The 115,343-nt window shown below is 46.7% G+C and carries 91 protein-coding genes, 1 other RNA gene and 2 pseudogenes (1 of these 94 running past the window's edge); 23 read left to right on the top strand and 71 right to left on the bottom strand.

The window, feature by feature from the left end; all coding sequences use genetic code 11:
- The 6 genes from BUA34_RS13650 to BUA34_RS13625 all read left to right on the top strand — a co-directional run.
- Positions 1-941: the 3' portion of a formylglycine-generating enzyme family protein gene (locus BUA34_RS13650; protein ID WP_072830530.1), read on the top strand. 472 nt of this gene lie to the left of the window's left edge; 941 of the gene's 1,413 nt are visible here — the last part of the coding sequence; its start codon lies beyond the left edge, outside the window; the stop codon is at positions 939-941.
- A gap of 274 nt (positions 942-1,215) precedes the next feature.
- Positions 1,216-2,667 carry a formylglycine-generating enzyme family protein gene (locus BUA34_RS13645; RefSeq protein WP_083579801.1) on the top strand — a complete coding sequence of 484 codons (1,452 nt, stop codon included), beginning with the start codon at positions 1,216-1,218 and terminating at the stop codon, positions 2,665-2,667.
- Positions 2,668-2,832: 165 nt separating this feature from the next.
- Positions 2,833-4,299, top strand: a complete 1,467-nt coding sequence (locus tag BUA34_RS13640; protein ID WP_083579800.1) for an MSCRAMM family protein — start codon at positions 2,833-2,835, stop codon at positions 4,297-4,299.
- Between the two features lie 13 nt (positions 4,300-4,312).
- Positions 4,313-5,101, top strand: a complete 789-nt coding sequence (locus BUA34_RS13635) for an efflux RND transporter periplasmic adaptor subunit (protein WP_072830526.1) — start codon at positions 4,313-4,315, stop codon at positions 5,099-5,101.
- Positions 5,098-6,858: a TolC family protein gene (locus tag BUA34_RS13630; protein WP_083579799.1), complete on the top strand. Its 1,761-nt coding sequence runs from the start codon at positions 5,098-5,100 to the stop codon at positions 6,856-6,858. The genes BUA34_RS13635 and BUA34_RS13630 overlap by 4 nt, the downstream gene beginning before the upstream one ends.
- Positions 6,851-8,290: a GAF domain-containing protein gene (locus tag BUA34_RS13625; RefSeq protein ID WP_072830522.1), complete on the top strand. Its 1,440-nt coding sequence runs from the start codon at positions 6,851-6,853 to the stop codon at positions 8,288-8,290. Before BUA34_RS13630 ends, BUA34_RS13625 begins: the two co-directional genes overlap by 8 nt.
- A 5-nt stretch (positions 8,291-8,295) precedes the next feature.
- Here the strand turns inward: BUA34_RS13625 and BUA34_RS13620 are convergent, their stop codons facing one another.
- The 6 genes from BUA34_RS13620 to BUA34_RS13595 form a co-directional block, all read right to left on the bottom strand.
- Entirely contained in the window at positions 8,296-9,552 is a 1,257-nt protein-coding gene (locus BUA34_RS13620; RefSeq protein WP_072830520.1) for an amidohydrolase, read from the bottom strand.
- Between the two features lie 121 nt (positions 9,553-9,673).
- Positions 9,674-11,101, bottom strand: coding sequence for a UDP-N-acetylmuramate--L-alanine ligase (gene murC, locus BUA34_RS13615; RefSeq protein ID WP_072830518.1), 1,428 nt, complete (start codon positions 11,099-11,101; stop codon positions 9,674-9,676).
- Between the two features lie 143 nt (positions 11,102-11,244).
- Positions 11,245-12,522 (bottom strand): RluA family pseudouridine synthase, encoded by a 1,278-nt coding sequence (locus tag BUA34_RS13610; protein ID WP_072830516.1) that lies wholly within the window; start codon positions 12,520-12,522, stop codon positions 11,245-11,247.
- Between the two features lie 156 nt (positions 12,523-12,678).
- Complete coding sequence (lspA, locus tag BUA34_RS13605) at positions 12,679-13,248, bottom strand: signal peptidase II (RefSeq protein WP_072830514.1); 570 nt, start codon at positions 13,246-13,248, stop codon at positions 12,679-12,681.
- A gap of 1 nt (position 13,249) precedes the next feature.
- The gene (locus BUA34_RS13600; RefSeq protein WP_072830512.1) at positions 13,250-14,332 is read right to left on the bottom strand and encodes a squalene/phytoene synthase family protein; all 1,083 of its coding nucleotides are present in this window, start codon (positions 14,330-14,332) and stop codon (positions 13,250-13,252) included.
- 5 nt (positions 14,333-14,337) lie between these two features.
- The gene (locus BUA34_RS13595; protein WP_254794487.1) at positions 14,338-14,814 is read right to left on the bottom strand and encodes a hypothetical protein; all 477 of its coding nucleotides are present in this window, start codon (positions 14,812-14,814) and stop codon (positions 14,338-14,340) included.
- 305 nt (positions 14,815-15,119) lie between these two features.
- On the opposite strand from BUA34_RS13595, the gene dnaA reads away from it, so the two are divergent.
- Together dnaA and BUA34_RS13585 are read left to right on the top strand one after the other, a co-directional pair.
- Positions 15,120-16,445 (top strand): chromosomal replication initiator protein DnaA, encoded by a 1,326-nt coding sequence (dnaA, locus tag BUA34_RS13590; protein WP_072830510.1) that lies wholly within the window; start codon positions 15,120-15,122, stop codon positions 16,443-16,445.
- Between the two features lie 27 nt (positions 16,446-16,472).
- A complete protein-coding gene (locus BUA34_RS13585) occupies positions 16,473-17,621 on the top strand; it encodes a tyrosine-protein phosphatase (protein WP_072830508.1) in 1,149 nt (382 codons plus the stop codon).
- A 17-nt stretch (positions 17,622-17,638) separates the two neighbouring features.
- Here BUA34_RS13585 and BUA34_RS13580 read toward each other — a convergent pair whose 3' ends face one another.
- The 7 genes and pseudogenes from BUA34_RS13580 to BUA34_RS13555 all read right to left on the bottom strand — a co-directional run bounded on the left by BUA34_RS13580 (position 17,639) and on the right by BUA34_RS13555 (position 24,278).
- Positions 17,639-18,403 carry a hypothetical protein gene (locus BUA34_RS13580; protein WP_139255954.1) on the bottom strand — a complete coding sequence of 255 codons (765 nt, stop codon included), beginning with the start codon at positions 18,401-18,403 and terminating at the stop codon, positions 17,639-17,641.
- On the bottom strand, positions 18,400-18,897 hold the full coding sequence (locus tag BUA34_RS13575; protein ID WP_139255953.1) for a hypothetical protein: 498 nt from the start codon (positions 18,895-18,897) through the stop codon (positions 18,400-18,402). Before BUA34_RS13575 ends, BUA34_RS13580 begins: the two co-directional genes overlap by 4 nt.
- Positions 18,898-19,003: 106 nt before the next feature.
- Entirely contained in the window at positions 19,004-19,672 is a 669-nt protein-coding gene (locus BUA34_RS13570; RefSeq protein WP_072830502.1) for a hypothetical protein, read from the bottom strand.
- Between the two features lie 278 nt (positions 19,673-19,950).
- Complete coding sequence (locus tag BUA34_RS13565; RefSeq protein ID WP_072830500.1) at positions 19,951-20,934, bottom strand: diaminopimelate dehydrogenase; 984 nt, start codon at positions 20,932-20,934, stop codon at positions 19,951-19,953.
- Positions 20,935-21,148: 214 nt separating this feature from the next.
- The gene (locus BUA34_RS13560; protein ID WP_371556176.1) at positions 21,149-22,393 is read right to left on the bottom strand and encodes a DUF1015 domain-containing protein; all 1,245 of its coding nucleotides are present in this window, start codon (positions 22,391-22,393) and stop codon (positions 21,149-21,151) included.
- Between the two features lie 99 nt (positions 22,394-22,492).
- Positions 22,493-22,978, bottom strand: a pseudogene (locus BUA34_RS16295) (DUF2062 domain-containing protein); the annotation flags it as partial.
- Positions 22,979-23,216: 238 nt separating this feature from the next.
- Positions 23,217-24,278, bottom strand: coding sequence for a fibrobacter succinogenes major paralogous domain-containing protein (locus BUA34_RS13555; RefSeq protein WP_072830496.1), 1,062 nt, complete (start codon positions 24,276-24,278; stop codon positions 23,217-23,219).
- Positions 24,279-24,389: 111 nt separating this feature from the next.
- Between BUA34_RS13555 and greA the strand changes: the two genes are divergently transcribed.
- Positions 24,390-24,857 carry a transcription elongation factor GreA gene (greA, locus tag BUA34_RS13550; protein ID WP_072830494.1) on the top strand — a complete coding sequence of 156 codons (468 nt, stop codon included), beginning with the start codon at positions 24,390-24,392 and terminating at the stop codon, positions 24,855-24,857.
- A gap of 143 nt (positions 24,858-25,000) precedes the next feature.
- Complete coding sequence (locus tag BUA34_RS13545) at positions 25,001-25,840, top strand: TatD family hydrolase (RefSeq protein WP_072830492.1); 840 nt, start codon at positions 25,001-25,003, stop codon at positions 25,838-25,840.
- A 7-nt stretch (positions 25,841-25,847) separates the two neighbouring features.
- On the opposite strand, the gene BUA34_RS13540 is transcribed toward BUA34_RS13545, so the two are convergent.
- Entirely contained in the window at positions 25,848-27,857 is a 2,010-nt protein-coding gene (locus tag BUA34_RS13540) for a putative bifunctional diguanylate cyclase/phosphodiesterase (protein ID WP_072830490.1), read from the bottom strand.
- A gap of 660 nt (positions 27,858-28,517) precedes the next feature.
- Between BUA34_RS13540 and BUA34_RS13535 the strand changes: the two genes are divergently transcribed.
- Both BUA34_RS13535 and BUA34_RS13530 read left to right on the top strand, forming a co-directional pair.
- On the top strand, positions 28,518-28,961 hold the full coding sequence (locus BUA34_RS13535) for a zinc ribbon domain-containing protein (RefSeq protein ID WP_072830488.1): 444 nt from the start codon (positions 28,518-28,520) through the stop codon (positions 28,959-28,961).
- Between the two features lie 60 nt (positions 28,962-29,021).
- Positions 29,022-29,450: a sugar 3,4-ketoisomerase gene (locus BUA34_RS13530; RefSeq protein WP_072830486.1), complete on the top strand. Its 429-nt coding sequence runs from the start codon at positions 29,022-29,024 to the stop codon at positions 29,448-29,450.
- On the opposite strand, the gene BUA34_RS13525 is transcribed toward BUA34_RS13530, so the two are convergent.
- From BUA34_RS13525 to BUA34_RS13485, 9 genes are read right to left on the bottom strand one after another with little or no spacing between them, the layout of a single operon-like run.
- On the bottom strand, positions 29,434-30,417 hold the full coding sequence (locus BUA34_RS13525) for a GNAT family N-acetyltransferase (RefSeq protein WP_072830484.1): 984 nt from the start codon (positions 30,415-30,417) through the stop codon (positions 29,434-29,436). The two genes, BUA34_RS13530 and BUA34_RS13525, sit on opposite strands and share 17 nt — an antisense overlap.
- A gap of 18 nt (positions 30,418-30,435) precedes the next feature.
- A complete protein-coding gene (locus tag BUA34_RS13520; RefSeq protein WP_072830482.1) occupies positions 30,436-31,245 on the bottom strand; it encodes an RNA methyltransferase in 810 nt (269 codons plus the stop codon).
- Positions 31,246-31,264: 19 nt separating this feature from the next.
- Entirely contained in the window at positions 31,265-31,621 is a 357-nt protein-coding gene (locus tag BUA34_RS13515) for a four helix bundle protein (RefSeq protein ID WP_072830480.1), read from the bottom strand.
- A gap of 36 nt (positions 31,622-31,657) precedes the next feature.
- A complete protein-coding gene (locus BUA34_RS13510; RefSeq protein ID WP_072830478.1) occupies positions 31,658-32,560 on the bottom strand; it encodes a sugar phosphate nucleotidyltransferase in 903 nt (300 codons plus the stop codon).
- A gap of 13 nt (positions 32,561-32,573) precedes the next feature.
- Positions 32,574-33,011: a 3-hydroxyacyl-ACP dehydratase FabZ gene (gene fabZ / locus BUA34_RS13505; RefSeq protein WP_072830476.1), complete on the bottom strand. Its 438-nt coding sequence runs from the start codon at positions 33,009-33,011 to the stop codon at positions 32,574-32,576.
- Positions 32,998-33,915: a UDP-3-O-acyl-N-acetylglucosamine deacetylase gene (locus BUA34_RS13500; protein WP_072830474.1), complete on the bottom strand. Its 918-nt coding sequence runs from the start codon at positions 33,913-33,915 to the stop codon at positions 32,998-33,000. The genes fabZ and BUA34_RS13500 overlap by 14 nt, the downstream gene beginning before the upstream one ends.
- Positions 33,916-33,938: 23 nt before the next feature.
- Positions 33,939-34,961, bottom strand: coding sequence for a UDP-3-O-(3-hydroxymyristoyl)glucosamine N-acyltransferase (locus tag BUA34_RS13495; protein ID WP_254794486.1), 1,023 nt, complete (start codon positions 34,959-34,961; stop codon positions 33,939-33,941).
- A complete protein-coding gene (locus BUA34_RS13490) occupies positions 34,958-35,923 on the bottom strand; it encodes a diacylglycerol/lipid kinase family protein (protein ID WP_072830470.1) in 966 nt (321 codons plus the stop codon). Before BUA34_RS13490 ends, BUA34_RS13495 begins: the two co-directional genes overlap by 4 nt.
- Positions 35,916-36,431 carry a gamma carbonic anhydrase family protein gene (locus tag BUA34_RS13485; RefSeq protein ID WP_072830468.1) on the bottom strand — a complete coding sequence of 172 codons (516 nt, stop codon included), beginning with the start codon at positions 36,429-36,431 and terminating at the stop codon, positions 35,916-35,918. Before BUA34_RS13485 ends, BUA34_RS13490 begins: the two co-directional genes overlap by 8 nt.
- A gap of 114 nt (positions 36,432-36,545) precedes the next feature.
- Here BUA34_RS13485 and BUA34_RS13480 point away from each other — a divergent pair, with 114 nt between their 5' ends.
- Positions 36,546-37,997 carry an aldehyde dehydrogenase family protein gene (locus BUA34_RS13480; protein WP_072830466.1) on the top strand — a complete coding sequence of 484 codons (1,452 nt, stop codon included), beginning with the start codon at positions 36,546-36,548 and terminating at the stop codon, positions 37,995-37,997.
- 81 nt (positions 37,998-38,078) lie between these two features.
- Complete coding sequence (locus tag BUA34_RS13475) at positions 38,079-39,227, top strand: iron-containing alcohol dehydrogenase (RefSeq protein ID WP_254794485.1); 1,149 nt, start codon at positions 38,079-38,081, stop codon at positions 39,225-39,227.
- 34 nt (positions 39,228-39,261) lie between these two features.
- Here the strand turns inward: BUA34_RS13475 and BUA34_RS13470 are convergent, their stop codons facing one another.
- The 22 genes from BUA34_RS13470 to BUA34_RS13360 all read right to left on the bottom strand — a co-directional run bounded on the left by BUA34_RS13470 (position 39,262) and on the right by BUA34_RS13360 (position 74,059).
- Positions 39,262-40,641 carry a glycoside hydrolase family 5 protein gene (locus BUA34_RS13470; protein ID WP_072830462.1) on the bottom strand — a complete coding sequence of 460 codons (1,380 nt, stop codon included), beginning with the start codon at positions 40,639-40,641 and terminating at the stop codon, positions 39,262-39,264.
- A 144-nt stretch (positions 40,642-40,785) separates the two neighbouring features.
- A complete protein-coding gene (locus tag BUA34_RS13465) occupies positions 40,786-41,937 on the bottom strand; it encodes a hypothetical protein (RefSeq protein WP_254794484.1) in 1,152 nt (383 codons plus the stop codon).
- 117 nt (positions 41,938-42,054) lie between these two features.
- Positions 42,055-44,364 (bottom strand): DUF4419 domain-containing protein, encoded by a 2,310-nt coding sequence (locus BUA34_RS13460; protein ID WP_083579798.1) that lies wholly within the window; start codon positions 44,362-44,364, stop codon positions 42,055-42,057.
- Positions 44,333-46,753, bottom strand: coding sequence for a DUF4419 domain-containing protein (locus tag BUA34_RS13455; RefSeq protein ID WP_072830456.1), 2,421 nt, complete (start codon positions 46,751-46,753; stop codon positions 44,333-44,335). The genes BUA34_RS13460 and BUA34_RS13455 overlap by 32 nt, the downstream gene beginning before the upstream one ends.
- Positions 46,754-46,872: 119 nt before the next feature.
- The gene (locus BUA34_RS13450; RefSeq protein ID WP_072830454.1) at positions 46,873-47,364 is read right to left on the bottom strand and encodes a hypothetical protein; all 492 of its coding nucleotides are present in this window, start codon (positions 47,362-47,364) and stop codon (positions 46,873-46,875) included.
- The gene (locus tag BUA34_RS13445; protein ID WP_072830452.1) at positions 47,346-47,954 is read right to left on the bottom strand and encodes an alpha/beta hydrolase; all 609 of its coding nucleotides are present in this window, start codon (positions 47,952-47,954) and stop codon (positions 47,346-47,348) included. The genes BUA34_RS13450 and BUA34_RS13445 overlap by 19 nt, the downstream gene beginning before the upstream one ends.
- 83 nt (positions 47,955-48,037) lie before the next feature.
- On the bottom strand, positions 48,038-50,380 hold the full coding sequence (locus BUA34_RS16110; RefSeq protein ID WP_254794483.1) for a DUF4419 domain-containing protein: 2,343 nt from the start codon (positions 50,378-50,380) through the stop codon (positions 48,038-48,040).
- A 234-nt stretch (positions 50,381-50,614) separates the two neighbouring features.
- On the bottom strand, positions 50,615-52,075 hold the full coding sequence (locus tag BUA34_RS13430; protein ID WP_072830450.1) for a radical SAM/SPASM domain-containing protein: 1,461 nt from the start codon (positions 52,073-52,075) through the stop codon (positions 50,615-50,617).
- 71 nt (positions 52,076-52,146) lie between these two features.
- Positions 52,147-54,045: a hypothetical protein gene (locus tag BUA34_RS13425; protein ID WP_072830448.1), complete on the bottom strand. Its 1,899-nt coding sequence runs from the start codon at positions 54,043-54,045 to the stop codon at positions 52,147-52,149.
- A gap of 255 nt (positions 54,046-54,300) precedes the next feature.
- The gene (gene purL / locus BUA34_RS13420) at positions 54,301-58,176 is read right to left on the bottom strand and encodes a phosphoribosylformylglycinamidine synthase (protein WP_072830446.1); all 3,876 of its coding nucleotides are present in this window, start codon (positions 58,174-58,176) and stop codon (positions 54,301-54,303) included.
- A gap of 211 nt (positions 58,177-58,387) precedes the next feature.
- Positions 58,388-59,677, bottom strand: a complete 1,290-nt coding sequence (gene hisD, locus BUA34_RS13415; protein ID WP_072830444.1) for a histidinol dehydrogenase — start codon at positions 59,675-59,677, stop codon at positions 58,388-58,390.
- A 32-nt stretch (positions 59,678-59,709) separates the two neighbouring features.
- Positions 59,710-61,353: a citramalate synthase gene (cimA, locus tag BUA34_RS13410; RefSeq protein WP_072830442.1), complete on the bottom strand. Its 1,644-nt coding sequence runs from the start codon at positions 61,351-61,353 to the stop codon at positions 59,710-59,712.
- A 124-nt stretch (positions 61,354-61,477) separates the two neighbouring features.
- A complete protein-coding gene (locus tag BUA34_RS13405; RefSeq protein WP_072830440.1) occupies positions 61,478-62,590 on the bottom strand; it encodes a hypothetical protein in 1,113 nt (370 codons plus the stop codon).
- Positions 62,591-62,606: 16 nt separating this feature from the next.
- Complete coding sequence (locus BUA34_RS13400; RefSeq protein WP_072830438.1) at positions 62,607-64,079, bottom strand: hypothetical protein; 1,473 nt, start codon at positions 64,077-64,079, stop codon at positions 62,607-62,609.
- Between the two features lie 126 nt (positions 64,080-64,205).
- Positions 64,206-64,787: an FKBP-type peptidyl-prolyl cis-trans isomerase gene (locus tag BUA34_RS13395; protein ID WP_072830436.1), complete on the bottom strand. Its 582-nt coding sequence runs from the start codon at positions 64,785-64,787 to the stop codon at positions 64,206-64,208.
- 67 nt (positions 64,788-64,854) lie between these two features.
- Complete coding sequence (nadE, locus tag BUA34_RS13390; protein ID WP_072830434.1) at positions 64,855-66,330, bottom strand: NAD(+) synthase; 1,476 nt, start codon at positions 66,328-66,330, stop codon at positions 64,855-64,857.
- An 80-nt stretch (positions 66,331-66,410) separates the two neighbouring features.
- On the bottom strand, positions 66,411-67,781 hold the full coding sequence (locus tag BUA34_RS13385) for a hypothetical protein (protein WP_072830432.1): 1,371 nt from the start codon (positions 67,779-67,781) through the stop codon (positions 66,411-66,413).
- Between the two features lie 112 nt (positions 67,782-67,893).
- Positions 67,894-68,766 (bottom strand): NAD-dependent epimerase/dehydratase family protein, encoded by an 873-nt coding sequence (locus BUA34_RS13380; protein ID WP_072830430.1) that lies wholly within the window; start codon positions 68,764-68,766, stop codon positions 67,894-67,896.
- Position 68,767: 1 nt separating this feature from the next.
- Positions 68,768-70,228 (bottom strand): DnaA ATPase domain-containing protein, encoded by a 1,461-nt coding sequence (locus BUA34_RS13375; protein ID WP_072830428.1) that lies wholly within the window; start codon positions 70,226-70,228, stop codon positions 68,768-68,770.
- Between the two features lie 432 nt (positions 70,229-70,660).
- Positions 70,661-71,134: a hypothetical protein gene (locus tag BUA34_RS13370; protein ID WP_072830426.1), complete on the bottom strand. Its 474-nt coding sequence runs from the start codon at positions 71,132-71,134 to the stop codon at positions 70,661-70,663.
- A gap of 27 nt (positions 71,135-71,161) precedes the next feature.
- Entirely contained in the window at positions 71,162-72,451 is a 1,290-nt protein-coding gene (locus BUA34_RS13365; RefSeq protein WP_072830424.1) for a U32 family peptidase C-terminal domain-containing protein, read from the bottom strand.
- A gap of 30 nt (positions 72,452-72,481) precedes the next feature.
- Positions 72,482-74,059 carry a capsule assembly Wzi family protein gene (locus BUA34_RS13360; protein ID WP_254794482.1) on the bottom strand — a complete coding sequence of 526 codons (1,578 nt, stop codon included), beginning with the start codon at positions 74,057-74,059 and terminating at the stop codon, positions 72,482-72,484.
- A 239-nt stretch (positions 74,060-74,298) separates the two neighbouring features.
- On the opposite strand from BUA34_RS13360, the gene BUA34_RS13355 reads away from it, so the two are divergent.
- Positions 74,299-76,350: a carbohydrate-binding domain-containing protein gene (locus BUA34_RS13355; protein WP_072830420.1), complete on the top strand. Its 2,052-nt coding sequence runs from the start codon at positions 74,299-74,301 to the stop codon at positions 76,348-76,350.
- Positions 76,351-76,458: 108 nt separating this feature from the next.
- Here BUA34_RS13355 and BUA34_RS13350 read toward each other — a convergent pair whose 3' ends face one another.
- The 24 genes from BUA34_RS13350 to BUA34_RS13230 form a co-directional block, all read right to left on the bottom strand.
- Positions 76,459-77,559, bottom strand: coding sequence for a type IV pilus twitching motility protein PilT (locus BUA34_RS13350; protein WP_072830418.1), 1,101 nt, complete (start codon positions 77,557-77,559; stop codon positions 76,459-76,461).
- Position 77,560: 1 nt separating this feature from the next.
- A complete protein-coding gene (locus BUA34_RS13345; protein WP_072830416.1) occupies positions 77,561-80,305 on the bottom strand; it encodes a tetratricopeptide repeat protein in 2,745 nt (914 codons plus the stop codon).
- Entirely contained in the window at positions 80,302-80,559 is a 258-nt protein-coding gene (locus tag BUA34_RS13340; RefSeq protein ID WP_072830414.1) for a Trm112 family protein, read from the bottom strand. Before BUA34_RS13340 ends, BUA34_RS13345 begins: the two co-directional genes overlap by 4 nt.
- A gap of 64 nt (positions 80,560-80,623) precedes the next feature.
- Positions 80,624-82,270 (bottom strand): glycosyltransferase family 2 protein, encoded by a 1,647-nt coding sequence (locus tag BUA34_RS13335; RefSeq protein ID WP_072830412.1) that lies wholly within the window; start codon positions 82,268-82,270, stop codon positions 80,624-80,626.
- Positions 82,271-82,335: 65 nt separating this feature from the next.
- Positions 82,336-83,049, bottom strand: a complete 714-nt coding sequence (locus BUA34_RS13330) for a polyprenol monophosphomannose synthase (RefSeq protein ID WP_072830410.1) — start codon at positions 83,047-83,049, stop codon at positions 82,336-82,338.
- A 33-nt stretch (positions 83,050-83,082) separates the two neighbouring features.
- On the bottom strand, positions 83,083-84,021 hold the full coding sequence (locus tag BUA34_RS13325) for a glycosyltransferase family 2 protein (protein WP_072830408.1): 939 nt from the start codon (positions 84,019-84,021) through the stop codon (positions 83,083-83,085).
- A gap of 15 nt (positions 84,022-84,036) precedes the next feature.
- The gene (locus BUA34_RS13320; protein WP_083579796.1) at positions 84,037-87,267 is read right to left on the bottom strand and encodes a glycosyltransferase family 117 protein; all 3,231 of its coding nucleotides are present in this window, start codon (positions 87,265-87,267) and stop codon (positions 84,037-84,039) included.
- Positions 87,268-87,272: 5 nt separating this feature from the next.
- The gene (gene nusB, locus BUA34_RS13310; protein WP_072830406.1) at positions 87,273-87,713 is read right to left on the bottom strand and encodes a transcription antitermination factor NusB; all 441 of its coding nucleotides are present in this window, start codon (positions 87,711-87,713) and stop codon (positions 87,273-87,275) included.
- Between the two features lie 2 nt (positions 87,714-87,715).
- A complete protein-coding gene (ribH, locus tag BUA34_RS13305) occupies positions 87,716-88,183 on the bottom strand; it encodes a 6,7-dimethyl-8-ribityllumazine synthase (RefSeq protein ID WP_072830534.1) in 468 nt (155 codons plus the stop codon).
- A gap of 1 nt (position 88,184) precedes the next feature.
- Entirely contained in the window at positions 88,185-89,432 is a 1,248-nt protein-coding gene (locus tag BUA34_RS13300) for a bifunctional 3,4-dihydroxy-2-butanone-4-phosphate synthase/GTP cyclohydrolase II (RefSeq protein WP_072830404.1), read from the bottom strand.
- Positions 89,419-90,018: a riboflavin synthase gene (locus BUA34_RS13295; protein WP_072830402.1), complete on the bottom strand. Its 600-nt coding sequence runs from the start codon at positions 90,016-90,018 to the stop codon at positions 89,419-89,421. The genes BUA34_RS13300 and BUA34_RS13295 overlap by 14 nt, the downstream gene beginning before the upstream one ends.
- Before the next feature lie 95 nt (positions 90,019-90,113).
- Complete coding sequence (locus BUA34_RS13290) at positions 90,114-91,055, bottom strand: hypothetical protein (RefSeq protein ID WP_072830400.1); 942 nt, start codon at positions 91,053-91,055, stop codon at positions 90,114-90,116.
- A gap of 3 nt (positions 91,056-91,058) precedes the next feature.
- A complete protein-coding gene (gene ribD, locus BUA34_RS13285) occupies positions 91,059-92,336 on the bottom strand; it encodes a bifunctional diaminohydroxyphosphoribosylaminopyrimidine deaminase/5-amino-6-(5-phosphoribosylamino)uracil reductase RibD (protein WP_072830398.1) in 1,278 nt (425 codons plus the stop codon).
- A gap of 75 nt (positions 92,337-92,411) precedes the next feature.
- Entirely contained in the window at positions 92,412-92,849 is a 438-nt protein-coding gene (locus tag BUA34_RS13280) for a rhodanese-like domain-containing protein (protein WP_072830396.1), read from the bottom strand.
- 60 nt (positions 92,850-92,909) lie between these two features.
- Positions 92,910-94,073: an alpha/beta hydrolase gene (locus BUA34_RS13275; protein ID WP_083579795.1), complete on the bottom strand. Its 1,164-nt coding sequence runs from the start codon at positions 94,071-94,073 to the stop codon at positions 92,910-92,912.
- Between the two features lie 35 nt (positions 94,074-94,108).
- Positions 94,109-95,857: a 1-deoxy-D-xylulose-5-phosphate synthase gene (locus BUA34_RS13270; protein ID WP_072830394.1), complete on the bottom strand. Its 1,749-nt coding sequence runs from the start codon at positions 95,855-95,857 to the stop codon at positions 94,109-94,111.
- 126 nt (positions 95,858-95,983) lie between these two features.
- The gene (locus BUA34_RS13265) at positions 95,984-96,190 is read right to left on the bottom strand and encodes a hypothetical protein (RefSeq protein ID WP_139255952.1); all 207 of its coding nucleotides are present in this window, start codon (positions 96,188-96,190) and stop codon (positions 95,984-95,986) included.
- A gap of 75 nt (positions 96,191-96,265) precedes the next feature.
- A complete protein-coding gene (locus tag BUA34_RS13260; protein WP_254794481.1) occupies positions 96,266-97,258 on the bottom strand; it encodes a hypothetical protein in 993 nt (330 codons plus the stop codon).
- 185 nt (positions 97,259-97,443) lie between these two features.
- Positions 97,444-98,337 (bottom strand): DMT family transporter, encoded by an 894-nt coding sequence (locus BUA34_RS13255; RefSeq protein WP_072830388.1) that lies wholly within the window; start codon positions 98,335-98,337, stop codon positions 97,444-97,446.
- A 165-nt stretch (positions 98,338-98,502) separates the two neighbouring features.
- Complete coding sequence (gene smc, locus BUA34_RS13250; protein WP_072830386.1) at positions 98,503-102,057, bottom strand: chromosome segregation protein SMC; 3,555 nt, start codon at positions 102,055-102,057, stop codon at positions 98,503-98,505.
- Positions 102,058-102,100: 43 nt separating this feature from the next.
- Positions 102,101-102,601: a hypothetical protein gene (locus BUA34_RS13245; RefSeq protein WP_072830384.1), complete on the bottom strand. Its 501-nt coding sequence runs from the start codon at positions 102,599-102,601 to the stop codon at positions 102,101-102,103.
- Positions 102,601-103,839, bottom strand: coding sequence for a hypothetical protein (locus BUA34_RS13240; protein ID WP_072830382.1), 1,239 nt, complete (start codon positions 103,837-103,839; stop codon positions 102,601-102,603). The genes BUA34_RS13245 and BUA34_RS13240 overlap by 1 nt, the downstream gene beginning before the upstream one ends.
- A 201-nt stretch (positions 103,840-104,040) precedes the next feature.
- The gene (locus BUA34_RS13235; RefSeq protein ID WP_072830380.1) at positions 104,041-105,459 is read right to left on the bottom strand and encodes an MBOAT family O-acyltransferase; all 1,419 of its coding nucleotides are present in this window, start codon (positions 105,457-105,459) and stop codon (positions 104,041-104,043) included.
- 3 nt (positions 105,460-105,462) lie between these two features.
- Complete coding sequence (locus BUA34_RS13230; RefSeq protein WP_072830378.1) at positions 105,463-105,864, bottom strand: hypothetical protein; 402 nt, start codon at positions 105,862-105,864, stop codon at positions 105,463-105,465.
- A gap of 456 nt (positions 105,865-106,320) precedes the next feature.
- Here BUA34_RS13230 and ilvB point away from each other — a divergent pair, with 456 nt between their 5' ends.
- The 6 genes from ilvB to BUA34_RS15790 all read left to right on the top strand — a co-directional run bounded on the left by ilvB (position 106,321) and on the right by BUA34_RS15790 (position 111,965).
- Complete coding sequence (gene ilvB / locus BUA34_RS13225; RefSeq protein WP_072830376.1) at positions 106,321-108,039, top strand: biosynthetic-type acetolactate synthase large subunit; 1,719 nt, start codon at positions 106,321-106,323, stop codon at positions 108,037-108,039.
- 15 nt (positions 108,040-108,054) lie between these two features.
- Entirely contained in the window at positions 108,055-108,549 is a 495-nt protein-coding gene (gene ilvN / locus BUA34_RS13220; protein WP_014547307.1) for an acetolactate synthase small subunit, read from the top strand.
- A gap of 230 nt (positions 108,550-108,779) precedes the next feature.
- Positions 108,780-109,337: a hypothetical protein gene (locus tag BUA34_RS13215; protein ID WP_072830374.1), complete on the top strand. Its 558-nt coding sequence runs from the start codon at positions 108,780-108,782 to the stop codon at positions 109,335-109,337.
- A 24-nt stretch (positions 109,338-109,361) separates the two neighbouring features.
- Positions 109,362-110,000, top strand: coding sequence for a hypothetical protein (locus tag BUA34_RS13210; protein WP_072830372.1), 639 nt, complete (start codon positions 109,362-109,364; stop codon positions 109,998-110,000).
- On the top strand, positions 109,997-111,085 hold the full coding sequence (locus BUA34_RS13205; protein ID WP_072830369.1) for a radical SAM protein: 1,089 nt from the start codon (positions 109,997-109,999) through the stop codon (positions 111,083-111,085). Before BUA34_RS13210 ends, BUA34_RS13205 begins: the two co-directional genes overlap by 4 nt.
- Before the next feature lie 148 nt (positions 111,086-111,233).
- The gene (locus tag BUA34_RS15790; RefSeq protein WP_139255951.1) at positions 111,234-111,965 is read left to right on the top strand and encodes a hypothetical protein; all 732 of its coding nucleotides are present in this window, start codon (positions 111,234-111,236) and stop codon (positions 111,963-111,965) included.
- Here the strand turns inward: BUA34_RS15790 and BUA34_RS13195 are convergent.
- Complete coding sequence (locus tag BUA34_RS13195) at positions 111,962-112,375, bottom strand: hypothetical protein (RefSeq protein WP_072830365.1); 414 nt, start codon at positions 112,373-112,375, stop codon at positions 111,962-111,964. The two genes, BUA34_RS15790 and BUA34_RS13195, sit on opposite strands and share 4 nt — an antisense overlap.
- 188 nt (positions 112,376-112,563) lie before the next feature.
- Positions 112,564-112,924, bottom strand: a transfer-messenger RNA (tmRNA) gene (gene ssrA, locus BUA34_RS13190).
- 409 nt (positions 112,925-113,333) lie between these two features.
- On the opposite strand from ssrA, the gene BUA34_RS13185 reads away from it, so the two are divergent.
- The gene (locus BUA34_RS13185; RefSeq protein ID WP_072830363.1) at positions 113,334-114,707 is read left to right on the top strand and encodes an SUMF1/EgtB/PvdO family nonheme iron enzyme; all 1,374 of its coding nucleotides are present in this window, start codon (positions 113,334-113,336) and stop codon (positions 114,705-114,707) included.
- 49 nt (positions 114,708-114,756) lie between these two features.
- A pseudogene (locus BUA34_RS13180) lies at positions 114,757-115,343 on the top strand (hypothetical protein); the annotation flags it as partial.

Here is a 115,343-nt window from a genome sequence, read left to right as displayed (position 1 = left end):
TCAACATTGCAACCGGCATGAAATTCCTAAATTTCAAAAAAGACGAAATCATGCTCGGATACAACAAGCATAATATTCGTAAAAAAAAGCTGAATACCGATATAGAAGAAGATCCAGAAAGACTCGTTTCAATTACAGCAACTTATCTAGTCGATAAATACCCTGTAACAAACTGCGAATTCGTACAATTACTGTGGGATAGCATACCTGCAACTTCATCATATAAAAATCCAGGGTACAAGAAAATGCACCATGAAAACTGGTTTTCAATAAAAAAAGCAAGCATACGTAACGAAAACTGTCCTGTGCATGACACCGTAGCAAAATCAGTGTCTCTATACCAAGCAATGAAATACGCAAACGCACGAAGTTTACGAGAAGGACTAAAACCGTATTACATTTTTTCCGCTACAGATTCGCTAGATGAAGCGATTCTGTCTAATGGTCGATATATTATAGGACGTTGGGATTTTTCTTTTCACCATGACGCTCCCTACATCATGGTTACAACAGAAAAAGAATCTGACGGCTACAGATTACCCTATTACGATGAATGGATGATGTTTGCCCGTGGTGGCGATAAGAAAATGAAAGCTCCATGGGGAAACGCAGCAACACCATTAAATGAAATTCAAAAATATGCGCGATTTAACAGCACTTACGCATTTGACGGAACAGACGATTACATATCTGAGCCGGTCGGCCAACTTTTACCCAATGGATACGGCTTATACGACATGTTCGGTCTTGCTGCAGAACACGTTCTTTTAGATAGGATTATTTTCGAAGGAAATCTCGGATATCCATCCCTTTTAAAAGGAGGATCTTTCGTTTACGGTTTTTACGACACTGGTGCAACAGGAGTGGGTGCCGCATTCCGCCTAATCCGCAACATCGGCAATAATGCAAAATGGGAAAACATTGAATCAAATTCAAAGTAAAAACACATTTCAGAACATTGCCAAGGTTTGTTCAATGAAACGATTTATTTTTCATTTCATAAAATCAAAGACATATAATTCAACATTACTTATTCTGTTATCTTTGACAGCAAGCGCATCTTTTGCCGTAGATATTCCACATTCGGAATGGACATATACTCCATTCAACGATTCAGTAGCAAGCACAAACCATTCAGACGGTTCAACATTTCAGAATAAAAAAAATAGTTGGCGTAAAGCAAACATGATTTACCGAGAATAAAAAGAGGTTATAATGAAAAAAATTTTATTTTTCACAACAATTTTTTTAACAATGGCCACAGCGTATCAATACACCATTTTTGACATGAATGGGAAAAATCAAGGTACAATCAACGGAGAATTAAATAAATCTATTCTCTCTGATTTCGCTAAAAAAAATCATGGTTCTATATTGGTAAAAAAAGGATCTAAAAACATAGTATCATCACTACAGGATCTGATTTCAAAACAACAGTACTACGCTCTAACAAACCTCCCCAAAAGGGACATTAACTTAAATGTTGATTCTTTGGACAAGGAGCACTGGCTTGAAGTTGAAAAAAACGAAATCATCAGCATCTGTTTTGACAAAAGGGTCCTCACATGGGAAACTTCGTTAACCTCTAAAATATTAAACGACTCATGTCTCGCATTTAAAGTACCAACATTAATAGGCGTAGACTCGCTTAAAGTTAATTTTCTTAAGGATTACGATTCCTATAACTTAAATTACCTTAATAGCAATTCTACGTACAACATCAATTTGGCTATTGGAATGAAATTTTTGGATTTTATAAATGAAGAAGTTCTTTTGGGATCAAACGAATTAGGAAGAACAATAGCCCCACTCGAAGGTGTAAAAGAAGAAGACCCAGAAAAACTTGTATCAATAACAAATACATATTTGGTAGACAAATATCCAGTTACAAACTGTGAATTCACGCAATTGATGTGGGACAGCATTCCAAAAGAATCATCATACGCTCATACAGGAGCAAAAAGAACTCAAGAAGCATGGTTTGCGAGAAAAAAAAATAGCATCCGTAATGAGAATTGCATTGCAAAAGACTCTGCAGCATCGACTGTTTTCTTATACCAAGCTATGAAATATGCAAATGCCCGCAGTATTCGTGAAAATTTAAAGCCCTATTACATTTTTTCGACAACAACAGATGATGAATCTAAAATTTTGTCTAAAGGCGAATATATCATCGGCTATTATAGCTTTACGCCTCAAGAAAACAGCAGCATCCATGTATCTGTAGATACGACATCTAATGGATACAGACTACCATATTATAATGAATGGATGATATTTGCACGTGGAGGAGACAAAAAAAACCGAGCACCTTGGGGAAATTCATCCGCATCAATAGAAAATGTTTTAAAATACGCCAATTTTGGAACGGCTACAAAACATTACGATTCAGATCCTGTAGGTCAATTGCAGCCTAATGGATATGGGTTATATGACATGTTTGGGCTAGTTTGGGAACACGTTCTTTTTGAAAAAAATAATCCATTTTTGCTTCTTCAATGGAAGCCATCTTGTCTAAAGGGTGGAGATAAACATATAAGACTAGATAATGAAGATCGAGCATCTTATGTACATCGATCTTGGCAAAAAATTGATTACGGACATTCAAGAATAAACTATAGCGGTTTCGTTTTGAGCGGTTTCCGTTTGGTCAGAAAATTAAAATAGCCCCAATTCCCACAGATTTTTAAAATGAGGCCCCACAGGCCTCATTTTTATTTTACCAAACCCCGCATTACTTTACTTTTTTCTTACCGCACAAAATATCCTTGACAAGTGATTAATCCAATTCTATTTTGGCTCCGTTTTGGGATAAAATAGCCGTGGAGGTACATGATGAGCATATCTCGTTCATTCATCAACAACCATTTATTCTTATTCTTCTCGTCCTGTGTTATTTTAGGATGTTCTGTAACCGATTCTACAGATAGCGCTTATTCTAAATGGGATTTTTCGGGCTCTGTCGTTGATGCTACAGACAACAAGGGGCTCAACAAGGCTACTATAACATACCAAGACGCATCCGGCAATATCACCGAAACGGAGACCGATAAGAACGGCTACTTTTATATAGCAGAGCTCCCCTACGGTACGCGTTCATTCACGTTCAGCTACAAAAAAATTTCCGCAAAAGACAAAGACACGCTTTACTATTCTCCCAAAGTTGTAAGTATAACTTCTACAAGCGAATCTTCGCACATGGAAGGGGTTGTCGCCGGAAATTCTTCGATCGTACGTCTGACACCTATAAATGCTTCGTTCAAGGGCGAATTATACATCTACGACGAAGATGCAGACAAAAAAATACCGGTTTCTGGCGCCAAATTGAACATAATTCACCAGAACGCTGATTTTATCAACATTTTCCCCGAAAGTTTTTCTTCAAAAACCGATTCCACCGGAAAATTTACGTTTAAAAAGATTCCTGCCGATACCGGTTTTATTCTACAAGTTAGCCCTTATACCTATAATAACTTGCGCTACACCATAGGCGATATCGTACTCCCTAAACTCAGGGCCAACTCCGAAATCGACCTGGGCCGTAATGTTCTCGAACGCGACACATCTATCGAACAGAAAGGTATTATCAAATCTTCAAACGTCATAGACGTAAATATGAACGGTTACAGCGGCGTATCCACGCTTGCAACGCCTTACTATGTTTTCAGCGAAAGCATCACCGACAAGAATTTATCAGTATCCGTAAAGGCGGACACTGCAACATTCTATGTAAAGCCAACTCTTTCTGGCGACACGTTGTTTTTAAAGCACGATCTTGCCTTCCCTGCCGAGACAAAGATTCTCGTCAACATAACAGCTTACAAGAAAAAATCCGGGAACCGCATAGCTCTTGAACTTGCTGGCGATTCCGCATTCACAACCGATCGTGGATTGTACGCGGTTACAAGCAACGCTTGGCCGAGCAACAAAAATTTCAAGTCTACGTTCGGGACAAAAGATACCATCTGGGTAAAGTTCAGCGAAAAGCTCGACGAAAACACAGAGCGCATCCAATGGAGTTATGTAAACGGCATGGCCCGTTCCATTTACGCAAACGGCTACTATGCCAACGCAAAATCATGGATTAAGCAAGATACGTTGTTCGTCCAGATGTTAGAAAAGATTCTCGATTCCCGAGTCCAGGGCGACTCTGTAGGCATGAACGTGACCGTTTACGCCAAGAACGAGATGTATCTTAAAGGCTTTACGCTCCGCACAGAACTCAAGGTACCGCCAACATCATCGTCTAGCGCAGCATCTTCTTCAAGCACCGCAGTTTCCAGTTCTTCTGCCAAATAACATATAGCGCAAAATGATCCGTAATTTTTCAACAATCATTTCGTTAGCAATTGCAGTTCACGCAGCAACATTCGATGGTGTCACCGAGCCCATCGCTCAAGCTAAAATCGGATTCACCGTATCCGGCAAAGTCGACAGTATTTGGGTAAAAGAAGGCGCAATCGTCCACAAGGGCGACACATTGATGAACCTCGTAAAGACCGAAGAGGAATTACGCGTTAGCATCACGAAAATTGCGGCAGAAGACAATTCCAACGTAGCGTCCGCCAAAGCAAAGATGGACACCTACGAAAAGGATATGCAGGTCACCAAAAAGCTTTTTGAGACATCTACTTCTATCAGCGCCGAACAGGTCTGGGAAAAAGAGATGAACTACAAGGTCACAAAAGCCGAATGGGAAGCCGCAAGGATTGCCAAAGCGAAGGATTCTCTCGAATACAGCATGGCGCGCGCGCAATTGGAAAAGCAATACCTTATAGCGCCTTTTGATGGCGAAATCGTAGCCATTTCTAAGAATCCAAGCGAAAGTGTCGAAGCGCTGGAGCCCATCATCGAGATAGCCGATGTGCGCACCTGCCGCATGACCGCCTACATCATTGTAAGCAAGGCCAGTTCGCTCAAGGTCGGGCAAGATGTAAGTCTGCAGCTCAACAGCGGCAAGATTCGCAACAAGAAAGGCAAAATCGAATTTATCTCCCCCGTTGTTGATAAAGCAAGCCTTTTGCGTACCGTAAAAGTCGTTTTCGAAAACTCCGACAAATCTGTCGAGCCGGGTGTAACCGGAAAGATTTTTGTTAAATGATCGGGGCTCGCACCACATTGTTCTCGCAATCAGTAAGGCAGTTTTTCGCCATACTGTTCTTTGTGTTTTTTACCGTTTTTGCGCAAGCACAAGATTCAACGGAAGTTCTGGATTCGATACAGCAAACCCAAGTGCCGCAGGTTCTAGACACAACCGTACAAATTCCAGATTCAATTGCGCAACCACCGCAAGTTTCGGATTCCATTACTCAGCAGCCACAAAAGCCGATTGCACAGGCAGAAGAGACCTTGGAATCGCAGCCATTACAGCAACAGGATTCCGAACAAATTGAAGAAACTTTACAGCAAGAAAATGCGGCCCTCTTGTCGAACGATTCGCTTTTCATCGACTTTAGCGAAGCCATCGACATCATCATTGCCAACAATATCGACATTCAAGAAGCAAAATACAATTGGATTGCCCAAAGCGAAGCTGCCACCGGAAGCTACGGCGAATTCGAGCCGCACTTGACTGCACGCGCTTTCAGCGAAAAAGGCGATGCTCCCAACACGCTATTTTCCGAAACCCGCAACGAATACAAGGTTGGCGTTCAAGGCAAGGCCCCAACCGGAACCGAATACAACATCGGTTTTAACCAAACGAGTTACACGCACAGCGAATACACTTCGGAACTTTATTTTGGCGGAGAACTCAGGCAACATGTGCTGAAGGGCGGCCCATTATTTTATGCATCGTTCAACAATCAACGTGCTGCAAAAATTCAAAAGGAGCTGGCGCTCCAGAAATACCGCGAAACTTTAAGCGGGATTCTTGAAAAGTTCTGCGAAACGTACTGGGAATTTTATTTTTCGCAACAGACATTGCTCTTTGCAGAAAAATCATCGGCAGTGGCAAAAGAAATTGTAGAAGATGCCCGCAAGCGCTATGAATTGGGAATGCTCTCGCAGCTTGATTACCAAAAAGCCGTTGCAGAATATTCCGACCGCGAAAGCGCTCGCCTCGATGCTTTGGACAAGCTGCGCAACGCAAGGCTCGCTTTGTTATTGATATTATCTTCACAAGAATTGGTAAGGGACCCGCGCCCCATCGCCATTACGCCAAATCTAGAGCTGGATTCAACAGCCATTCTCGATTCTTTGACGTTTATCGATTCCATCAGCATTCTACACCCCTCTTACCTTGCGCAACACGCCGAAGTCGATTTGCGCACAACAGCATTGGACAAAAGCAAGAATAACTTTTTACCCTCTGTCGACCTCATCGGAAATTACGGCATCCGCAGCCGCGACAAAAATGCAGAAGTCGCCCGCAGCAAGTTCAAAAACAAGAACAACAGGCAAAGCGTATTTGCATACGGCATCGAAATTGACGTGCCCTTATTTGCAAACCTTGATGAGCGCCACCAAATCGCATCGAACAAAGCTAGCGTTCGCGCTGCACGTTCTAGGCTAGCACTCATACAGAACCAACTTTACGAAGAATACCGCATACTACAGCAAAGAGCAACAGAGCTCCGTAACCAATGGCAACTGAGCAAAACCGCAGTCGCCTACCATGAAAAGGAACTCAAAGAAGAGTTCAAAAAAATGGAACTCGGCAAAAGTAACTATCACCTTATTTTCGACATGGAAGATGACCTCCGTCAGGCACAACAGCGTCACCTCGAATGTATGAAGCTTTTACGAGTCATAGACATCCGTCTTGTCCGCGCTACAGGCAAACTACTAATGCAAAACGGTTTTGAATCTTGGAAAGACGGAAAAATTACGCTTCGCAAGGAACTGCTCCATGACTAACGCTAAATTTAAAATGGATCCGAGCGAAATCGTTACCGCTCTGCAATACGCGCTAAAGTCGTCAAACACAAAAAACGACCAGCTGACGACTGTATTTGACATAGTCCAAAAAGTTTTAGAAAAAGATAAATTCAAGCAAGCTGCACTCACACTCGTCAGCGAAATTGCCGACCGTAATAGAGCAGAACGAGTGAGCATCGGTTGGCTCAAGCACGATTATATTGTCCTTAAGGCAATAAGCCACACAGACCATTTCGAGAAAAAGATGCAAATCGTGCGCGACCTCGAAGGCGCCATGGAAGAAGCCTACGAGCAAGACGCATCTATACTCTACCCGCCCCCCGAAAACAACCTGCTTGCCACGCGCATGCACGAAGCATACAGCCAGACATACAATGCCCCCTATATGCTTTCTGTACCGGTTCGTCACGGTGACGACATTATTGGTATTATTACTTGCGAACGAAAAGGCGTCCCATTTACCGATGATAATGCAACACAGATTCATTTGGCTGCAAGCCTCTGTAGCGCAAGGCTTATGGAGCTTTATAGCAAAAGCAGCTGGTTTGGTGCAAGAATGGCCCGCAGCATGCGAAAGGGGCTCGGAAAACTTTTAGGGTACGAACATACATGGGCAAAATTTTTCTCGATTATCGGGATTGCCTTTATTCTTTTCGCTACACTATACCCGCTCGAATACAAAGTAAGCTCCCCTGCTATTTTAAAAACAGATAAAATAATTTATCTAACCGCGCCATTTGACGGTTACATCGACAGTGTCTACGTAAAGCCGGGTGATGTCGTGTACAAAGGCCAAGAGATTCTCCGACTTGATCAAGAAGAGCTCAAGCTCGAAGAAGCCGACTTGCTCGCCCAAGAGCAAGACAACCGTCGAGAAATTCAAAAGGCCCAGGCGAGCCGAGAACTAGCCGAGATGCGCATCCAACAGGCAAGACTCGCACAGACTCTTGCAAAACTCAAAACTGTTCGTTACAAACTTTCCAAGGCAATTGTCCGTGCCACCGCCGATAGCGCCATCATTGTCGAAGGCGACTTGCAAAAGAAAATCGGTGCTCCGGTCAATCAAGGCGCAGAACTGTTCCAAATGGCATCCATCGAGAACATCTACGTAGAATCGGACGTAAGTGAACTTGAAATCGGAAACATTCCAAGCGATGGCGAAGGCTTGCTAGCCATCAAGAGCCGCCCGGATTTCGTTTACCGATTCAAAACGGAGCGAATCAGCCCGACCGCAACCGTCAAGGATCAAGAAAACACCTTCCCCGTGCGCGGAGAATTTGTAAACAAGGTTCCAAGCTGGTTCCGCCCTGGCATGACAGGCATTTCTAAAATCTACGCCGGCAAAAAAACACTTTGGTGGATTCTATCGCACCAAGCAATCGACTATCTGCGACTCAAGCTTTGGTGGTAAGAAATTTACGCTTTCGCTAGTCGTGCCGCACATTCGCGGGCGTCGCGGAGGATTTCTTCTTCCCCATCGACGTGGCGGCCACACATCACGAACTTGCCGTTACACATCACAGAATCAATTGCGCTAGAATTTGCTGAATAGACCCAGTTGCTATATACATTATAGCATGGCACCATGCGTTCGTTGTTCAAGTCAATCAGCAAGCAATCCGCGAGATAGCCTTCTGCAATGCGGCCAGCATTGATTCCAAAGAACTGCGCGACATTGCATGTAGCCATCTTGAGAGCTTCTTCGGCAGGGAGCGTTTCTGCAGTTCCGAGATACTTCGCGAGGAGTGCAATCGTCTTCATTTCTTCTTGCATGTCGAGATTGTTGTTCGACGAATCTCCATCCGTGCCAAGGCCAAGTTTCATGCCGTCCTTGAGCATTTCGGCAACCTGCGGAATACCGCTATTCAACTTCATGTTGGAACACGGATTCAGAATTGCGGTTGCACCTGATTCCGCAAAAATCTTGCGGTCAGAAGCCGTGAAATGCGTGCAGTGCGCCGCCGAAAAATTCGAATTCAAGCCGCCAAGGCGCTTCCAAAATTCCACAGGAGTACAGCCGAACTGTTCCATGCAATTCTTAATTTCGGTCATCGTTTCGGACAAATGCGTGTGAATCTTGTAATTCTCGGCATGAGCAAGTTCAATCAGTTCAGCAGTTTTCTCCTCGCCCACCGTGTAAATTGCATGCGGCATTACCACGAGCTGCACACGTTCCGATTCGCCCGTGTGATTCTTCAAGAAATCAACATTCGCCGCCCAAGCTTCTGGCGACATCAGCGGTTCCGCAAACGTAACGCCAATTGCCGCACGGATTCCCATCTCTTCGACAACGCGCATCGTCTGTTCACGATGCCAATACATGTCCGTAAAAAATACCGTTCCCGACTTGATCATTTCGAGAACTGCAAGGCGGCTGCCAACAGTGATATCGTCAGGCGTGAGTTTCGCTTCTGTCGGCCAAATGTATTCGTTGAGCCATTTGTGGAGTTCCATGTCATCGGCAAAACCGCGCAACAAGCTCATCGCCGCATGCGTATGGCCGTTATAGAACGCGGGCATAATTGCAAAATGCGAACAATCGACAATTTCAGCGTCTTCGTAATCAGCAGGTTCCAGCGGACGCGTGACCTTTTCAAAGAGATTACCGACAATCAAGATGTCGCGCTTTGCGCCATCAAAAAAAACATTTTTTAAAACAGTCTTTTTGTCCATTACAATTTTCCCCTAATTTTACAATTTGCCACGCCCTGTCATTCTGGAGGCACGAAGTGCCGATAGAAACCATTATTTTTCGTTATACAATTGCGACGGGATCCATACTAACAAAGTTTACTTAGCGTTCTTCGAGAAGTTTCTTCACAGAAAATGCAAACTCCTGCAAGCTCGGGTCTCTTGCGCCCATCAGCAAAATCGTATCACCCGGCTCTGCATATTCTAGCATTTTCTTGGCGCACTCGTTGCGGTCTTCAATGTAAATCGCTTCGCAACCCTTAAGAATCAAGTCATCTGCGAGGTCGCCTGCGCTAATGTCACGCGTGACCGTTCCACCAGCGTAATAGATTTCGCTGAAGAACATCACATCGTTCTTGCGGTCAAAATCCATGTCCATCGGGCGAAGCGTTTTGGCGATAAAGTCCACCAAGTCCTTGCGCAAGAATCGCGTCGGACCAAAACCGTGCGGCTGGAACCAAGCAATCACGCGGCCTTCGGTAAAGTCTTGGGCACTCTTGATGCTTGCGGCAATTTTTGCCGGATTGTGAGCAAAGTCATCAACAAGCGTGATACCATTGAACGTTCCAAGAATCTGGTGACGGCGGAACACGCCCGGGAAAGACGAAAGCGCGTCGGCACATGTGTGGAGCGAAACGCCCGCGCGGAGCGCGGCAGCAGTCGCAGCCAAGGCGTTTTCCATATTGTGCTTGCCCGGCAGCGGAATTTCGAACTTCACAAGTTCATTGCCATGGCGCACGCGGAACTGGATATGCGTTCCAACCGACTTAAAATCAATTCCCTGAACGCTTACATAGCTTTCATAGCCGAAGTCAAATTCACGGCCTGCGCTGAACTTCTTTGCAAGCGGATGCGCATCGTTCACAATCAAGATGTGCCCTGCGCTCAAAACATTCTGGCTAAACTTCAAGAAAATTTGTTCGAGTTCGGAGATTTCCTTGTGGTCTTTGTCGATGTTCAAAATGACGCCGATTTCCGGTTCATAGCGAACAAGCGTTCCATCGCTTTCATCGACTTCAGCAACGAGCCATTCACCCTTGCCACTCACGGCGTTACCAATCTTGCCCTGAGCTTGCAAATTCACGAGACCAGCCCCCGTCATCACAGACGGTTGGAGACCAGCGTAATCCAGAATGTGGTAAACCATTGCGGTCACCGTCGATTTTCCGCTCGTGCCGCTAATCGCAATCGTGCGCGCTTCCTTGGAAATTTTCGCGAGCATTTCGCTGCGGTGCATCACCGGAACGCCAAGTTCCTTTGCTCGTTTCAAATCGGGATTCGTATCTTCGATAGCGGTGCTCACCACGACTGCGGTAAGACCTTCGACAACACCGGAACCATCCTGCGCAAAGCACTTGATTCCGCAATCTTCGAGTTGGCTCATGACAAGCGGTTTCTCGGCATTTCCGTTCAGGAACTCGCCGAACTGACGGTCGCTACCGCTCACAGCAACGCCCTTGCCCACCAAATACTGCGCGATGGCACTCATGCCCACGCCCGCAACACCGATAAAGAAGTAAGAATTAGTCATTGGTCAATAGTTATTAGTCATTGGTTTTTAGTCATACATCAAAAGCCGTCACTCTGGAGCATCGAAGATGCGATAGAGTCCATACACATTTTCATAGATTCTTCGACTCCGCTACGCTTCGCTCAGAATGACACGTTTTTCATTTATTCCAACAGTTCCGGATCGATTGTAGGTTCGTAACCAGGTTCCACGAAATCTTCCGAGGCGATTCCCTTGCGGCGAGCGGCCTTCATCTGCTTGATGAGCTTGCGTTCAGCAGCAACGGCACGGCGCTTTGCAGCTGTCTGAGCCTTTTCAGCAAGGCGCTGGGCGCGTGTTTTGCGCTCCTTCACCGGAGCGGCTTCATCCGGAGAGATTTCAAGCGGTTCTGCATATTCGTCAAATTCTTCATCTTCGTCAAAGCGAATCTGCGCATCGAAATCGCGGAAGCCTTCATCTTCGTCATACACAGGCGCCGATGCCGGACATTCCTTCTTCAAGAGCTTGAGCACATTTGCAAACGGTTCTTCCATCGGAACCTTAAACGTGAGCTTCTTGTTCGTGCGCGGATGGATGAGTTCAATTTTCACGGCCTGCAAAAGCTGCGCCGGAGCAATTTCAAGTACCTTCTCGGCCACCGGCTTCATCAAAGGCGGCACGCGGTTCAAGCTTTCATCGCGACCATCGTAAAGCGGATCGCCAACGACCGGATGGCCCGTGTAACGGCTATGCACACGAATCTGGTGCGTACGTCCCGATTCCAATTGCAATTCCAAAAGCGTTGCAATCGCAAAGAACTGCTTCGCAACATAATGCGTACGGCTTTCCTTACCGTCCTTCACCACCGCCATCTTGAGACGGTTCTTCGGGTTACGACCAATCGGAGCGTCAATCGTTCCTTCGAGGTCACGCGGGCAACCCCATACAAGCGCATTATACGTGCGATGGAGCGTGCGCGTTTCGAGCTGGTGCGCCAAATGCCTGTGTGCGGCATCGTTTTTCGCGACCACCATAAGCCCCGGCGTATCCTTGTCCAGACGGTGGACAATACCCGGACGGAGCGGACCGTTCACGGTCGAAAGATTTTCCTTGAAGTGGTACAGGAGAGCTGCGGCAAGCGTTCCCTTGCTCACGCCATTACCCGGATGCACCACCAAATTGCGCGGCTTGTTGATGACCACGATATCGTCATCTTCGTAAACGATGTTCAGTGGAATATCTTCGGGTTCAAGCGTCGAAGATTCCTTCTCGATCATCTTTTCAACGACAACCGCCATCCCCGATTCAACGCGGAAGTTCTTGGATACTTTACCACCGCCGACCTTGACTTCGCCCGCTTCAATCAGCTTCTGCACGTCTGTGCGGGAAACATTTTCCATAACGCCGACAAGAAACTTGTCGATACGTTCACCATTATGTTTTTCTTCTACGATATAATTCATTTTTAGGGATTTGGTTTTAGGTGGTTAGGTAATAGGAATTAGCGATTAGGTTTTAAGATATACCGCGTTTTAAAAGGTCATTAGTAGTTAGTCATTAGTTATTAGTTGAATAATCAAGCTTAAAAAAACTAATGACCATTGACCAATGACTATTGACTAAGTCTTAGCTTCCTTCTCCGCGTCTTTTTCTTCCTTAATTTGCTTATGCAACTTACGCAAAATCACGGGAGACAAAATCACAAGAGCAACACCGACCGTCACGAACGAGTCCGCCACGTTGAACGTCGGGAAACGGGTCATGATAAAATCTGGAAAATCGCAGTCGATAAAGTCCACCACCATCTGCATACGCATGCGGTCAATGAAGTTTCCGACAGCACCGCCGAGAATCATTACCACGCCCAAACGGCTCAAATAATCGCGCTTGTCGATGGACTTGTAGAACCAAACCAGCGCCACAGCTGCAATAATCGAAATCAACAAAAAGAACAGCCAAGGCGGCAAGAACGGCATCAAGTCTTGCGGACGGCTACTGAACGCAGCGCCCTTGTTGTACACAAGCTGGAAACGCACCAAGTTACCAATCACAGGAATTTTCTCGTAAGTAAAATTCCCTGCTTCGTCAGTAAAACGCGCGACCGCCCACAGTTTCGTCAACTGGTCTGCAACAATGCTAAAAACAATCACCGCCACATGGAACGGCCACTTATTATAAAACTTTTCCATATTATCCTTTGATTTTCTTATAAGCTTCATCAATCCACTTGTCCGAATAGAAGTGCATCGACGTTTCCTTCACAATCCGCTTCACGGTATCGCGAGTGATTTTTACCTTCTTGTCCGAAGAGAACACCGACACGCCATCCCCGATCAAGCTCAAGTTCTCTGCAGCCATAAAGAGCGGCCAAAGGCAGAAGAGCCTCGTGCGCATTTTGATGTTCGGGATGAGTTTCGTGTACGCAATTGCATCGTCTAGATGATGCCAAGCCTTTTCGACAAGTTCCGCAAGCACCGCACCGCATTTTTGAGCGTCAGCACCTGCTGCAAACAGTTCACTCGGATGCGCAAAGCCATGACGCTTGCAAATTTCTTCAGGGATAAAGCACACGCGGCGTCCAGAATCTTCGACGCAGTCCTTCACGATGTTCGTAACTTGCAAAGCAAGCCCAAAGCTCACATCAAGCTTCGAAAGTTCCGCCTCGCGTTCCGCATTGATAAAGCACGTGTCCGCCGAGAATAGCTTGGTCAAAAGCTTACCGACAATGCCTGCAACATAGTAGCAGTATTCGTCAAGTTCGCCCACATTCGCAAGCGTAAACCAGCCCGACGAAAGCGCAGCTTCCTGACGGAGCGCAAACTTCGCCATGCCACCGCACATTTCAATCACCACGTCGCAAACCGGTTTCTGGTAGTTCTTAGGAAGCGACTTCAAAAGCGGCACCACAACTTCGGACTTCGAGCAAAGATCCTTGTTCGGGTCTTCAGAGCCATGCCAGGATTCCGGAAGCGCAGCTACGAACGTACGGATTTTTTCGGTCTCGAGTTCGCCCGTCTTGAACACATCGGCAAACAGCGCAAGCATGCGGTCCTTTTCAGTCGCCTTCATGTCCGGGTCATCTTCGACCGTATCGGCAATGCGCAAATAAAGGTACGCAAGCAAAATACTGCGGTGCAACTTGCCGCGCAAAACCTGGATGTTCAACGCAAACGTACGCGACACCAACTGCAAGATATCTTCGGCAAACTTCCACGCCGCCTTGCCTTCGAGAACCTTCTCGCCCACATCTAAAGAATCCAATTTATCAATCATATGAGCTAGTACACCTCAAACATTTCCGGGGGAACTTTCTTGGACACAGCCATCGCCTTGACATACCGCCAAAAACGGTGATGATCCTCAGCATTGCGGAGCTTATGCGCAAAGCTTAAACCAGCACGATCCCGCACATTTTCTTCCGACATCGAAATTCCCTTGCGCTGAATCTCGTAATTCACCCAGCGATACTCCAAATAAAACGCCGACTGGAACAAGTCCGTAACCTTAACTTCAGTTCTGCGTTTCATCAAATGCGCAGCCCAAACAAAAAGAATCAACGACAAAAATCCATAATAAGAATTGCGTCCAAGTCCAAACTTTTGCAAAGACCATACGACAGCCACAGCCGTCGCCACCGAGGCCACAACAGTAAAGACCACATCAAAAAAACGCAGAAAATTCACACGTCCCGGATGCTTGACATAACCTTCCAAAACGTATGCCCATTTTTCACCCCGATTCAACTGTTTTTTCATAAATACAGTGTACGAGACATTCCTAAACCAAAAATGGAGCCCAGCCCAAAGAAAAACGGGGGTCCAAAAGCAATAATCCACAAGAGTATTCAAATCCATCGTAAAAAAAATAGAAATTTTGCGAATTTTCAAGGCTTTGCGTAAGGCCTTAAAAGTCCGATACTCTACGTTAATTTTCGTTTACAAATAAGTAAGAAAATTTTTAGGTTTATTTCTCAATCTATCTATCAACATCCCGAAGAATTAGCTAAATTATTACGCCTAGTTGTTGATAGATTATTTATTAATCGGATGAGGATTGAAGAATGCAGGTTGAATGGGAAAGATGCTTGAACTACCTCCATGGAATGCTGTCGGATACGGTATTCAAGACATATTTTGCACAGACCAAGCTCGTAAGCCAGACCCCAGGGCACGCCGTCATCGCTGTGCCTCCCGGACTTGATGTCAAAGTCTATGCCGCTTACAAAGATCTCATCCGTCTCGCATGGAAAGATGTTTCGCACGACGAAGCTCCTGTAGAATTCGAATTCCAGCCGCAAGACGTGTACCAGCCGCAAGCAAGCGCTTCGGAAAATTCTTTCCGCGAATTTATCAAGCCGAGCGTTCCGCTTTCGGGCAGTTTCCGTTTCGAAAATTTCGTCCCGGGCGACAAAGCCCAACTTGCATTCAACGCAGCACTCGCTGTAGCAAGGAATCCGGACGGAACGCAATACAACCCGCTATTTATCTATGGTTCGTCAGGCCTTGGAAAAACGCACTTGCTACAATCCATCGGTAACTACATTCTCGAAGAAGATCCGACCAAGCGCGTCATTTACCTCACGTCCGAAGATTTTTCACAGCAGTACATGAAGTGCCTGCAAGAAAAGCGCATCACGGAAATGTCCGATTTCTACCGCAACGAAGTAGACATTCTCTTGATTGATGATATCCAGAACTGGACAGGCAAGTACGAAACGCAAAACGAATTTTTCTTGATTTTTAATGCGCTCCATCAGGCAGGCAAGCAGATAGTGCTTACCTCTGACGCCCCCGCTGCCGAAGTCAAGAACCTCTCCGACCGCCTCGTGAGCCGCTTCTCCTGGGGCTTAACGGTCGATATCCAGCCGCCTGACGTCGAAACGCGCGAAGCCATTCTCCACAAGAAGGCCGAAGAACGTCACCTTGAAATCAGCGACGAAGTCATCCGTTACCTCGCTGAAAATATCGCTAGCAATGTGCGCTGCCTCGAAAGCGCCATCATCAAGCTCACGCTCCAGTCGAGCCTCATGAGCCACGATATCGACATGAACATCGCACAGAAGGTCGTCACCGAAATCGCCCCGACACTCCGCCGCCGCGTAAGCCTTGACGCCGTGCTCCACGCCGTATCGCAGCACTACGAAGTTCCAGAAACCAAGCTCATCGAACCGGGCCGCGGCACCAAGGAAATTTCGAAGGCACGTCAAGTCGCCATGTTCCTCATGCGCGAGCTCTCCCCCATCAGCTTGCAGAGCATCGGTTCCCGCTTTGGCGGCAAGGACCACTCCACCGTCGTGCACGCCATCAAGAGCGTCAAGAAAGAGATGGAAACCGATCCGAGTTTTGCTCGCTTGATCGAAAGCCTCAAGAACACCATCCACGACTAGGATCTAGAATGTAAAGGCGAGGGCGCAGTGCGACATTTTACAGCAATCGTTTTCTGCGCACTGTTTTTAATCGCCTGTTGCGAGCCGAATCCGGCTTTTTTCGCAGAAGAAAATTTTGGACTTCACACCACCATTTTAAGCGATAGCACAGGTCGAATCCTATCCACCGACCTTTATCTCGATTATCCGGCAGATTCCTTCTTGACCGAATTCGAAATTGGCGATATCGTAACTGTAGCAATTGTCGGCTACGACACCCTTGAAATGCCTGTCGTAGAATCAACCAACGATGTGCCCATCGCAGGCTTTTCGCTTTCAGCCGTAAGCGGTTCACAGTACCTAGTTCTAGCAATCCATTACGGCGAACCCGCAGACGTCCTTAAAATAACCGATGCAAAAACACCCATAGAAGTCATCGTGACTCTTAAAGACAAAGGCGGTTATCTATTCGGCCTTGATATCATGCGCCATGCACAATACATGTCCGCCTACGTAGAAAGCTACCCGGATCTTTCAATTGAAGAATTTGCAAATTTCCGCGAAGTCCGCACCACAGGCATGGGGACAAACAAACTCTACCGTTCATCAAGTCCCATCAATTTATCGCTCGGTCGCTACCTCTATGTCGATTCGCTTGCGAAAGAAGCTGGCATCGCCACATTTATCAATTTAACAGACACCGAAAATGGCGCCAAATCTTACAAGGGCTTTGAGAGCACCTATTACTCGACGCAAGATGCCGTCTTTTTATCGATGCCTGTAGAATTCTTTTCTACGCCTTTCCAAGAAGGGCTCGTAAAAGGATTCCGCTACATGATTGAACATGAAGCACCCTATTTAGTACATTGCACCTACGGCATGGACCGCACCGGTTTTACGATTGCTGTTCTGGAAGCGCTGATGGGCGCCACCGTCGAAGAAATCCAGGCTGACTATGCAAAGACATTTACCAATTACTTCAGTGTCTTCGATAGCAAGCAAGTCGCCTTGAACGAAGATCAAGTCAAATTTTTCAAGGATGTTGTTCTAAGAAATCTGCGAGCGGTCTATCACGCCGAAGGCATTGACGTTCCCAACACAGGCAATACGGACTGGGCACTCGCTACAGAAAAATATTTGCAAAAACTCGGAATGACTTCGGAAGAAATTTCCGCGTTAAAAGAAAAGTTAAAGTAAATTAATCCAAATAAAGTCTATTTCCAAGCAATTGTAACGGCCGCACCGATATGTTTACCGTTTAGCGTGATATCATCATCGTTTTGTTCACGGTTAGCATCAACACGGAATCCATCAACCTCACCTGTACCACCAGCAAAGCCACCCGCCACCTTTATTGAAAAGCCAACCCAAAAGCGTTCTGAAGCCTTCCAGAGTTTTCCAACATCAAATTCGACAAACGTTTCTGAATCCCCGTAATTCATCCCATATTTGTTCCAAGCTTTCTTATTGCCAAACAGAGGAACTCCTTTTAATGTCGCCCCAATAAAAATGCCATTAAAAGGATTCTGTTCGTTTATAATGGGATACCACTTGAGACCAAATCCCCAATAAGCTCTAAACCTTATATCACTCTCAGAAAATTCTTCACTGTCACGCGAATAAATCTTATAACGATGTTCACCGGCAGACCAAAAACAGCCAAAGCTCAAATACAAGGCAACCCGTCTTGCAAAACCGATACCAATCTTAGAATCAAGCAGAGGACCGCCCCCTTCAAAAGAATAGATATCGTAATAAAGGTCCTTGTCATAAACCATTTCATCACGTTCTAAGTCATGATAATAGTTTGTCTTTGATTTGGTCTTGTAATCCATTACCGAATACATTCCGCCAACGGAAAGTTCAAAATACGGATGAAGAATCTGGAGGAATTTTCGGTCCTGCGGCGAAACTTCAAATAAACCCGCCACAGAATACGCCACTAAGCAAAAAATCAGTACGGCAATGCGCTTCATCATTCCTCCTTGACATTGAGGACGGCATAGTTCACGAACTTACCGCAAGCAGTATCTTCAGGAGCAAGGAACGTCTCAAGCGAATAATCGCCGCTGACCTTTCTTTCATCAAATTCAGCTATGTAGAACTTTACTTCATCCACAAATCCACTGGAATCCGTCTTTGTTTTAACCATGTATGTGGGCAAATCAACTTTCTTGTCACCGCAGAAAAAACTAATAGCAATGGTAAAATCGAAGCTTTTGCCAGCATGCTCCTTACCATAGCAATAATCAGCGAAAAAGAAACTGGCATCCCCGCCATTTTCAGAGGTACGGCTATATTTGGTAGCAATCAGCGAATCATTGCTGTAGACTCGCATTTCTAACGAATCCACGCTAGAAGGCTTAAGTGCTTTAACATACCCAGGATTGTAATCATAATCATACGCAGGATCACAAGCCATGTAGCAGCAACAAAGCCACACGTAAGTAAGCAAACACAATTTTATAGACACTCTCATACTCATAAATATAAACTATAAAAAGAAAAAGCCCACCGAAAAATTTAACGGTAGACTTTTTACAATCGCAAATCAAGCGATTTCAATTTTTCATTAAATATTACTTTTCAGTTTCTTCACGAATAACTTCATAGAACATATCCGCCGCCTTTGCACGAATATCTTCTTCAAGCGCATCAATATCGCGAGCCTTCGAATTAAAACTCGCAATCAACTTGTTATTGGAAGTTCGATAAAGTTCAACAGAGATTGTCAAATTTTTTCCAAACGTTCCGATTCTCGCCTGCGAGACATAATCGGCACTGATATTTTTTCCAGTTTCAACAATGCAAGACCCTTCGCACTCCTCAAGAGATTTATCCGGCGGGAGCATTTCAATAATATTCTCACGGGTCATAATGGTAACATTCAGTTTCGAATACAAAGCTCGAACCGCTTCTTCTCTCAACACGTTTGTTATAAACTGGGCTTCATTATACTTAAGGACACCACCAGAAGCCGATTCAAGAACGGCAACAAAAATCGGACGAGATGATATTTTCTTTTTTGGCTGCGGTGTTACAGTCTGCTCAATTTTTTTGTTTGCACTTTTTTCAGACTTAACGTTACTGGCAACATCAGCAGGTTCGCCCCAAGGATCAACCGTCGGTTTTGTATCATCAAACGTTGGGGCCGGGCAATAGGTTGGCTCATAAGAATAATATGTATAATAACCACCAATAGCATCTACAAGAACAAACGGCCAGAACATAATATCCAATGCCAACATACCGCCTCTAAATCGCGATGCATAGCACTGGGCCAATTTAGGATTGCTCACCCGCAAAAAATTATACTCGGATTTCGTAAGATTCGGCGAGCTTACGGAAAAGACCATTGCGCAAGATTCGAAAATCGAACAACTTAAAAACAGCACAACAATTGTGATGAAACTTTTCAAAAATCTACGCAAAATTTTCTTCTCCTGTTAGCGTCAAAAAAGAACACACTTCGTAAAATAAAAAAAGTTCCCCTTTGCTTAACACAAAGAGGAACAAATCCTACCAATTACAGGCAATGAGCGCGGAGGTCTTCGTCGCTCAGAGTGCTGAGGTATGCAGGCGGAACGTCGAGAACAGTCTTGCAACCGATCTGGCCGTTAGCCTTCATACGCAGCGCTGCGCGGGCGTAAGCCACAAGAACGCTCGTCGTGAATTCCGGGTTGGAATCGAGCTTGAGGCTGTATTCGATCACGTGAGTGTGTTCCTTGTTCATGCCGGTCTTGCCGGTACGAATCACGAAACCACCGTGAGCGAGGCCGCTGTGGTTCTTGTTGAATTCTTCTTCGCTGATGAAGTTGACGGTAGTGTCGTATTCATCGAAGTAGTTCGGCATCGTCTTGATGGCGTTTTCGATGTATGCCTTGTCAGCACCTTCTTCGGCAACCACGTAAACGAGACGGGTGTGCTTCTGGCGAGTGGTGAGTTCCGGCATAGAACCGCTACGCACGGCTTCGAGAGCAGATTCCACTGGGCAGGTGTACTGCTTAGCATTCTTCACACCCTTAATGCGGCGGACTGCGTCACTGTGGCCCTGAGAAACACCCTTGCCCCAGAACGTGTAGTCCTTGCCTTCCGGAAGAATGGACTGAGCATACACGCGGTTCAAGCTGAACATACCCGGGTCCCAACCGACAGAAATCATAGCAATCTTGCCGGCAGCCTTGGCAGCAGCGTCAACAGCAGCGAAGTGCTGCGGAATCTTGGCATGCGTGTCGAAGGAGTCAATCACGTTGAACATAGAAGCGTACTTCGGGGTGAGTACCGGCAGGTCCGTAGCAGAGCCACCGCAAATGATGAGCACGTCCACCTTGTCCTTCCATGCTTCCATTTCAGAGACGTTCAACACCGGAACACCAGCCGTCTGGATCTTGACCGTCGACGGATCGCGACGAGTGAAAACAGCGACGAGTTCCATATCCGGAGCCTGCTTCACGGCGCATTCCACACCGCGACCGAGGTTACCGTAACCGAGAATAGCAATCTTTGCCATAAGACAATCCTTGTTAAAATTTTTTGCGTGGAAAATATAGGAAAGTCAGAAGTCGGAAATCAGGAGCTAAAAGCATTTTCATGTAAAATCAATAGGCAAAAAGAAAGCGCACCCAAGCCGGGTGCGTTCTCCAATTTTCGTGTTAGAAAGTCCGCGCATTTCGTACAGCAATGCAGCAATTTTCATGCAACAATGCCGCGCGGCCTACTAGCAATTAGTCGAGCGTGTGGACCAAGAGTCCGTCGCGGAGCTTCGGTTCAAACCAAGTGCTCTTCGGCGGCATGATTTCGCCAGCGTCGGCAATGCTCATGAGCTGATCGAGCGTGGTCGGGTACATGGCAAAGGCGCAAGCGCATTCACCGCTATCGACGCGCTTTACGAGTTCGCCGAGACCACGGATGCCACCGACAAAGTCGATGCGTTTGGAAGTACGCGGATCGTCAATATCGAAGAGCGGTTTCAACACGAGCTTCTGGAGGAGTGCCACGTCGAGGCTGTCGACCGGGCCCAAGTTCTTGAGGAACTTGTCCTTGAACGTGCAAGCATACCACTTGCCACCCATGTAGAAGTTCACCTGGTTCTGCTTGCTCGGGCTCTGCATGCTCGGCAATTCTTCGATGTCGAACACAAGCTTCATTTCTTCCATGAGCTGTTCCGGCGTGCGACCGTTCAAGTCCTTAAGTACGCGGTTGTAGTCCAAAATCTTGAGCTGGGTGCTCGGGAAGAGGATAGCGAGGTAACGGTTGTATTCTTCGTTGCCCGTGTTCTTCGGATTCTGTTCGGCACGGTAGCTGGCGGCACGAGCACCAGCAGCACTGCGGTGGTGACCGTCAGCGATGTAGCTCACCGGAATTTCTTCGAAGGACTTGCGGATAGCTTCGATTTCAGCGTCATCGTCGATGACCCAAACCGTGTGGCCAAAGCCGTCGCCCTTGCTCACGAAGTCGTAAACAGGCTTGCGCTTGGTCACTGCACCGAAGATATCGAACTGGCCGTTGTCGCGATAAGTGAGGAACACCGGACCTGTATTGGCGTTCGTAGCGAGCACATGGCGCAAACGGTCTTCTTCCTTGTCAGCGCGGGTAAGTTCGTGCTTCTTGATGGTGCCGTTGAAGTAGTCGGCAGCCGGAACGCAGCACACAAGACCGTACTGTTCACGACCGTTCATCGTCTGGCGATAAACGTAGAGGCACGGCTTCGGGTCGAAAGCGATCACGCCGTCTTCGATCATCTTGTCGAGATTTTCACGAGCGTGGGCATAAACCTTCGGATCGTATGCATCGACAGAATCCGGAAGTTCGAGTTCGGCACGTGTCACGCGCAAGTAGGAGTGCGGAAGGCCCTCAGCCATAGCCTTGGCTTCGGCGCGATTCATCACGTCGTAAGGGAGCGCAGAAATAGTCTCAGCTTCAGCCGGGTTCACCGGACGCAAAGCCTTGAACGGATAAATGTGCATCATAGGTTTCTTTCCTTTGTGTGCTTCTTTGATTAAAACTTCGTCTTCGGCAATCAAGTTATGGATATAACCCGTCTTTGCCGCAATCCATTTTTTCTTCCTGTAACTTACGATGAAATAAGCTAGAAAAAAGAAGATGGCGCCGCCAATAGCCGCGACAATTGTAATGCCAATCATGAACGCCAACAGGTGGTCTGCAGCGTCATTCCACAAATGACTGATAACGGTTGTGAAATTTTTGAACGAAAGTCCCTGGAATTCTTCAAGAAAATCAAACTTAATCGCCTCGGGATGGACAATCTTGCACCCGAGCATATAACCCGTCGGGTAGAAAAATCCGAACTGAGTCAGCGGGTTTGCCACAAACGACGAAACAATTCCCGGAACCTTCGGAAGACGGAACAAGGCACAGAACGCAACCGTCAAAATAATGGCGACACCAATCGTCGGCCAAATGCCAATAAAGACACCCGCCGCGACAGACCATGCTACCTGAATCGCATCTTGCCTGCGAGGGAACATCCTGTTATAGTAGATGCGGCTCAATCGCTTGTATTTGGGTTCTGTCGTCCTCTTTCTTTTTACCATATCACCTCTTAAATAACCGAGCCAAAGATAGTAAATATAGACGAAGGACCAAAGACTAGAGACGAGAGTAAAGCCTTTGTTCTACAAAAGGGGGAAGACTCCCCCTGATTGCAGCCCCGGCTTACATTGTCACCCCGGCCACCGTGCCGGGGTCACCTTTCCCCATTACAATAAAAACGCCGGGTCTTCCATCACCCCCTCGAACGGGGCTTCAATCGCCAGCCCCGTAACGCCCCGGCTACAAGTCCTTCAGACAACGCACTGAAAACCCGTTGTTCGGGTGGTCGTAGCTCAGGGTCGCATAATCGCTACCGTAGCTCAAATACATGCGGTAGGCGACGTTGGCAGCGAGCTGCGAGGCACTCCAGAATCCGGCGTAGCCACCATCGTTTAAGAATTCGACGTTGTCGCCATCGACTTTCCTGCTGCCGGCAGGAAGCGCAGAAAAGCCATACGCATCTGTTCCATTACCACGATTATACCAACCTGTCTGCGACTTGAGGAACTTGCCGGCAGTTGATTCTTCACCCACTGCTGTAAACAAAGTGTTCCATTCAGCACGAGTCGGCAGGTGCCAGCCTTCAGGACAAATGCCCTGAACTAAGATCGTTGTGCCGCGCAAAGCGAGGCCGCATTCCTTGCCATAACCGCAGTCCTGTGGGTTGTCGGCATCAGTTGCAAGTTTCACCGAGTCAATGGCCGCAGCCCAAGAATAAAGACGCCCCGCCACGGCACAGTTTTTAGGTTCATCATTGTAGCACCAGGACCAATCATATTTAGTATCGCCAGAACCACCCTGCCCTGGATCAAAGTTCAAGTTTTCGGCCATCCAGGTCTGGTCACCTATCTTTACGGTCTTGTAGGTTTGTCCGTCGCGGGAGTCAATCATGGTGCCATAGGCAATATCCGGATTGAAGCGACATTCTTTAGGAACATTCCAACTCCAGCCCGTTTCGCCTTCCAAAAGAGCCGAACAGTTCAATTCTACTGATGAACTGCTAGAAGGCTCTTTTTCACTGGAACTACTGGATTCTATCGTTCCTTCGGAACTCCAGGATGACGACGAAAGGGCGCTGCTGGATTCTTCGAGGCTATCGCCACTCAGAATGACGCTGGACGATGATTCAACTTTTGGGCTACTTGAAGAACTATGAATATCTTCGGAATCAGATAATCCATTGTCACTTGAAACGCTAGTACCGCCACAAGCCGCAAGCAAAAGCGCACTAGAGATTGCAGCAACAGCAACGCTCCCTCGCAACGACTTTTTTCCATCACACAAAGTTTTCATCAACGACATAGGCTCCCCTTATGCAAAAGATCTTTTCTTTCAAATATAATTTATTTGATTCTATTAGAGTAGCCTTGTTCCTGTGTCATCAGCATCCGTTAAATTTCTAAATTTCATCCCATGAAACACTTGATTTCGAAAGAAGGCTTTGAAAAATTCAAGGCAGAATGGGAATATCTCAAATACGTTGAACGCCCAGCAATGATCAACCAGGTGCAAGCCGCCGCTGCCGAAGGTGACCGCAGTGAAAACGCCGCCTACACTTACGGGCGCATGCGCGTGCGCGAAATTGACCGCCGCTTGCGTGAACTCGACCGCATTCTGGATGGCGCACAGATTGTCGAAAACGCCGCCACCAAGGACGGTTCCATCCGCTTTGGCGCCACTGTCAAGATGGTCGACAAGAAGACCAAGCGCGAAAAAGTTTACAGCATCGTCGGCGACAAGGAAATCGACCCGCTCCAGGGCCGCATCAGCATGAAGTCCCCCATCGGCGAAGCCTTGCAAGGCAAAAAAGCAGGCGACACCATCGAAGTCCAAGCCCCCCGCGGAAAGATTACGTACGAGATATTAGAGGTTAGTTACTAGTTATTAGTCATTGGTCAATAGTTTAAGTTAGGCACCAAAGGTGCGTTTTCTAAACCAAAACAAATAGCGATTGACCATAATCTAAATATTTAAGCCAGCTAATTTTCAAAATAATTCAACTAAAGACTATTGACTAACAACCAATGACCAACTTCATCGATACTCATTGCCATATTGATTCTTACGAGCGCCATGCAGGCGAATCCTTTGACGCGCTTTTAGAGAGATTCCAATCCGCAAGTTTCACGACCGAACGCAGTTCCGCTAAAGAAAAAGCGGCCGCATCCAAAATAGCACAGCCCGAAGCATTTATCCATGTCGCCTGCGACCCGGCAGACTTCGACCGCGCTCGCGAACTCAGCGAAAAGTATCCATTCATCTACTCCGCTTATGGCATTCACCCCGAATACGTCGAAACAGAGACCGCCGAAGACGAAGCACGAATGATGGAATTTTTGCAGCACCCCAAATGTGTTGCCTGCGGAGAATTCGGTCTCGATTACCATTACGGCGCCGAGACAAAGGCCGCACAAGTCAAACTCTTTGAACGCCATTTGCAACTTGGTATCGAAAGCGGCAAGCCTCTAGTACTCCACCTCCGCGAAGCCGATGAAGACGCCCTCGCCGTGCTCCGCACCGCGAGCCTCCACAACCGCAACGTTCACGTTCATTGCTTTACAGGCACGCCCGAATTCATCGAACAGCTCCTTCAGCTAGACGCAAACATCTTCGTCGGATTTACGGGAATTGTCACGTTCAACAACGCACAAAACGTCCGAGATGCAGCAGCGCTCGTACCGCTCGACCAAATACTCTTGGAGACCGACGCCCCTTACATGGCGCCCGTCCCCTTCCGCGGAAAGCCCTGCCACTCCGGCTACATCCCCTTTATCGCCGACAAGCTCGCCGAAATAAAAAACGTGACGGTAGAAGAACTCTACCATCACTGTCGTGAAAACACGAAAAAATGCTATGGAATTTAATTAGCACTTAGGCCTTAACGCCTTTAGCTTCTGTTTCCGTTTCGAACGTCGAGCCCATAATCGGGGCATTGTAATGTTCATGCATATACTCTAGCGCCATATCCGTATTGAGCGGCTTGCTAAAGTAGAATCCCTGAATCAAGTGGCATCCTTCACGATAAAGGAAGTCCAACTGTTCCTTGGTTTCAACACCTTCTGCAATGAGGTCCAAGTTCAAGGACTTTGCAATACCAATCACCATGCGTGCAAACGATGCATCTTCTTCGTTATCAGCCACATGATCCACAAAGTACTTGTCCATCTTGAGCGTATGCACCGGATAACGCTTCAAGTACGAAAGTGAACTGTAACCCGTTCCAAAGTCGTCAATCGAAATCTGGATGCCCATATTCGAAAGGGCTCGCATAATTTCAATCGTCTTGTCCGCTTCGCACATCGCCGTATATTCAGTAATTTCAAGCTTCAAGTTGCGCGGATTCAAGTTCGTCTCCGTCAGCACACGGCGCACATCATCAACCATGGAGTCCATCGAGAACTGCTTTGCCGAGAAGTTCACCGCCACTTGAATATCCTTGAATCCCATATCGACCCATTGCTTTGTCTGGCGGCAAGCCATGCGCAAAATAAGGGCACCCATCGGCACAATAAGGCCTGTTTCTTCGGCAATCGGGATAAATTCAGCAGGAGAAATAATACCACGTTCGGACTGGTTCCAACGCACAAGGGCTTCGAATCCCACGATCCTGTTACCCGCCTGAATATCAACAATCGGCTGGTACATAAGAACAAATTCTTGAGCCTGAATAGCTCTGCGAATTTCGAATTCGAGCTTATAAAGCTTCATCGCCTTTTCGCGAATACCACCGCTAAAAAACTGGATTCCGCCGTGGTTAATGCCTTTCTTCATATCGCGAAGGCTTGCGTTTGCATTAGCGAGGATATCTTCGACACAATCAACATCCTGATTTATAACGATTGACATCGAAACGCTAATATAAAGATCCTTGCCTTCCAAAAGAATCGGAGATTTTACTTTATTATGAATATTACGAACAAGAGGTATCAAATCGTCATTCGGGTCGCGGCTCTGGATATTGTGCAAGATAACCGCAAAAACGTCCGGTCCAATACGTGCAACGCAATCATCCGGGCGTGCAATAGATTTTAGGCGGTCTGCAATCGTACGGAGCACATTATCGCCAATATTGATGGAATAAGAAGCATTGATGGCACCAAAGCTATCGATATCCAAAAGCGCGACTGCAAAAACATAGTCCGGACGCTTGGCCGCAATATCGACATCCATCTTTAACTTTTCAAGGAAATACTTGCGGTTGAAAACGCCAGTAAGCGCATCTTGGTACACGTAATTATACCGTTCACGTTCTGCAGACTTGCTGTCCACAGCTTCCTTCAAAGAACCAATAACGCGAATCGGGCGACCCAAGTCACTGCACTGGACACGGCCGCTAATCACAAGTTTTGCATTTTTCTTAGATGCATCAAGCAATGTCAAATTGCAAGAGAATGTTCCAGAGTTCTGTAAAGCGGCATTCAGCTGTTCGCGGAAAGCGTTCCAATCACTTTCAATCACGCGCTTCTTCAACGGTTCAAAAGAATCTTCGAGTGTCGTACTTTCGGAAGCAAGCAACTTTGCAATGCGATTCGACCAGTAGACCTTCCCCGACGCCACATCAAACGTCCAAAAACCATCCGACGACACATCAATCATCATCTGGAACATTTCATCTTTTTCAAGAAGATCCTTTTTAAGATCGCGAATCGGTTCCACAACCTTAGGTTCTGGAATATCGACATCATTTCGCATTTTGTTGCTATCTACTGGGAATTTGTAAAATAGGGCGACATACGCTAAAAAAACAATCGCCAAGAAATATGGTATAAAATTATACGCGTGTTCAGCAAAATTCAGAATATCCGGGATAGATTCTGCAAACAGGAAACACGCCAACAACAGCGCAAAGCGCAATACCACATGTTCATCAAATAATCTCATGTCAACCCAATCTTTTATTTACACCTAAAATAAGTAGAATATTTACAAATAGAACAATGCGAAAGAATTTAGTAATGAATTGTTTACTCCAATTTCTAGTATTCCAAGTTGGAATAGGTAGTGTGTTAAACGACAAGGACACTTGCATGGCCAATATCGCAAGTGCCCCCAATTCCTGTATTTGAATATAGTCTAAAAAAAACAGAAAGTAAAAATTTTTTAGAAATTGATATTTTTGTGTTGTAAAAATCTAAATAAAATAACAACAAAATACGTTTAGAGCCAATAACTACGCGGATTTGTGATTCACATCACAAAATTTACATATGTAAAAAAGTTTCAGAGGCTCACCACTCCGAGACACCTTTTTTTTCACTTTTTAAAATTTCCGCACTCTTTTTTCCGTCTGATTTCCAGTCGAAGCAATACCAGAACATAATCAAAGAAAACTCAAGTGGAACACATCGTTTCGTAAATTTCAGTTTTCGTTAAACTAATCGTTACATTTTTATTATAAAAAAATGTTCACATTGTAACAAGCAGAATGCCAAAAAAGATATAATCCATCCTTACCTTTTTTACAGAAAGCAACAGCCTGTTTCTTGATTTCGCGATAGCGCGTTGGTATATTTGACTCCGTAATCGAACAAAGGAGAATCAATGACAACTCAAGATATTTTGAAGAATATTCGCGAAAAACACAACCTCACTCAAGATCAGATGGCAGAACGCATTCACGTGACTCGTCAGGCCGTTAGCCGCTGGGAAACCGGCGAAACGCAGCCGAACACCGAAATGCTCAAGGTTTTATCGAAGGAATTCAACGTTTCAATCAACACGTTGCTCGGTGCACCGCGCCAGCTCTTTTGCCAATGCTGCGGTATGCCGCTCGGTGATGATGCGATGATTAGCCGCGAAACGGACGGCAGTTTCAACGAAGATTACTGCAAATGGTGCTATGATGGAGGCAAATTCGCTTACACCAGCAAAGATTCACTGCTCGATTTTCTACTCTCGCACATGCCGAACCCCGAAAACACACCCGATGCAGAACGCCGAAAATTCTTCGATTCGCACCTTTCGCAACTGAAGCATTGGAGATAATTACAGTTTCTTTTTTGCTCAAGCCATCTCATTTTGAGATGGTTTTGTTATATTAAGGGCATGGAATGGAACGAAGAACAGCTAAAAGAACCGCGTTTAATTGATATACCCATCGCCCACGACCAGCGTGGCAACTTGAGCGTAGTCGAAGGCGGCGAGCTGATTCCTTTTGATATCAAGCGGTTGTATTACCTGTACGACGTTCCGGGGGGAACAACCCGCGGGGGCCACGCCCACCGTAAACTCCGCCAGCTAATAATTGCCGCAAGTGGCAGTTTTGACGTAATTCTAGACGACGGCAAGACGCGTTCCAAGTATTCGCTAAATCGTTCATACCACGGACTTTACATTCCAACAATGCACTGGCGCGAAATCGAGAATTTCTCTTCGGGTGCAGTTTGCATGGTACTCGCTTCCGAGCACTACGACAAATCCGATTACATCTATGAGTATGAGGATTTTGTGAAAGAAGCTACTTCTCGTATCTAGCGTTCACGCAAGCGGTTGCGCCGAAAGATTCCTTGTAATGGAGTAAATCTTCGTTCAAGAAGTTTCCTCCATTTTCGGTCGAAATACCCCATGAAAAATGTTCAAAGCCTTCTTCAGCCGCTTCGCGCAAAGCAAAGAGGTTCATGGGCGTGGTATGATGAAATTCGCTAAAACTTTCATCCGGTGAAATATATTGATCATGCAAGACATGAGTTCTATCGAAAATGAATTGCATCATGCCGCAAACATAACGGCCTTTGAAAAACAAGCCTCTAAAGCGCAAATTTTGCGGAATTCGCTTTTTAAGGTCAATGAGTTCTTCAGCGGAATGCACCGGTTTGGTATTGTGTTTTTCTTTTGAAATCACAAGGAACTTGTGGAACGTCCTTATGTCTTCGTCACTTTCGATAGCACGATATTCCCACTTTTCAGATTCCGGGAGCGCATCGATAAACTTTTGCGCGTAATTCCAAAGACGTCTTTGGTTGCGGTTGCAATTTTCAAACGGATCGACACCTTTCGAAAGCGAAGTTTGGCTACTGAGCTCTGTATGGCGCGTGTAGCCTAAATGTTCCAAAACGTATTCGAGCAAGTCCGGGCTTTCTTCGGCAAAAAGCGGCGGCGTTATCTTTAACGTGACGTGCTTAAAATTCGATGTTAAATACTGATCCGCTTCTTGAAGAATTTCAAAAAGCCTTGCGCCCGTGTAATACGATTTTGAAATAATGGGGCCGCCAAATGTCGAGCCCGCATGCGAAACAAACGTGCCGTCCTTGACAACGCCCGGGAAATACGCAACTATAGTTCCGCTTTTTTGAAGTGCAAAACTCGCATCGTTAAAGCGGCCTGCGGGATGATAGTTCAAAAAACGCCTAGTCTGCAAAAAGGTGCCATTCACCGATTCCGATTCCACGAAATGGTCAAATCGCAGGTCTAGTTCAGGGCTATAAGGCAAAATTTCGTACATATCACCTCCGGCGTAGTACTACTTGGACTTCTTAGAGTTTTCAGCTTTCGGCGCATCAGCCTGTTCTGCATTCTGCGCGGCCTGCTTTGCAGCCTTTTCAGCAGCATGTTCCAAGCGAGCGGGCTTACCAGCCAAATTGCGGAGCAAGCCGAACAAAGCAGAAAGTTCGTTACGAGTCGGGTGCAAGCGCTGCAAGAGCGTGTTGAGGAAGCTATCGCGCCAAGCTTGATCGTGATACTGGCCCGTGAGATAGCGGTCAAGGAACTTCTTGAAGCCGTCAATCTGCTGAATGGTTGCAGGACCCGTTTCGGCAACGCCTCGCGTTGTGCGCTTCGCGCGGCCCTCGCCGTTGGCGAGTGCCCCGGAACGGCAAAGCTCGTACAAGCTAATCGAGACCGCTTGTCCAAGATTCAAGCTCATGAGTCCCGGCACCGGAATTTCGCACTGGTACGTGCAAGCGTTCACTTCTTCAAGCGCAAGCCCGCAAGATTCACGACCGAACACGAGTGCAATCGTTCCATCTTCCGGAAGCATATCAGACAAGTTCTGCACCATCGTATGCTTGATGGAACTTGCAAAAATACGGCGGCTGTAAGCAACTGCGCAAGAGCAATCGCCAATGGCATCTTCGAACTTGTGGACGACCTTTGCGTTATCCAGAATGTCATGGCTATTGGCGGCCGTATGGTAAGATTTGTCCAAGACTTTGTCGCGCTTCGGATAGACAATATAAAGTTCCGGCAAAGCATAGCAATGCATGGCACGTGCGACAAAACCCACATTGTGCGGGTGTTCCGGTTCAACAAGTACTACTCTAAATTTACGCATATTAGTTATTAGTCATTAGTTATTGGTCATTGGTTATATTTTGTTTGAGCTTTGTAAGCATTTTGCCTATTGAATGAATTTTTTCAAGCAGCTCACTTAATTCGTCAACAATATAACCTAGCTTCTTAGATATAATCATTTGAGTCTCTAATTCCGCCAAAGATCCTTGAGCAATTGATAAAAAATGAGCAAATTGCTGGTGATACTTTCTAGCTTGACCCTCAGCTATATTACTAGGTACAGAAACAGCACATCGTCTTATCTGTGAAACTAGTCCATACATTTCTTCTTTAGGAAATGATTTTGTCAATGAATAAACATCTACTGTTAATTCAATAGCCTTTTGCCAAACAAGTAAATTTTTAAAGTTGCTCATAAAACTATTTCCTTGCAATTATCTATTGACCAATGACTATTGACCATTGACTATCCATCTAAATCCTTTTCCGCAGATTTCGTTTTCGATAGTCTCGCCAGGTTGAATTTTGGCACCTTTAAAAATCACAGAATGAGCGATTTTCACACCGTCTGGAATTACAACTCCAGGTTCCACAACCGCTTCATTCTTGTCGCGGCCACATTCCGCTAAACGCGCTTCCACAGCAGCCATGAGACCTTCGGGCGAACCCATATCAATCCACGTAGCATGCAACTGCGACATGTCGACAAACGGCGCACGGTCTGCAGCAATTTCCTGTTTCCAGAATTCACGGATATCGAACTCGCCGTCGCGGATTCTCGCAAGCGCATCATCGCTGTACCACGAAATTCCAGAGAACGTTGCAGCGGTTCCTGTATCGGCACCAAAACGCCCGGCAACGCCCGCAAGGCAACCATCAGCACCCACGCGGAACGTATTCACCTTCGGAAAATCGACCGCCAAGAGCGCCGCCTCACAGCGGTTCGAGCCATCAGCCTTCCCCGCCTCGTATGCAGTTCGTGCATTCCGCACAAACGCACCCAAGTCGAAATTGCAGTACGCATCGCCATTCATAATCAAGAGGCCACCACGATACCCCGCCTCATAAATCCGGCGCAAGGGGCCTGCAGTCCCGAGGATTTCAGGCGTTTCGACCCAGACTGTTTCAAAGCCAAGGCGTTCGCCTTCACTTACAATCTGGTCGGCCAAATAATGCGCATTCGCGTGCAAGCGAACATCGCCAAGCGACTTCGCCCGCTCCATCTGGATTTCGAGAATGCTCTTGTCATAAACGCGAACCAACGGCTTCGGGATTTCCGACGTCAAAGGTCTTAGCCTTGTGCCAAGCCCCGCCGCTAAAATCAACACGTTCAATTTATCGTCAGCTCGCGTCATAACACAGCCTTAATTAGACCATTGCAGCGCTAAAGGAGGCGTTGCAGATAAGCGTTTCGCCCTGCCAAATTTCGCCAGTGTACTTGTAGATGCCATGGCGTGCCATCACAAGCGTTGCCTTGAGCGTCAAGTCCTTCGGTGGAATCACCGGAGCGCGGAAACGGCAGTTTTCGACACCCATGAAAGCCGGGCGCTTGCCTTCCACATCGGCCTTCTTGGCAATCATCGTCAAGAGCGTTGCGGCCTGAGCCATGGATTCAATCTGAATCACGCCCGGAAGCACCGGATTGTTCGGGAAATGACCGTCAAAGAACTTTTCCTTGCCCGTCACGTGCCAAACAGCAACGATAGACGGTTGGTCACCTTCGGTGATTTCCTGAATTTCGTCCACAAAAGCAAACGGAGCCTTCTGAGGGAGGAGGGCATGTACTTGTTCTTCATTGTAAAGCATAGGGCAATACCTTTTCTAAGATTGTTCTGTGGCTCAAATGACCACCGTTAATGATTTCCAGACGAACTTTCGGGAGTGCGGGTTTTGCAAAGCAAAGGTCTCCCAACAAGTCGAGGATTTTATGACGAGCGGGTTCATCGGCTACTCTAAACGAGGCATTCGCCGCCGCAGAATCGTCGAGCAAGAGCCCACAGGATTCATCCACCCCGCCAAGCAACCCTGCTTTGCGGGCTTCGTCAAATTCGTTTTTTAAAATAAAAGTTCTCGCAGCAAAGACATTGTACAAATGCTCTGCCGAATAAATCGAAACGCTTGCCGCAGACGTAAAATTGCACACGCCATCGTTACGCTCTAGAACGTATTCCACTTCGAACGTTTCGCTCGGTGTAATTTTCACGGAACCGTAAGGTTTGGAATCATTGCGATCCGTGCGGAACAAATCCCATTCAGCATGCACCGGAGCATCGTAAAACGCAAGTTCTTCGGGAACGCCCACATTTCGGCGAAGCGCCAAAAAGAACGGAAGCGCACTACCATCCATCAAAGGAATTTCTGCCGCAAAACCGTTGTCACTTTTTTCATTGCAAGAGACATCCACCACAAAGCGGCGAGACGGCCACATCAAAAAAACAGGTGCAAGGTGTTCCGGAGACGCAAGTTTCAACGCATTTGTACTTTCGCCCGATTCATAAATTGCGGTACGGGCCACGCTGAACTTCAAATCCGCAAAGCACTTCACGCAATCGGTACTGTAAAAAGGATGACCGCCCACGCGCCATTCGACGCGAGGCTCCAGTTGCGGATTGTACTCCTGGACTTCAATTTTTACGTTCGCCTTGCCGTAAGACAGAGACGCAGAATTAAATTCGCATTCATGCGAAAATTTACGAGAATCTTTTTTCATTTAGATAACGGGAATTTATAAAATTATTTCTTCCCCATCATTCGGAGTTTCACGACAGAGCGGCGCCACACATCGATTTCTTCGGCCGGGTAGCCAGCGTAAACCTTGCCCGCCTTGAGGCTCTTGGTCACTCCAGCCTTGGCTGCAACTTTCACGCCCTTTCCAATCGTCAGATGCCCTGCCGACTGCACGCCGCCAGCAAACTCCACATCATCTTCCATCACAACAGAACCAGCCACTCCAGACTGCGAAGCCATCATGATATTGTTACCGAGACGGCAGTTATGCGCCACTTGCACGAACGTATCAAAATGGCAATCATCACCAATTACTGTTGGCGAAATAAAACCAGCAGCAACAACATCGTTTGCACTGAAGCTACAGCGGTTTCCGATGCGGACCCCCGCCAAGTGCGGAACCATACGACGTTTACCCTCGTACTCGTAAAATCCAAAACCGCGAGGTCCCACGACAACGCCTGCCTGGAACACGCAATCTTCGCCAATCGTCACGCGCGGATAGACGGTCACATTCGCTTCAAGAACCGAGCCTGCACCAATCGTAGCGCCATTCATCACAACACAATTCGGGCCAATAACAGCGTTCTCGCCCACCACGCCCTCGACTACCGCCGAAGCATGAACCTGCGCAGACGCCGCAATTTTTCTCGGTTCAAATGTTTCACGACGTTCCACAAATTCTTTCATGAACGTCACCATTGCATGGTACGGATTTTCGACCGGGCATACAAAATGCACATTCGGCAAGAGCTCCGAACGACCATTCACGCAATACTTTTCGTATAAATTCGGGACAAATAACAGTCCCGCCGTAACGCCCGCAAAAGCGCTTGCACTTACGCCACCAGCATTCCCTGCAAGCCCCGTTTCCGTCTTGGCATCGCCAGTCCAGAACGAGACATCATGCGGCCTCGCTTGGTCGAGCGAAGAAAAACCAGTCAGTTCAAAATTCAAAGAGCCCTCATCCGAAGGCTTCTTTAAATTCATTTGTTCAAGAACTTCCGATAGTTTTACCGAAAGCATCATTCCTCCAACGAAAGCATGCGTACTTGAGTGGCAAAGTCAATCTTTACACGACTGCCAACTTTACCGCTCAAATCTTCTCCATCGAGCTGGATATACTCATTGTCAGCTAGATCAAGAGTCAATGAACGCACTTTGCGAGACTTGAGCAAATACTTTTTCAAAAAGTAGCCCAAAACAGGGACGCCGCCCATTGCAATTGCAAGCAAGAAATTCAACATATTCGGCACACAGACAACTTCTAGATAACCGTCGGCCATGTCCGATTTAAAAAATGGATTTGCGCCACTGGCAAAGCTCGGGATATTCCCGACAATGACCGTTTTATGGCCCGTCAAGTCCATATTTTCAACAAATTCAGAATCGCGGTCAATCATTGAAATGCGGCCGCTCTTTAAATAATAAGCTCTATCAGCAAAGAATCGCTTGACGTAATGCAATTTATTTGCAACAACAGAATTCGAAGAAATCACACCCGTTGCACGGTCATGATTAAAATCATGTGCAATACGCGCATCAATGCCTGCCGAGAAATAATTTGCAAGCGCATACTTGCCGTTCACCATCCAAATATCGAACGGTCTCGACTTGGCAAGCAAAAGTCTACGAACCAGATACAAAAGTCCTCTGTCTACAAAAGGCTTGTACAGTCCAAGCACGCGAGCAAGATCGTTCCCTGTGCCAAGCGGGATAAGTCCTATCTGCACTCGACTTGCATATTCAGACGAAAGCATAATCGAAAACACCGACGAAACCGTTCCGTCGCCACCAACAGCAATAAGTGTTTCCGTCGAAGCAAGGGCATTCAGGATTTGTTCATCCATCCCTTCTTTACGTGTAAATTCAGCCTTCCAATCGTCGGATTTAAAATCCATCGACTCCATAATTTCAGGAAGGAACTTATGGATAACCTTTCCTTGTCCACCTCCACTCACCGGATTAATCAGGAAAAAGAACTTATACATCTTTTAAAAGTTCATCCTTTGCGTCCAAGTAGTGTTCCACGCCAATCTTTACGTTTTTGAGTTCGTCTGTCGTCAACGTTCTGACAACATGCGCTGGAGCGCCCATTACAAGCGACCCTTCCGGGAATTCCTTACCATGCGTTACAAGAGCCCCTGCTCCGATAATACAATTCTTTTTGATATGCGATCCATCCATGAGAATGGCCCCCATGCCAATGAGAACGTTATCCTCAATCGTGCATCCGTGAAGCACCGCACCATGGCCAACAGTCACCTCGTCGCCAATGCTCACGCCAACACCCGTGGACACGTGGATACACACATTATCCTGAATGTTTGTACGCTTACCAATTTTTATTTCAGCAAGGTCCGCACGAATGACAGCATTGTAAAATACCGACGAATCATCGCCGACTTTCACATCGCCAACCAAGCAAGCGCCTTCGGCCAAAAAGACCCGTTCACCCACCTGGGGGACTTTGCCTTTATATTTAATTAAGGAACCCATAGTTCCAATTTATAAAAATACATGCACAAAAGAAATCAATAGACTTTTAAAAAAGCTTTGTTTTTTACCGCCCAAAAATCGACATTTTGATCAATAAGTTCTATCTTATTGAGTATGAACGAAATACAAGAAATGGACATTAAAAGAATTTTCGAAGCGCAAGGCCAAAATCGCTGGAAAATTGCGCAAACGACAGCCAAGGAGCGCATAAAAAAGTTAAAAAAGCTCCGCGCCGCCGTAATCCAAAGGCAAGTCGACTTTTACAATGCCGTTTGGTTGGACTTTCACAAGCCCAAATTCGAGGCGTGGCTTAGTGAAGTATTCCCCATCATCGAAGAAATTGATTATAACATTAGCCATTTGAAGCGCTGGATGAAAGACAAAAAGGCAAGCCGCGTGTTCTTTTTGCCGACATCTAAAAGTGTTCTCCATTACGAGCCCAAGGGACGCGTGCTCATTTTTTCGCCGTGGAACTATCCGTATCTGTTACTTGTAAACCCGATTATTTCGGCCATTGCAGCTGGCAATGTCATTATGGCAAAGCCTTCTCGCAAGACTCCGCATGTAAGCGCATTTTTAGCGAAACTTTTTGCAGATACATTCCCCGAAAACGAAATTGCCATCATTGAAGGCAACGGTTCTGAAATTGGAGACAAATTATTAGCACTTCCTTTCGATCATATTTTCTTTACCGGAAGTCCAAACGTTGGCGCTCACATTGCAGAAATGGCCGCCAAGAATCACGCAAGCATTACGCTGGAGCTCGGCGGAAAGTCTCCCGCAATTATACTCCCGAAAGCAAACATCAAGCGACATATCAAGCAGATTACTTGGGGTAAAACGCTGAACGCAGGCCAAACATGCATAGCACCGGACTACGCACTTTGTCCGCAAGATAAAGTACAAGAACTTGCAGAAGTTTTTGCAAGCGAAATCAAGCGCATGTTCGGAGATACCGATGCAAAGCGCCACGAATGTAAAGACTTTGTCCACATCGTCGACAAGCGTGCAACAGAACGCCATGCAGCACTCATTAAAGACGCCATAGCTAAAGGTGCAACGCAAGTCATCGGAGGCGTAAGCGATATTGAAAATTGCTACACACCTATTACGGTTCTCACAAATGTCACGCCCGACATGGAAATCATGAAAAGCGAGATTTTCGGACCGATACTCCCGATTGTCGCATACAAGAACCTTGAAGAAGCGATTCAATTTGTTCAAAGCCGTCCAAAGCCGCTTGCGCTGTACATTTTCGGTACAAACAAACGTGAAATCGACTATGTTTTAAGCAATACGACATCCGGTTCTACGTGTGTCAACAATACGATTATTCAAATCGAGAATTTAGATGTACCTTTTGGCGGCGTAGGCATGAGTGGAACCGGCAATTACCACGGTTTTTACGGATTCAAGACGTTTAGCCACGAACGCAACATCATGCAACAGAAAGGCTTTGACGCAGTCACGTTCTTCCATCCGCCTTATGGAAAAAACTTGGGCGATTTACATTCCAAGATTCAGGGACTCGCAGAGAAAGCTTTGCGATTCATCAAGTCAATGTAGCAAAGGTTTACCATGGCATCCATACTTTATAGATTCGCATGTCGAGCTTTTCAAAAAGTATTTTTTGTAGGCGTTCATTTTATGCCTTGGCGCGAGCCACAGATTGTTCATGGCGCAGGGCGTTTACGGGAACTACCCAACCACCTCAAGGCGCATAATATAGACAAAGTTCTTCTTGTTACAGATACCATTCTTGAGCAAACAGAGCATTTTCAAAACATTAAAAAGTATTTGGATGAAGCAAATATTGGCTATGCCATTTACAATGGGACCATACCCAACCCAACTATAGACAACATCAAAGACGCCACGCGCATTTACAAGAAAAATAAATGCAAGGGACTCGTAGCTTTTGGTGGCGGTTCTGCAATTGATTGCGCAAAGGGTGTCGGTATTCGCATTGCAAGGCCCTGGACTCCCATTTCGTTTATGCGCGGAACACTTCGCGTTTTACGTAAGATTCCGTACCTTGTAGCCATTCCCACAACTGCAGGCACCGGGAGCGAAGCGACTGTAGCCGCAGTCATTTCGAATCCGCAAACGCACGAAAAGTATCCGATTAACGACTTTGTTCTGATTCCGCGCCTTGCGATTCTCGATGCAAACATCACGCTCGATTTACCGCCACACCTTACAGCAACAACAGGCATGGACGCCCTCACACACGCCATCGAAGCGTACATCGGCTACAGCAATTTTAACGGAAGCGCCGAAGCGGCCATTATTGCAGGCCGTCTCATCATCGAAAACATCCAGAATGCCTATACCAACGGGCACAACATCAAGGCAAGAGAGAACTTGCAAAAAGCATCGTACCTTGCAGGCTTCGCTTTCACACGAGCCTACGTCGGTTACGTTCACGCCATTGCTCATAGCCTTGGCGGCATGTACCACACGCCGCATGGCCTTGCAAACGCAGTTATTTTGCCGCATGTCCTAAAATACTACGGCGAAGCCGCCGAAAAACGCCTTGGATTTTTTGCGAAAGCGATTGGTGCCGTGCCCGCCGAAATAGACAATCACGAAGCATCAACACTGTTCATCGCACAAATCCGCGAACTAAATCGTTCCATGAACATTCCAGAATTTTTGGACGTCATTCAAAGCGAAGATATTCCGACTCTAGCGAAATCAGCAAGCAAAGAAGCAAATCCGCTTTACCCCGTACCGAAGATTCTAAATGCAAAGGAACTCGAAGAGCTTTACCGCATTGTGAAAGGGAATCACTAATTTCAAAAAAATGCCCCGCATGGGGCATTTCCTTTTACTTTTTAACTTTCACGACTCTTGCCTGCGGGTTCTGCTTACCGAGCAAATCGTAAGTGCGGGAGGTACGCAAGCTGCGGGACTGCACCGGTCGATTGCGCTTGAATATGGAAATCGTACCATCGTCGGTCTTGAAGTTTTCGACATGCGTAATGCCGTTGTTCACGTAATCGTCAAGGCCGTAAGCATGACGCATGATGTTCAGAACGTCCTTGTCAAACACGGAGCCGTCCGGAGCAGACTGCCTGCGGATAATGGTCATGTTGTTTTCGCCTTCGTGACCGGTATCCCAAGCAATCGGCACCACCTTGTTTTGTTTTGCAAGTTTCATAACAGCATCGTAATAAGCGAGGCGGCCCTTGCGGTGTTTCGCATAATTGTCGCCGGTCAACACGCCCACGCGGTCATTCGCACCGAACTCGCCGATAATCACAGGCACGCCCTTATCGACAAAATTTGTTTTCATCTTGCCAAACTGGTCCTGAATCTGAGCACTGGTGCACTTGTCGCCCATAGCTCCCGCCCAGGCGTTGTAGCCACAGTTATGCACGATATCCGCACCTGTCGCGAGGTCATCGCCCCAGTAGTACTGCGGGTAAACCTGCGCGCCCCAATCAACAACGTCATTCAATAGCGTGTAGGTATAAGGGTCATAGAAATGCACTTCGACCATCAGGCGGTTTGCAATCACGTCTTTCGGGAGCTTGCTCACAGGCATCACTTCGCAACTGCGATCCACACTTGTCGACGGCCCCTGAATCACGAGCGTACGGCTAGCGTTATTGCCCCCCGTTGCACGCACGGCGTCCACAAACGACTGGTGGTACGTCATCAGAATTTCGGTTTCGTGCTTGTAATTATCGTCCGTTGTCGCAGGCTCGTTTGCGCTTGCAAAAAGCAAGTTTTCGTTATAGTTCTTGAAGTGCGTTGCGATTTGCGTCCAGTAAGATTTCTGCTTGGCGTTCACCTCGTCCTTCTTGGCATCCTTCAAATTTTCTTCGAGCCAGCCGCCATCCCAATGGATATTGAGAACCGTCACGAGCCCCGCGCGCATGCACATATCCACCACAGTCTGCACCGAATCCATCCAACTTTTGTTGATGACTCCGTTACTCGCATGGCTATCCCAAGCGCAAGGAATGCGAATCGTGCTGAAGCCCGCCGCCTTGACCGAATCAATATACGCCTCGGTCGGGAACTTGTTGCCCCACCCCGTCGGATTCCCTGGAACTTCCATCGTGTTTCCAATGTTTATGCCAAAGCCCATCTTCGCAAACATTTCGTTTGCCGTCGGCAAATCTGCCGCGAAGGAATTTGAGCCCAATGTCAAAGAAAGCGCACCGCAAAGCGCGGCGACGCGAATGTGCTGTTTAAACATATCAATCCTTTGGTTCTAAGCCATTCGCGTTTTATCCCCAAACAACGAAAGACCATAACACCGAATTTAAATATATATCAATGATGGGCTAAATCGCAAAATGTAAGCAGAAAAGCATTGACGATTTGTCAAATGAGGTGTTAGCTAAGGCTCAAAGCAGGCCGGGATTTTGAGGGTTACGACTTGATTTAAAGAAAGGTCTTCTTTGACGTACATAGCATGATATCGATCAAACAGCTCAAATGATTGCGCTGGTTTAACAGGCATTTTAGGGAACAGCGGATCTCTTTTAGCCACCCCTTTTACACATTCCAAATAATTAATTCCACCCGTAGCCAAGTCCTTCGTAAATCGGATTTCATCACAATGTTCTTTGATAATGCCAGAATAACCGGCAATCTCAACAGAATCTTTTTCACTTCCCTCTCCCTTACATTCCATTCGGAAATATTCTCTAGAAAACGAAAGATGGACCTTTTCTGACTTGACAATTTCTTGTGCAGCGACATAACTCCAAATATTCCGTGATTGTAATTCCGGAGGCAAATTATCAGAGAAATACATACAAGGAAGCGGATCCATAAGACGAGTTTGCACCGTTGGCGGCATCCAGGCATAATACAAAATAGACTTGACTTCTTCCAAGAAATCTTTATACTCAGGATGTTCCGTATCCATCGAAACATTCGTAACGCGACCGCTATCGCCAAATGTAATCGTAGCATCAACAGAAAGATTAAAGCCCTCTTTATAATATCGTTTGAGAGCTCGTTCAAGCCGCCAGCCACAAGGTTTCTTTACACTTTGAATAAGGCCCGTTTCAAATTCCCTTGGCGGCATCGTATCACCAAGAAATTTCTCTTCTTTAAGTTCGAATGTATCAACGTATATATCCACATTCAACACGGGTAGATTCGGGCGGGTATTGAATTCCGCCGTTTCACCCTCTGTAGAAATTTTTCGTTCCTTGAAAAACGCATAAATAGGATCCATTTTTTTCATTCTGCCGCTACCTTGTAACGAATATACAACGCCATCAAACACAGTATCCCCAGAATAAGGATTTTCATAGTAGAACAAATAATCAATCAGTTTCCCTTTTTGAAATAAGCTAACAGATAAATTCGCTTCATCTTCAGAAACATATCTGAGACTTCTATCATATTCAACATATTCTTCATCAAGCACCGCGGCCTTGGCAAATTTTTTGATTTCCTTCAAGCTATTCGTTGTGTAGGCCAAGCCCTGTGCATTATATACGACCATAGAATCTGCAAGCGCTAAAGATTCTTGCATAGGTCGCGGTTTTCCAGGAATAAAATCCAAAGAAACTTCATCGCGTTTCTGTTCGCAAGAGAGCAGAACGCATGCAGCGAGGACGAGGAAAAAGAATTTGTAAAAGCGATGCATAATTTATTTTTCTTCCACAAAGCAAGGTGGAATTTTGATTTTTACAACTTGCGACAACGGAAAATTGCGAAAATCCACTGCGTATGACCGATCAAAACTATAATTAGTAAAAACAGGAATGATTTTATTTTTTAATCGTCGAAATCCCTTATTAAACTCATTACATTCATAATGATTCACACCACCTGTGGCAAGATCTTTCGTAAAAATGATTTCACTGCAAAGATCCTTTCGCACATTCGAATACCCCACAAACTCAACAGAATCTTTCGCGGGTTGTCCATTCTGCTTACAGGCCATGCGGTATTTTCTTGAAAAGGATAAATGCAATTTCATTGATTTTATAATAAAATCGCCAACTCCGTCATTATCTATTTTGGGACTATCCCATACGTAATAAAGAGCGTCCTTAACATCTTCTAAAAAAGCTTTGTACTTAGGATGCTTTGTATTCATAATAACATTTACAACTTGCCCATTTTCGTCATACACAAGTTTTGCATCAACCGATAAATTAAAATCTTTTTTATAGTGCTTATAAAAGGCCTTTTTCAACAACCAAACGAAAGCCCCATCGAAATCCGGTCTTTTAAACTTGTAATAAAATTCTCCACCAATAACGTTACCATCTTTATGTTCAAAAGAATCAACAAAGACCTCTACATCTAATTTGGGAATACTCTTATCATTTGTAAATTCATTAAACTCATCCCCCAAGGAAACATGGCGTTCCTTAAGAAAAGTTTCCAAAGACAGAGAATCATTCTGAACCCCGATATTCTGTAAAAGAACAACATATTTTTTATTCAGCTGCTTATACAGGCTCAAATGTTCTATAATTTTTCCACTTTTATATAAGTTAATTACACAAATCGGTTCGGAGTCAGCAATTTTTTCTTTAATTTCATAAGTATCGTATGATTCATCAGTTTCTTTTTTGAACGATGATGCAACGGCAAAGTTTTCAATTTCCTTCGGATTGTTTGTCGCATAAGCCAATCCCTGCGCATTATAGACATCAATAGAATCCGAGATTGCCAAAGACTCGTGTAATCGCAGCGGTTTTCCAGGAATATATTTGATATTCTTTGCAATAGATTTCATATCGCACCAACCGCAATAAGACATGAGTGCGTATCCACGAGATGCTTTCAGCATATTTCTCGTTGTATCGACCTGAATTCCGACGAAACCCGTATAAATTTTCAAAGGAATTTTCTTACCATAATAAATCCAATTAACGTCAACATCCGTCAACCCCATCGGGACATCATAATAATCAACGCCTTCATTCCAATCCGTACGACGTTCTAGGTTATCACGGCCTATATAAGGATAAAATTTGGTAATCCAACCATTAACCGGATCTGTTCCGCAATCATCAGATTCAACATACTTATAGATATTTTTCCAATGGCTTAAATTGATTTTTCCATCAAAAATATTGATAAACTCATCCAGAACAGGATTCAACTCTTTCGCCCACCATTCCAAATCCAATCGTGAAGCAAGTTTGTTAAAAGAATCCTTAAGCAAGCTCCAATCCAATTTCGTACCATTCACCTTAATTTTCGGAATTCCACAAGATTCAATCAAGGTATAAGTGTAATATTCCGACGCTACCGCCATCACCATAGAACGAGATACGTTGTAATCAATTGGATTCGTCGTCGAGAATTTAATATTCAGCGGTTCTCCAGTTTCTACAGGCATTTTCATTTGCAGAGAATCAAACAAATCCGCAATAACGCCATGCCATTTTTCATACGTAGTATCCCACGAAAGGGAGTTATTCACGATTGCAATGGCAGTATCTGTCCCCGGTGACACAAAGCGTTCTTTCAACGAATCACGGTTGCTTTTTACATGGAGTCGAATGCCATCCAAAATTGTAAGCCATATATCGTCAGGATTTATTTCTATGGAATTATGATCAGCATACGCACGTTCCACCACATTTATAAAGGCCATTTCCATAGAAGACGATTCCCTAATAAAAGGACTTGTGGAATCCGAATACGCATAAAACATCTTTTTCGCATTCGTTCCTTCTTGCGAATAGCCTTTAAAATATTCAGTAAAACCACCTTGATTTACTGGAATCAATTCGCCATTGATGGCACTGTCGTGAACGGCTGTATCTACAACCATCACGTACGCACTCGTATCACGGACAAAGCTCGCATTTTCTTTTACGAGTCTCGACGAATTTTCGGGAACATTATCACGTTTCTGTTCGCAAGACAACAGAACGCATGCGGCAAGGACGAGGAAAAGGTATTTAGAAACGAAAATCTTCATTGTATTTTTCATCCTCTTGTTTATTGAGTTTTTCTTCCACAAAGCAAGATGGAATTTTGAGAGTTACGACTTGCGATATCGAAAGGCGACCATCATACACAGCGTCATACTTGTTAATGCGGACGTTTGTATGTCTCGATTCGATTTCTTCAGAGCGTTCCCCGTACTTCACTTTTTTATTGTACTCTATACATTCATAGCGGACAACACCGCCAGTCGCAAGGTCTTTCGAGAACGTAATCTCGTTACAAAGATCTTTCTTTGCATCCGGCGCTCCGACAATATCGACTGAATCTTTCGCATCTCGCCCATTCTGCTTACAGACCATGCGGTAATCCCTTGTAAAAGTAAGATGAATCAAGACATAGTCGATAATATCTTGAGCGGTTTCTTCATTGCCAATATCCGTATGAACTTTAGGCGGCATCCATCCGTAATACAAAATATCATGAAATTCTTTATCAAAAGCCTTATTTTTACCCTTGCGAAACGCAGTACTTGCTGTCGAACCATCATCCTTATACGATAATGCGGCAAGACCAGATAAATTAAAATCTTCTTTATAATAGCGATACAACAACCTTTTGAGTCGCCAACCCATAGAATTATTCATCGCTCGAACAATCCCTGTTTTGAAAGCACGCATTTCTAGACCATCTCTAAGAGATTTCCCTTCCTTAAGGAAAACCGAATCCACAAAAATTTCGACATTCAATTTCGGGAGAGATTTTTCATTTTCAAATTCATGGACAGTTCCACTTATAGGAATATCGCGTTCCTTGAAAAAATTCTTGATTGTAGCAGGCTTTTTCCATCGCCCAACGCCCTGCAACGAGAGCATAACACCATCGTAATCCGAAGTTAAAAAAACAAGTACACGTTCTTTGAATGTTTCCTTTCGAGGTTTCGCATAATAAAGCAAATGGTCCACCAGTTTGCCATCTCGGTACAAATTGATAGATAGATTGGGTTCACCAACCCCGACCATTTCTCTACGCCACAATTCAGCTTCAGGATATTCTTCATCAAAGGAAGAAAATTCAGCAAATTCCTCTATTTCGTCAGCGTTATTGGTTGCATAGACTAAGCCCTTTTCCCCATAAACATTCATGGAATCCGAAAAGGCCAAAGATTCCACCAAGCGATACGCTTTTCCAGGAATATACTTTGTATTCCGAGCAACATTTTTTAACTTTTGCAATCCATAAGAGACAAGAGCATAACCTCTAGAAGCCTTCAACATATTATTCGTAGTATCCACCTGCACGCCTATAAAACCGGTATAAAGTTTCAATGGAATTATCTCCTGAAAGTATTCCCATCGGATATCTATAAAAGTAATTCCCCTAGGAACTTGTTCTCCATCTAATTTTTTATTCCAATCATTGCGTTTGATATATTTTTCCGTATCAGAATACAAATCTTTTGTATAAGGAAAGAATCTTGAAATCCAACCACTAAAATCAGGAGCTCCACAACCTTCGGGTTCGTAATACTTATAAATATTTTTCCAATGTTTTAGATTTATTTTGCCATCATAAATATTGATAAACTCATCTAAAATAGGATTAAGTCCATCAGCCCACCATTTCATATCCAACTGTGAAGCCAGTCTGTTAAAGGAATCCTTGAGCAAAGCCCAGTCCTCTTTTGTGCCATTCACCTTAATTTTGGGAATTCCACAAAGCGTTGAAACCCTATACGAATAATATTCCGATGCAACCGCCATCGTCATCGTACGAGAAATATTTGCATCCACAGGGCTTGTCGTCGAAAATTTCGTTCGCAACGGAGCGCCCGTTTCTAGAGGCAACTTCGCCTGCAATGAATCAAACAGTTCCGAGAGCGTATAGAACCATTCCTTGTGCGTAGATTCTAGAGTCAACGATTTATCCATAACCGAGACAACAGTATCAGTACCCGGAGCTACAAAGCGGTCCTTGAGTGCATCGCGATTATTCTTGACATGTAGACGGAAGCCGTCCAAAATCATAAGCCAGATATCATCTGGATTTATTTCCATAGCATAATGCTTGGCGTATGCAAGGGCGACAAGATTAATGAAAGAAGGTTCTTCAGAATAACCTTTAACAAACGGATTCACAGAATCGGAATACGCATAAAAAATTTTTTGCCCGTTCGTTCCTAAATTCTCCGCTTCGTTTGCAAAATACTCTACGAAGCCGCCTCTTTTTACATGGACGATTTTTCCATTGAATACGCTATCGCGAACAGTCGTATCGATAACCAGCGCATAAGCACTTGTATCGCGAGCAAAGCCTTCAAAACTCTCGGTCGGTTTCGAAGAAATCTCAATCACCGGCTCATCACGTTTCTGTTCGCAAGAAGAGAGAACACATGCGGCAAGGAAGAGGAAAAGGAATTTGTAAAGGCTATGCATACCAACAATATAAAAACATAGCCTTGCAGAGATTTAATATGGGATAGTAAAATAAAGTAGATACAAGAAATAATGGATCCTATCGCCTTCGGCTCCAGGATGACATGGTCGAAACGGGTTTATTTGCCGCTCATGATGGCGGCGAGGTCGGCACCACTCAAATTAGTCTTTTCATTGAGAGCAGCAACGATTGCAGTGAGCGACTTTTGGCAAGCCATCATGAGGTTGTAAACTTGTTCAACAACATTTGTTTCAGCAAGCTGATAATAATAGCAGGCCGCTTGGAAACTCTGGTAATCAGGATCGCTCCTGTAAAGTTCCATCGGGAGTTCCTTCATGACGGTATCGAGGTCGCAGGCAAAATTTTTTCGGATCAAAAAGTCCGACATGTGGCCAGCAATGGCGATGTGGGCGGCACCATCGAGGGAACTGCCGGGCATGCGCGTGACGCTCGGTTTTTCCTTGGAATTGTTGATTCTGACGTAATCAATCTGGCGTTTGAACAGGAATGCGATTAGAGCGTGGCCAGCCTCATGGCGGCAAAGTTTTTCAAATTCTTGTTCACCGAAAAATTCAATTAAGTTTTCGCGAGTTAATGTTTGTTCTGACATTTTTCAATCCACCTGTCTAAAAAATCCATCTGTTCGTCGGTATGGAACCAATGTTCGCCACCTTGCATAATCGTGAGCGATGCGCCCACTTTTTGAGCAAAACCTTGCATCGTTTCAAGATCGGTCAAATTGTCATTGGAGCCATACAAAATATGCGTCGGGATATTCCATTCGATGGGATTTTCTCGCACGTAGCAAAGGTATTTCCAAGAAAGCGTCTCGCCAAAATTCGTCGCGATTTCACCTTTTTCGCGAAGTTCATCTTCGGAGACGTTAGCCCATTGCATCATATTGCAAATGAGCTTTTCCAAGTTCACCATCGGAGAAATGAAAAGCGCCTGCTTGATACGTTTTTCAGCCAATGCGTTCATCGAGAAGAACGCGCCAATGCTATTCGCGACAAGCACGACATCGTCGTAGTCTGCAGTAACCGAATCAAAAAAAGCCGAAAATTCCTGTTTGGCGTCCCACGGGGATTCCGACTTGTAATCAAAACCGATGACATCAAAATCCGGGAAAAGGGGCTTGTAATGATTGGCCTCGTCGGCGTTACCGCCTTTTCCATGAACATAAATAACGAGAGTTTTCATTGTACTTTCACTTTTTGCAACATGCAATATAACAATATTTATGCAGGCATGGCAACAGCGATTAAACATCAGCAATTACGCTTTTATTCTTCCGCAAAGCAGGGCGGAATTTTAATAGAGACAAACAGGTCACTCAGTTTTTTGAACGTCCTCTCACGATCTCCGTATTCATTTTTATCATAACGAACTTTTATATCACCCCTAACATTTGGGGCTGATTTCAAATTAACATACTTGTCATCGAACTTTTCACATTGATAACGATATATTTCACCGGTTGCAAGGTCTTTCGAAAAATCAATAGCGTTGCAAAGAGCGTAATTCTTTCCTATAGTCCAAGCACCAAAGACCCAAACGGAATCTTTTGCAACAAACCCATTCTGTTTGCACACCATTCGATAATCTCTTGATAAGGTTATACGAACTTTTATTTTGCCAACAATTTCTTGCGCAATTTTACGACCATGATCGCAATTAACTTTTGGAGGCATCCACGCATACTTCAAGATAGAACGAATTTCTTCCTGAAAAGAACCGATTTTAGGTTTCAAGTCCATCAAAACAGAATCAACACGTCCTTCATCCTTATACGAAATCGTAGCCACAATAGAATCATTAAAATCATACTTATGATGGCGATATATAGCCCGTTCAAGTCGCCAGCCACAAGATTCTCTCAAAGCCCCCATTATCCCTATTCTAAGGTCATCCATTTTTCCATCATCTTTTTTTCCATCTTTCAAAATAACAGTATCGACATAGATTTCAAGATTAAATTTGGGAAGATTCTTTTCGTTCGAAAACTCATCGACTATTCCGTTTATAGGAATTTTACGTTGTTTAAAAAACTTTTTAATAGCAGCATTCTTTTCCCACAGTCCAATTCCTCTTAGAGAAAGAATTGCACCATCACTTTCCATTTTAGTGCGAGCATAATAAAAGACATGGTCTAGCAATTCACCATTTCGATATAAATTAATCAATAAATTCGGTTTATCATCTTTCAAATTCAATCTATCATAATGAAAATCTTTATCAAAATATTCTTCATCCAAATAGGATTCTTCCGCAAAAAGTTCTATTTCTTTAAGGTCATGGGTTGAATAAAGCAAGCCTTTTTCCCCATAAACATTCATAGAATCCGTAAACGACAAAGTTTCGAGCAAACGGAGAGGTTTTCCTGGAATGTATTCAGCTCCTTTAGTAACGTTTTTCAAGCCCAGCAACCCATAGGCCATAAGAGCATATCCTCTAGCCGCTTTCAACATTTTTGTCGTGGTATCAACTTGAATTCCTATAAAACCTGTATAAAGTTTTAAAGGTATCGTTCTACCGTAGCAGATCCATGTTATATCAATAAACGTGATTCCTTGCGGAACATCATAAAAACTAACCCATTCATTCCAATCCGTACGTTTTACATAGCGTTCTTCATCGCGGAACATTTTTTTCGTATAAGGGATAAACCTAGAAATCCAGCCGTCAAAGTGAGGACTGCCGCAACCGTTTGGCTTATAATACTTGTAAATATTTTTCCAATGTTCTAAATTTATTTTGCCATCAAAAATATTGATAAATTCATCAAGAACTGAATTAAGCCCATTCGCCCACCACTTCATATTCAATTGCAAGGCCAACTTGTTAAAGGAATTTTTAAGCAATATCCAATCCTCTTTAGTTCCGTTAACCTTAATTTTGGGGATTCCGCAACTTGTGAAAACACTATAAGAATAGTATTCCGAAGCCACAGCCATTACCATAGACCGTGAAATATTGTTATCTATAGGGCTTGTTGTCGAGAACTTCGTTTTTAGCGGGCCCCCTGTTTTTTGAGGCAATTTAGACTGTAACGAATCAAATAAATTCGCAATAGTCCAAAACCATTCATTATGCGTAGATTCATAACCCAATGAATTATCAACAACTTTGATTACAGTATCAGCTCCAGGGGCAACAAAAAACTTTTTTAATTTTTTTCGATTATTATTCACATGGAGACGGAAGCCATCTAATATCATAAGCCAAATGTCATCAGGGCTTATTTCCATTGGATAATGGTTAGCATACGCGAGCGTAAGAACGTCAAAGAACGAAGAACTTTTGGAATAGTCTTGAACAAATGGGCTTATAGAATCTGAATAGGCATAGAAAATTTTATTTCTATTCGTCTCATTATTATACGAATAGCTGAAAAAAAACTCTTCAAAGCCGCCTTTTTCAACGGGGACGAGCGTTTCTTTAAAGACACTATCGTGAACGCTCGTATCCACAACCATGACATACGCACTCGTATCGCGCACAAAGCCTTCAAAGCTTCGAGTTGCTTTTGAAGAGGATTCGAGAACAGGTTCCGAATCCTTCGCTTCACAAGGATGCAGAACAGAGATGATAAAAGCAAGTAGAAAAAATTTATAGAGCGATTTCATACAGGCAATATAGCAATATTGCACTTTGTAGAGTCAAGAACTGATACATTCTTTCAATTATGTTTATCGATCAATCTTCACCTGGAACACTGTCATTTTACCAATCTACCGAACATCCCGAATAATAAAAGACTGAACAATTTCCATCTATTGAGCAATCAAAAAACCGCCCCTGCGGTAAAGCAGGAGACGGATTTTTCATGAGAGCAACAAGCTTTTCAACAACAAAGCTATTTACTTGCTTGCGTATGCAGCTTTTGCAGCCATGTCGGATGTCATATATCTGAGATCTTGGATAAGATTCGGATCCTGACCTCCGGACAACGAAACGGCCTCTTGCATAACGCGCAAGCCTTCTTCTGCCTGTCCGAGTCGATACAAAGCAAGAGCTCGACCACCCATAGCATAAGTATCCATGCTATTGATATTCAAAGCCTTCTCGTTTGCTTCAAGGCACGATTCATAGTTACCGCACATGAATTCGCTGTAACCCATCGCCCTGTAAACATCGGCGTTATTGGGTTCCAGTTCTTGCGCACGCTTCAAAGCAAAGGAGGCTTCTTGGTAGTTGCCCTGCGGAATCAACGCTTCTGCCAATTTGAGCAAAGCAGCAGCACTGTCGCACTTGCCATACTTTGTTTCCTTTTCCTTTAGAGAAAGGTTGTATGCGCAATATTCATTTTCCTCATAAATGCTACCCTTCATCGTGAGACGCGTATTCGGGCAGCCGCCAAGGCACTTGGAACCATAAATACATTTTTTGCAAGAACCAGAGAGTTTGTCCTTTGTCATCTGGCGACGCCATAAAAATGCATTTTTATCTTCCCAAATTTCACGCAGCTTTCTTTCGCGGATATTTCCCTCGATGAATTCCTTGGAACGAATCGAGGTGCAACCCAAGATATCACCATTATGCAAAATCCCGAAACCGCGAATTCCTGCATTGCAGCCATCCCACAAGGAATAACCATTCGACTTGTAGGACAAACGCCTTGTTTCAAGATCCTTCATCGAATAATATCCAATACAATCTGCTGGATAAATATCTATTCTACCTTCTTTTGCAGTATTGTAGCAAAAATCAATGACGTCTTTGACCTGTCTCGGTTCAAGGAGCCAATCAGGGCGTTCCTTCAAATTACCCATGGGCAAGCCAAGTTGAACCTGCCATGTGTTAACGCCCATGCGAATAAGTTCTTCCTTCAATTCCGGGAGAATATCCATGTTCTGCTTCGTAATGGTCGTAACAGCACCGGTCTTTATCCCCAATTCCTTCATTGCGGCAAAGGCCTGCCTTGCATGTTCAAAGGCACCTTTTTTCCTGATTTTGTCATGGATTTCGGGCGTTCCGTCAATGCTTATCGCAACCGTGGCAATGCCATTTTCTTTTAACTTTTTCGCCATCTTCGCGTCAAGGAGCCAACCATTCGTGATCATATTCACGATAACGCCATTGCCTGAAAGTCGCTTCACCAGCTCAGGTGTATCTTGTCTCGTAAGAGGTTCGCCTCCAGACAAGGTAATCCATTTCAGTCCAATATCAGCAATTTGATCACACAAATCAAGAGCTTCCTCGGTGCTCAATTGTCCAGGGAGAGCGCCTTCACAAGATGAACCACAATGCCCACAGCGAAAGTTACAGCCCATCGTTACTTCCCAGACTGCAGTGACGGGTTGATACCCAATATTTGCCATTTAAAAAACCTCCAAACAGCCGGCCAGCATTCTTTGCCAGCAGGCTGTTTTGATCATGTATTCTGATTTATTTAACAGTCAGTCTTCTGCGAATCGCACTTGAAGCCGTAGATTATTGCAGCATCTTTTTTCGTTGCTGCATCTTGAACGCCGCAAGGATAGCCGTACTTCAAGGCTGCTTCATTGGTGCCGCACGGATAGCCATACTTCAGAGCAGCATCCTGAGCTCCGCACGGATAGCCATATTTCAAAGCAGCATCTTGAACACCGCAGGGATAACCGTACTTCAAAGCAGCATCTTGAATGCCGCAGGGATAACCATACTTCAAGGCAGCTTCATTTGCACTGCTCTTAAAGCCATAAATCATAGCAGCTTCTCTGTTAGAGGCTGCATCCTGAGCTCCGCACGGATAGCCATATTTCAAAGCAGCATCCTGAACACCGCAGGGATAACCGTACTTCAAAGCAGCTTCATTTGCACCACAGGGGTAACCGTACTTCAAAGCAGCATCTTGAACACCGCAGGGATAACCATACTTCAAGGCAGCTTCATTTGCACTGCTCTTAAAGCCATAAATCATAGCAGCTTCTCTGTTAGAGGCTGCATCCTGAGCTCCGCACGGATAGCCATATTTCAAAGCAGCATCCTGAACACCGCAGGGATAACCGTACTTCAAAGCAGCTTCATTTGCACCACAGGGGTAACCGTACTTCAAAGCAGCATCTTGAACACCGCAGGGATAACCATACTTCAAGGCAGCTTCATTTGCACTGCTCTTAAAGCCATAAATCATAGCAGCTTCTCTGTTAGAGGCTGCATCCTGAGCTCCGCACGGATAGCCATACTTCAAAGCGGCATCTTGAACGCTGCATGGATAACCATACTTCAATGCAACATCACTTGCGCCACAGGGATAACCGTACTTCAAAGCAACATCACTTGCGCCACAGGGATAGCCGTACTTCAAGGCAGCATCTTGAACGCTGCATGGATAACCATACTTCAAGGCGGCTTCATTTGCACTGCTCTTAAAGCCATAAATCATAGCAGCTTCTCTGTTAGAGGCTGCGTCTTGAGCTCCGCACGGATAGCCATACTTCAAGGCAGCATCTTGAACGCTGCATGGATAACCATACTTCAAGGCAGCTTCATTTGCGCCACAGGGATAACCGTACTTCAAAGCAGCTTCATTTGCACTGCTCTTGAAACCGTAGATCATAGCAGCTTCTCTGTTAGAGGCTGCGTCTTGAGCTCCGCACGGATAGCCATACTTCAAGGCAGCATCTTGAACGCTGCATGGATAACCATACTTCAAGGCAGCTTCATTTGCGCCACAGGGATAACCGTACTTCAAAGCAGCTTCATTTGCACTGCTCTTGAAACCGTAGATCATAGCAGCTTCTCTGTTAGAGGCTGCGTCTTGAGCTCCGCACGGATAGCCATACTTCAAGGCAGCATCTTGAACGCTGCATGGATAACCATACTTCAAGGCAGCTTCATTTGCGCCACAGGGATAACCGTACTTCAAAGCAACATCTTGAACGTTGCATGGATAACCGTACTTCAATGCGGCTTCTGCCGAACCAAGAACAAGGCCATAGGGCATAGCAGGGCCAGCAACAGCTCTGATTGTAGCATCACTATTTTCGCTAAACTTTGCAAATTCTTCGGAATCGCTTGGGATCACATTCAGAAGCACTGTATGCGTCTTTTTCGCGGCGGACATATCAGACAAGTTAACCAATGTGAATTCAAGTTCAGCCTTGTCTTCCGTTGCGGAAACAGCACCAAACCAAAATCTTTGGACAACAGGAGCAATCGTTGCTGCCATCGGAGCTGTTTCTGTACTCAGCAGAGCAATTCCCTGCGGAAGTTTGGTCAGTGCCCAACCATAATTTGTAGAACCAAGCATTGATTGCAGTTCAATCGAGAAAGATTGACCCTGCAATACAACCATTTCATTTGCCATAAAATACCTCTTTTTGGTGAATTATTCAAAATTCATCATTTATCATAAAAAAATATTTTACGGTTGGATGATTGTAATAAAAATATAACAAAACTTTGTAGACAATACTTTGTCATACAAAGCACATAAACTATTAATAATAAGCTATATAAAAAACCGCCCCTGCGGTCAAGCAGGAAGCGGATTTATTTGCGTGTATGGTGCGACTTATCCAATGGCGATCCCGGCATATAGCCGGGATGACATGCAAGGGGATTACCCTACAAAGATACGGCCATTGCGGAAGAGCTGCATCCACGGGCCATCTTCACCCCATTCTGCCGGGTGCCAAGAGTATTGGCAGGTGCGGAACACGCGTTCCGGGTGCGGCATCATCACGAGGGCGCGGCCATCTTCAGAGCAGAGGCCGTTGATGCCAAACGGAGAACCGTTCGGGTTGAGCGGGTAGCGTTCGGTGTATTCGTGCTTGCCGTCCACGTAGCGGAGAGCCACGAGACCCGTCTTGAGGCAGGCTTCGGCAGCTTCGCGGCTTGCGAATTCGGCACGGCCTTCACCATGAGCAACAGCAATCGGGAGCACGGAGCCCGCCATACCCTTGAGGAGCACTGCCGGCGTATCTTCGACCTTCAAAGAGCAATAACGAGCTTCGAAGCGTTCGGAGATGTTCTGCACAAAGCGCGGCCAGTGCTTAGCGCCCGGAATCAAATCCTTGAGATTCGAGACCATCTGGCAGCCGTTGCAAACGCCAAGCGTGAAGGTATCCTTACGGTTGAAGTAAGCTTCGAATTCAGCACGAGCCTTCGGGTTGAACAAGATGCTCTTGGCCCAGCCTTCACCTGCACCGAGAACGTCACCGTAGCTAAAGCCACCGCAAGCGACGAGACCGTTGAAGTCCTTGAGGCTTACGCGACCGGAGAGGATGTCCGTCATGTGAACGTCGATGGATTCGAAGCCAGCCTTTGCAAATGCAGCAGCCATTTCGAGTTCGCCGTTGACGCCCTGTTCACGGAGAATAGCCATCTTCGGGCGGCTTGCGTAATCCTTGATGACCTTGGCGCTAGCAGCGAGATCGAACGTGACCTTCGGCGTGATACCCGGATCGTCCTGTTCGAGCTTGAGCTTGTATTCGCTTTCGGCACATTCCGGATTGTCACGGAGAGCGGCAATGCGGCGAGTCGTATCACTCCAGATGGCGCGGAGGTCAGAGAGGCCTTCGGCGTAGTCGCCGATGACCAGGTTGTAAGAATCGTTGAGCGTTGCAATTTCAGAAACAGTATCGCCGAGACCGACAGCTTCGAATGCGGCCTTCACAGCAGCGAGGTCTACGTTTGCAACCTGGAGAACGGCACCGAGTTCTTCGTTGAACAAAGCGTCAATCACATTGCCCTTGAGAGCTGTAGCGTCGAGCGTCACACCCACGTGACCGGCAAATGCCATTTCGACAACCGTCGTAAAGAGGCCACCATCGCTCTTGTCGTGGTAAGCCATAATCTTGCCATCAGCATTGAGCTTCTGGATCGTTTCGAAGAAGGCGCGGAGTTCCTTAGCGGAATCGACATCCGGAGCCTTGTCGCCGAGGAGGTTGTAAACCTGGGCAGCAATAGAGGCACCCATGCGGTTCTTGCCACGAGCGAGGTCCACGAGCACAAGCGTCGTGTCCTTCTTCTGCAAGAGCTGCGGCGTGAGCGTCTTGCGAACGTCAGCACACGGAGCAAAGGCACTAATCACAAGAGAAATCGGAGCAGTCACGCGGTGGCTACCCTTTTCGTCCTGCCACACGGTGCTCATGCTCATGGAGTCCTTACCGACCGGAATCGTAATGCCAAGTTCCGGGCAGAGTTCCATACCGATGGACTTTACAGCTTCGTACAAGTCAGCGCCATCGCCTTCGTAGTTCGGCGTAGCCATCCAGTTTGCGGACAAGTTTACGCGGCCCATATCCGGAACGCAAGCGGCAGCCATGTTCGTGAGAGATTCTGCAACCGTCATACGAGCTGCAGCGGCCGGAGAAATAAGAGCAATCGGAGCGCGTTCGCCCATACTCATGACTTCGCCTTCGTACGTGTCGAGCGTTGCACTCGTCACGGCGCAGTCAGCAACCGGCACCTGCCACGGACCAACCATCTGGTCACGGCAAATCATACCCGTCACGGAACGGTCACCGATAGAAATCAAGAACGTCTTATCTGCAACGGTCGGGTTAGCAAGCACGCGATGTGCAAGGTCCTTCACCGTCACGCCAGCCGGCACCACCTGAGAAGAGAGCGGGCGCTTCTGGGACTTTTCATTGCGGATCATGCGAGGCGGCTTACCGAGGAGCACGCCAAGCGGCATGTCAATCGGAGTCGTACCGAAGTGCTTGTCCGTAAGGGTCAAGTGCTTTTCTGGGATAGCCTCGCCCACCACTGCGTACGGGCAGCGTTCACGCTTACAGATAGCGTCGAACACATCGAGCTTGTCACCAGCAATAGCGATAACATAACGTTCCTGGGATTCGTTACTCCAGATTTCGAACGGGCTCATGCCCGGTTCGTCGTTCGGCACATTGCGGAGTTCAAACTTACCGCCGAGGCCGCCATCGTTCACGAGTTCCGGGAAGGCGTTCGAAAGTCCACCTGCACCCACGTCATGAATAAACGTAATCGGGTTTTCTTCGTTCATCGCCCAGCAGCGGTCGATGACTTCCTGGCAGCGGCGTTCCATTTCCGGGTTTTCACGCTGCACAGAAGCAAAGTCGAGAGATTCATTACCGGCACCGTTAGCCACAGAGCTCGCTGCACCGCCACCAAGACCGATCAACATGGCCGGACCACCGAGAACGATCAAGTGGTCACCCGGGTCAATGTGGCCCTTTTCAATGTGCTGGTGCTTGATGTTACCGAGACCGCCAGCAAGCATAATCGGCTTGTGGTAACCGCGAACTTCGGTACCCTTTTCAGAAGAAACTTCCTGTTCGAACGTACGGAAGTAACCGAGGATGTTCGGACGACCGTATTCGTTGTTGAATGCGGCACCACCGAGCGGGCCGTCAATCATAATGTCGAGAGCGGATGCAATGCGGGACGGGCTACCAAAGTCTTTTTCCCACGGCTGAACTGCACCCGGAAGCTTGAGGTTCGAAACGCTGAAGCCCGTAAGGCCAGCCTTCGGCTTGGACCCCTTACCCGTAGCACCTTCGTCACGGATTTCACCACCACTACCCGTAGCGGCACCCGGGAACGGAGAAATTGCCGTCGGATGGTTGTGGGTTTCAACCTTCATCAAGATGTCGACTTCTTCGTTGTGGAAGTCGTACTTGTTGTTGCGCGGGTCAGCGTAGAAACGGCCAGCCGTTGCACCCTTCATCACAGCGGCGTTATCCTTGTAAGCGCTGAAGATGTTGGAATTGTGGAGCTGGTAAGTGTTCTTGATCATCTGGAACAAGGACTTGTCCTGCTTCACGCCGTCGATGGTCCATTCAGCACCGAACACCTTGTGGCGGCAGTGTTCCGAGTTGGCCTGAGCGAACATGTAAAGTTCCACGTCGGTCGGGTTGCGCTTGAGTTCAGTGAAATTCTTGACGAGATAATCGATTTCGTCGGCGGAGAGGGCAAGGCCCATTTCCTTGTCTGCCTTCACGAGAGCATCGCGACCTTCGGTAAGCACCGGAATCACATTGAGCGGACGCGGTTCTTCCTTGCTGAAAAGCACTTCGAGAGATGCTGTATCGGCAAACACGGCCTGAGTCATGCGGTCGTGAATCTTGGCCGTAATCTTTTCACGGGCGCCAGCTGGAGCAGCACCTTCAAATTTCACGTAGTAAGCAATGGCGCGTTCGATGCGCTTGATTGCCGGGAGGCCGCAAATGTGAGCGATATCGGTAGCCTTCGAGCTCCACGGGCTGATCGTACCCGGACGCGGGCAGACCACAAAGAGTTCACCTTCGAGCGCCTTGACTTCGCGCATCGGGCCGTAATGAAGGACCTTTTCGAGCGTTTCCTTTTCGGAAGCGGTCAGGTCGGCGGACAGATCCACCACATGGAGGAATTCGGCATAGACAGATGCAACCGGAATTCCAGCGGCCTTAAAATCAGATGAAAGCTTTTGCAGACGGAAATCCGACAGAGCCGGAGTACCACGAAGAATGAGCATTTTGACCTCTTTTAGCCTAAATATTTACCGCCCCAAATATAGCAATTTGAGGATATTTTCAAACGGAAAAAGCTCCGCAAAATGCGGAGCCGTTTCATAAAATGTAAATAGAACTGTGTAAGGCGACCCCGTCCCCATTCGCGGATCATGACTACTAAGCAGCAAAGCTGCAAGTAGTCAAAGACAACAAGTGCGGGGTGACATTTCACAATTACAGTCTCTTGAGAACTGCGGCGGCGTGGTGAATGAAGCCTTCTTCATTAGCTACGACAGCAATTGCCTTTGCGTTCTTCTTGATAGCCTTTTCGGAGTACTTGATGATGCTCATACGCTTGAGGAAGTCATAGACGCCGAGCGGGCTGAAGAAGCGACCCGTGCCGTTCGTGGGGAGAACGTGGTTGGGGCCTGCAAAGTAGTCGCCCACCGGTTCAGAAGACCACGGACCGATAAACACAGCGCCCGCATTTTCGATCTGGGCAGCCATAGATTCGGCTTCGTCCGTCATGATTTCCATGTGTTCCGGAGCAATAGCATTTGCAATTGCCACACCATCGAACCAATCCTTTACAACAAGAATACGGCCAAAGTTGTCGAGCACCTTCGTCAAAAGTTCCTTCTTCGGGGAATTTTCGACCTGGATATCCACGCATTCGCTAATCATCTGTGCGGTTTCCATGTTGTCCGTAATGCAGATGGCGGCTTCGAAGCCAGAACCGTGTTCAGCCTGGCTCAAAAGGTCGGCAGCGACAAAGTCCGGATCGCAGGTGTTATCAGCAAGCACGAGCACTTCGGACGGGCCTGCCACCATGTCGATATCCACAATGCCAAAGACTTCCTTCTTCGCAACGGCGGCAAAGACGTTACCCGGGCCAACAATCTTGTCGACACGTTCCACGACGACCTTGCCCTTGCCATCCTTGGCACCGTAAGCGAGGAGGCCGATAGCCTGAGCGCCACCGATGTGGTAAACTTCAGTAATGCCGAGTTCGCAAAGCACAAAAGCTACAGCGCGATTGATTTCGCCCTTGATCGGAGTCACGACAACGATGTCCTTGACACCAGCGACAATGGCCGGAACCGCATTCATAATCACCGTGCTCGGATAAATTCCAGCACCACCAGGAACATACAGGCCCACGCGCTTCATCGGGCGGATACGCTGGCCGAGAACCACGCCGTCCTTCCCTTCCATGAGCCAAGAATCTTCCATCTGGTTCACGTGGAAATCGCGAACATTCTTGATAGCCTGCTTGAGCGCACGCTGCATTTCGGGCGGGCACTTGGCGGCAGACTTCTTGATTTCGGCTTCGGATACGCGGAGGTTCTTGCCTTTGAGTCCATCGAACTTCTGGGCGTATTCAACAGCCTTGGCATAACCGCCGTTCTTGATGTCGGCGAGAATGTCCATGACCTTGTCGTGAATTTCCTTGCTCGGAGCAACTTCACGACCACAAATTCTGTCAATCTCTTGAGACTTCGGAGTGACTTTTACGATTTTCATTTTAACAGACCTTCTATTTTTAAAACTCTTGCCTACTTCTTAGGCTTTACATTTCCAGCATCAACGGCGGCAGTCGAAGCCACATCAATATGCTTGTAAGCATTCGCAATGACTTTTTCGTCCATCAAAATCTTGTACGTAAGACCATCGACAAACGCCGTCCAGCTCGCTTCGATAATGTTGCTCGAAACGCCGACCATGTTCCAGTAGCCGTGTTCATCGCCAAACGTCGTCCACACGCGAACCGTCGCATCAGACGCCACGTTAGAACCAAGCACACGCACCTTGAAGTCATCCAAGCGCACGCTTTCCATACACGGGAAGAACGGCAAAAGCGCCTTGCGCAGTGCTGCATCAAGTGCGTTCACCGGACCGTCGCCTTCGCTCACCTGGTGGCTAATCTGGTCGCCCACCTGGAGTTTGACCGTCGCCTGCGACACGGACACGCCCTGCGGCGTTTTATCTTCAATCACGCGATAGTTCAAGACCTTGAACGGTTCCTTGACCATTCCCAAGTGGCGATACACGAGCAACTTGAAGCTCGCTTCGGCACTGTCGAAATGCCAGCCCGCATTTTCGCGTTCCTTGATTTCCTTGAGGAGGCTTGCCACCAACGGATCCTTCTTGTCGATGCCGGGCTTGATGGCCTTGAGCTTTTCGACAACGAGAGAACCACCCGCCTGGTCGCTCGTCACAAACACGCGGTCGTTGCCCACGGTATGCGGGTCGATATGTTCAAAGCTGCGGCTGACCTTCATCACGCCATCGATGTGAGCACCGCCCTTGTGAGCAAATGCGGCATCGCCCACGTATGGGGCATGCACGTCACTCGGCAAGTTCACAATTTGGTCGATGTTGCTACTCAGCTGGCGCAAATGGCTCAACTTTTTCGCCGCAGCAAAATTGCAGTCCATCTTGAACTTCAAATCGGCGGCAATCGTCGTGAGATTCGCATTTCCGCAACGTTCACCATAGCCGTTCACCACGCCCTGCACCATCACGCAGCCAGACTTCACCGCGTAAATCGAGTTCGCCACGGCAAGACCACTGTCGTTATGCACATGGATTCCCAGCGGCGTCGAAATATGCTTTTGCACATCCGCTATGATTTTTTCAATTTCCCACGGCATCGTTCCGCCGTTCGTATCGCAAAGCACGATACAATCAGCATGGCCCTTTTCTGCGGCACGGAGCGTTTCAATCGCGTATTCCGGATTTGCCTTGTAGCCATCAAAAAAGTGCTCGGCATCGTAAATCACTTCCTCAGAATATTCCTTGAGGTATGCCACAGAAGACTCGATCATGTCGAGGTTTTCCGTAAGCGTCGTGCGAATCACATCCGTTACATGCAAATCCCAGCTCTTACCAAAAATCGTCTTGACCGGAGCTTCGGACTTGATCAAAGCCTGCAAAAGCGGATCATTTTCCGGCAAAATTTTGGGACGACGCGTAGAACCAAAAGCGGCAATTTTCGCGTGCTTGAGCTTTACATCCTTGATAAGCTTGAAAAATTCTTCGTCAGTCGGATTACTCGGGTTCGGCCAACCGCCCTCGATATAATCAAATCCAAAATGGTCCAAAATTCGTGCAATCTGCACCTTGTCGGCTAAAGAGAGACTTATTTTACGGTCTTGGTTACCGTCACGGAGAGTTGTATCGTATAAAAGGACTTTCATGTAAGTAAAAATAGAAATTTATAAAAATGGCGATGCCGGAATAAATCCGGCATGACAGCATAATGGGCTAAGTCAGAACTAATCTAGCATGACAGCTTAATACGCAAAATGCTGCGGTTAGTAGCTATTCTTTATCATCGAAAGCTTCGGCGTCTTCGGGTTCTTCGACGGTCCACTCGCGAATGTGCTTTGCAAGTTCCTTTTCGCCAGCACGTTCAAGTTCGTCCGAAATCGCATTCAATTCAGCGGCGTCTTGCGCAGGCAATTCCTTTTCGAAATGATTGACGTATTGACCGAGCAACTCAAACTTCTTGAGGTTTGCAAGGAGCATCATGTAGCTCGTGTCGCAAGTATTGCTGCGGTACTTCACATGGTCAATCAAAAGCTTATCGAGTTCAGCACCGCTCTTGAGCATGCAAAGTCTCGAAAGATTCATGACCTTCGGGAAACATTCGTACAAACGCGTAGCATACTTGAGGCAATCCGTCTTGCGGCCTTCGCGGTCAGCAATCGCAGCCTGCAAATCGAGGAACGCTTCCTCGTCTTCAGCGCCAGGATCCTTCACGTCACCTAGCCATTGCTTGGCCATTGCAATATCGCCTGCGACAAAGTAAGAGTTTGCAATATCGATAAGCGTTGCATTGCTCTTGTCCGGATCCTTGTAAAGCGAAGCCTTCGCAAAGTTTTCAGTATCCTTGATAGCATCAGCCATGTCACAAATCGCATCAAGAACGTCTTCGCGATTTTCAAATTCGGTTGCATCAATCACGCCAAGGAGCTCGACAATCAAAGCCTTAGCGCGTTCAACCGGCATCACATCTTCGATCGAAAGGAAAACGACCTCGCGGCCTTCCCCACCCACATGGCGCACAGCCAAATCGTGAATCAAGTCGGCAATGTAGTCCTTGTCGTCATAAGTTTTTGCAACTTCGATAAAGAATGTGCCAGCATCGTAGAACAAGTCGTTCCACGTTTCCATTTCATCATCGTCAGCCTTGAACGCCAAAAAGTCGGCACGGAGCGTCCAAGCAAGGAGTTCCAGTTGAACCTTAACATCCTTGATTTTTTCAATTTCATCAAGACCATTTGCAATAGCCTCGTACAAATCGTCCGGGCGGTGCAACAAACGGCTTTGACCACTTACAATCTCGCGAAGCGTCTTGCGGAGATTGTCTTCTTTACCACGAAAAGCCGCCTCGACAGAAGGCGACTTCCAAAATTTTTTCTTTTTAGCCATGTTCTAAATGTAGAAATTACTTGGCCCAGCTAAAGGACGGATAACCGCCAAACTTGGCCGGATCGATAGCCCAAACTGCGCCAGTTCCATTCAAAGTAGCAACAAACGTTGCAGCCTTCATTTCTTCCGTCGTAAATCCGGTCGGAAGTTCTGCGCTCATTTGGTTTGCAACAACGAGGCATGTGCCGCCAACGGTCTTGTCATAATAAACGTTCGTCACCGTTGCGGTCGAAGTCACCTTGCCTGCCACCGTTCCCGAAAGATTGTTATCAGGAATCTTTCCCGAATTATAACCAGATTCCAGCTTGGCATCATTATCGACAACGCCAACAAGTCCACCCAAGTTAGAAGCCTGACCAGAAATTTCACCCTGATTGAACAAATTCGTTGCAGCAACAGCCTTCAAGCTACCAATGACACCACCAGCAACCATCACCTTCTTTACAGTAACGGTTCCCGTATTGAAAGCTTCATTGACAGAAGACTTATTCGAAGCAACGGCAATAACACCACCGACATTGCTCAACTGGCTTTCGTCAGCGGTCACAGCACCATAGTTACCGGCTTTTTCAAGTTTAGTGGACGAAAGTGTACCAACCACGCCACCAACATCCTTCGTTCCCGCCACAGCACCGAGGTTCAATGCCATAGAAATAGAGCTTTCTTCACCGACACTCGAAGAACCGCCAACGACACCACCTACAACTGATTTACCAGCCACAGTAGCACCATTCGTCAAACCCGTGAGCGCACCATTTTGCACACTGCCCAAAACACCGCCAACGTTGTTTGTACCGCTAACAGAACCCGACACAGAGGCGTTCGTTACAGTAACGTATTTCGCTTCGCCGACCAAACCTCCGACACGATCCGTGCCCTTAATTTCGGCGTTTTCAATCGTGCAATTTTCCACCGTCACTGAATCAGCCAAACCAGCAAGCACACCAGCAACAGAGCCAACATTCATCTTGGCATCCTTAATAACGACATTGCTAATATGCGCACCGCGAGCAAGTCCAAACAATCCGCTATAGCTAGCAGTATCGTTGACTGTCAAGCCAGAAATTGTCTTGAGCGAGCCATCAAAAGTGCCGCTAAAGACACGATTACCTAAGCCATAAGCGTTCTTGCCAAAAATACCAATCGGACTCCAAGGCTTTGTAAGAGCAATATCTGCCGTGAGCTTAAAGAAATTATCTTTGAACGTCATCGAGGAATCGTTCACATAGAAGGCAAGTGAAGCCAAATCTTGTTCACTCGTAATCAAGAACGGATCTTCTGCCGTACCTTTTCCGCTCCAAATCAAGGAATAATCCCTGGTAATCGGTTTAAGGTCTTCATCGGGGATATTTTCGGGAATAGAATCCTTCGGTTGTTCCTGCGGATTTTCAGGACCTGGATTATTACCAAAATTTCCAGAATTGCTGTCGCTACAAGCGAAAAGAAACATTGGCAAAGTTGCCACAGATAAGATTTTAGCAAAGCGCATACGGCATCCTCTTGTGAGTTATTCCACACTCCTTCTTTTAAATTAAATAAAAAAAGGCCCGAACGTACTAAAGTTCAAGCCTTTTTTCAAATTTTTTAAGGATGCCCGCGGGATTACCCCGACACCTTACTTGCCGTGGTGTTCAGCGTGGTGTTCGCAGCCGCAACCGCCGTTACCATCGCAATTTTCCTTGTTGCCATGGCCGCCACATTCACATTCGTGATCACCATCGTGGCCACCGCAGCAGCAGTGGTGTTCGAACGGCTTGAGGTCATCTTCGGTAGCTTCACGAACGCTCACAACTTCAATTGCAAAGTTGAGGTTCTTGCCAGCGAGTTCATGGTTAGCATCAATAACAGCAGTCTTTTCGCCAACGGACTTGATGCGAATCTGCATCGGACCACCCGGAGTCTGAGCATAGAAAGCCATACCCGCTTCGACCTTGTCGACACCCTGGAACACGTTGAGCGGAACTTCCTGAGTCATGCGTTCATCGTATTCGCCATAGCCTTCGGCCGGAATGACAACAACGTCAAACTTGTCGCCCACATCGTGACCGACCATCGCCTTTTCAAGACCCGGAACGATCATGTGCATGCCCTGGATGTACTGGAGCGGTTCACGACCTTCGGAGGAATCGATCACGGCACCTTCGTCAGCTTTGAGGGTGTAGTGCATCTGGACGACTGTTTTTTCAGCAATTTTCATAAATATCCTTTATAATCGCAGGCGGACCCGCGGTTGAACTATGAGCCACAAATGTAGAAAAAAGAGGCTAAACGCTTACCTGGCTTTCACGGTATTCACCGCCAAAGGCGTGTCCGCTCACCGAAAGAATCGGCGGGAACTGGATGCGTTTTGCCAAAGCAAGTCCCTTGAACCTACGGTACCAATGGCGCATATCCTCGAGTGCCGCTTCGACCGTCGGGAGTTTTGACTTGAAATAAACGGCATCTACGCCGAGCGATTCGCAAAGCGTACCTTCCAGCAACAGCTTTTCGGTAAAGCTCAAACTTACCCCCTTTTCGACCCACATGGCAAAAAGTTTGTCGTGGTATGGGTAAAGAATCGGGTCGCCCTTGCCTTCATCAACATTCATCGCTTCGGAAAGTTCCGCGCTCGCCGGAATATCAATCGACGCCTTCGGGATAATTTCTTTATCGCGGTTGATATAACGAGCAAGTTCGTAGACTTGCGTTTTCCACAAGTCACCAATAGCGCACATCACACCGCAAGAATCACCATACAACGTGCAATAGCCGACCATCGCTTCGCTCTTGTTGCCATTGCAAGTAACGCCACCGCCCACCACCGACGCAACCGTCGAAAGGATTGATGCAGAACGCGTCCTCGCCTGCAAGTTCTCGTGATTAATTCCCGCAACCTTCATCACGGTATCGTTACGCACAAAAGAGCAACGTTCAAGCGTATGGCAAACCGATTCGATAATATCAGAAATCGGAGCCACCATATATGGCGTTCCCAAATTTTCGGCCAAGTCACGAGCGGCATTCTTCGTCGTATCGGAATTGAAGCGCGTCGGCATATTCACGAGGAACACATTCTCCGGTCCAATCGCTTCAGAATAAAGCACTGCAGAAACGGCACTATCGATACCGCCACTAGCACCAATGACCATGCGCGAAATATGGAACATCTTCAAGTTTTCGCGAATCATGAACACGAGCGCATCGTGAATTTCAGCAATTTCGCTCGTGTATGGCTTTGCGGATTCCGCATAAACTTGAACATTACCATCGACAAATTCAACGACGGCCTCGGCCTCGCTAAAAAGAGGCATTTCAAAGACAACTTTACCATCGCAGTCGAACACGCGGCTTCCACCCGAAAGCGCATAGATGTTCTTACCGGTATTGTCGGTTCCGACACCGTTCAAGCAGACAACCGGCATTGCGCAATCCTTTGCCAAATGCGCCAGTTCCTTATTTTCGGCTTCACGACGACCAACCACATAGAAATCGCTACCATGCGTCACATGGGCAACATTCAAAAGCGGAGTATCATCGAGTACGTCACCGCACAAGAAAAACGGCATGTTGCCAGCATACTTGCGAATTTCAGCCCAGTCAACCGGAAGAGCCTTATTGCATGGTCCCGTCAACGCATTTCGCGGAAACACGACACAATCGACATCGGCGGCCTTAGCGCGATCGAAAGCGGCTTTCATCGTTTGCATATTCGCCGGCACATTACCCGGCAGAATTTTCATCTGCACCACATAAAGTTTCATTTCAATATCCTCTATGTTGGAAAAATAAAAAAAATGCACCGCACATGAGCGATGCATTTTTCAAACGCGCGTCCTAAACCCTATTCGTACTGCGGAGCTTCGAAAGAGGTCGGAATCTTCGGCGTATCCGGGTCACTATGGATGAACGAGAATCCGCTAATCTTGTTAGTAGCTTTATCAATCGGTCCGGTCTGGAGTTGGCCATGGATGCTCGACGTGCACTTGTCCGGATGCAAGCATCCCGAATTGCGCATCATCAAGTGGTAACCATAAACTTCCCAGACGCCACTCTTGGATTCAACATTTTTTTGGCCTTCGAAAGCAGAAAGTTCATAAGAACCGTCAGCCTTGAGCGTGAAATTCCATTCAATACCATCTTTTATATTTTGCCATTCACCGACAAAATCGCTAGCCTTTTCGTATTTATATTCGCTAGATTCGACATTGCAGCTCATCGTGGTTGTCGTTTCACCATTAGACATAGAAATGGTATTTTCCGTTCCGACAGAATAAGCATACATTGAATAAACTGGCTTGTTATAGTATGCCGGACGCATCAACAACGTGCTACGTTGGATATCATAATGGCCGCCAATCCAGTAGGCAACTTTATCACCAACTCCATTTTCAACGATATACGAATTGTCGAAGAACGTGAACGTTCTCGTCGTATCGCCATCGGTGCACTTGTAAATTTTGTCCTTAATGTCTTCGGCCTTGGAAACCTTGCCCTTCGCCACAGTGACGCTAGCCTTTACAGCTTCGCTATATTCCTTCGAGCCATTGACCGCATACTTGACGACGCCGTTCTCATCGACAATGAACGAAATCGTGAAACCGTTCTTGTCCTTGAGTTTTTCCAAAATCTTTTTAACGGCATCCGTTTCAGCATACTGCTTGCCGACATTACCGTCGACGAATTTCACTTCGCCATTTGCAAAATCCGTATAGGTCACAATCCACATTTCATTCGGAATGCGGAGAGCAACAAGGCCCTGCTTGCTACCCGTAGAAAGGTAAACAGTCTGATCAAACAACTTGAGTTCAACATTCTTTTCGAGATCCGTAAGCTTTGCAGCGCGAGCACCCTTAGGAACGTCAACTGAAGACGAAGACTTCGGAGCCTCAGCACTCGATGAAGAAGAGTTAGCCTTATTCTCAACAGAAGAAGAAGACTTATCACCTTCATTTTTTGTACTGGACGAAGACTTTTCATTCTTGGAATCCGAGGATTTCTTATCGCCTTCCTTTGAATCAGAAGACTTCTTATCATCTGTTTTTGAAGAAGAAGACTTCACTTCACATTCATCGGAATCGCAATCATCTTCTTCGGAAGAAGACGAAATCTCAGTATCGTTATTTTTGGGAGAAGAGGGATTATCATCATCTCCGCAAGCAGCAAAAAGGAATGCGGAGGACACCAAAAGGGCAAGCAATTTTTTCTTATTCATAGTATTTAATATAATTTATTTAGTCCAATTTAGACCAACAAAAATTTACAATTTCCGCGAAAAAAGTCTAAAAACGCTCAAATTATTCAAATAACTGTATTATATGGAATTCCTAATTGCTAAACGGGCAGCCCGGATGGTAATCTAAATCAGCTTCGGCTTCTTCGATGGAAGGCGCGGCATCATACAAAAAACCCGCCAAAGCCTGCTCGGCCGAAACACGTTCCCCGCCAATCCAGTTTTTCAGAACGGCAAGTCGCTTCGAGATCCACCACGGAAGCGGAATCATCATGTGGCGCATTCCAGCAGATTTAAGCACATACGAAGCCATTTCCGCCATCGTCATGACAGTCGAACCCGCAAGAGCGTATGTTTTCCCGACCGCTTTTGATTCAAGGCCAGCAACAGCGATCCCCTTGACCAAATCCACACTGCAAACCGGGCGTTTGAGGCACTTGCCTCCCCCCGGCATAAAATAGAGCGGGAACTTTTTCACGTAATCGCGGAACATGTTGAATTCCACGCCACCGCCATCGCCAATTACAAGCGTAGGTCGCACAATCGTCCAATCCAAACCAGACGCATGCACAAGCGCTTCGCCCTTCTTTTTGCTTTCGCCATAGGGCGTAAGCACCGGATATGTCACGGAAATGCTAGAAACATAAAGGAAGCGACGCACGCCAGCAAGTTTGCAAGCCTCAATAACATTGCGCGTTCCCCACGTATTCACGTGTTCAAAAGCACCACGTTTTGTTGATAAAAGAATTGCCGCCAAGTGATAGACGACATCCACCCCTTCAAACGCACTTTTTATCGATTCAAAATCGGTGACATCGCCGTAACAGACATCCACCTCAGCAGGCAAGGATTTTGCCAAAGAATCGCCCGGAAGCGTCAAGACGCGGACACACACTCCCCGTGCTATAAGTTCCCGGCACAACGCCTTCCCTACGACGCCGGCGCCACCCGTCAATAAAGCAATCATGCTAGGCTTCCAGCATATAACGGATATCCTGAATGCGCCTTGCGAGCGACGCATCCTTTTCCATCTGCTTTTTTAGGGAATTTATGGCGGCGATTACAGTGGCATAGTCCCTGCAGAACATCGCGCCGATATTCTGGAGAGAATCGGTCGTGAGTTCGCGGCAAAGGAACATAGCCACCTTGCGGGGCATAGAAATCGCAGCAGACTGTCGCTTGGACGAGAGTTCGCAAACTTCAACGCGGTATTCCAACGCTACAGCCTCAATAATGTTCTTGGACGTAAGTTCCACATGGCCACCATGTTCCGATGGAGCCACAAGACGCTTGACGCTATTCAAGTTCAAATCAGCCTTGCAGAACATGTTCATAGCGCCAAGGAAGTTCAAAAGACCTTCAATCAAGCGCACATTCTTGCGAGGCGGCATCGAAAGGTAACGGCAAATTTCTTCACGGTCAGCCTTTGCAAACGGCAAGTCTTCGGATTTCTTGCTAATCAAGTGCATGCGAGTGAGCAAATCCGGTTCATCAAGGCCCACAGCAACACAGGATTCAAGCGGAGTAAGGAGTTTCTTGGAAATGCTCGGAATCGAGGATCTCGAAGAGTTGCGTTCGTTATCCGTATCGACAACCTTGAACTTAGACGGATGGCGGTCGCAAGAAATCACCACCTGCTTGCCTTCGGCGCGCAAATGCCTAATCAAAATGGCAAGGCGTTCCTGCGTCCACAAGCCCTTTTCCAAAAGTTGAACGTCATCAAGCAACAGAATATCGCAAAGCTCATAACGTTCACGGAACTTCTGGGCAAGTTCACGTACATTGCCCGTCTTATTGTGAAGAGCCGATGCCATTGCAGTCGCATCACGCAAAAAATCGTATGCATGGCAATAGACGATCGAATAATCAGGATGGTTCTTCTGGATTTTTGCAGCAATGGATTGCAACAAATGAGTCTTGCCCAAGCCGCTTTCGCCATAAACAAACAGCGGATTCAACGACGGGTCGCCCGGATTTTCGGCCACAGCCTGGCATGCGCGGAAAGCCGTGGAATTGCACTCCCCTTCGACAAAGTTTTCAAAAGTATAGCGTGCATAAAGCGATAAAGCCTGTTTCGGACGCTTTACCGGTTTCGGAGCTTGTACAACCTTCGGGATAACCGGCACCGTGAGCTTGATTTCGGGAATCGGGTCCGAAGGAGCAATCTGACGGATGCGATAATCAACAAATTCACTACCAAATACAGCCGTAAAGGACTTGCGCAATAAATCGCCATAATGGGAATTCACCCAGTTCTCGCGAAGCTCGTCAGGAACAGTAAGCAAGGCATAGCCATTGCACATTCCCTCATAACCAAGAGCGTCAAGAATTACGGCACCAAAAAAGTCCTTGCATTCCGAACGCACGCGGTCGAGCACCTGTTGCCAGGGCGACTCTGCAATATCCAACAAAGAAACAGTATTATCCACGATCTAAAAAACTAATCAAGAGTATAAAAGAGCAAGCAAAAAATAAGAAAGGAAAATTGAAGAACAAGCAACCAAACGAAAAAAATTTTTTATTGTCCGTTTTTTGTTCAAAAACGGCAATTTTTTTTTGAAAACACTTTTTATCCGACTTTTTCCAGTTTACACCACCCTTACGAACGTATGTGTAACAAAATTATCACTTACTATTAGCACAAGTTATCAACAGGTATTTTTTCAAACATCCCTTGACAAGATTTTTCTTACTTTAAGCATACAAAATATTATACAAATGGCGAAATTCGTTCAAAAACGCCATTTTTTTGTCATAAGAAAAATGTAACTTGATGAAAATCAACAAGTTACATGCACAGTTTGTTACCACAAATGGAAGCCTAGACCCACTGCAAAAACATGGTGAGAGAACATTACAACTTACGGATTCTGCGGAGGCGGAGGATTATTATTTTGTCCGTTATTTTCACCAAGCTTTTCTTGCAAGTGGTCAATCCGGTCTTCAAGTAATTTCTCGATTTCAGGAAGCAAGCGGTCCTTCACGCGATCAAGATACAAGCATTGCAGTTGAATCATGCGGTTACGATGGCGGCCTGCAAATTCCTGAATCCAGTGGCTTACGGCCTGCTGGCGATCCTGAATCTTGTCATGCAAAGAACGCTGGATGAAAGTTCTCTGGACTTCCATATAGCGCTGCATATTGAACGGCATGCGGTAAGTACGAATAAACTGTTTTAGCAACACCAGCAAGCAAAGATGATCATTGCATTGATGATCACGAATGAACAGCTTCAATTCTTCCAGATGCTTCTGGAAGAATGGGACAATCGCTTTATCATCAATCTGATAAAGTTCAAGTTCATCCTGTTCTTTTGTCGCTTTATCGACAGCCATATTCCAAATCTATTTTTTTACCGTTTCCTACACTTTTGCATGTTTCACAAGAAAGCTGAATTTGGCGTTTTTTTCGTTATTTAAAGTACTTTTTCCCAGAAAAACGCGTCCTTCAGTTCCCGGATTCAACCTATCTGCGGCAGCGCCGCGGAAATCTAGCATTTCTTCAACTTCGCACTTTTGCATGCCATCGGGCGTCATCAATTCCAACGTATCGTCCATGGAGAACGGATTTTTCACGTTCACAAGGCATGCACCCGTAGCTTCATCAAAGTCCTTCACCTGAGCCGCCACGCAGCCACCTTCTGCATCCACATGCGTTGCTTCGTAATTCTGCGGCAAAGGACCACGCAAGAATCCCGGCATAAAGCCTCGCCCATCGACAAATCGAATCGCACGACGGCTTTCTTCGGGCACTGGATTTCCGGCAGCCACAGCATCAATTGCCATACGATAAGCACGCACCACCTGACTCAAGTAATACACAGAACGCGTACGGCCTTCGATTTTGAAGGAATCAAGTCCACCCGCCACGAGTTCAGGAATCACATCCAAGGCGCAAAGGTCACGGCTACTCATAAAGTAGGTGCCCCATGTATCTTCATCGAGCGCAATCGGATCGAGTTCCGGGCGGTCAGTGCGCTGCAGAGCAAACGAGCCTTCGTGTTCGCGATAGTCCTCAACCTGAGGACCGGAATTCGCATACAAGCGATACGGCATGCGGCAACTGTTATCGCAGGCGCCCTGGTTCGCATCGCGGTGCGTCACCCAGTTCGAAAGCATACAACGCCCAGACATAGCCATGCAAACAGCACCATGAACGAACACTTCAAGTTCAAGGTCAGGAACTTGTTTCTTTATCTCTAAAATTTCAGACAGACGAAGTTCACGACTCAAGATAATACGGCGAACACCTAAGTTTTTCCAAAACGAAGCGGCTAAGTAGTTAGTCGTATTTGCCTGCACGGACAAATGAACTTCCGTTTCGGGATGTTCCTTCAAAAGCCAGCCTACAAAGCCCGGATCAGCAACAATCAAGGCATCTGGTTTGAGTTCCAGCGCCGCATTCAAAGCCTTTTGGAAAGATTCCACCTTAACATTTCGCGGAATCACATTACTCGTGAGATAGAACTTTTTACCATGTTCATGCGCATAAGCAATGCCTTCAGCAAGGTCATCAAGATTCTTGAAGCCGTTTTCGCGAGCTCGCAACGAGAACGCCGGTTGCCCCGCATATACAGCATCTGCACCATAAGCAAATGCATACTTCATTCGTACAAGGTCACCCGCAGGTGCTAAAAGTTCAGGCTTTTTCATTTTTAGGCGTTAGGTATAAGGTTTTAAGTGTTAGAATTTGAATCCGGCTCGAATGTAAGCTTTGCGATCGTCAATAAGCGTGAGTTCTCCCATAAAAGAGAAACGTTGTCCTTCATAACTGATTGCGGGAGTCAAAGAATACTGGAGTTCCGCACCTTTGAGATAGTGCTTTTTCTTCAAATTATGGGAGCCGGGAGTCGTATCGTTCACGGCACTACCGTAATTCGTTCCTTTCCAGAACCAAGTCTGACGGACAGACGCAAAGATATGGCCATCCAAACGAGCAAAAAGATTCCAGTCAATCGTACGGCTGTTCGGGCCACCCTGATTTCCGAGCGGATACCCTAAGTGAGCCATCTGGGCCGTATTCTTTTTAAAATGGGAATAGACATAAGGTTCAACGCGAGCGTATTCAAAGATCGTACCCGCTTCAATCTTATGACCTTTGTAATAGAAATTATGACCAGCCTGGAAACCCGCCATCCAAGCCCACTTCGCCTCAATATTATCATTGCGAATCAAGCTAATCGGGGAATCCATATCGTCCAAAAAGAATTCCGTATAAAGACGCACCGTGTTAAACAAACGATAGTTAAAATCAAAAGACAAGGAACCATTGTTGCTATTTTCCGAAAAATTACCCTTTTCCATAAACAACGGTGCTGTCGGTACAAACAACCAGGGTTTCATGTTATCATAAAGAATCGTAAGTTCGCTTATACCAAACGTAGCATTCCCTACGGCAAGTTCATAGCGGTGGCCAAAGAGGTTTCGTGTATTGTCCTTGTTCGCCATATCAAAGCTGTGGAAAATGCGCAAGTCCGCATAAAAGCTCATCACACGGAGAGGACCAATCATCAAGTCCAAGCTCATCATGTTGTACGGAATAGCAAACTGGTTTAAAGACAAGTTGTTATAGTAGCCAGGTCCCCAGTGCATTACATCACGGCCAAAATCAAGGCGCAACCAGTCATGATTGAACGCAAAATGCGTGCGGTAACGAGCATAGCTTGTGTAATCTGCACCCGACTTTTTCGATTCATTTTGAATTTCCAAAAATTCGCGGTCATAAGAGCGCGGTTTCTTGGCAGAATGACCTTCGCTGTAAATACGCGCATCCAAAACAAAATCTAAAGAATCGACAAAACCGCGAACGTAAATGCCACCGTCTATTCCCGGCCAAATCGTATCTCCAAATGTCTTACCATTAGTGCTAATGCCACGATGATCAGTATCATTAATGTATTCACCACCACGATAATCAATACCGCCTACAATGCTAGCCGCAATGGCCACACGCGGAATCGAGTTTTCAAGAGTGAGAGCACGAGCTGCACATGTAGAATCACCCTTTTCACATTTGTACTGAAGTCCATTTCCCAAAATACCGGCACCGCGTAAATTATCGAAGTACAAAAGCGCGTTGCTTTCTGTCTTTGTGAAATTCTTGCGGAAAGTCGTATCCCTGCGCGGGTACGTAAAGTACTGGCGTTCGTTTCCTATGGTCTGTCGATGGTATTCAAACAGCATCGGAGCCGTTTCGAGAGTCCGCAAATTGAAGGTTCGTTCGGGTTCAATGACCGGAGAAACCGCAAAGGACTCACTCACGCCCGCCCAAAGCAAAGCACAAGACAAAAGGGATAAAAAGTTCTTAAAAACCATTGCAAAAATTTAGCATTTTCGCGCGATTTCATCATGAAAACGCAAATTTTGAATACATTTGTCCCGCATGGAACTTTTCGTTCCACTAAAACAGACAACGTACTTTAAAAAACACTTTTCTCCCATTTAATCGTATTTCAGCTTTATATACCTTTAAAAATAATTGATGAATGGGAGATATACACATGAATAAAAAAATCTTATCAATCAGCTGCATTTCCAGTCTTTCACTAGCCATGCTCGCTAGCTGCTCAGACTCAACTTCCGATTTATACAATCCTGCCAATCCATTTGGTGAAGTCAATGAAGAAAGTTCCTCTTCTGTAGCAAATGCCGGAGCTGGGGACGAAATTGTCGTTTCTAGCGATTCCGAAAGCGCAACAAGCAGCGCAACCGCCACCTCGTCTGCAAGTTTGAATTTATCATCCAGCGCTACAATTGCACCGAACAGCAGTGCAACAATTGCTCCAAACAGCAGCGCGACTTTAGCATCATCCAGCAGCAACGGCACAAAGCCAAGCACGAATTCCAGCAGTTCTGCAACCCCGACAATACAAAGTTCTTCTAGCACAACAAGCCAGCAGGTTAACGAAAACACGGGCAACCGCCCTGTCATCACCTATGCTGCAAGTGGTGCAACCGCAACAAACGCAGGGAACTGCGTCACCGTTACAGGCGGTACAGTTACCATCAAATGCGGTGGCGAATACGATTTTAGCGGAAACTACAGCGGAAACGATGCTCAGATTCTTGTGAACACAGCAAAGACGGATTCTTCCGTTTACCTGAACATGAAGGGACTGATGCTCACCAACACGGCAGATGCCCCGATTTACATCCAAAAGGCAAGCAAGGCGTTCGTTGTCGCCAAAAACGGCACGACAAACACATTCAGCGATGCCTCCACTCGTACAAAAAATTACAGTTACACCAACGATAACGGTGAAGCCAAGACCGACACAACTGGCGCATGCATTTACGCCAAGGATGACCTCACCATCAAAGGCGAAGGTACGCTCATTGTCAAGGGAAACTACAATAACGGTATCCACACTAGCAACGACTTGAAGGTTAAAAACGGCCTCATTACAGTCAAGGCCAAGAACAACGGTCTCAAGGGCAAGAACTCCGTTGAAGTCAGTGGCGGAACAATCAACATCACCACGACCGAAGGCGACGGCATCAAAAGCGATACCGAAGACGCAACCGATTTAGCATCCGGCAAGGGCTCCATCGAAATCACAGGTGGCGAAATCACCATTACATCTGCATTCGATGGCATCACCGCTGCCAATGCAGTTGTCATTGCTAATGGCGAATCGACATCCCCGACAATCAAGGTTACAGCAGGCGGCGGCCACAGCTGCCTTAGCGATCCCACAAGCAATACCGGCAGCACAGGCGGCCGCGGCGGCATGGGCGGATTCCCCGGTATGGGCGGCAGTTCCTGCTCTCCGAGCGAAAGCATGAAGGGCATCAAGGGCGATTCGAGCATTACCGTTAGCGCAGGCATTATCGATATCAACAGCCGCGATGACGGTCTCCATAGCAGTGGAAACATCACTGTTTCTGGCGGTACAATCACCATCGCATCAGATGACGACGGCGTCCATGCCGAAAAAGCACTCTACGTGAAGGACAACGCGAACATCAGCGTTACCCTCGCCTACGAAGGCATGGAATCTCCCGACATGCACTTTGAAGGCGGTATTACAAGCGTCATCACTACGGATGATGGTTGGAATGCGGCCGGCGGAACGTCTACGACCACAACCGGTCGCAGCACAGGCGGCTTTGGCGGAGGCTTCGGCCCTGGTGGCGGAAGCACAGGCAAGCTCACAGTTACGGGCGGTTACCACTACATTTACGTTGGCACCGGCGACACAGACGGCGTCGACAGCAATGGAGACATTACGATTTCTGGCGGTGTCATCATCGTGGAATGCCGAATGAACGGTGGCATGGGCGGTATGGTCGACTCCGACGGAACCACGAACATTTCTTCAAACGCAAAGCTCCTCGGTTTCGGCACGAACAATTCCGAAGAAGGCACGCAGTACAGTGTAAACTTCAATACCAATAACTACTACGGCACTTCGTCAATCGCGTTCAAGCCGAGTTTTTCCGGAAACAAGATGGTCTCTAGTGTGGGCCAGCCGAGCGTTATCAGCAGCGTAAGCGGCATGACCAAGACCTGCTTCGGCAATAGCACCGACCGCTGCGTTTATACTAAATAATGCGCGGCATAGGCGCAGTTACTAGTTAAAAGTTATTAGTTACTAGAAAGGCGAGCAATTAAGCTCGCCATTTTTATTCCTAATTCCGATTTCCTAATTCCGAATTAATTACATCCAGCCGCGGTCAGATGTACCAGAAATACCACGAATCTTAAGATCGAAGTCATCACGGTTCGTAGCAGCATTCATAGCCGTTTCAAGCGAGATTTGATCGTTCTGGTAAAGTTCCAAAAGCGCCTGGTCGAACGTCTGGCTATGATACTGAATATGGCCTTCAGCAACCGCCTGTTCCACCATGTCAAGCTTATTCTTATCTTCGATATATTCCTTGATGGCGCCCGTATTCACGAGGATTTCGGCTGCAGGCACTCGCCCATTGCCATCCTTGGTCGGCAAAAGTCGGAGCGAAATAATGCCCACCAAAACTTCGGCCAACAAAAGACGAATTTCATCATGCTGGTGCGGCGGATACATCGAAAGCACACGGTGAATAGTTTCCACGGCGTTCGTCGTATGGATTGTCGCAAACACCATATGACCCGTATCAGCAGCGGTCAAAGCTATCTGCATGGTTTCAAGGTCACGAATTTCGCCCACCAGAAGCACGTCCGGGTCCTGACGGAGAGCCGCACGGAGAGCGTTCGCGTACGAAAGGGTATCCACGCCGATTTCACGCTGCGAGATAATTGCCACGTTGTCCTTGTAAAGGTATTCAATCGGGTCTTCGACAGTAATGACGTTCACGGATTCTTTCTGATTGATGTAGTCAATCATGGAAGCAAGCGTCGTCGATTTACCAGAACCGGTCGTACCTGTCACAAGAATAAGCCCGCGCTTTGTCAAAGACAATTCGCGAATGATTTCGGGCAAATGAAGTTCTTCGAATGCAGGAATAACAGCCTTAATATGACGGATTACAACAGCAATCGTACCACGCTGGCGGAACACGTTCACACGGAAACGTCCCATATCGCGTGCGCCCACGGCAAAGTCACATTCCTTATTGGCCTCAAAACGCTGCTTTTGGTCGCGATTCATGATGTCATCCAAAAAGGAATCCATCATAGCGGAATCAATACGAACGTCAAAAAGCCTTTGCAAAGTACCGTTAATACGATAAACCGGCGGCACGCCCACACGAAGGTGCAAGTCAGACGCCTTGCGGTTCACCATTTCGCGCAAGAGCTGTTCAATGCGAAGTTCAGCCATATTAGCCTTCTCCAAACTTTTCGCGGCAGAGTTTTTCTACTTCTTCCAGACGAGATTTAATTTCGGCATTATTCGGATTCTTCTTTGCAAGATCCGAATAAATTTCAAGAGCCTTAGTATAGACGCCCTGTTCCATGTAGATATCCGCAAGCGTACGCGTATTCAGACTATCGTCCAAATCAGCAGCACCACGAGAAAGCGGAGCTTCGGCATCATTGACAAGACTTGCAGAGACTTCATCATCGGAATCGCCCGACATCAAGTAATCAACACCCTTATTGTTCGGTTCATCCGTTTCGGTCAGGGAATCGTCTTCGTCAAAAAGGCCCTTGAATGCGTTAGAAACTTCAGAATCAATAGAATCCAGTTCTGCAGAAGGTGCATTTTCAAAAGAATCAGCAGGAGCTTCAGCAACTTCGGCAGGTGCTTCGGATGCGGCCGGAGCAGCAACCGGTTCTTCGGTCTTAGCAACTTCAGCAGGTGCAGCCGTCTCTACGGTTTCCGTCTTTTCTTCCGGCAAATCATCAGAGTCTGAACCAAAGATGTTATCGAAGGATTCTTCGACATTTTCCTTCACATCTTCTTTCACAGAGCTTTCTTCAATTTCGGCGCCCGTAGCTTCTTGGCTCAAAGGTTCTTCGGCAGGAGCTTCCGATTTTTCTTCAGGCAAATCCATGTCGTCTTCATCACCGAACATGGAAGCGAAGGCTCCGCCCATTTCCTTAGCAACATCTTCTTCTTGATCCGATTCCTGAACTTGTTCCGGAACCGTTTCTGCAGCAGGAGCTTCAACCGGAGTTTCAACCTTTTCTTCAGCGGCCGGCAATTCCGATATTGCAACTTCCTCCATCGATGCTTCGGTCTTTTCTTCAGCATCTTCATCGCCAAAGAGTGCATCAAAGGCGCCATCCACTTCTTCAGCAGCAGATTCCTCTTCTGCAACCGGAGTTTCTTCAACAGCAGGTGTTTCGGCTACAGCAACTTCCGCAGCGGCAGTTTCTTCAGCAGCCGGTTCTTCGTCCAAATTGAGAACAAAATCATCATCTGTCTTTGACGGAGCTTCTTCTTCCGAGAAGTCCATGTGCATAGAAGGCACTGCACTTTCTGCAGGCTGTTCTTCTTCTGCAGGAACACTCTCAGCCAAAGATTCTTCGGCCGGCTGTTCAGCCGGAGTTTCGTCCAAACTAAAGTCTGCATCAGCGGACTTTTCGAACAAACCGCCCAAGGATTCTTCTTCGGAAGATTCGGTTTCAGCAGCAGGTACTTCAGCAGGAGCTTCGTTTACAGAAGCTTCATCAGCATTATCGTCCATGCTAAAGTCTGCATCAGCGGACTTTTCGAACAAGCTACCTAAAGATTCTTCTTCAGCAGGTTCGTTCTGGACTTCCGCAGCAGCCTCTTCAGCTACCGGTTCTTCTACAGCAGATTCTGCAGGAGTTTCAACTTCTTCAGCAGCTTCAACAGGCTTTTCAGCAACCGTTTCAGATTCTTCTGCCGGTTTTTCTTCCGGAAGATCATCATCGCCCAAAAGCGAAGAGAATGCATCATCAACATTCGTCTCAGCCTCAGCTTCTTCGGCCTTCGGCGTTTCATCTAAATCAAGTATATCGGAATCCGCATTGTCTGCACTAGAATCTTCATCCGAGAAATCCATGTGCGTCGGCGGAACTTCGCTTTCCGAGGACTTTTCGAACAAACCACTCAAGGATTCTTCAGCAGAATCTTTCTGTTCTTCGGCAGCCGCTTCTTCTGCAGGCTTTTCATCCGGCAAGTCGTCATCGCCCAAAAGCGAAGAGAATGCATCATCGACATTCGTTTCAGCGGCTTCCGCCTGTTGCGGTTCATCCTGTTGCGGTTCGTCCAAGCTATCCAAGCTGAACAAACTTTCGTTGGACTTTTCTTCAACAAGTTCTTCGGATGATTCCTCGGACTTCGCCTGTTCGTCCGAAGTTTCTTTGTCTTCGTTATCGGCAAAATGCGAGAACAAGGACGATGTTTCAGGTTCTTCTTTTTCAGCAGGACCTGCGATATCAAAATCGTCATCCGAGCCCAAAATTCCAGAAATAGCAGAAGATACTTCAGACGAATTCAACACTTGATCGTCAAATTCCTGACCTTCAGAATCTGAACTGCCTTCGGTAAGTCCATCCGAAGCAGAATCCAAAGAATCACGCAAAGCATCCATCGAGGTGTTGTCTTCTTCGTCCGTATTCGGAAGCGATGCTGCAAGACTTGCAAAGACATTGTCTTCTTCTGCAACTTCAGCCACCTCGGAATCATTGTCCACATCCATCGTGAATGAACTATCGTCATCCATCGGCGGAGCAACCATGCTTGCCTGTTCTTCTTCGGTCAGAACATCGTATTCATCCTTCCAGAATGCATCCAACGGATCCATATCGTGAACACGACGGAAACATGCGTTACGCTCGGCAACCTTACCAAGCTTATCGTAGGATTCCCCCATTCTCTTATGAGCAGACAGGCAGAACGGGTCCTTGGCGAGCACCTTCTTATATTCAGAAATGCTCCCTGCAAAATCCTGTTTACCCGACAAAATCTTTGCACGCACCAACATAGCCGGAACATCGGACGGCGATGCGGCAAGAGCTTCATCGACCAACTTCAACGCAGCTTCGTAGTCACCCGAAGCACGTTCCATATCAGCAAGCCAGGCCAAAGCCTGTGAATGCCCCTTAGTCTTTTTTACAGCCTTTTTGAGAGAATCCAACGTTACAGCCATCATTTCTCCAATGGAAGAAGAACAGCTTCATCCGCCAAAAGTACAGGAATTCCCTCGCGAACCGGATAAAGACGAGCTCCGTCTGGCGTCACAAGGGCTTCAGTTAAAATATCAATTACACTTTCACCAGCAACGTTCTTTACAGAACCCGCTTGAATAGCGCTGTTCACAAGAGCGATTGTATCCGCATCAGCCTGAGATAGAGGCTGACGTGTTTCCGGGCAGCAAAGAATGCTTAACAATTTAGAATCGAGCATATGACCTTTTTTAAATCGGTTATTTCATAAAAAAAATAACACAATTTTTACAAAAAAGGGCGTTTTAACGAAGATATTTGAGATTTACAAGGGCAAAATTGCCATTTTTTCCGTTTCCGATGAGCAAATACACGCACATTCCGAGTTTATCGAGCCAATTTATGTCGAAATTTTCGCGATATCCGGAGAAATTGGAGACTACCAAAAGCTCACGGCAGCCCGTGCGGTTGCAGATGTTTTCCATCTGAGAAAGGGGCCCGAGCAGGTGCTTGCGGTTCTCTTCGGAGAGCTTTTCGGGTTCGCCGCTCACGCAGCCGAGAATCTCGATGCCGGGGATGACGTTGTAGCTATCGAACCAGTTGTTCAGGGAATCTTCGCGACCGCCGAGCAGAATGGAGCGGTGGCGTTTTTTCGCAAAGATACGGTAGAAATAGTTTATCCAGAATGCAACGCGGCGCCAAGCAAGGAGAACCAGCGGGATAAAGAGACTGGAACAGACAGCATAGACGCACCACCCAATACTGGGATAGATTGTAGACTTGTCTCCCGGGACATAAGAAAATTGGGCAAAGTAACGGAATACCTCATACCCACCAACAGCAAGAAGGTTCAGTGGCACAAGGTACTGCAAGAACTTTTCGCCCTTGAGGCTGGATTCCGTGTATTCCCCACGGAAAATAAGAAAGACCATATTAACAATGGCGACCAAGCCAACAAGCCACCAGTCTTCAAAAGTCGTTATCACCCCGATGGATTCCTTAATGGATGTAAAAATGTATCCATCGTTTCCCAAGCCGGGCAAAAATACAAGAGCCCACACGGCAATCACACCCAAGTCGAGGAACATCTTCCAGAACTTCGGGATGAGTCGAGAGAACATGCCCACAAAAGCTGCAAAAAGGATACCGAACGACACGAGGAAATTCGGAACAAAATAAAGGTCCTTGTGCTTTTTCACAAAGATCAGCATCGCCTTGTAGAAATCCACATACGAACCCCAACGGCGTGTACGGCAACTCTGTCCCTTAAAGTGCAGAATATTCGTGACCGGCGTGTAATAGTTCTTGAGGCCCATCTGCTTCGTGCGGAAGCACAGATCCAAGTCTTCACCATACATGAAGTAGTCTTCGTCAAAGCCGTTCAGTTTTTCATAAACATCACGACGGATGCAGAAGAACGAGCCACTCACGGCATCGACTTCAATCATCTCGTCCGGATCGGCGTACGTCATGTTATAGCTGGCGAGCGTCTTGCTCTTCGGGAAAAGTGCAGCAAGACCAATTGTCTTCGACACTGCAGAAACAATCGTCGGGAAAGAACGGCGGCAGGCCCACTGGAGCGTACCGTCTTCGTTCAGAATGCGGCAGCCGACCGTGCCCGCTTCCGGATGCTCTTCCATGAACTTGAGCATTTCGCGGAAGGCGTTCTTCGAGATAATCGTATCCGGATTGATGAAGAACAGGTACGGCTTAGTCGCATGCTTTTCAGCAAGGTTACAGCCCTTACCAAAGCCCAGGTTTTCCTTGGAGTCAATCCATTCCACTTCCGGGAAGAAGTTCTTGATTTCGGGAATAATCGGTTCGGTGGAACCGTTATCCAGAACGATAACCTGCGAATCGATTCCTTCGCACGCGTCACGGACGGACTTGAGACAAGCCGGAATGAAGTCGCAAGAATTATAAGCAATGATAATGACAGAACAAGAAAGCATAGTAGACAATTCCAAACTTTACTGGGTCCTTCACGCTTACGCGTTCAGGATGACGAGATGCAGAACTACGCGAGTCCGAGACGAAGCTTGAGCACGAGGAAGAATGCTTCGGAGATGATTCCGCCGCTCATCTTGGAGGTACCACGGGTGCGGTCCGTAAAGATGATGGGAATTTCCTTCACGCGAAGACCCTTCTTCCAAATCTTGAACGTTGTTTCAATCTGGAAGCAGTAACCGTCACTCTTCATCTTATCGAGGTTCAAGGCCTGCAATGCTTCACGGCGGAAGCACTTGAAACCACCCGTGGCATCGCTAATCGGGAGGCCCGTCACAAGTCGTGTATAGACGTTTGCACCATAGCTGAGGATTAGACGGCGAAGGTCCCAGTTCACCACGCTGATGCGGTGATCCTGATAACGGCTACCAAGCACGAGATCAGCATCTTCGGCAGTTTCCAAGAATCTGTTCAAGTCCGTCGGAGCATGGCTAAAGTCTGCATCCATTTCGAACACGCGTTCATAATCACGTTCGAGCGCCCACTTGAAGCCCATCACGTAAGCGGAACCGAGTCCCATCTTACCCTTGCGGCGAAGCAAGTGGATTCTAGGATTCTTGTCGGCTTCGGCCTGAACAAGGTCCCCCGTTCCATCCGGCGAACCATCGTCCACAACAAGAATTTCAAGACAATCATTCTGTTCCAAAATCGCCGACATGATGAGAAGAATATTCTCCTTCTCATTGTAGGTGGGAACAATCACCAAACTCTTAGGGAACGCCATTAAATACCTCTCTAAACACAAATCTATACAAAATTACAATTCACCAATCGAGTCAGAAACAGGATAGGATCGTTTTCTATTTCCGTTCATCATTTCGCCAAGAAGACCAAGCGAAAAGAATTGAACGCTCATCACTAGCGAGAATGCACCCGCCAACAAGAGCGGACGCACATGCATCTCCCCTGTCTGAATCCATTCATAGCCAAAATAACCGCAAATGCCAAGGCCCAAAGCAAGCAACAACAGCCCGACAAGACCAAAGAAATGAAGCGGTTTGGAGGAGAAGCTACGCATGAACATCAAGGAGACGAGATCCAAAAATCCGCTCACCAGACGGGAAACGCCATACTTCGAAACGCCATGAACACGGGCACGGTGTGCAACCGGCATTTCGGTAATGCGGAAGCCCTGCCACTTGGCCATCACCGGAATAAAGCGGTGGTAGTCGCCATAAAGCTGGATAAAGCGGACTACGGAATTACGGTACGCCTTGATACCGCAGTTGAAATCATGGAGACGCTTGCCGCAGACAATCGAAACCGTCAAATTGAACAACTTCGACGGCATCGTCTTGTGCCACGGATCCAAGCGGCGGATTTTCCACCCCGAAACAAGATCGTAACCGCTTTCGAGAATCTTGATCATCTTCGGAATTTCAAGCGGGTCATCCTGCAAGTCGCCATCGAGCGTTGCAACGTACTTGCCACGAGCCTTGGAAAAACCAAGAGCGAGTGCGGCGGCCTTGCCGCAGTTGAACTGGAAACGGAACGCACTTACCGAAGACTTTGGCTTTGCACCAAATTCCTTAGAAAGTTCTTCGATGACCTCCCAGGTATTATCGCGGCTACCGTCATCAATCGCGATAACCTCGAACTCCATACCGGTCGGTTCAATTGCGGCCCAAATTTCCTTAAACAACTGAGGAAGATTTTCACTTTCTTCCTTAACAGGGATAACCAAGCTCAAATCCATTGCACAACCTCGAAATTAATTAACGGCGGGAACGGCTTCAGTAGCTGGAGCTGGTTCTTCGTCAACCTTGAGAGATTCGTCCCTAATGGCTTCAATCTGCTGAAGGCTCATAGAAAGACGACTGTGGCCCGGAATATCGTAAGACGGAATGCTTTCGAGACCGCGCTTCACGACATCGACCGCCTTAGACTTCATGCCTGCAGAGGCATAGACATAGGATGCTGCCCAGTAGTTGCGCCATTCTCTCGGGAACTGTTGAATGCCGAGTTCAAGATACTTTGCGGCATTCAAGGCAAGACGTTCCACTTCTTCCTTGTCGGCCTTGGTAAACGGCTTCTTGGTCACGAGTGCCGCAATCTTTTCGCGTGCATCGAAAGAAATCTGCAAGTAGAGCGAGACATAACTGCTGAGGAGGCGTTCTGTTTCGGAGTTGATGAAAGCAGAACCGTCACCGAGACCGCGGAACTTGTAAACACTATCGATGAGGGCAGCAGTCTTTGCTGCATCAAAAGCATTCTGCTTCGGGGTAAGATCACCCTTCACAAAGTTGTAGACCATACCTTCTTGGACCATGTACTTTTCAAGACCCATAAAGTTCGAAGAACCAACAGTCGTCGAAATTTCAATCGGTCGATCCATATTCTGGAGAGCAAGGTCAATCACGAGCTTATTCTGCGTAAGCATCATGCTAGCGCGATTTCTCTTAGCCCAATCGATAAAAGCATCCCAAACCTGATAGTTCACCTTGAACTGGAGAAGCTTAGCAGAATCAGCCTCAGAAAGGTTGCCCTTAGCTTCCATCTGGTCAATGCGTTCCTTGAGTTTCGGCTTGAGGGTTTCAGCCTTGCGGATCCAAGTAGAAACAAGATGATTCGGGTTATTGGCGCTGCTGTTATCAAGGACCATGTCGTTATCAATGGTTTCCTTGGTGTAAGAGAGCTTGAGAATCGGTTCGTTCGTGAGCATCTGCTTGATGTACCAATCCGTGTTGCCCAAAGAAAGGTTCACCACACGCACATCCTTACGGACACCAGCAACTTCCTGAGCAAACCACAACGGGAACGTGTCGTTATCGCCATTCGTGAAAAGAATTGCGTTCGGACGGCAGCTATTGAGGAGGTTGTAAGCGTAATCCCAGGGAACCCAGAGACCAGAGCGGTCATGTTCCTTGTAGTTCGAAACGCACGGAACGATGAGCGAAACGAGCACGAGTACTGCAGCAATCGGAGATGCAAAAGCGGCAGTCGTTACAGATGTAGCCGCAAGCAGCACGAGGATACCGGCGCCAATACCGTAAATCATGCTCATGAAAATGAATGCCGGCGTATAGAAGTAGTCACGTTCGCGCACTTCCATGTGTACTGCTTCCGGGAACGGAGCACGCTGGCCAAAGCGGGCGAAGTTTTCTTCAATCTTCTGCCAGTTTTTCCAAGCCGTGGTGTTTTCGGCATCGCTAATCTTCTTTTCGTATTCAGCAATGCGGTTAGCCGGAGCATTGTGCATGCGAAGTCTTTCAATCGCATACTTAGAAGTTTCGATTGTCTGGCGAAGGTCAATAAGTTCGTTCGGATCCGGGAGGGCCGAAATTCCAGCACCAGAGTTGTTCAAATCCGCCACATTGCGAGTCATTGCATTGACCCAGTATTCGCGGTCGCGCTGTTCCATGCGGGAACCATCAGCAAAGTTGATGTAGAACAGAAGTCCCAAGGAGCAAAGCGCATAAAGGGTCGAAATAAATACACCCACATGCCTGTTACGCTTGCAGACATATACGCAAACAGCAACAAGAAGACCATTAAATATCAAGAAGAATATGAGTTGCCATGCAACATTATCGCCCATGAACGACATCTGCGTCGGGAAGCTGATTCCGAAACGTTCAATCGGTTCGTTTTCGGAAGCGTCAAACGTGTAAACGCCGTTAGCATAGTTCACCCCACCTACCTTAGTCGGCAAGTACTGGGCCATCTGGTAACCACCATAGCTCATGCTCGGGAAAGAGAGCACCTGGTGAGCAAGGCGAGAACGACGGTAGAATGCACGAGTAATCATGCTTTCGGAACCGTACTGCTTACGTTCAATAAAGGCATTAAAGGCTTCCCAGTTCTTGCTATCCAAAAGGTTGCTCAACTGGAGGTTGCCCTGTTCATCGCGAATATTGAATTCAGGATCGTTTTCGTCAATCGTCGGGTTGAGTTCCGAACGGATCGGGATGTAAAGATGAGTGCTGTAACCGACCAAAGCGAAGAAAGCAAAAGCAACAGAAAGGAGGAGACTGCGCTTCAGAGCGCCTTCATTGGACTTTGGAATCTTCCAACCAAGCACGGCATACAAAGCATAACCAGCAATGAACAAGACAATGAGAATGACGAAAGTAGCAAGCCAGCCACCCGTAATCATGTGCAAAGCAACGGCGAGCAAAATAGCCAAGCCAACCAAAGTGCTACGAACGAGGTTAAGTCCGACGAACTTGGCAGCACCAAGAATAAGACCCAAGGCTAAAAGGCAAAGGAAAGAAATTTCGATGAAAGAAGACACCTGGTAAATCACGGAGCAAAGAAGCGTACCCGTAATCCAGATTGGCAAACGTTCCGGAATCTTTTTCGGCTGAGCGACAAGAAGAAGTGCAAATACAGCCGGAACCGTGAGCATCGTGTAAAGGTGAGCGCCTACGCCAAGGAATGCGATATAGCAAATGAAGATGAGGATTCTATCGCTACTTGCTTCTTCGCGCTTGTTGTACCACACCAAGCCGAGGTAAGAAACAAGCATCAAAATAAGCATGGCAACGCCATAAACTTCTGCTTCGACAGCGTTGAACCAGAACGTATCGGAGAACGTGAGGAGGAATCCAGCGACAAGAGCTGCAGTCCCCAGCACATACATGCGCATCTTTTCAGAAATCTTTGCAGCCAAGGCATCGGTCTTGAGGACCGTCGACAAAAGTTCCCACGCAAAGAGGGCAGTCACATAGACGGTCGCTGCAGAACTTATCACGGAGATATAGTTCACACGCTTTGCAATTTCACCCACGAACGGCAAAAGGAGAATCACTGCACGGGCAAAGAATACGAAGAACGGAGTTCCAGGAGGATGCGGAATACCAAGCGTATTGGCACAAGCGACAAATTCACCGCAGTCCCAAAAAGAGACCGTCGGGGCCATCGTCATCATGTAGACAATCAAGGCTACAAAACCAGCAATTCCAGCAAAAAGGTGTTTATACCACTTTTCATTCATCTTCATAACTATTATGCATCCTTCTTAGTATTGTTTGCAACCATGCCGCGCTTCTGCATGAATCCGGCCAAGAGTCCGTTCACGAACGTACTCGAGGAATCCGTGCTGAACTTCGCAGCAATCTGCACCGCTTCGGAAATGACAACCTTCATCGGGACTTCGGTAACATACAAAAGTTCGACCATCGCGATGCGGAGAACAATCCTGTCGAGAGTCGCCATACGCTCAATTCCCCAATGAGCGGAGCAAGCTTCGATTTCAGAATCGAGTTCGGCCTTGTGAGCAAGGACCAAGTCGACAAGCTTCATGCCGTACTTTTTCATGTTGTCCTGGAGCGGCTGGGCTTCCAAAACGCCCGGGAGTGCATCAGCAACCGTACCGCCAGAAATTTCCATTGCGTAAAGCAACTGCATCGCAAAAACGCGAGCAGGTCTAAAACTTACTTGTGCCATAATTATTTCCCAATCTGCTTGTAAAGATTTACCATTTCAACGGCTGTTCTTGCCCAGTTGCAACCGAGGTTCCCGGCCTTGAGGCCAGCACGGTTCATCGCCTGATCAACCGTATCGGTCGTTAAGATTCCGAGAATCACAGGAATCTTGCCTTCGGCAGCGAGAGAAGCGATGCCACCCGTCGAATTGTTCACAACCACGTCGTAGTGACCCGTTTCGCCACGGATAACGGCACCAAGAGCAATCACGGCATCGTACTTGCCAGAATCTACAAACCTGCGGCAAAGGCCCGGCAGTTCAAAAGCACCCGGCACATGAGCTACAGCGATATCGTCGCTTGCAACACCGAGCGTTTCAAGTTCGCGGACAGCGCCTTCGAGCAGACGATCCGTCACGACTTCGTTAAAGCGGGCAACAGCAATTGCCACTTTCAAGTTAGAACCATTGAGGGAATTTTTGAATTCTTTCATCTTATTTTCCTTCATCTAAAACTTCGGCTGCGCCATGATCCGCATTGTCGAGATGGAGCTCGTGGCCCATCTTTTCTTTCTTGGTGCGCAGATAAAAACGATTGATATTGTTTGGCTTGACTTCGATAGGCACGCGTTCCACAATCTTTAAGCCATAAGCGGAAATGCCAGAAATCTTGCTCGGGTTATTCGTGAGGAGTCGCATTTCCTTCACGCCGAGGTCTGCCAAAATCTGGGCGCCCGTACCGTACTGGCGCAAGTCGGACTTGAACCCAAGGTGGAGGTTCGCCTCGACCGTGTCCATACCCTTTTCTTGCAATTCGTAAGCGCGGAGCTTGTTGCAAAGGCCAATGCCACGGCCTTCCTGACCGCGCATGTAGAGGAACACGCCACCGTGTTCGCCAATGAACTTCATCGCAGCGGCAAGCTGGTCGCCGCAATCGCAACGGAGGCTACCGAAAATATCGCCCGTGAGGCATTCGCTGTGGACGCGCACATAAACCGGCTTACTGAAATCCGGATTGCCGGCAACCCAGGCCACATGCTCGACACCATCGGTCTTGCTGCGGTAGGCATAAGCCGTGAAATCGCCGTACTTGGTCGAAACGTGCGGAGCGGCCACGCGCTGCACAAGCTTTTCCGTTTTCAGGCGGTAGTCAATCAAGTCGCGGATGGAGATAATCTTGAGGTCGAACTTCTTCGCGACTTCCTGGAGCTGCGGCATACGAGCCATCGTGCCGTCTTCGTTCATGATTTCGATAAGGGCGGCTGCAGGGCGAAGTCCGGCAAGGCGAGCGAGGTCCACAGCGGCTTCGGTGTGGCCTGCACGGCGCAAAACGCCTTCTTCTTGAGCGTAAAGCGGAGAAATGTGACCCGGACGGCCAAAGTCCGAGGGCTTGGAATTCGGATCGGCCAGAGCCTGGATTGTTGCAGCACGGTCATGGGCAGAAACACCCGTAGTGCAGCCTTCGAGCTTATCGACCATGACGGTGAACGGAGTGCCGAGCATGGAAGTGTTTTCGGCAGTCTGGCGCGTGAGATTCAATTCGCGGCAGCGAGAAATCGGAAGCGGGCAGCAAAGCACGCCACGCCCCTCGTGGAGCATGAAGTTCACCTTTTCGGGAGTAATCTTTTCGGCAGCGATAATGAAATCGCCCTCATTTTCACGGTCTTCGTCATCAACCACGACCAAGAACTTGCCGTTCTTGAAATCCTCAATGGCCTCTTCAATCGTATTAAGCAAGGTCACGTTCCTTTAGATAGTTTTCAATATATTTGCCGAGCATATCGACTTCTACATTCACCACGGTGCCAGGCACCCAGTTCCTGAGATTCGTGCGGGCTAAAGTTTCGGGAATAATGCAGACGCGGATGTAATCCTCCCCTTTTTCGGCGACCGTAAGGCTAATGCCGTTCAAGGTGATGGATCCACGACGGATGACATAGCGGCGCAAGTCTTTAGGCAGAGCCAAATCGACCTCGACACCCGTTTCGCGCGGGGTAACACGCAAAACTTCAGTAGTGCAGTCGACATGCCCCATCACAAAGTGACCGCCCATAAAGCTATCGGCACGGCAAGGATACTCGAGATTCACGAGATCCCCGACTTTTGCCTGCTTAAAAGACGTATTCACGACTGTCTGGTGCATGAGACAGAACGTAGCTTCGTCATCGGTACAGTTTTCGACCGAGAGACAAACACCGTTATTGGCGATGCTGTCGCCCAGTTTGCTGTTTTTGAAGAATCCCGGCGATTTCATGCGCATGGTAAGCGCGTCTCCCCTATTTTCGAGGGAAACGATTTCGCCGGTTGCTTGAATTATACCCGTAAACATACGCGGGCAAATATAGAATTTTTCTCATTTTTGAGCCGCAACTGCGGACGCAGTAAGGCGCCAAAAAGGCGCTAGTTGCTAGGAGTAAGAACGGGTTACTTTTGCTTATTGGTCATTAGCAGTTTATAGGAGTCACCGTCTTTAACGGAGCGCACGCGATATACCTGTTTTTTGCCATCCTTATCCAAGATTTCTATAGGGCATACGCCCTCTGAAAGGACCGTCACATTCCCCTCGTTATCCTTCTTTTTAATAAAGTTGCATTTGATATCGAAATCCTGAAGTTGTTCTCCGACATAATTCAGAATTTCGCAATTTGAAAGGGAACATTCGCCGAGTGTGAAAAAGTTTTTCTTATAAGCCCCGTAATTATAGTCACTATAAAAATGTCTGAATTTACGATTTTGATGATCGAACGTTTGATAAAAAACATATTCACTCATAATTCTAAACTTTTTCTGATCCCTCGTCACACGTAAATTACCAAAGAAGAACGTAAGCGTTCGTTGAACCCCTTTTAGACCAATATTCATCCGAACAGGGCAAATTCCGGTATCCAAAACTTCAATGAATGATTTTTTATTATTAAACTTCACAAAGTCGCAGAGGAACTCTAAATCTTCACGAGGTATAGGCATGTCATAGAACAAGCCTATATTTTCAGATTTTTTACTTTGTTCTTTACACAAGGACTTTCGATCCTTCAAAGATGGCATCAACTTTACAGCCATAGGATCGTTTATAGTCTTGCAATAATTTGTAACGTTTTCACAATAAACATGAAACGTAGATCTGTAAGAATAATTAGCCAAGTGAAAATTATTATTTAGCTCTCTAAAACTCAATTCAGGAAATAAACGATAGCCCTCTTCATAACCATAGTGCCATTGACTTTTGCCAGGATGCACGCATTTTCCATCTTTTATATATCCATAAAGGCAATACGAGCAGCCATTTTCATCAGTCCATTCGTATTGTGTATTATTAGAAAAAGCACTAACCACAAAGAATAAAATTAAAGAAGCGAGAAACTTCATATTTTATCCTGGATAATACACGGTCAGTACATCAGGGCCAATGACGGCAGATTCTTTGGCGACGATATTGGCAGGCAATTCGGGGTATTCGAGGCCAGCCTTGACAACACCTTGTTCAATAAGTTCTTCTAATTTTTCATCAACAAGAGAATCTGTCGAACGCCACAAATCAAGGCGATTCCAAAGAGGCTGAGAATTTTGAGACTGCGCATTTTGACTTTGCAAGAGGTCGCGATGTTCGCTATTAAATAGTTCACGTGCAAGGCCTACGCCCGGTTCCACCATTAAACGATGCATTCCGCGAGCGGACAAATCACCAATCATTTCGAGCCAATTTTCGGCAAATGTTTCATGACTTAAAACGAACGTATCCGGCAAATTCGGCTGCGCTACACATGAATACACCAATGTCTTTGAATTTTTCGACGAGAACGCCACAAAATGCGTAATTTCGTATGCAGTGAATTCATGATGTCCTGCCCAAATCACCTTGACAGGGTCGTTACCATCCGCATAGCGCACATTCAAACTTGGGTTATCGGCAAGGAGCGTCCCTGCGCCAACAAGCACTGCATCGCTCATTGCACGGAGTTCATGATTCCAGCAATTGGCACCGGGTTTCGTGATTGCAATCGGCAAAAGCATTCCATGCGCATCGGCACATCCCATAAAGCCATCCTGCGAAACCGCAGACTTGACCTCAACAAACGTACGTTTAGTGCGCACAAAAAAATCGTATGCTTCAAAGAATCGCTCGACTTCGCGGAAAACTTCTCGCCCTTCGCCCTCGCGCAACGCACGGTCTTCGGGCGACATGCTTCGAAATTCAAAAACGCGACATTCCGTAGACGATTCGCCATTCGGACAATCCTCAACGCAGGCGCAAATGCAAGCATCCACGCCTTCGTGCACTTCGATTCCCGCTTCTTCTAAGATTGCACGGGACTTTCCATGCACAACGGGATTCGGGTCGGAATGTGCAAAATAAACTTTCTGGATTCCGGCTTCGATAATGGCCTTGGTGCAAGGCGGCGTGCGACCGTAATGGCAACATGGTTCCAAAGTCACAAAAATAGAGGCGCCGCATGCGAGTTCCCCCGCATCGCGTAACGCCATAACTTCGGCATGAGCACTTCCGGGACTTTGCGTATGCCCCTTCCCTACGACAATTCCATCCTTCACAACAACAGCGCCCACCGCCGGATTCGGGCGACTCACGCCAATTGCCAAAAACGCCTGTTGCAAGGCGAATTGCATGTAGTTTGTGATTTCTGGAGTCATGTTTTAGCAATCCAAGAAGGCGATCCCGGCATAAAGCCGGGATGACAGCCAAGAATACACTCTAAGGGTAAACGTTTACTTCTGCGGCAAAGCCATAATTCCGCCGTCAATATTGAACACGCGGGTATAGCCATTTTCAATGAGGAATCTCGAAGCAGCCATGCTACGCTTGCCACTACGACAATAAATCAGCAAGTCCTTATCCTTCGGGAATTCGCTCAAGCGCTGCGGAATTTCCTGGAGAGGAATGTTAATTGCAGCAGGCGAAGCCTTGCCTTTTTCCACTTCAGCCGGAGTACGCACGTCAATAAGAAGGGCTCCAGACTTGTTCATTTCCAAAGCCTTATTCCAATCAATCGTCGTTACCGTTGCTGCAGGTTGTTCAGCAACAGCTGCAGCCGGCTGCACAGCTTCGACCTTATTTACAACAGCCTGCGGTTTCGGTTCTTCGGAAGAATTGCAGGCCGTAGCAAGCAACATTGCACAGAAAGAAATAGCTAAAAATTTATTCATCAGCCTAACTCCTTGAATTTCTTTGTTAAAAATAGCAATTACAATAATTTTTTTAGGCACCTATTTTAAGTGACCTTCAATAAACTCAAAAGTTTCACGATACGCTTTGTCGCGAACATCCTTACGGGAAAGATACAAATCATGGAGACCATCCTGAATGACTCGAGTCGTCACCTTTTCTCCAAGATTCGGGGCCCATTCTTCAATATGATCCACGTTCAAGACACCATCGCAACGCTTATAGTCATCAGTCCATAGCTCTTGTTCAACAGAACAACCGCTATGCATCACAAGTATCGGAGACTTGATATTCAACTTAGAATGGACTCTCGCCTGGCCATTCATAACAGCGCGGAGCCAGCCCAAATGTTGAGTCGGACGAGCATAGCTTTTTACAGTTTCATTGAATTCCCATTCTCCCCGTTCTCTCTTTAATAACGAACTCGCATAATTCGGATCACCCGATGTATTCACGGCAAAATCAGGCACGAACAAAGCAATTTCAGAAATCAAAGGCAAGCCAATTTTGCGCATGAACCAATTGAAATTCATGTCCAAAAACGGGCTATTGAGAACAAGCGCCGCAAATTTTTCTTCGCTTCGATCATTTATATACAGCGATGATATCAAACCGCCCTGAGAATGTCCAATGATAATATACGGAATATGTTCCGCTTCTTCGTAATCATCTACAGCAATTTTCTTGCTGAGTTCAACGGCCACATCCAGTTCCGCATAGAATTCCTTGATATTACGAAAATCGGCACGTGGCTCATCCGAGACATACGAGCGTCCGCAATAATGCAAATCGATAGCAAAGAAAGCAAAGCCAGCAGAATCCGCTTTTTCGGCAAGTTCTTTTTGGAAATAGTAATCATTGTAGCCATGTACGTACAGGATAATCCCACGCAGACTTACATTGTTCCCCGAATCGGCACGCGGAGAACTCCCAAAAGGATACTCGACAAGAGTCGAACGAAACACCTCTTGACTGTCGGGGCTTGTCTCAATCGGGTAGACTTTAAAAGGTTCGCCGAGTTCCATGTCGGTCTGCACATGCGACAAAGATTTTTCAATGACATCGGGATGTACATCTATAACGGAAGTACAATCAATTTGCACATCACGCATAGCTTCGGCATTCACATAATACACATAAACCGCCGATGCAATAAAAAAGAGCATCAGCAGAATAATCATAACGATTATTTTAAATTTTTTCATGGCTACATAATACAAAAAAATAGAGCAGGAATTTGCTACGAAAGCAGCGCCACCACGTCTTTTGCGACCTGAGTGGGGTTCAAACGATTCTTTTCGCAGAGGTCGTTAAAGGGAACCTTGTCATAGAACTCCTTCGAGAGTCCCCGCACAAGCACCTTCGCTTGAGTATCGCCAAGAGCGGTCGCAACCTTTTGACCAAAACCACCTTCGACAACGCCATTTTCGAGCGTTACAAATACATCATGCGTCTTGGAAAGTTCATGCAACAAGTCATTATCGACACCGCTTGCATAACGCGGATTCACAAGCGTAGCATCAATTCCATCACGACGGAGTTCAAGCGCCACTGCGGCTGCACGCTGGTAAAAATCACCAAGCCCAATCAAAGCCACGCGCTCGCCACGATGTACAACCTTGAACTTGTTGAGGCAAGAATAATCCTTTTCAAAAATATCACTGCGATGATGCACGGCATTCGGAATACGCAAAGCTACGGGATATTCAGTCTGGTCAATCGCCCAGTCCGCCATCGTCCGGAATTCCTCAACGCAAGTCGGACACAAATAAACCAAGTTCGGAATATTACTCATCATCGGGATATCGAAAATGCAAAGATGAGTCGTATCGTTCATACCATCGGCACCCGACATAGTCACAAAAATCGTCGCGGCATTTTTATTTGTGCAAAGATCCTGCGACAGCTGGTCGTACGTACGTTGAATAAAGGTTCCGTGTGTACTATAGACAGGCTTTGCACCTCCCTTCGCAAGCCCTGAAGCAAGCGCTACCGCATGTTCTTCGGCAATGCCCACATCAATATATTGCTTGCCCGCTTCCTTACGGCGAGCCGCATGGAATCCGATACCCGCCGGAACAGCCGAATGAATCACGACAACCTTCGGGTCGCTCTTGATTTTTGCCATCAGGTAAAGACCAATAATCTCGCTATAGCTTTCGCCGCTACCCCAGTTGATTACACCCGTTTCAGCATTGAACGGAGCAGCCCAATGCCACATTTCCCGATTCTGTTCGGCATACGAGAAACCGCGGCCCTTTTGCGTATGGATATGCACCACAACCGGATGAGTAGAATCCTTTACGGACTTGAACGTTTCGATGAGAGACGCAATATCATTACCTTGTTCCAAGTACTTGTAATCAAAGCCGAGAGACTTGAAGTAATTATTTTCGGACTTACCGCCCGTGGCACGAAGTTCTGCCAAGGACTTGTAAAGTCCGCCATGATTTTCGGCAATAGACATTTCGTTGTCGTTCACCACTACGATAAAGTTCGTCGCATATTCGCCCGCATTATCGAGACCTTCAAATGCTTCGCCACCGCTCAAGGAACCATCGCCAATCACAGCAATCACGTTCCCCGATTCACGCAATACATCGCGAGCTGTTGCAAGGCCAAGCGCAAGACTAACAGACGTAGAAGTATGCCCCACCATGAAATGGTCATGTTCGCTTTCGGTCGGTTCCGTATACCCCGTCACATCACCGAAATGTTCAGCATCCAAGAATGCCTGAGCACGCCCAGTGAGCATCTTATGGCTATAGCTCTGGTGACTCACGTCATAAACAATCTTGTCTTTCGGGGACTCAAAAACGTAATGGAGCGCAATCGTCGCTTCCACAAAGCCAAGGTTAGGCCCCACATGTCCACCGCGCTGCGAAAGTTTGTTGATAAGAGCCGTACGCATTTCTGCTGCAAGTTGTTCAAGACTTTGAATATCCAACGCTTTCACGTCGGCTGGGGACTTGATTTTTTCTAGGAGCATGGGACCTCATGAAGTTCATCGAGCGGGAGTGCCGCTTCGCAGTGGAATACTTTCAAAATAATATATACAAAAAGTCCCGCGAATTACGAGAATTCTGCGGGATTTTATTACAAATGTAAACAACGATTACAGCACGTAAAGTGCAAGAACGGCGACGAGCACGATAAACGGGAGCGCAAACAGTGCGAGAAAACGCAAACAATAAAGTGCGACTTTAACATTCCAGAAGAAGAGGCGCCACCTACCCTGCTTGGTCTTGCGAATTTCGGCCTGACAATCAGGGCAAATATTGCCGATTTTATTGCGATAACGGATGGCAAGGTTACTTTCCATCGGGGACATTCCCACCTTGTCATTAAATTCCTTTTTACAAATTGAACACTTTGACAGCATGCAAGGAATATAGCTTTAATTAATCCCCTTAAATAACGTGGTAATCGTCAAGGAGTCGCTATTTCCTTTAAAATAATGTCCCTCATAATATCTGTATTTCAATTTCCAAGTAATCAAGGTATCTTTTTCTAAAGGTGCTTCAAGACTATTCCAAAGATGGAAGGGCTTCAGCGTGTATGACGAAGGATAAATCGTTGCCACATCTAGTTTTAGGGTATATAAATCTTCATTAGTTAGAACCACGCAAACACGTAGAGAATCATTCGTCGTGCATTTAGATCGATTCGACGCCCAGTCCGGCAAGCCCTCCACTGTAACGGTATATGCCGAGAACAAAGTATCTATTCCAAAGATTGGCTTTTGCGTGTCGAGCGTATCCAGCACATTGCGGAATGCAGCCGTATCAAATGCTGGCGCATTGATGGCAGGAACATAATCCGTCCAAGCTCTTGGACCATAATTCAAGAAAGTTGTGTCACGAGCAATTGTTCGATATGTTTTATGAAGAACATCATGGAAAACAGTATCACGCACACAGCGATACCCCGGTTGAGAACACAGTGGCTCATTCGTTATTAATACAGGATCTAAACGAACGACAGCAACCTCGGCAGAACTCGTTGCAAGATTATCTGTCTGATTATACATATAACACATACTGGAAATTTCGCAACTAAACGTCTTTTGCGTATCAGAGGAATCAAGATTACAATAAACAGGAACTCTACCGCATGGGCCTGAAGTCCCACTTTTTGCAGCACTTTGCTTAGTAAGTGTATCGTATTTTTCCGTATAACGATCAAAATAAATAAAGCTGGTGTACTTTTCATTGCCTGTAATCAAAGTATCGTCGTAAACAGAGTCCTTATAAACATTCAAGACACTATGAACAAAAATGGTATCACAAAAAGTACGCAACGAGTCCAACTGTTCCTGAGTTTTGTACTTTAACATATCAATCGTACATTTACCATCCAAAGCAGAACTTGATGGTTCAGGGCCAAACATTGAGTTATTGCACGACGCAAATAGCGCCGCTACCAAAGAAAGCAAAAGAAATCGGAACAAGCTTTTCATGTAAATAAAACTATATAAGCGGAATTTATAACGAACTAAAAAATTGAAGTAAAAACGCGGAAATTTGCGAGAATTACAGCCGAAAAAGTACAAAGTGTATTATATAGAATTTCCAACTACTTTTTTACAGCCACAAGCATGACGGCGCCGAGGATCAAAATGATCCCTGCGATAAGGCGGGTGGTAAGCGTTTCTCCGAAGACAGTTACGCCAATTGCTACAGCAGTCACGGGTTCCAAAGCGCCAAAAATTGCCGTAGGCGTAGAGCCAATAATTTTCACAGCCTTAACCATAAAAATAAGCGAAAGCACCGTCGGCACAAAGCCAAGCATAAAGCCCCAGCCCCACGAACTTGCCTGCGTAAAAATCGGCGGAAATCCAGAGCCAAGCGTCACAGAGTAAAGCAACAAAAAACACAAGCAAAAGCAAATGGCGTAAAAAGTCATCTTCACGGAGCCCATCTGGAGGTTCACGCGATTCGCCATGACGATGTAAATGGCGTAAGTAAAAGACGAAATAAAGACCAACAGCCAACCGATGGAACTTACAGAAAAGCCTTTATCACCGTTGTACAAAAGCGAGACACCCACCATCGAAACTGCGATAGACGCTATCACGCTCTTTTTCATTTTTTCTCTGAAAAATAGCGACATGATGACCGCGACTTCAAGCGGATACAAGAAGAGGAGCGTTGAGGCAAGCCCCGCATCCATGTACTTGAACGAGGCGTAATACAGCAGAGAACTGATTGCAAAAAAGAAACCGAACGCCACGAGAATTTTGCATTCACGAACATTGATTTTGAAGCTCATTTTTTGCAACAGCATTATTGCAAAAAGAATAATCGCCCCCGTAAAGAAACGATAAAAAAGGACCGTTTCTGTCGAATAGCCTTGCGCATAGAGATGCAACGCACCCAGCGGATTCGTGCCGTAGCAAATGGCGGACGCAGCCGCGAGAGCGAAACCTTTCAGAGAAGGCAGACGAGAGACGAAAGACGAGAGAATCATAAAACTTTACTAGATCCTTCGACTACGATGCTACGCATCTTCGCTCAGGATGACACAAAGAATCATGCAGCCATCGTGAGCCACAAGCGGCACTGAGCAAACGTGCCGTGGTGGCAAGAGCGAGGCGAAGAAGGAATATTTCCATCAGCGATAGAGATGAGCGGTCTATATAGCAAACTTAGTTGCGTCGGCGAGCTGTACGCTAGCGATACGAGAAATACCCTTAATTTCTTGGGTCACACCGTAGAGCATATCAGCTTCGGCCATGGTACGCTTGTTATGCGTCACGACGATGAACAAGGTCTGCTTACTGAATTCACGGAGGAGCGCCATAAAGCGACCGACGTTAGCGTCATCAAGCGGACCGTCCACTTCGTCCAGCACGCAGTACGGAGACGGCTTTTCCATGTAAATGGCGAACAGGAGTGCCGTTGCAGTAAGTGCGTGTTCACCACCGGAAAGCGCCTTGATACCGCGCATTTTCTTGCCGGTCGGACGGACGTTGATTTCGATGTCAGCATCGAGAATGTCCATGGGCTTGCCCATTTCATCGACCTTTTCGACGAGGCTCATCTTCGTTTCGCCATTGAGGAACAGCTTACTGAACACAAACTGGAAGTTCTTCTGGATGCGTGCAAACGTATCCAGATAGCGCTGGCGGGCAATGTCATCGAGCTTTGTGATAGTGCGGTCGAGCGATGCACGGGCGCGATCAAGGTCATCGAACTGTTTTTCGACTTCTTCGAGGCGCTTCTTTTCGTCTTCGTAATCTTCCATCACGTTGACGTTGATCGGGCCCAGTTCCTTGATTTTGCCGCGGAGTTCTCGAATCTCGCGGTCGGCTTCAGGCTGCGTGTATTCCACACGTTCGACATTTTCTGGATTATCCAAATCGACGGACCATTCATTCGTGATGCGTTCGCGGAGGCGGTCGAGATTGTTCTGGAGAGATTCCTGACGACGGCCGACGTCATTCAGTTCCTTCATCTTTTCAATCATGTCATCGCGGAGACGGTTGACTTCATCACGCCAACCTTCAAGGTCGCCGCTCACGAGGTCATAGCGTTCACGAGCGAGGTCGCGGTTGCGTTCCAGTTCACGGAGCGCGTTATCTTTCACTTGCGCTTCGTCGGCGAGCTTGTTGCAATCCGTTTCAAACTTTTCAATAGAAACCGTATTCTTTTCGATTTCGTCACGGCGGTTGCGAATCGTATTTTCCAAGAAGTCCATTTGGTCGGCAATGGCGACCAAGCGGTTCTGGTTTTGCTTTAAGCGAGAAGTCTTGTCTTGCGCACTGCGTTCGAGTTCGCGGACATCTTCTTCTTTTTCGCGAAGCATCGTCTCGTTTTCACCGAGCTGGTCCGAAATCGTCTGGTAACGTTCTTCAACCTTTTCGACTTCAGTTTCGGCTTCGGCAAGTTCTGCATCGCTGTTCTTGGACTGCGCCGCTGCATCAATTCTGTTCTGTGCGTTCGTCACTTCGCCATTCAACTGGTTCAAGCGACGGGTGCAGTTTTCAACCGTATTCCTATGAATACGGATAGAAGCATCACCACCGCGCAGAGAATCGCGCTTTTCACGGATTTCATCGACCAAAGACGAAAGCATCTGAGTATCTTCTTCGGTCAGTTCTCGCAAACGGTCCACATTTTCTTCGCCGGTAGAAATATCACCCTGGACTTTTTCCAAGAGCGCTTCGGCATCTGCAATTTCGTTCTTGCGGGAAAGCGCACCCGACGTCGAGACACCAAACGATACAAGGCCGCTTGTGCGCACAATCGTATCGGATGTGACAAAGTTCAAGTTTTCGCCACGGTATTCCTTTGCGAGGGCGAGCGCCGTCTGCAAGGAATCCACAACAAAATAGCGCGAAAGAATTCCAGAAAGCCACGGAGAAACTTCGTCATCCGTTTTCACAAAATCTTTAAGCGAACCCACGACGCCCGGATTGTTCACCGGCTTATCGTAAGCAGGGGCAGCACTCGAAACAAGCGACATGAGCACCTTGCCCACATTCGCGCTCTTGAGCGCATCCACAATTTCATTAACGGCGCCATCGCCATTCACGACAACAGAATCAAGGATTTCACCGAGAGCCGCTTCGACGCTAGAAGCATATTCGGGAGTCGCCTCAATGCGTTCCGAAACAAGACCGCCAATCAAGTTCGCCTTGTTTTCCTTGAGGTAACGGTTTGCGTCAGAGCTATCGTTCATCACGCTCTGGAGCACGTCTATTCGAGACTGCAAGCGGGCTTCTTCGTTCTTTAAGCCCTGCAACTTCTGTTGCGCTTCGGTAAGTTCGGCACGTTCAGATTCCAAGCGTTCTTCACGCGTGGCGCGCTGTTCTTCGAGATTTTCAATTTCACGGTTCGTGTCTTCGATGCCCGCCTGGATTTCGGCAATGTTCGCTTCGGCATCGGACTTTTGCTTGTCGAGGCCTTCGATTTCGGTCTGCCACTTCGCGATATTCGACTGAAGCATGTTGACTTCGGCGTCCATGCGTTCGAAGCGCCCGCGGAGGGAGTTCACGCGGTTCGTGGCCTGCAAACGTTCGTTCGAAAGTTCACGGGACTGCGTACGCAAGTCATCGACCTTGTCGCGCATGACCTGGAGCGTTTCGCGTTCGCGTTCCAAAAGTTCATTGAGCTCATCCATGTCGTTTTCACTACCGAGAACGGCAATTTCTTCTTCGAGACGAGCTTTTTCTTGAGAAAGTTCCTGGGACTTGAGTTCGCTGCGTTCAATTTCGCCCTGCGCCTTTTCATTCGAAGACTGGAGGGTCGACATAGAATCACGCAAACGAACAATATTGTTGTTCAAGTCATTAAGTGCAATTGTTGCCGCCTGAACTTCGCGTTCCAAATCGCGATAAGCGTTTTCATCTTCGCTAATGGCGAGTTTCTTTTCTTCAATCTTCGCCTGGAGTTCAGTGGCCTGCGTCTTGGAAGATTCCACTTCATGATTCATACGCTTGGTCGTTGAATCTAGCGTGGCCAAACCTTCTTTATAATCTTCAAACTTATCGAGACTTACAGACAAATCGAGTTCGCGGAGGCGCGTATTCAATTTCTTGTAAGCATTGACCTTTTCGGCCTGAGTTTCATAGAGACGGACAGAACGGCGCACACTGCGCAAGTTGTCTTCGACACGTTCCATATCCATCTGCACACGTTCGAGCTGGCGGCGCGTTTCCTTGCGCTGCTGTTTGTACTTGCTCACGCCTGCGGCTTCTTCAAAAAGCACTCGGCGGTCATCTGCCTTATCCGAAAGAACAGCCTTGATCATGTCGGCGTTCATCTGCGAATACGTGCTGGAACCAAGACCCGAGTCAAAAAGCAAAGCGTGAACATCACGCAAACGGCATTCCTGGTTATTGATGAGGTACTCGCCCGAACCATCGCGGTGCACACGGCGCGTCACAATGACTTCGGAATAATCAGAAGCAAGCGTGCCATCGCTATTATCGATGACGATAGAAACTTCGGCAAGACTCATGGCGGCACGTTCTTCGGTACCGCTAAAGATAACGTCTTGCATTTTACCCATACGCAAAGCGGCGGCTTTCTGTTCGCCAAGCACCCAGCGGATGGCGTCTGTAATATTGGACTTGCCACAGCCGTTCGGCCCAACGACAGCCGTAAGACCCTTCGTCGGGAAGTTAATTTCCGTTCTCTGCGCGAAGGATTTAAAACCAAAAATCTTTAACTTAGTTATCTGCACTGTAGCAAAATGTAGTAAAAAAGTAGGAAGTAGGCGGTAGGCCCTACTTCAACTTAAAAGCCACGTTTCCGTCTTCGTCTTGAGATACAATGAGGTGCAGGCTGCCGCCTTCAAAGTCCAGGGTTGTTTCAGAATATACCATATGAACATGCCCTTCCTGACTGCAACCATTATCATCTATATCAAATACGTTCGGTTCGCCTTGTTTGGCTAAAGCATACACTCTAACGGGAGTGCTATAAGTTGCACAAACCTTACCTACACTTGCAAGCAACTTACCATTCCACTTGTCAAAGCGAACTCTCACCTTAAACGTCCCGACCCAATCTTCTTCGACGACGCGGCTCTTTTCGCCCGGTTCAACAGCATCGCGAATCCAAGTATACACAGACTTTCCATCTTCAGAAATAATATCGACTCCAAGAATCGTGACATCGGTCTTGTTTTCGACCTGGAGTCTCGTTGTCGTATCCGTAAACACATGGCTCATGCAAGCGGTGAGCGACAATGCTACCAAACAAAGGAACATGCGCAAATATTTCATTAGTTGCCTCCCTGTGTTGCAGAACCATCGACCTTTTCGTAGCGAATTCCCTTCGCTTCAATAACCTTGTTTCCCTGAGCATCAACGGTCGGAGTTCCAATATTCCGCAATTCCGAGCGGTAATTTAAGCCTTTATTCGGGTCTCTGCTCTTCTGGGTTGTTTCCATGGGAGCAGCCTTTGCAGCGCCTCGACCAAACCTATTGCTTCCAATAGAACCCACATCTATATGGATTTCTGCGATGAAGGTTCCTTTTGCCCCGAACATGTTGTCATAATCAAAGGCCGAATTGTACCCCAAGCGGAGAATGATAAAGTCAATAGCGCCCCCCCAAAGCAATTCCCTAGAGCCGCCAATTTCATTACGACGCAAACACGACGCTTCAAATCCAATCAATCGAGAAAAATTTGCCGGATAATATTTCAAAATAGCTGAATGAAAACCGCCCTTCGGAAAATCATACGACACATCTGCATAAAGCTGTTGCTCATAAAGATTTTGTTCTAAATTCAAACGAACAAAGTTATCATCATCGCCATTATTCTTACGACGATAAATCGTAGCACTCAAGTTCGGCAAATACGTTTTGTATCCGCTCCCGACACCACCGTAAAGTTCACGAGATTCCAAATCCAACGAAAGGCGAAGCGTCTGGAATGAATTACGGTAAAAACTTCCTTGAATACTTATGTTCTTGTAACGAGCATGTCCCCAATAGAACAACAGTGAATCGCTTTCGTTCGGGTAAACCCTCTTACTCGCCAATTCCAAATTCTGGTGCTGCAAGCCAAGCGCAGCCGTAACATCATATTTCGTATTCGTATAAGAAAAGCCCCATGTAAACGCCGACGAAATATGGGCAAACTTTCCATAATGCGGGAAAAAGAAAAAGTCCTGAGAATCCCAACCAGCGCGGTCATACCAAGTAAGGAAGCCCAAATGCGAAACGGAATCCAGCACCCAGCTACCAAAAATGCCATAATGGTGCCTAAACGCAAAACCATCATGAACACCATACTTACTTTTCAACTGTAACTGTTCTGACGACGGCGTGAAAGTATAACCGATATCAAAAAAACCGCCTCGCCCACCACGCATCACAAGACCAATATCTCGGAGCTGACGGTCGCGCATGACAAGGCCCCCCTGCGTAAGAGCCTCTGTAGGAATCGGATCCGCATAAGCAACACCCGCAGCTAACGCAAGCAAAAAGAATAACTTATTTAAACCTTTTTTCATGGATAATAATATAGTAAAGGATTTATGAAGGTTAGACGAGAGACTAGAGATAAATAATCGCGGCTACGCCGCCAAACTATAATCTTTCGTCTCTAGTCTGTAGCCGCTTGCGGCGTTCTTTGTACAAGTACCAAATGCTAGGCTCAGAAATAGACTTGCAAGCAAATCTGCATCATTCGCCTTACGCATTTGTCGTCTAAATCAAAATTGGAAATAAAGGAACGGGTTGTAGCTCTGGGTAAAGAGCGCAAGCGTTGCCAAAATAAATAAACCAAGTGCAATGAGCGACTTTTTGAACGAAACGTCAATACACCAGTCGTAACTGCGGAACTTCCAGAACGAAAGCAGACCCGCCAGCAACATGAACACAATGCACGTCGGCGTAAAAATTTCAGCAGACAAAATCACGTCGGAAGCAGCCGTTGCGCCAAGCCCAAGCATATTCTTCCACATGCGGACAGCATCGCCAATAGAATCCGCACGGAACAGCACCCAGCCAAAGAGCACAATCACCTGCGTCAAAAGGATTTGCACCACGCGAGGAGCCTTGTAGTACCAGGCATTCTTGTTGTTTGCACGTTCGACAATCATGAAGAAGGCGTGGTAAAGGCCCCAGCACACGAACGTCCAGTTCGCACCATGCCAAACACCACTCACAAACATCACGAGGAAAAGGTTGAAGTACATGCGACCCGTCGGCACGCGGTTACCACCCAGCGGGATGTACAGGTAATCGCGGAACCAGCTCGTGAGGGAAATGTGCCAGCGCTTCCAGAAGTCCGTAATGCTAACAGAGCGGTACGGGCCGTTGAAGTTACGCGGGAAATGGAACCCGAGCATAAGGCCAAGACCAATCGCCATATTCGAGTATGCCGAGAAGTCAAAATAAATCTGGAACATGTAAGCAAGCGAGCCCCACCAGCTATTGATGACGCCCGGAGCATCCGCCGCAAAAACGCGGTCTGCGATAATGCCCACCTGATTTGCAAGGAAAATCTTTTCGACAAAGCCGAAACAGAAAAACGCAATACCGCGAACAAAGTTTTCGAGCGTATGCGTACGAGTTTCAAGTTCTTCGGCAACCGTATTGTAACGCACAATCGGGCCCGCAACAAGCTGCGGGAAAAGCGCTACGTAACACGCGAATGTCGCAAAGTTCTTGACCGGAGGAGCCGTACCGCGCCACACGTCAATAGCATAGCTCATCGACTGGAACGAGTAGAACGAAATACCCACCGGCAAAAGCACGGTCATGATCGAGAACGGCTCAAAGCCAAGCATGGTCGCAAAATCATTTACAATTCCCATGCCGAACATATAATACTTGAAGAAGCCAAGCGCACCCAAATTTACAGCAATTGCAATTCCGAGCGCCACGTTCCGCTGCAACTTAGATGCACCCGGAGCCGAAATAAAACGCCCCGCCACATACACCACGAGCGTACAGCCGAACATGAGGAACACAAGCCACGGTTCCAGCCAACCGTAAAAAACGTAGCTGAAAATTGTAATGAACAAGTTCAAGAACGAGTGCTTGGCCCCGAGCTTGAAGAGAACAAAGTAGCCGACCAAGAACGTCGGCAAGAAATAGAAAAGGAAAATCTGGGAAGAGAAAACCATTAATTACTCGTTCACTTCAATAGCCAAGTAGCGCGGTGATTCGTCGTCAAAGTATTCATCTTCAACAGCGCCATCCCAGTTGCCTTCGAGCGGGATGAGTTTGAGTGTGTACTTGGACTTGGCCTTGAATTCGCCAACGTTACCTTTGGACTTGTCGGCCATCTTGTCCTTGACCTTGCCGCGTGCGATGAGCGGGTTATAAACGCCCACGAGAACTTCCTTGGCATCGAGCTTGCCCGAAACAACCTTTGCAACCTTGTACTTAAATACATAGACATAGCTGTACAGGTCATTGCTCGGCATTTTGCCCGGAATTTCGGTCAAACGCCCTTCAATGGTGATCGGGTCGGCGGCAAACACAAAAGCGGCCGCAAGGAACAGAGAAAGTATGATTTTCTTAAGCATATTTTTAAATTAGTAAATTTTGCGAAGAAAAATGTAATTGTGTGTTGTAGGACAATAGTCATTAGTCAATGGTTCGTAGATAGGCGCAAGGATTGAGTTATGGGGTAATCATCGAGCACCCCAGCCTGTCACGCCGAACTTGTTCCGGCATCTTCTTTTTATTTTTAAATCAAGCATTTATCACAAAATCATCAAAATTATTCGACACCCAGTCTTATAAAATTCAATTTTAGCTCAAAAATCTTCAATTTTTACTTTACCACAATTCATCAAATTCAAACTTTTAACAAAAATCATCAATTTTTACATTTTTAGGCTTCAAAAAATTAAAATTTTCACTAAAAATTTCAAAAATTTTCATAAAAGTCGATCTTTACCTCTTGCCACCCTCAAAAATTACTCCTATATTTCAACCTATCTAAATTTTCATCTATTCTTTAAAAGACAGGATAAATTATGGCAAATAAGACCTTAAGTGGTGCCGAAGTGATTATCGAATGCCTCAAGCGTGAAGGCGTTGATACTATTTTCGGCTATCCCGGTGGATCGGCCATTCCGATGTTCGATGCCATCCTCGACTCCAGCATCAAAGTTGTGCTCAGCCGTCATGAACAGGGCGCAACCCACATGGCTGACGGTTATGCCCGCCAGACCGGTAAGGTCGGCGTAGCTCTTGTCACTAGCGGTCCGGGTGCAACGAACACGTTTACAGGTATTTATACAGCACTCATGGATTCTAGCCCGATCGTCGTGCTTACTGCACAGACGACGACTCCGAACTTGGGCAAGGACGCCTTCCAGGAATGCGATACTAGCGGTATGACTTTTGCAACCGTGAAGCATTCTTACTTGGTGAAGGACACGAACGACCTCCCGCGCGTGATGAAGGAAGCATTCCACATCGCACGTTCTGGCCGTCCGGGCCCGGTGCTTATCGACCTCCCGAAGGACGTGACTGCAGGCCCCTGCACCGCTCCGTTCACAGACCAGATGGACCTTCCGGGATACAAGATTCCGACCTACGCTTCTACTGAAAGCGTCGAAAAGGCCGCTGAATACCTCAAGAATTCCAAGAAGCCGCTTTTGCTCGTGGGCCACGGTGCCATGATTTCTGGCGCACACCGCCAGGTGAAGGAACTTGCCGAAAAGCTCGGCGCTCCGGTGACCTGCACAATGCTCGGCCTCGGTGCATTCCCGACCGACCACGAACTTTCTCTCGGCATGCTCGGCATGCACGGTACAATTTACGCCAACAAGGCTGTCCTCGAATGCGACTTGATCCTTTCGATCGGTAGCCGCTGGGACGACCGCATTACCGGTAAGCTCAGCGAATTCTGCAAGAACGCCGTGAAGATGCACATCGACATCGACCCAGCCGAAGAAGGCAAGGTGTTGCAGCCGGATGTGTTCATGTGCGGTGACGCCAAGCTCGTCTTGGAACAGCTCCTCCCGATGGTGAACAAGCTCGATACCGCCGACTGGATCAAGACTTGCCAGACCTGGAAGAAGCGCTACCCGCTTACCTACGCCAAGCAGGGCGGCCTCCGCATGCAGCACATCGTTGCTACCGTGAGCGAACTTACGCAGGGCAAGGCCATTGTTACTACAGACGTGGGCCAGCACCAGATGTGGGTCGCACAGTTCTTCCACATCAACTATCCGCGTCAGCTCCACTCCAGCGGTGGCGCAGGCACGATGGGCTTTGGCTTCCCGGCTGCTATCGGTGCTGCATTCGGCAACGAAACCGGTTGGCCGGTTTGCAGCTTCAGCGGTGACGGAGGTTTCCAGATGACCGAAGCAGAACTTGCAACGGCAGCCATCCACAAGCTCCCCATCAAGATTTTCGTGATGGATAACAAGTACCTCGGCATGGTGCGCCAGTGGCAGGAACTCTTCTATGACCACCGCTATTCCAGCGTTGACATGAGAGGCAACCCGGACTTCGTGAAGCTCGCCGAAGCTTACGGCATCCCGGGTCTCCGCATCAAGCGCCCGGCCGATGCTGAACGCGTGATCCAGAAGGCTTTGGACTACAACGACGGCCCGATTCTCATCCACTGCGAATGCGAAAAGGAAGACAACGTGTTCCCGATGATTCCGGCAGGCGCCCCGATCACAAGCATGATCACTGAACAGCCGAAGACGCAGCTCGAAAAACCCACCGGATCGACGTAATAGGAGAATTAGAAAATGAAAGATATTGCACATTCTATTAGCTTGTTAGTGGCAAACCGCCCGGGCGTGCTCGTGCGTATTGCACTCGTGTTCTCCCGCCGTGGCTACAACATCGATTCTCTCGTCGTCTCCCCCACGCTCGACCCGAACTTCAGCCGCATGAACATCATCGCTCACGGCAATCCCGAGATCTTGATGCAGATCATCAAGCAGCTCGAAAAGCTCGTGGACGTGGTTCAGGCAAAGGACCATACCGGTACGGACGCAGTGGAAAAGGAACTCGCCCTCATCAAGGTTCGTTGCACTGCAGAACAGCGCACCGAAATCTTGCAGCTTTGCGACCATTTCCACGCCAACACGGTGGATATGACGATGACGTCCATGATTATCCAGATTACGGGCAACAGCCAGAAGGTCGATACCCTCAAGAGCTTGTTGCAGAAGTTCGAAATCGTGGAATACATCCGCACGGGCAAGGTCATCATGCTCCGCGGTGAAGATAAAACGTAGTTCGCGACTTCGTCGCAGTTACTAGTTATTAGTTAATAGTTACTAGTTAAGAGAACTTAATTACAAAAGACGCTCGGGAAACCGGGCGTTTTTTCTTTTTGCCCCCTCTATATGCAACGGATGCAACAAAAACGTTCAGCGGCAATCACAAAAAAAGCCAAAAATTACGCTTTATATTCCAAAACAAACTATATTAGCATACGGTAATAAACAAGTAAGGAGGAAAAATTATGAAAATCGAAAAGAAGAAGGTTACCGGGAATTCACGTCTGTCTAGTGCCACTAAGGTTGGTGTTGCCTCAGTGCTTGGCATGTCCACCGTTTTTATGAGCGGATGTTTAAGCGATGCCGAAAGTGGTCAAGTTATGGGCCCAGCAAACGAGCCGAATAGCAGCGACGCCTCCCAAACTCCGGAAATACAGTCCAGTTCCTCAGTAGCCGATATTCCACTGAGCCACGAACGCCTTAGCAGCGAAGCCATCGAAGTGCTATCTTCTTCGGCTGTACAAACGCCGAGCAGTTCTTCTGTTGTGCCAATTCAAAGCAGTTCGTCAGAAGAAATCGTCAGCAGCGCATCCGAAAGTTCTAGCAGCACATTTGTCGAAAAGCCCCGCAGTTCATCGAGTGTCAAAGAAGAATCCAGCAGTTCCACAGAAGTCGTCCCACCATGGCCAAGAGATTGCAACAAAATTGATTCCATGGGCGTCAACGTCATTATGTGCCATGACGACGATGATTTTCCGCTAGTGAGCATGGTTTCGACATACGAGATGTTCGACAACGTTTAAAAATCGCTATTGCCAAGAGTAACCATGAAAATCGAGAAGAAAAAAGTCGTCAAGAGCTCAAAATTGAGCAATTTTGCCAAAAGTGCCGTCGCAACGGCCCTTGGAATTGCAGCATCCTTCGGAACGACCGCCTGCGACGACAGCATTTCTGCAACAGGCAGCGCCAATAAAACGCAAGAACCAGAACCGACATGCGGTGAAGTCGCATGCGGAGAACAATTCAGCAGTTCAAGCTATACTGACATTTCTTCTAGCGGAGAGCGCCTCAGCAGCGAAGCCATCGAAGCACTTTCATCCGCAAAACAACCGAGCAGTTCTTCAATAGATACCCCGATTTCCTCGGGAGTACCTCATATTTCCTCACCTTCATCCCCTGAACGTCTCAGCAGTTCTTTCGTCGAAAAACCAAGCAGTTCGTCTTACGAGCCTATTATAGAAGCTGGCGTTCTCCCACCGTACGAAGAATCTTCCTCAAGCGAAACGCCATCAAGCTCGTCCGAGGAAAAGTCTAGTAGCAGCGAAGCCGATATCCCAGATCCACGGATTATACCTGTCATAGACACGCTCAGCCCCCGCATCCACCTCTGCGAAGACCCAAACAATCCAGGTTGCCTTATAGAAAGCATGGTGACGACATTCGAGCAGGACGACGTTCAAGCATGAATTTAGTCCTTTGCCTTACAGAACAATGTAATTTACGTTGTATCTACTGCTATTACAAGGAATCGCAAGCGGACCGCAAGACGGTCATGGACGATGCGACACTCGAACAGGCTATCCGCATCGGACTGGAACGCACGATTTTCTTTAAGCAGTCGTATTTCAACATCACGTTTTTCGGTGGCGAACCACTTTTACGCAGGGACGCCATTTACAAAGGTGTCGAATTCGCTAAGGCAATTGTCGATGATGCAATGGACAACGGCAGAATCGCACGCAATTTTAAATTGCAATTTGCGGTCAACACGAACGGCACGCTGTTCGACGATGAATTTTTCGATTTTTGTGAAAAAGAACATTTTCGCATTTTTCTTTCGCTAGACGGACCGGAACACCACCACGATATTGCACGCCGCACAGTCAACAATACAGGAAGTTTCAAAGCAATAGAAAAGCACATTCCTCGATTTGCAAAACTCGGCGTTGTCGCATTAAGCACAGTCACGCGAGCGCACGTCAACACACTTTTCGAAAGCGTCAAGTGGCTACACGAGCAAGGATTCCAAAGCCTTACTACAAGCGTTGATTTCGATGGAAAATGGACTGGCGAAGATTTTGACAAACTCGCTTTGCAATACCAGAAAATGGCGGACTATTGGAGAACATGCCGTGAAAAAGGCGACAAATTTTTCCTCGGCACAATACACGACAAAATAAAAATTGCACTTATCAATTCGCGATACAGACTTTATTCGTGCCATGTGTACAATGGAGCCATCGGTGTCGCGACAAACGGAAATATGTTCCCTTGCACACGGTTCATCACATCAAACCCAAACACCAACTATGTGCAGGGGAACGTTTTCACAGGTTTTAATGAAGCCGCCTGCGAAGAAATCCGGAACTTCTTAGACAACGACAAAAAAGAATGTGAAGGATGCGATATCCGCTACCGCTGTTGCGCGCATGAATGCGCCTGCACAAGCTATTACACAACGGGGACAATAGAAGGAGTGTCGCCCGAAGTCTGCACGCACGAAAGAATGCTCGCAGAAATATGTGATACGTTGTTAGAAAAAATTGCTTAGGAGGAAGCCGGGCTCATGAGCCCCAATTTTACACCTAAGTATGCATTTCAGCGCTTATTTTTCCCTAAAATTCACCCCAAAATACATTTTATCAAAAAGAAATACTAGAAGTAAATAAAACAAATACCAGTTGTTATATTTGTGACCAATGAAAACCTGGTCTTTGATTTTATTGCTATGTATTTCGGCTTTCTGCGCCATACCAAACGGAACAGATGCCTCAGCCGCACCTGAAGATACTGTTGACTTAGTAGGATTGAGCGCAGTTCCAAATAATTATCATCGAATATCACTCTTTTTGACAGCGCAGAGCTTGAGTTTTTCTTTGGGTTACGAATATTTGTTCAGCGATTTTTGGAGTGCTAGACTACGATTCGGATATATCGGATACAATAAGACAGACATCAAAAAACACACTGATACAGAAGGAACCATGGACATTTTCACAGTTCCCCTAACCGTGAAATGGTATTGGGCACGTCGCAACATGGGAACTTATCAATACGTAGACGCCTTAGGGAACAACCACAAAAAAAGCCAAAGCCAAGCAGAAGGTTTTATTCATCTCCAAGCCGTTCCGACACTTTACAACATTGACATTCATCGCGACTCCAATTCCGTCTCCAACGGAATGCATTTAAAAGAAAAAGAATTAGCGCTTTATTTAACTGCCGGTTTCGGTTTCAACTTATGCTATGAGAGATTTATCCTCACAACGGAACTAAACTTGGGAACATTCGTGAAATCTCCCAAATTCCAAAAGGGTACCAACGTACATCATACTACTTACGAGATTTACGTGGATAACAACAATTCAGGCACTCATCTTTTAGAAAAGACGGTTCTCGAATCCATCATTGCTATCGGCTGGATGTTCTAAAATCCTAGAACTGCTTCGGAAATTTCGTTTGCTTCGTCAGAACCGTCATCAGCACGGTCGGCGTTAAATTCGCCCCAGCCTTCGCTAGTGCCGCAGCCTACCCCAACATCCATCGTAGACCATTTAAACACGGCATACACGCGTTCGAAGCGTTCTAAAATTTCGGTCAAGACATCCTCTGGAGGTTCGTTTTCCACGATGAACGTACCGTCAATCGCAAGCAGTTCTGATTCGGGCAATTCTTCAAAACGGCACTCGTACTCGTCCGTCATGAAATCTTCGACAGAATACCATTCGCCGGAATCCACGCTAGGAAGCTCCGCTTCCGGAAAATGTTCCATGAAAGCATCCCACAAGGCTTCTAAATCCTGTTGGATTCCAAAGAAACGAACTAAGATTCGACAATCCATATCCAACCTCCTTTTGAATTTAATTTAGAAAGATTTTTTGAAATTTACTTCTGTGAGCGATAAGCGACCCGTATTAACGGGTCGTGTTCGCGAAAGCGAGGCGAAGATGGATTTTTCCAATTGCACAAGAGCCGAGCGGTTCTTATAAAACAGAAAAGAAAAGGGCTCTCATGGAGAGCCCTTTTCTTTTCTGGAGGTGAGGGGAGTCGAACCCCTGTCCAAAATCACGTCCATGTACGTTCCTACAAGTGTTCCCTTCGAATTTAAGATCTCGTCTTATCCACGCCCAAGAAGGTCGGCGCGGAGTTTGACCAGCCTAGTAAATCTCGGGAAATGCCCCCAAGCATGACACTTCCCTATCCCATATTGCGTCCGGACGTACACCCCGATGGGAGCGGGATGAGGCCCGGCGTTGCCGTTAATTAGGCAGCGAGTGCGTAGTTTTCGTCAGCACTTATTTTTTTTCAGACTTTTTAACGAGTTGCCCTCGTCTGAGACCTCGACTTGCAACTAACACTTCGGTAACCCTGTCGAAACCAGAGCACCCCCGGTGCCTGCACCGGGGGTGCTCTGGTTGAGACCCGTCGATTAAACGCGACCTTAAGGAGCGTTTAAGCCTTTGAGAGCGCAAGCTCGAAAAGCCCGTAGGGTGAGAATAACGCGAACAGCGTTATTCGAAGCAAACCAGAGCACATACCAGTGCTTTAGTGCTCCAAATATATAAAGTTCGAAGAAATTTGTAAAGTAACCAATTCGGTCGAGACAGGCCTATCGACGAAAAGCGAGCTAGCGAGCATTTAGGCCATTGAGAACGCATGCGTTTAAACGACCTCTAATCCATCCTATTAGATGTATCAGCAACTTCAGTGTAAAAATTTTTAGATAGAAAACGAGGTATTTTTGAACAAGTGGATTTTGCATTATTTTGTATATTCCGTTGTATGGAATAAGGTGTAAAATGAAAAAGACTTTGCTTTTAGTTTTTGTTTGTGCAGTTCTGTTTGCGGTTGCGATTCTTTATACCGCATGTTCGGATGACAACTTGAGCATAGTTCAACGATCAATAGATTTGCACCGAGATTCTTTAAGTGCAGAGACGTGGCTAGAAGTCGAAAAGAACGAGAACGTCAAAATTTGTTTCGACTCAAAGGTCCGCACATGGGAAACCTCGCTAGATACTAAAATTCTCAGTGAATCGTGTTTAAAAGTTCAAATTCCAATACTTATCGGAGTATCCCCTATCAATGTGAAATTCTTCGACTCAGACAACGCCTATAAACTCAATTTAGCGGTCGGCATGAAGTATCTTGATTTCAAAAAAGAAGAAGCTTTATATGGCAATGACCTTCGTCAAATGCGACCTCGAAAAGAGAAAATCGTGTCCGTTTCAGGAACTTATCTGGTAGATGAATATCCAGTAACCAATTGTGAAATCACACAGTTAATGTGGGATGAGATTCCCCTAAATCCCAAGGATTATCAGATCGAAAAGGAATGGTCTGAAAGAAAAAAGTATAGCACGCGTAACGGAAAATGCGACACCCATGACTCTGCTGCAAATATGATTTCTTTGTATATGGCAATGAAGTACGCCAATGCGCGCAGCATTCGAGAAGGATTGAAGCCATATTATCGTTTCTCAGCAACTAAAGAAAAGCACATACATATCATTACGCCTTATCACAAACAGCGTAAAGACATTACAGTCAAACCGAGATACCAATACATTGAAATTTTTTATAAATTCACAGGATACGAGGAACCGACACATCAATATGTTATAGCTCAACGCGATTTCACAAATCATGAAGATTCAACAATTCTTGTAACTACCGATTCAACATCTGACGGATATCGGCTCCCATTTTATGACGAATGGGTGATGCTTGCTCGCGGCGGAGAAAAAGAGGCTATGACGCCTTGGTGCAATAATTCCGCTAAAATTAAAGACGTTTCAAAATATGCAAGATTTGCCAAATATAAGGATGAAGTCAAATCAGAACCTGTAGGCCAGCTACAACCTAATGAATATGGTTTATACGACATGTTAGGTTTAGTAGAAGAACATGTCCTTTTAGAAGAGCACAATTGGCCAAGACCTATGGTAGATCTAATTTATACCTTAATCCCTTTTAGCCAAGAAAAAGAATCTTTCAAGTGCTATGATGAGGACTGTCCTTCCTGTTTAAAAGGTGGTGGACTTTTAAGCGATTGGAAAAAAATCAGCTACAGTTATTCAGCCATTGACTATTATAATGGTTACTCCGGCGGTTTCCGCCTAATCCGCAACATCGGCAACAACGCCAAATGGACAGAAGTAAAATCTAAATGACAAATGAAGGACCAAGCTATTCCAGTTCTCTTTTTGTATATTCAATTGTATGAAAATATTTTTGTTACTCCTAACGATGTGCTTTGCACTTGCGAATGCTCAATTCTATTACGACAAGCATGGAGAAAGCCGCGGTGCGTATAAGGATAGCTTGGAGTATTCAAAGTTTGTTGAGCTTGCAAATAGATTTCGTGGTTCGATTTTGGTCAAAAAGCCGGTTGAAGGCGTCAAGCCGAGAAAGAATCTAGAAAAGATTCCAGAAGATAAAATTCAAAGAACATTTAATGTAAGCCGCGATACTTTGGACAAAGAAAACTGGCTCGAAGTAGAAAAAAACGAAATCGTTAAAATTTGTGTTGACGAGCCTGTTGTCGCATGGGAAACATCCTTAAAAGCGATTATATCTAGCGATTCGTGCCTAGCTTTCCAAGCACCGACGCTTATTGGTGTTGAAACGCTTAGGGTGCATTTCTATAAAGAATACATGCCTTACTACATCAACTTCTATAACGACGTATATTCCTACAAAATCAATCTTGCCATCGGTATGAAATATCTCGAATTCAAGAACGAAGAAGTGCTATTAGGTTTTAATGTGTATGGATTGAATCAATTTTGGGGCATGCCTATAGAAAA

Origin of the sequence: Fibrobacter sp. UWB12 (genome assembly GCF_900142485.1) — a bacterium.
Classification (GTDB): Bacteria; Fibrobacterota; Fibrobacteria; order Fibrobacterales; family Fibrobacteraceae; genus Fibrobacter.
The sequence above is the reverse complement of the archived record's forward strand: the minus strand, read 5'-3'. Positions and strand labels throughout refer to the sequence as shown.

Coding starts and splice junctions, on each gene's coding strand:
- BUA34_RS13645 (WP_083579801.1), top strand. CDS start 1,216: ATGAAAAAAATTTTATTTTTCACAACAATTTTTTTAACAATGGCCACA.
- BUA34_RS13640 (WP_083579800.1), top strand. CDS start 2,833: ATGATGAGCATATCTCGTTCATTCATCAACAACCATTTATTCTTATTC.
- BUA34_RS13635 (WP_072830526.1), top strand. CDS start 4,313: ATGATCCGTAATTTTTCAACAATCATTTCGTTAGCAATTGCAGTTCAC.
- BUA34_RS13630 (WP_083579799.1), top strand. CDS start 5,098: ATGATCGGGGCTCGCACCACATTGTTCTCGCAATCAGTAAGGCAGTTT.
- BUA34_RS13625 (WP_072830522.1), top strand. CDS start 6,851: ATGACTAACGCTAAATTTAAAATGGATCCGAGCGAAATCGTTACCGCT.
- BUA34_RS13620 (WP_072830520.1), bottom strand. CDS start 9,552: ATGGACAAAAAGACTGTTTTAAAAAATGTTTTTTTTGATGGCGCAAAG.
- murC (WP_072830518.1), bottom strand. CDS start 11,101: ATGACTAATTCTTACTTCTTTATCGGTGTTGCGGGCGTGGGCATGAGT.
- BUA34_RS13610 (WP_072830516.1), bottom strand. CDS start 12,522: ATGAATTATATCGTAGAAGAAAAACATAATGGTGAACGTATCGACAAG.
- lspA (WP_072830514.1), bottom strand. CDS start 13,248: ATGGAAAAGTTTTATAATAAGTGGCCGTTCCATGTGGCGGTGATTGTT.
- BUA34_RS13600 (WP_072830512.1), bottom strand. CDS start 14,332: ATGATTGATAAATTGGATTCTTTAGATGTGGGCGAGAAGGTTCTCGAA.
- BUA34_RS13595 (WP_254794487.1), bottom strand. CDS start 14,814: ATGAAAAAACAGTTGAATCGGGGTGAAAAATGGGCATACGTTTTGGAA.
- dnaA (WP_072830510.1), top strand. CDS start 15,120: ATGCAGGTTGAATGGGAAAGATGCTTGAACTACCTCCATGGAATGCTG.
- BUA34_RS13580 (WP_139255954.1), bottom strand. CDS start 18,403: ATGATGAAGCGCATTGCCGTACTGATTTTTTGCTTAGTGGCGTATTCT.
- BUA34_RS13570 (WP_072830502.1), bottom strand. CDS start 19,672: ATGTTGGCATTGGATATTATGTTCTGGCCGTTTGTTCTTGTAGATGCT.
- BUA34_RS13565 (WP_072830500.1), bottom strand. CDS start 20,934: ATGGCAAAGATTGCTATTCTCGGTTACGGTAACCTCGGTCGCGGTGTG.
- BUA34_RS13560 (WP_371556176.1), bottom strand. CDS start 22,393: ATGATGCACATTTATCCGTTCAAGGCTTTGCGTCCGGTGAACCCGGCT.
- BUA34_RS13555 (WP_072830496.1), bottom strand. CDS start 24,278: ATGTCGTTGATGAAAACTTTGTGTGATGGAAAAAAGTCGTTGCGAGGG.
- greA (WP_072830494.1), top strand. CDS start 24,390: ATGAAACACTTGATTTCGAAAGAAGGCTTTGAAAAATTCAAGGCAGAA.
- BUA34_RS13545 (WP_072830492.1), top strand. CDS start 25,001: ATGACCAACTTCATCGATACTCATTGCCATATTGATTCTTACGAGCGC.
- BUA34_RS13540 (WP_072830490.1), bottom strand. CDS start 27,857: ATGAGATTATTTGATGAACATGTGGTATTGCGCTTTGCGCTGTTGTTG.
- BUA34_RS13535 (WP_072830488.1), top strand. CDS start 28,518: ATGACAACTCAAGATATTTTGAAGAATATTCGCGAAAAACACAACCTC.
- BUA34_RS13530 (WP_072830486.1), top strand. CDS start 29,022: ATGGAATGGAACGAAGAACAGCTAAAAGAACCGCGTTTAATTGATATA.
- BUA34_RS13525 (WP_072830484.1), bottom strand. CDS start 30,417: ATGTACGAAATTTTGCCTTATAGCCCTGAACTAGACCTGCGATTTGAC.
- BUA34_RS13520 (WP_072830482.1), bottom strand. CDS start 31,245: ATGCGTAAATTTAGAGTAGTACTTGTTGAACCGGAACACCCGCACAAT.
- BUA34_RS13515 (WP_072830480.1), bottom strand. CDS start 31,621: ATGAGCAACTTTAAAAATTTACTTGTTTGGCAAAAGGCTATTGAATTA.
- BUA34_RS13510 (WP_072830478.1), bottom strand. CDS start 32,560: ATGACGCGAGCTGACGATAAATTGAACGTGTTGATTTTAGCGGCGGGG.
- fabZ (WP_072830476.1), bottom strand. CDS start 33,011: ATGCTTTACAATGAAGAACAAGTACATGCCCTCCTCCCTCAGAAGGCT.
- BUA34_RS13500 (WP_072830474.1), bottom strand. CDS start 33,915: ATGAAAAAAGATTCTCGTAAATTTTCGCATGAATGCGAATTTAATTCT.
- BUA34_RS13495 (WP_254794486.1), bottom strand. CDS start 34,961: ATGATGCTTTCGGTAAAACTATCGGAAGTTCTTGAACAAATGAATTTA.
- BUA34_RS13490 (WP_072830470.1), bottom strand. CDS start 35,923: ATGTATAAGTTCTTTTTCCTGATTAATCCGGTGAGTGGAGGTGGACAA.
- BUA34_RS13485 (WP_072830468.1), bottom strand. CDS start 36,431: ATGGGTTCCTTAATTAAATATAAAGGCAAAGTCCCCCAGGTGGGTGAA.
- BUA34_RS13480 (WP_072830466.1), top strand. CDS start 36,546: ATGAACGAAATACAAGAAATGGACATTAAAAGAATTTTCGAAGCGCAA.
- BUA34_RS13475 (WP_254794485.1), top strand. CDS start 38,079: ATGCCTTGGCGCGAGCCACAGATTGTTCATGGCGCAGGGCGTTTACGG.
- BUA34_RS13470 (WP_072830462.1), bottom strand. CDS start 40,641: ATGTTTAAACAGCACATTCGCGTCGCCGCGCTTTGCGGTGCGCTTTCT.
- BUA34_RS13465 (WP_254794484.1), bottom strand. CDS start 41,937: ATGCAAGAATCTTTAGCGCTTGCAGATTCTATGGTCGTATATAATGCA.
- BUA34_RS13460 (WP_083579798.1), bottom strand. CDS start 44,364: ATGAAAAATACAATGAAGATTTTCGTTTCTAAATACCTTTTCCTCGTC.
- BUA34_RS13455 (WP_072830456.1), bottom strand. CDS start 46,753: ATGCATAGCCTTTACAAATTCCTTTTCCTCTTCCTTGCCGCATGTGTT.
- BUA34_RS13450 (WP_072830454.1), bottom strand. CDS start 47,364: ATGTCAGAACAAACATTAACTCGCGAAAACTTAATTGAATTTTTCGGT.
- BUA34_RS13445 (WP_072830452.1), bottom strand. CDS start 47,954: ATGAAAACTCTCGTTATTTATGTTCATGGAAAAGGCGGTAACGCCGAC.
- BUA34_RS16110 (WP_254794483.1), bottom strand. CDS start 50,380: ATGAAATCGCTCTATAAATTTTTTCTACTTGCTTTTATCATCTCTGTT.
- BUA34_RS13430 (WP_072830450.1), bottom strand. CDS start 52,075: ATGGCAAATATTGGGTATCAACCCGTCACTGCAGTCTGGGAAGTAACG.
- BUA34_RS13425 (WP_072830448.1), bottom strand. CDS start 54,045: ATGGCAAATGAAATGGTTGTATTGCAGGGTCAATCTTTCTCGATTGAA.
- purL (WP_072830446.1), bottom strand. CDS start 58,176: ATGCTCATTCTTCGTGGTACTCCGGCTCTGTCGGATTTCCGTCTGCAA.
- hisD (WP_072830444.1), bottom strand. CDS start 59,677: ATGAAAATCGTAAAAGTCACTCCGAAGTCTCAAGAGATTGACAGAATT.
- cimA (WP_072830442.1), bottom strand. CDS start 61,353: ATGAAAGTCCTTTTATACGATACAACTCTCCGTGACGGTAACCAAGAC.
- BUA34_RS13405 (WP_072830440.1), bottom strand. CDS start 62,590: ATGGCTAAAAAGAAAAAATTTTGGAAGTCGCCTTCTGTCGAGGCGGCT.
- BUA34_RS13400 (WP_072830438.1), bottom strand. CDS start 64,079: ATGCGCTTTGCTAAAATCTTATCTGTGGCAACTTTGCCAATGTTTCTT.
- BUA34_RS13395 (WP_072830436.1), bottom strand. CDS start 64,787: ATGAAAATTGCTGAAAAAACAGTCGTCCAGATGCACTACACCCTCAAA.
- nadE (WP_072830434.1), bottom strand. CDS start 66,330: ATGAAACTTTATGTGGTGCAGATGAAAATTCTGCCGGGTAATGTGCCG.
- BUA34_RS13385 (WP_072830432.1), bottom strand. CDS start 67,781: ATGAATAAGAAAAAATTGCTTGCCCTTTTGGTGTCCTCCGCATTCCTT.
- BUA34_RS13380 (WP_072830430.1), bottom strand. CDS start 68,766: ATGATTGCTTTATTGACGGGTGGCGCCGGCGTCGTAGGGAAGGCGTTG.
- BUA34_RS13370 (WP_072830426.1), bottom strand. CDS start 71,134: ATGGCTGTCGATAAAGCGACAAAAGAACAGGATGAACTTGAACTTTAT.
- BUA34_RS13365 (WP_072830424.1), bottom strand. CDS start 72,451: ATGAAAAAGCCTGAACTTTTAGCACCTGCGGGTGACCTTGTACGAATG.
- BUA34_RS13355 (WP_072830420.1), top strand. CDS start 74,299: ATGAATAAAAAAATCTTATCAATCAGCTGCATTTCCAGTCTTTCACTA.
- BUA34_RS13350 (WP_072830418.1), bottom strand. CDS start 77,559: ATGGCTGAACTTCGCATTGAACAGCTCTTGCGCGAAATGGTGAACCGC.
- BUA34_RS13345 (WP_072830416.1), bottom strand. CDS start 80,305: ATGATGGCTGTAACGTTGGATTCTCTCAAAAAGGCTGTAAAAAAGACT.
- BUA34_RS13340 (WP_072830414.1), bottom strand. CDS start 80,559: ATGCTCGATTCTAAATTGTTAAGCATTCTTTGCTGCCCGGAAACACGT.
- BUA34_RS13335 (WP_072830412.1), bottom strand. CDS start 82,270: ATGCTTTCTTGTTCTGTCATTATCATTGCTTATAATTCTTGCGACTTC.
- BUA34_RS13330 (WP_072830410.1), bottom strand. CDS start 83,049: ATGGCGTTCCCTAAGAGTTTGGTGATTGTTCCCACCTACAATGAGAAG.
- BUA34_RS13325 (WP_072830408.1), bottom strand. CDS start 84,021: ATGGATTTGAGCTTGGTTATCCCTGTTAAGGAAGAAAGTGAAAATCTT.
- BUA34_RS13320 (WP_083579796.1), bottom strand. CDS start 87,267: ATGAAGATGAATGAAAAGTGGTATAAACACCTTTTTGCTGGAATTGCT.
- nusB (WP_072830406.1), bottom strand. CDS start 87,713: ATGGCACAAGTAAGTTTTAGACCTGCTCGCGTTTTTGCGATGCAGTTG.
- ribH (WP_072830534.1), bottom strand. CDS start 88,183: ATGAAAGAATTCAAAAATTCCCTCAATGGTTCTAACTTGAAAGTGGCA.
- BUA34_RS13295 (WP_072830402.1), bottom strand. CDS start 90,018: ATGTTTACGGGTATAATTCAAGCAACCGGCGAAATCGTTTCCCTCGAA.
- BUA34_RS13290 (WP_072830400.1), bottom strand. CDS start 91,055: ATGAAGTTTCTCGCTTCTTTAATTTTATTCTTTGTGGTTAGTGCTTTT.
- ribD (WP_072830398.1), bottom strand. CDS start 92,336: ATGACTCCAGAAATCACAAACTACATGCAATTCGCCTTGCAACAGGCG.
- BUA34_RS13280 (WP_072830396.1), bottom strand. CDS start 92,849: ATGAATAAATTTTTAGCTATTTCTTTCTGTGCAATGTTGCTTGCTACG.
- BUA34_RS13275 (WP_083579795.1), bottom strand. CDS start 94,073: ATGAAAAAATTTAAAATAATCGTTATGATTATTCTGCTGATGCTCTTT.
- BUA34_RS13270 (WP_072830394.1), bottom strand. CDS start 95,857: ATGCTCCTAGAAAAAATCAAGTCCCCAGCCGACGTGAAAGCGTTGGAT.
- BUA34_RS13265 (WP_139255952.1), bottom strand. CDS start 96,190: ATGGAAAGTAACCTTGCCATCCGTTATCGCAATAAAATCGGCAATATT.
- BUA34_RS13260 (WP_254794481.1), bottom strand. CDS start 97,258: ATGTTTGGCCCTGAACCATCAAGTTCTGCTTTGGATGGTAAATGTACG.
- BUA34_RS13255 (WP_072830388.1), bottom strand. CDS start 98,337: ATGATTCTCTCGTCTTTCGTCTCTCGTCTGCCTTCTCTGAAAGGTTTC.
- BUA34_RS13245 (WP_072830384.1), bottom strand. CDS start 102,601: ATGAAATATTTGCGCATGTTCCTTTGTTTGGTAGCATTGTCGCTCACC.
- BUA34_RS13240 (WP_072830382.1), bottom strand. CDS start 103,839: ATGAAAAAAGGTTTAAATAAGTTATTCTTTTTGCTTGCGTTAGCTGCG.
- BUA34_RS13235 (WP_072830380.1), bottom strand. CDS start 105,459: ATGGTTTTCTCTTCCCAGATTTTCCTTTTCTATTTCTTGCCGACGTTC.
- BUA34_RS13230 (WP_072830378.1), bottom strand. CDS start 105,864: ATGCTTAAGAAAATCATACTTTCTCTGTTCCTTGCGGCCGCTTTTGTG.
- ilvB (WP_072830376.1), top strand. CDS start 106,321: ATGGCAAATAAGACCTTAAGTGGTGCCGAAGTGATTATCGAATGCCTC.
- ilvN (WP_014547307.1), top strand. CDS start 108,055: ATGAAAGATATTGCACATTCTATTAGCTTGTTAGTGGCAAACCGCCCG.
- BUA34_RS13215 (WP_072830374.1), top strand. CDS start 108,780: ATGAAAATCGAAAAGAAGAAGGTTACCGGGAATTCACGTCTGTCTAGT.
- BUA34_RS13210 (WP_072830372.1), top strand. CDS start 109,362: ATGAAAATCGAGAAGAAAAAAGTCGTCAAGAGCTCAAAATTGAGCAAT.
- BUA34_RS13205 (WP_072830369.1), top strand. CDS start 109,997: ATGAATTTAGTCCTTTGCCTTACAGAACAATGTAATTTACGTTGTATC.
- BUA34_RS15790 (WP_139255951.1), top strand. CDS start 111,234: ATGAAAACCTGGTCTTTGATTTTATTGCTATGTATTTCGGCTTTCTGC.
- BUA34_RS13195 (WP_072830365.1), bottom strand. CDS start 112,375: ATGGATTGTCGAATCTTAGTTCGTTTCTTTGGAATCCAACAGGATTTA.
- BUA34_RS13185 (WP_072830363.1), top strand. CDS start 113,334: ATGAAAAAGACTTTGCTTTTAGTTTTTGTTTGTGCAGTTCTGTTTGCG.